This is a genomic window from Bradyrhizobium sp. LTSP885 (assembly GCF_000938305.1).
Classification (GTDB): Bacteria; Pseudomonadota; Alphaproteobacteria; order Rhizobiales; family Xanthobacteraceae; genus Bradyrhizobium.
On the sequence record NZ_JYMT01000043.1, the window covers coordinates 213688 to 326662 of the forward strand.

The window sequence follows — 112975 nt, forward strand, 5'->3', positions numbered from 1 at the left end:
ACGCCCCGGAATGACGAGGAGATGGACATCGGCCCTTAGCGCTGAGTTGCCCGACGGCGCAAGCCCCCCGCGCAAAAATATTTCGTTTTATCCGAAGCAAAACTCTGTGGTCCTACCCCGGTGCTTTCTGTTGCACCGGGCCCATGGGTGCGATCGGCACCCGGCCTTCCCTGCGCCCTCTACAAGGTGAGAGGGCAAACGAAATGCAAAGCTCGGACAAATCATGTCGCGAGAACGCGGGTGCATGGCATCAGCCGTCCAACAAACTCGATGTCGTCCTGGCGAAAGCCAGGATCCATTACCCCAAGTGTCAATCGTTGCGCGACGCTGGGGCTACGATCCCTCTCCCGACAAACTGTGGTGGTTATGGATCCTGGCTTTCGCCAGGACGACATTCGGAGAGAGCAGCGCGTCAACTGCGCTACGCCGGAACGCATCCTTCGGGCTACACTTTGCCGGCATGATCTTCTATGGTGCCCGTTCGGTTCGCAAATGGCGAACATGATAATTCCAATATATCAAAGGCTTAGGGCTAGGATCGAAGCCTTTGGAGGGCCGTTTGACGCGCTATATTTCGACCCGGGGCGAAGCCCCTGCACTGGGCTTCTGCGATGTGATGCTGACCGGGCTTGCCCGTGACGGCGGGCTCTACGTGCCCGAGACCTGGCCGCAGCTTTCGCACGAGACCATCGCCTCGTTTTTCGGCCGGCCCTATTGGGAGGTCGCGGTCGAGATCATCCGCCCGTTCGTCGCCGGTGAGATTTCCGACGCCGATCTCGGGCGCATGGCGAACGAGGCCTATGCCACCTTCCGCCATCCCGCGGTGGTGCCGCTCGACCAGATCGGGCCGAATCAATTCCTGCTCGAGCTGTTCCACGGGCCGACGCTGGCGTTCAAAGACGTCGCGATGCAGCTGATCTCGCGGCTGATGGATCATGTGCTGGCGAAACGCGCGCAGCGCACCACCATCGTGGTCGCGACCTCGGGCGACACCGGCGGTGCCGCGGTCGATGCGTTCGCGGGCCTCGACAATGTCGACCTCGTCGTGCTGTTCCCGAACGGACGCATCTCCGACGTGCAGCGGCGCATGATGACGACGACGGGCGCCGCCAATGTGCATGCGCTGGCGATCGAGGGCACGTTCGACGATTGCCAGGCGATCGTGAAGGCGATGTTCAACAACCATCGCTTCCGCGATGCGGTCGCGCTGTCCGGCGTCAACTCGATCAACTGGGCGCGCATCGTGGCGCAGGTGGTCTACTACTTCACCTCGGCGGTCGCGCTCGGTTCGCCGCAGCGGACGGTCGACTTCACGGTGCCGACCGGCAATTTCGGCGATATTTTCGCGGGCTATGTCGCAAAGTGCATGGGCCTGCCGATCCGCTGGCTGCGGATCGCGGCTAACGTCAACGACATCCTGCCGCGCACGCTGAAGACCGGCATCTACGAGGTACGCGAGGTTCACGCCACGGCCTCGCCGTCGATGGACATCCAGATATCCTCGAATTTCGAGCGGCTGCTGTTCGAGGCAAGCGGTCGCGATGCCGGTAGCGTCCGCCGCCTGATGGATTCGCTGAAGCAGTCCGGCCGCTTCGTGCTGCCGGATGCGACGCTGGCCGCGGTGCGCCGTGATTTCGACGCAGGCCGCGCCGACGAGACCGAGACGTCAGCCGCGATCCGCGCCGCCTGGCGCGAGGCCGGCGACCTCGTCGATCCCCATACCGCGGTGGCGCTTGCGGTCGCCGACCGCGACACCTCGGACTCGACGATCCCGAATATTGTGCTGTCGACCGCGCATGCGGCCAAATTCCCCGACGCGGTCGAGGCCGCCTGCGGCGTGCGGCCGCATCTGCCGGCCTGGCTCGACGGCCTGATGACCAAATCCGAACACATGACCGTCATGAAGAATGATTCCGCTGATATCGAGCGCTTCGTGCTGTCGGTCAGCCGTGCCGCCAAGCAGGGAGTTGCCGGATGAGCGTTGAAGTCACCAAGCTGCTGTCAGGCCTCACCGTCGTCACCGACACCATGCCGCATCTGGAAACCGCGGCGCTCGGCGTCTGGGCCGGCGTCGGCGGCCGCGACGAGAAGCCGAACGAGCATGGCATCTCGCATCTCCTGGAGCACATGGCGTTCAAGGGCACCACGCGGCGCTCCTCGCGCGAGATCGTCGAGGAGATCGAGGCGGTCGGCGGCGATCTCAATGCCGGAACCTCGACCGAGACCACCGCCTATTATGCGCGGGTGTTGAAGGCGGACGTGCCGCTGGCGCTCGACGTGCTGTCCGACATTCTTGCCAACCCGTCCTTCGTGCCGGACGAACTGGAGCGCGAGAAGGGCGTGATCGTGCAGGAGATCGGCGCGGCGCAGGATACGCCTGATGACGTCGTGTTCGAGCATCTCAACGAGCTCTGCTATCCGGACCAACCGATGGGCCGCTCGCTGCTTGGGACGGCCAAGACGCTGAAGGCCTTCAATCGCGACATGCTGGGCGACTATCTGTCGACGCATTACCGCGCGCCGGACATGGTGGTCGCGGCCGCCGGTGCGGTCGATCACAAGCGCATCGTCGAAGACGTTACCGTGCGATTTGCGAGCTTTCAGCCCACGCCGGCGCCAAAGCCGCAGCCGGCGATGTTCGGCAAGGGCGGGTCCCGCGTGGTGCATCGCGATCTCGAGCAGGCGCATCTGACGCTCGCGCTCGAAGGTGTGCCGCAGGGCGATCTGTCGCTGTTCTCGCTGCAGGTGTTCACCAACACGCTCGGCGGCGGAATGTCGTCGCGGCTGTTCCAGGAGGTGCGCGAGAAGCGCGGCCTGTGCTACTCGATCTACACTTTCCACGCGCCCTATAGCGACACCGGCTTCTTCGGCCTCTACACCGGGACCGATCCCGCCGACGCGCCGGAAATGATGGAAGTCGTCGTCGACGTCATCACCGACGCCGTGGAGACCCTGACCGAGGCCGAAGTGGCACGGGCCAAGGCGCAGATGAAGGCCGGCCTGCTGATGGCGCTGGAAAGCTGTTCGTCACGGGCCGAGCAATTGGCCCGCCATGTGCTGGCCTATGGACGGCCGCAGACGGTGGAAGAGTTGGTGGCGCGGATCGAGGCGGTCAGCGTCGAATCGAGCCGCAATGCCGCCCGCGCGCTGCTGTCGCGCAGCCGCCCGGCCGTCGTCGCGCTTGGCAGCGGCAGGGGTCTGGACACGGCGGTGTCTTTTGCGGAAGGATTGACGAAGTCGAAGGCAAAGACGTTGCTGCACTAGTTTACCTCTCCCCGCTTGCGGGGAGAGGGAGAAGGAGACCGACGGGGGAGTGTCGGGCCATGGCCCTGTTTCGTTTGCCATCCAGCGGACCGGCCGCGCTGATGCCACGCGGCCATGGGCTGCTGCTGCGCGCGCCGCAGATGTCGGATTTCCCGCAATGGGCGCAGTTGCGGGAATTCAGCCGCGGCTATCTGACGCCGTGGGAGCCGATCTGGCCGTCCGACGACCTGACCCGCGCCGGTTTCCGCCGCCGTCTGCGCCGCTATTCCGAAGACATTTCAGCCGACCGCTCCTATCCGTTCATCATCTTCCGGGAATCGGACGGCGTGATGATCGGCGGCATCACGCTTGCCAATGTCCGCCGCGGCATCGTGCAGGCCGGCACCATCGGGTATTGGGTCGGTCAGCCCCACGCCGCTCGCGGCTACATGACGACGGCGCTGCGGGTGCTGCTGCCGTCACTGTTCGGCGAACTCAACCTGCACCGCATCGAGGCGGCCTGCATCCCCTCCAACGCGCCGTCGATCCGGGTGCTGGAGAAATGCGGCTTCGGTCGGGAGGGCCTGGCGCGGCGCTATCTCTGCATCAACGGCATCTGGCAGGACCATTTGCTGTTCGGCCTGCTACACGAGGATTTCCGCGGTTGATCGCTGCTGTTGCGCATGATTCGCCGGCTTTGTTCCCGCCTCTGTTCCCGCCTTGGGTTCGCCGCCATTGCCCTGCTATAAGGCCCGCGGAACAGGGAACCTCGCTGGGGGATAAGAGGGTATCGCATGGGTGACAGGGTGATCAGGATCGCGATCATGGTGGTGGCATCGATCAGCCTCGGCGCTGCCCTGATGCCCTCGGCCGTCTCGGCGCAGTCCCTCAGCGACCGCTTCAAGAGCCTGTTTGGTGGCGGGTCGTCCGACACCGCCAAGCCGGCGACATCAGCCGGGCCGAAGCAACTCGACGATGCTGACGCCGAACTGACCTGTCCGCCAGTGCAGATCCGCGCCGGCGCCTCGACCTATTCGGTGGGGACGCCCGGCAAGGAGGCAGTCGGTAACGACATCAAGTTCCTGGCGTCGATCACCAAGATGGCGCGCCAGTGCACCCTGAACGGCGGCGAGATCACCGCCAAGATCGGAATCCAGGGGCGGGTGATCGTCGGACCCGCGGGCGCGCCACCGACCATCCAGGTGCCGCTTCGCGTCGCCGTGGTGCGCGGCGGCGTGGGCGAGAAGACGATCATGACCAAGGCCTATCAGACCACGGTTCAGATCGACGAGAGCGGCAGCGTGCCGTTCAGCCTGGTCGCCGAGGATATCGTCTATCCGGCACCGTCGGCCGCGGAAAACGACAATTATGTCTTCTATATCGGCTTCGACCCGCAGGCCATCAAGTCCGAGCCCAAGCCGCGCGCGACCAAGAAGAAGTAGAGAAGAAGTAGGCACAAACAAAAAGCCGGCGCGATGATCTCGCGCCGGCTTTGTGTTGAAGGAGGAAGCGCCTCAGTTCAGCTTGGCGCGAACTTCGGCGATGCCCTTGTTGACGAGGTCGTCGGCGACCGAGCCCTTGACCGACTGCGACAGGATGGTCGAGGCGGCGGTGACTGCGGCATTGGCTGCGGCGGCGCGGACGTCGGCCACGGCCTGGGCCTCGGCCAGCGCGATCTTGCTCTCGGCGGTCTTGGTCCGCCGCGCGACAAAATCTTCCATCTTGGTCTTGGCCTCGACCGCGATCCGTTCGGCTTCGGCCCTGGCGCTCGAGATGATGTCCTCGGCCTCGCGCTCCGCGCTGGCACGGCGGGCCTTGTACTCGCCGAGCAGCTTGGTGGCCTCGTCCTTCAGACGGCGGGCGTCGTCGAGTTCGGCCTTGATGCGGGCGGCACGGTGATCGAGCGCCGTCAGCAGCGTGCGATGGACGCCGAGATAGCCGAACACGATCACCAGAGTGACGAACGCGACGGCGACCCAGGTTTCCGGTTCGTAAAGCATCGGTCTATCCCTTCAGCGAAGCGTCGACGGCGCTGTTGACCGCATTCGCATCCGGCGTCAGGCCGGACAGCTGCTGGACGATGGCGCCGGCCGCATCCGCCGCGATGCCACGGACGTTGCTCATGGCATTGGTCCGGGTCGTTGCGATCTGCTTCTCGGCGTCGGCAAGCTTGACCGCCAGCGTCTCTTCCAGCGTCTTGCGTTCGGCGTCGGAGGCCGCGTTCAGCTTCTCGCGGGTCTCGTTGCCGATCGCCTGCGCGCGGGAGCGCGCGTTCGCCAGCTCGGTTTCATAGGCCTTCAGCGCAGCGTCGGACTCGTCCTTCAGCTTCTGCGCCTCGGCCAGATCGCCTTCGATCTTGTTCTGGCGTGCATCGATCGTACCGCCGACGCGCGGCAGTGCGATCCGTGACACGATCAGATAGAGGGCGACGAATGCAATCGCCAGTGACACCAGCTGCGAGGCGTAATTGGAGGAATCGAACGGCGGAAAGGCTCCGCCGTGATGTCCGCCTTCGGCCTCGGTATGGGCGTCGGCTTTCTGGCCTTTTGCCTCGCCATGACTCTCAGCCATGGTGTTCTCCTGTTGCTGTCATGCGCGCCGCCCTTGGGACAACCTTTGGGCGGCGCGACGGGTTACCGCGAGAGCGGAACCGGGTTACCGCTCAGAGCGGAACCGGGGTGCCGCTCAGAGCGGAACGAACAGCAGGAGCAGCGCGATCAGCAGCGAGAAGATGCCGAGCGCTTCGGTCACGGCGAAGCCGAAAATCAGGTTGCCGAACTGACCCTGCGCGGCTGACGGGTTGCGCACCGCTGCGGCAAGGTAGTTGCCGAAGATGATGCCCACGCCAACGCCCGCACCGCCCATGCCGATGCATGCGATGCCCGCGCCGATAAGTTTAGCTGCTGCCGGTTCCATATGTAGCTCCTTGAGGAAAGATAGACAGATTGGTGGGTGGAGAGATTCTCCGGACCGCTTAGTGTCCCGGATGAATGGCGTCGTTGAGGTAGATGACGGTCAGGATCGCGAACACGTAGGCCTGCAGAAACGCGACCAGCAGTTCGAGCGCGTAGAGCGCAACCGTGAGCGCCAGCGGCATCACGCCGCCGACCCAGCCGAGCGCGCCGAGCGAGAAGCCGAGCATCGCGACGAAGCCCGCAAACACCTTCAGCGCGATGTGGCCAGCCAGCATGTTGGCGAACAGACGCACGCTGTGCGAGACCGGCCGCAGGAAGAACGACAGGACTTCGATGAAAATGACCAGCGGCAGGATGTACAGCGGAACGCCGGAGGGAACGAAGATCTTGAAGAATTTCAGGCCGTTCTTGTAGAGGCCGTAGATTAGGACCGTGAAGAACACCAGCAGCGCCAGCGCTGCGGTCACGATCAGGTGGCTCGCGATCGTGAAGGTGTAGGGGATGATGCCCACGAGATTCGAGACGCAGAGGAACATGAAGATCGAGAAGATCAGCGGGAAGAACTTCATGCCTTCCGCGCCGGCATTGCCGCGAATCGTCGACGCCACGAACTCGTAGGAGATCTCGGCGACCGACTGCAGCCGTCCCGGAATCAGTTCCCGGCCGCTCGCCAGCATCAGCAGCGCGATCAGCAGCACTGCGATGAACATGTAGAGCGACGAATTGGTAAAGGCGATCGTGTGATTGCCGATATGGCCGAGCGTGAAGAGGGGCTCGATATTGAACTGATGGATCGGGTCGATTTTCATCCGCGCGGCTCTTGGTCCACCGGCCATCGTGCCGGTAATCGAATTTCAAATGTCATGACTTCCCGCCAGCGCTTAGCGCTTGCCCGAGGCCACACCCGCAGACCTCACCACGTTGACTACGCCGGCGACGAAGCCGAGCAGCGTTAACACGATGAAGCCGAATGGCGACGTCGACAATAAACGGTCGAACCCCCAGCCAATCGCCGCCCCGACGACAACGCCCGCGACCAGCTCCGAGGAAAGACGAAAACCGAGCGCCATCGCCGAAGCTCTGGCCGCCCTGTCCCCGCTTTCAGTACCGGGTTGATCAGTCTTGCTCCTCCGGCTGTCGCGAATTTCTGACAACCGATGATCGAGACTTCCGAGCCTTGCGGAAAGCGCAGCTTCGTCGGGAGGCGATTGATCGCGACTTCCATTTGCGTCGTGGTTGGTGTTTTCAGCCATGCTGCAAACACTAACCGATGCCGCGGATGATGGAAATTGCGCCCGTCCCCGTCAAAAGCCGCGCGGACCATACTGACCGCGTCTAATCAAGTCAAGATTGCGTCGTCACCAGTTATTGCTTTGATTTCGTTGGATTTATTAGAAGATATTCAAGGGCAGAGTGACGCAGCATTCGCAGTGCAGCAGCTTGCATGCAATCAAGCGACCTTGCGCGGCTTTTGCTGCTCTGTTGGGATGGCCGAAGCTTTACAGCCGGACATCCGCATGCCGCGTCAGATCGACTACTATTTCTCGCTGCAATCGCCATGGGCCTATATCGGCCACAAGGTATTCGTCCAACTCGTAAGCGATTATAATCTCAAGGTAAATTACAGGCCCGTATTGCTGGTCGACCTGTTCTCGGAAACCGGCGGGCTGCCGCTCGCCAAGCGCCATCCGGTGCGGCAGCGCTACCGGATGATCGAATTGCAGCGCTGGCGCGACAAGCGCGGGCTGAATTTCCACCTGCAGCCGGCGAGCTGGCCGTTCAATGCGCGGCTGGCCGATGGGGTCGTGATCGCCGCGCTCGAGGCGGGCCTCGATCCCGAGCCCTATCTGCAGCGGGCCTATCCCGCGGTCTGGGAGCACCAGCTCAATCTCGCCGATCCTGCGACCCTGGTGAAGCTTGCCAATGATGCCGGCCTTCCCGGTGATCAGCTCGTCGCGCGCTCCGCCACGGATGCGGTCGGCGCGGCCTATGAGCAGAACCGGCAGGATGCGCTTGGCTCGGACGTATTCGGCTCGCCGGGCTATGTGCTCGACGGCGAAGCGTTCTGGGGCCAGGACCGGATCGAATTGCTGGACGATGCGTTGAAGTCGGGCCGTAAGCCATATAGCTCTCAGGCTTAGGGCAGCATCTGGTTGAGGCGGAGCAAGCTCATGCCCATAGCGACATCGCTCTCGAAATTTTCCATCTCGAAATTTTCCATCTCGAGGTTTTCCGTCGCGGTTGCTGCAGGCGTTCTGCTCGTCAGCGGCGCTGCGATGGCGCAATCGGCGCCTGACATCGAGAACGGCCGCTTTACGCTGTCGCCAGCGGGCGACGGCTTCATGCGGCTCGACACGCGCACCGGCGCGGTCACGACCTGCACCAATTCCAGCGCCGGCTGGGCCTGCTATGCGGTGCCTGACGAACGCGCGGCGATGGATGCGGAGATTGGCCGCTTGCAGGCCGACAACGACAGGCTGAAGGCCGCGCTCGCGGCGCGCGAACCCGTGGCGTCAGACAAGACCGTCGAGGCGCTGCCCAAGGGCGATTCTCTGAAGGGGGATTCGCTGAAGAAGCCCGAGCCGAAGGCCGCCGAGGCCGAGCGCAAGATCGAGATTCCGCTGCCGAGCGACCGCGACATGGACCGCGTGATGTCCTTTGTGGAGCGCGCCTGGCGGCGGCTGATCGAGATGGCCAATCGCGTGCAGCGCGACGTCAACGGCGGCAAGATCTGATGCGACAGATGTCATCGAGAACGATTGCACGCTCGGCGCCATCCGCCGTCGCCGCGACCCATATCGTCTCGTCGCGGCTGATCGTGCAGACGTCTGGCGCAGGCTTCACCGACATCACGAGCGAGATCGCAAAATTCCTGCGCGAGGCGCGGGCCGCCGAGGGCGCAGTGAGCTTGTTCATCCGTCACACGTCGGCGTCATTGACGATCCAGGAAAACGCCGATCCGACGGTGCTGATCGACCTGATGACGGCACTCGATCGGGCCGCGCCGGAAGATGGCGGCTGGCGTCACGATACAGAGGGCCCCGACGACATGCCGGCGCATATCAAGACCATGCTGACGGCAACCTCGCTGCAGATCCCCGTGCTCGACGGCGAGATGGCGCTCGGCACCTGGCAGGGTATCTATCTGATCGAGCACCGCGCCCGTCCGCACCGGCGTGAGATCGTGCTGCAGTTCATCGGCGCCACGAGAGCATGATGCCAAACGCATCATGCTCTCGCGTCCTTGTTTGAGCATGATTTTCTCGAAAAACCGGTATCCACTTTTTCGGATCATGCTTGAAATGACATCGGCCGCGGATCGCTCCGCGGCCGATGAACTTGGCTCGTGATATCGACCGGTCAGGTCTTGGTGATGTCGACGTCCTTGGTCTCGGGCACGAAGATCAGGCCGACAATGAAGGTCATTGATGCGATCGCGATCGGGTACCAGAGCCCGGCGTAGATATTGCCGGTCGCAGCCACCAGCGCGACTGCGATCGGCGGCAGCAATCCGCCGAACCAGCCGTTGCCGATGTGATAGGGCAGCGACATCGACGTGTAGCGGATCCGGGTCGGGAACAGCTCGACGAGAGCGGCTGCGATCGGCCCGTAGACCATCGTCACCAGAATCGCGAGATAGGTCAGGACCGCAATCAGCATCGGCATGTTGATGGCCGCTGGATCGGCCCCCTTGACCGGGTAGCCCGCCTCGCCGACCGCGGCCGTGACTGCGGTGTTGAACGCGGTACGCTGGGTGGCAAAGGCCTTCGGATCGACGCCGGTACCCTTCACCGAGTCGTATGACTTGCTGCCAACCATGACCTTGGCGAGGCTGCCAGCGGCACCGGCCTCCAATTTGAAGTTCACGGACGAGGCAATCAGCGCGTTACGGGCCACGTCGCAGGAACTGGTGAAGACCCGGCCGCCGACGGGGTCAAACAGGACATTGCAGTCCGCCGGGTCTGCGACCACGGTGACTGGCGCGTTGGCCAAGGCCTTTTCGAGCGCCGGATTGGCGGCCGAGGTGAGCAGGGTGAAGGCGAAATGATACGTCAACGCGCCAAGCAGGCAGCCCGCCAGGATGATCGGCTTGCGGCCGATCTTGTCCGACAGCCAGCCGAAGAACAGGAAGCCCACGGTTGCGATCGCCAAAGCGATGATGAGCGCGATGTCGGCGGAGTTCGCCGGCACCTTGAGCGTGTTGACGAGGAAGACGCGCGCGTAGAATTGACCGCCGTACCAGATCACGGCCTGCCCCGCCGTGAGGCCGAACAGCGCGATCAGTGCGTATTTGCCGTTCTGCCAGTTGCCGAAGGCTTCCGACAAGGGGGCCTTGGAGCCCTTGCCCTCGTCCTTCATCTTCTGGAACATCGGCGATTCCGACAGCTGCATGCGGATCCAGATCGAGATGCCGAGCAGCAGGATCGAAATCAGATAGGGATAACGCCAGCCGCCCCCAAGACCCGGATCGCTGAAGGCTTCGGGGCTCATGCTGTTGCGGACGACGTAGACGATCAGCAGCGACATGAACAAGCCGATCGTGGCGGTGGTTTGAATCCACGACGTATAGAATCCGCGGCGTCCCTGCGGCGCGTGCTCGGCGACATAGGTCGCGGCTCCGCCGTACTCGCCGCCGAGCGCGAGGCCCTGCAGGAGGCGCAGGAAGATCAGGATGGTGGGAGCCAGCCAGCCGATCTGCTGGTAGTCCGGCGTCAGGCCGACCAGGAAGGTCGACATGCCCATGATCGTGATGGTGACCAGGAAGGTGTATTTGCGCCCGACCAGATCGCCGACGCGACCGAACACCAGTGCTCCGAGCGGACGGACGAGGAAGCCCGCCGAGAAGGTCAGCAGAGCGAAGATGAACTGCGTGTTGGCGTCGAACGCCGAATAGAAGGCCTTGCCGATCTGGGCTGCGGTCCAGCCGTAGAGATAGAAGTCATACCACTCGAACACAGTGCCGAGTGAAGAGGCGAAGATAACCTTCTTCTCCTCGCCGGTCATTCCTCGCTGACGGACGTCGCCGCCGGTGGCTGTCGCCATTGCCATTGTGTTTCGCTCCCCGAACTCGTTTCCTCGCGCCCCAAACGTCCGGATCTGCCGGATCGACTTAGGTCTTGCCACCGAAGGTAACATCGCGGTGAAAGCCGTCCCAATAAGACTTTTGGCTTTTTCACGGCTTCAGCTTATCGTCAGGAACATGAATGGGATGGGACTCCCGCGTGTGCCTATTGCGGCGCACAAGACGGGCGGGATTAACTGCATTGGCATGTGGTATTATCGAGTGCTTGCGTGGTACTGCCGCCCGGGAGACAACCTGATTTCGCGGGATTGCCAAATCCCGCTTGTGGGACTGAGATGACTGCTGTTGCCAATACTCATCTTGTCATCGCCGATGACCATCCGCTGTTCCGCGATGCGTTGCGTCAGGCGGTGTCGAGTGTCGTAAGTTCGGCCACCATCAGCGAGGCCGGATCGTTCGAGGATCTGACCGCGCTGCTGGAGCGGGACTCCGAGGTCGACCTGATCCTGCTCGACCTGACGATGCCGGGAATCAGCGGTTTCTCCGGCCTGATCTATCTGCGGGCACAATATCCGGCGATCCCGGTGGTCATCGTCTCGGCCAGCGACGATGTCGGAACCATCCGCCGCTCGCTCGATTTCGGCGCCTCCGGCTTCATTCCCAAGCGCTTCGGGGTCGAGACGCTGCGCGATGCCATCATGAAGGTGATGGAAGGCGACGTCTGGGTTCCGCCGGACACCGATCTCTCGGCCGCCGGCGATCCCGACATGACGCGGCTGCGTGACCGCTTGGTGACGCTGACCCCGCAGCAGGTCCGGGTGCTGATGATGCTGTCGGAGGGGCTGCTCAACAAGCAGATCGCCTATGAGCTCGGGGTCTCCGAGGCGACCATCAAGGCGCATGTCTCGGCGATCCTGCAGAAACTCGGCGTCGAAAGCCGCACCCAGGCCGTGATCGCCGCCGCCAGGATCGCCGGCGGCCAGTGGCGCCAGGGCACGCCGACGGGGTAGGGGCATTTCGGGTCTTCGTTCCGTTATCCTGAGGAGCGCGTCTTCGCGCGTCTCGAAGGATGCACGGCCGAGAGCGGGGCCGTCATGCTTCGAGACGGCCGCTGCGCGGCCTCCTCAGCACGACGGAGAAGGTGCGGTGCGCGGGATCGTCTTGATCGCGCACTTTGGCCCCCGCCGCTACTCCGCCGCCACCATCTGTTGCGTTCGCCACTGCCCGAGCAGCGCGCGGAGCGAGGCCGGTTTGACCGGCTTGTTCAGCACCGCGATGTTCTCCTCGCGCGCGGCGGCGCGGACTGGCGGGCTGCGGTCGGCGGTGATCAGGATCGCCGGGATATTGTCGCCGAAGCGGCGGCGGATCTCGCGGATTGCGGCGATACCGTTGCCGCGGTCGAGATGGTAGTCGACCAGCACGCCGGTGACGCGCCCGCCGGCGGCCTCGATCGCGGCCATGGCAGCGTCCGGATCGGTCACCGCGATCACCTCGGCGTCCCATGCGGTCAGCAGCGTCTTCATGCCGTCGAGGATGGCGAGATCGTTCTCGATGCAGACGATCAGCGCGCCGCTCATCGGCGTTTTCGACAGTGGCGTCGCGCTGGTGACGGCGGCGGTATGGTTGACCGTGGTGGCAATCGGCACCGTGACCGAGAACACCGAGCCGCCGCCGGTATTGGAGTCGATCGCGATGCGATGATCGAGGACCCGTGCCAACCGCTCGACGATCGACAATCCGAGACCGAGGCCGCGCGCGATCCGGGCGCCCTGTTCGAGGCGGTGGAATTCCTTGAAGATCTCGCCGCGCTTCTGCACGGGGATTCCGACGCCGGTATCGTAGATGCTGATCTGCAGCTGTTGGCCGCGGCGGCGGCAGCCGACCAGCACGCGGCCACGGGGGGTGTATTTGATCGCGTTGGAGATGAAGTTCTGCAACAGCCGGCGCAGCAGCGAGCGGTCGGATTCGACCGGCAGCGAGCAGGGCACGAAGTGCAGATCGAGGCCCTTGTCGCGGGCGATCGGCGCGAATTCGATCTCCAGCGAGCGCGTCAGATCGGCCATCCTGAAGCTCGAGATCGACGGCGTCATGGCGCCGGCATCGAGGCGTGAGATGTCGAGCAGCGCGCCTAGGATGTCCTCGATCGCCTCGAGCGAGTCGTCGATGTTCTCGACCAGTCGCGAATCCTCGCCGCCATTCTGCCGCTCGACCAGGCTCGTCACATAAAGGCGCGCGGCGTTGAGCGGCTGCAGGATGTCGTGGCTCGCGGCGGCAAGGAACCGGGTCTTGGAGGCATTGGCGTCCTCCGCCGTGCTCTTGGCGAGCGCGAGCTCCGAGTTCAGCCGGGTGAGTTCTCCGGTACGGTCGCGCACGCGCTTTTCCAGCGTCGCATTGGCGCGTTCCAGCGCTTCGGCCGCCTCGAAGCTCGGCGTGACATCGGAGAAGGTGATGACGAGGCCGCCGCCCGGCATGCGGTTGGCGCGCACCTCGATCACCAGATGGCGATCGGTGAAGCGTTCCAGATAGGGTTCGCCCTCGGTGGTGTAGGCGCGCAGGCGTTGCTCCAGCAGGCTGTCGCTGTTGCCGGCGGGGGGCGGGCTCACCGCGCCCATGAATTCGAGGATTTCGGGCAGGGGGATGCCGAGCTGCACCAGATGCGGCGGCAACGCCAGTAATTCGCTGAACTGGCGGTTGGAGCAGATCAGCTGCAGGTCGGCGTCGAACACGGCGATGCCCTGGCGCACGTGGTTGAGTGCGGTCTGCAGGATCTCGCGGTTGAAATGAAGCGCGGCGTGGGAGTCGTCGAGCAGCTTCAGCGCGGCCTTGGCCGACACGGTGCGCCGGCGCAGCAGCAGCGACATCACGAGGCGTGACGACGCCGCCCCGATCGACGAGGCGATCAGCCGCTCGGCATGCTGCAGCAGCTCGAAATCCGCAGGCGCGGCCGGGTCGAGCGCGCCATTGTGGTTGGCGGTGAAGGCCGCGAAGGCCTCGCGGGTGCGGTCGGGACCGAGATATTGCGCCACCGTGCTCTGGATATCCTGCACCGTCACCGTGGTCCGCCAGCGCCGCAAGTTCGGCGCGATCGGAACCATCGTGTTGGGCACGAACACATTGGCCTGCAGCAGTTCGATCGAGGACGGCGCACGCGCCAGCGAGAACACGACATAGGCGAGGATATTGAGCGCGAGGCTCCAAAGTGTGCCGTGCAACAGCGGCGGCAAATCGGCGCCGAACAGCGCCTGCGGCCGCAGCGCCTCGATCCCGAACGGGCCGTGCTGCAGCAGCATCAGGCCCGCGGTCGAGGTCTCGAGAAAGCTCGGCACGAACAGCGTGTAGAGCCACATCGCAAAGCCGACCAGCATGCCCGCCATGGCACCGCGCGCCGTGGCGCGGCGCCAGAACAGGCCGCCAAAGAAGGCCGGCGCGAGCTGCGCGATCGCGGCAAAGGACAACAGGCCGATCGCCACCAGCTGGGTGTTGCCGAGCGCGCGGTAGTAGAAATACGACATCACCATGATGGCGAAGATCGAGAAGCGGCGCGCCTTCAGCAGGAAATCGCCGAAGTCCTTCTGGCCGACGCGGACGTCATCGCTGCGCGGCAGCACCAGCGGCAGCACAATGTCGTTGGAGACCATGATCGACAGCGCGACGCATTCGACGATCACCATCGCGGTCCCCGCCGACAGGCCGCCGACGAAGACGGCGAGGCTGAGCAGCTGCGAACCGCCTTCGATCGGCAGCGCCAGCACGAACATGTCGGCATCGACCGCGCCGAACGGGAAGATGACCAGACCCGCGATTGCGATCGGAATCACGAACAGATTGATCGCGACGAGGTAGAGCGGGAACAGCCAGCGTGCTCGGCTGACCTCTGCGCTGTTCGTGTTCTCGACGACGCTGACGTGGAACTGGCGCGGCAGCAGCATGATCGCGCAGAACGACAGCAGCGTCATGATCAGGAAGTTGCCGATCGACGGTACATATTCGATCGCGCGCACCGCCTCCGGCGTCTTCAGGGCGCGCTCGTAGAGCTCCTCCGGAGAGAACATCCAGAAGGTGACAAAGGCACCGGCGGCGATGAAGGCGACCAGCTTGACGATGGATTCGGTCGCGATCGCGAGAATCAGGCCATGCTGGTGCTCGGTCGCGTCACTGTGGCGGGTGCCGAACAGCACCGCGAAAACAGCCATGGCGAGCGTCACCATCAGTGCGATGTCGCCGATGATCGGAATCTTGGAGAACGCCTGGTCCTCGCTCAGGATCGTCTCCAGCGACGAGGCCATCGCCTTGAGCTGCAGCGCGATGTAGGGCACCGAGCCGATGATCGCGATTGCGGCCACCGTCGCCGCCACCGCCTGGCTTTTGCCGTAGCGTGCGGCGATGAAATCGGCGATCGAGGTGATGTTCTGCGACTTGGCCAGCACGATCACCCGGCGCAGCAGCGGCGTGCACAGCCCGATCATCAGGATCGGACCGAGATAGATCGCGAGGAAATCGACGCTGGTGCGGGTCGCAAAGCCGACCGAGCCGAAGAAGGTCCAGGAGGTGCAGTAGATCGCGAGCGACAGCGGGTAGATCCACTGGCTGGCACGGCCGCGCTCACCCGCCGGCATCCGGTCGCCGCGGCTGGCCACGTAGAACAACAATCCGATGTAGGCGAACGCCGTGGCGATTACGCCCCAGTCGTGCAGCATTGCTGCCTGTCTCCGGTCCCGGCCCGGGAGGCGGTCGGGAGGGGGACTATAAACGCATTAGGTCGGCCGCGCATCGCGCGACCGGCCCAATTTCGAGACGAGGGAGGAGTAGGGTTACTCGGCGGCCTGCTGCTTCTTCTGCAGGGGCAGGCCGAGCCGTTCCCAGACCTGGAGCAGGGCGTCCGCCAGCGCGTCGATCAGGCCGTCCTCGTGATAGGGCGAGGGCGTGATGCGCAGCCGCTCGCTGCCCTTGGCGACGGTCGGATAGTTGATCGGCTGGATATAGATGCCGTGCTCTTCCAGCAGCATGTCGGAGGCGCGCTTGCACTTCTCGGGGTCGCCGACGAACAGCGGCACGATGTGGGTCTCGCTCGACATCACAGGCAGGCCGGCGGCGGTCAGGATCGCCTTGGTACGGGCGGCACGGTCCTGGTGGCGCTCGCGCTCCCAGCTCGAGGTCTTGAGGTGACGGATCGCAGCGGTTGCGGCCGAGCAGATCGCCGGCGGCAGCGCGGTCGTGAAGATGAAGCCCGGCGCATATGACCGCACGGCATCGATGATCTCGGCGTTGCCTGCGATGTAGCCGCCGAGACAGCCGAACGCCTTGGCCAGCGTGCCCTCGAGGACGTCGATGCGATGCATGACACCGTCGCGCTCGGCAATGCCGCCGCCGCGCGGACCGTACATGCCGACCGCATGGACCTCGTCGACATAGGTCATGGCGCCGTATTTCTCGGCGAGATCGCAGATCTCAGCCAGCGGCGCGACGTCACCGTCCATCGAATAGAGGCTCTCGCAGGCGATCAGCTTGGGCCGGTCGGGACCCGCGGCGATCAACAGTTCTTCGAGATGCGCGACGTCGTTGTGACGGAAGATCTGGCGCTCGCAGCCGGCCTGGCGCACGCCCTCGATCATCGAATTGTGGTTCAGCGCATCCGACAGGATCAGGCAGTTCGGGATCAGCTTCGCGATCGTTGAAATGCCGGTCTGGTTCGAGACATAGCCCGAGGTGAATAGCAGCGAGGCTTGCTTGCCGTGCAGATCGGCCAGTTCAGCCTCGAGCTGCACCAGCGGATGATGGGTGCCGGCGATATTGCGGGTGCCGCCGGCGCCGGTGCCGACCCGGGTCGCGGTCTCGACCATGGCGCCGACCACTTTCGGGTGCTGGCCCATGCCGAGATAGTCGTTGGAGCACCAGATCACGACATTCCGCTGCCCTTTCGGCGAGTGCCAGGTCGCGTGCGGGAACCGTCCAGCGATGCGCTCGAGGTCGGCAAACACCCGGTAGCGCCGTTCGTCATGAAGACGAGCAAGGGCGGAATTGAAGAACTGGCTGTAATCCATCGGCGAACCCAGAAAACGGAACCTGACCGGTATAGAGAGCCCAAATTAGAGCTTTTCCAGCTCTAATGTCTATGCGGTATCCCACATTTGGCCATGCGGGAGCACGTGGGCAAAACGCCCTAGCGAGCTCCAGATTCTGGATCGTTTCGTCGATGACGACGGAGACGGCTGGCCGGTCTCCCAGGGCGTTCAGGTCGTCCTGAAGCGCAGCATGCCGTCTTCGGCCATCTCGGCCTTCAGTCGGCCCTCGACCAGCATGTAATTGACGTGGGCGACCAGTTCGCCGGCGGCGAAGCCCATCTGGTGCTCGTCCAGCACGTGCTTGTGGAACACGACAGGCACCAGCTCCTTGGAGGTCTGCGGCACCTCGCGGCAGGCCTCGGCGATCAGCCGGCAGCGCTCCTCATGGTGATCGGCGAGCTGCTTGATCCTTGTCTTCAGCCCGTAGAACGGCACGCCATGGCCGGGCAGCACCATCAGATCATAGGGCAGGGTGGTGGTGAGACTGGCCAGCGAGGCCAGATATTCGCCGAGCGAGTTCTGCTCGGGCTCGACCGCCCAGACGCTGACATTGGGCGAGATCTTGCTCAGCACCTGGTCGGCCGAGAGAAACAGCTTATCGGCGGCGCAATACAGCATCACCTGGTCGAGCGCGTGTCCGCCGCCGGTGATCACCTTGAAGCGCCGCGTGCCGATCACGACCTCGTCGCCATGGGTGAGGCGGTGATAGGACGGCGGCAGCACCGAGACCCGCTTCAGATAATCCTGGCCGCGGCCGAGCAGCTTCTCGGTCAGGTCCTCGTCCATGCCATGGCGGCGGAAGAACAGCCGCTGCGCGTTGCGCCGTTCCTCGGTGCCTCGGTTCTGGTGATAGACCGACTGCAAATATTCCACCTGCGACATCAACAGCGGGCAATCGAAGCGCTCGGTGATCCAGCCCGCGAGCCCGACATGGTCGGGGTGCGAATGGGTCACGATCAGGCGGGTGACCTTGACGTGTTTCAGCGGTCCCTCGAACAGCGTGGTCCAGGCCGCGATCGATTCCTCGTTGCCGAAGCCGGCATCCACCATCGCCCAGCCGTCGCCGTCGGCGAGCAGATAGATGTTCACATGGTTGAGGCGGAACGGCAGCTTCAGCCGCGCCCACAGCACGCCCGGAGTGACCTCCACGACCTGGTCGTGGCCGGGGTGGTTCTCCCAGGGGTATCGAAGTGCCTCCGCCGAGGAGGCGACGCTGTCGGTCTTCGTGTCCATGCTACGGACTTAGCGGCACACGGGCCGACGCGCCAGCCGAAAAATCAGGATGGCGGTCCGGAGAATGGGAAGGGAATTCCGTAGCCCGGATGGAGCGCAGCGCAATCCGGGGGGCTATATCCTCGGAGCGCACCGTCCCGGATTACGCTTCGCTCCATCCGGGCTACGAAATATCCGATCTACGCCGCCCTGATGTTCGACAGGAAGCCGTCGATCTCCTCGCGCAGCACGTCGGCCTCGCGGCGCAGGGCGTCGGAGGCGTTCAGCACCTCGCCTGCGGCGGCGCCGGCTTCCGACGAAGCATTGCTGACGCCGACGATATTGCTCGACACCTCGCTGGTGCCGCCGGCGGCGTGCTGGATGTTGCGGGCGATCTCGCGGGTCGCCGCGCCCTGCTCCTCGACCGCGGCTGCGATCGCGGTGGTGACGTCGTTGATCTCACCGATCGTGCTCGAGATGTTGCGGATGGCGGAGACTGCCGTGGTCGTCACCTCCTGCATGCTGACGATCTGCTGGCGGATCTCTTCGGTCGCCTTCGCGGTCTGGCTCGCCAAATTCTTCACCTCGGAGGCGACCACGGCAAAGCCGCGGCCGGCTTCGCCGGCGCGCGCCGCCTCGATGGTGGCGTTGAGCGCGAGCAAATTGGTCTGCGAGGCGATGGTCTGGATCAGGTCGACCACGACGCTGATGCGGGCGGCGTTATCGGCGAGCCCCTGCATGGTGGTGTCGGTGGCGCTGGCTTCCTCGACGGCCTTGCGGGCGATCTCCGCCGAGGTGACGACCTGGCGGCCGATCTCCGAGATCGACGACGATAGTTCCTCAGTGCCCGCCGACACCGTCTGCACGTTGACCGAGGTCTCCTCGGCGGCCGAGGCGACGGCGCTGACCAGCGCGCTGGACTGGTCTGCGGTGGCCGACATGCTCTGTGCCGTGGTCTGCATCGAGCTCGCCGAGGACTGCAGGCTGCCGAGCGCGTTGCGGACGGTGGATTCGAACGCTGCGATCTGCGTCTCCATGCGCGAGGCGCGTTCGGTCTTGGCGACGCGGTCCTTGTCCTGGTTCGCCGAGAGTTCGCGGCCCTCGATCATGCTCTCGCGGAAGATCTGCAGCGAGTCGGCCATCGTGGCGATCTCGTCGCGCTGGCGGCTCTGCGGGATCTCGGTGTCGAGGTCGCCGTCGGACAACAGCTGCATCGAGCGCTGCAGGCCGCGGATCCGGCGCAGGATGTTGCGCCCGACATAGAGCCACACGAACAGGAACGAGCCGACCAATGTCAGCGCGCCGAGCGCGATCATGACCATGGTCGCGAACGAGATCTGCTGCCGCGCCTGGAAGGTCGATGAGTCGGTGTCCTTCTGCACGGCGTCGACCAGCTGTTGCACGCTGATGCCGAGGCCGATATTGAGCTTGCGCGTCTCGTCCAGGATGGTCTGGCCGTAGTCGATCGAATCGAGCTCCTTCTCGCGGAGCTTGAACACGCCGGTCTTGCCTTCGCCGAGCACCAGCAGCTTCTGCGCAGTGTCCCGCAAGGCGACGAGTGCTGGATTGTTGGGCAGGTCTTCGAGGTTGGACTCGATGCGCTCGCGCCCGGCCTTGACCTCCTTTTCGATCGCATCCAGCACCTCGCTGGAATTGGCCGACAGCGCCGCGGTCATGTCGGAGGCCATCAGATTACCGACCGCGAGCACGTTGCCGATCTGGCCGACGGTACGGGCGGCCTCGGTGGCATCATCCGCAGATACCTCGGCTGATGCCAGGATGGCGCTGAGCCGCGTCTGCGCGTCGCGCATCGCAGGGTTTGCCGCTGACACGAACGCCGCCTGCGCCTTGCGCAGCGCGTTGTATTGCTTGTCGCGGGCTGCTGCGATCTCCAGCCGCTCGCGTGCCGCCGCGATCAGGCTCTTGGTGGCTTCGTCGGTGTTCTTGACGTTCTCCTGGAGCGCGCTGACGACGGCTTTGTCGGCGCCGAGCTCGATGATCTCGCCAAGCTTGGCCGCGGTCAGTTGCCCGACTTCCTTCACCCTCTTGGTGCGTTCGCTCAAGGCGTCGTCGCTCTGGACGGCCAGCAGGCCGGGTCCCTGTGAGGCCAGCGAGGCGCTCAGGGCGGACAGTTGCAGGCTCGCGCCAAGGCGCGGAATGTCGCGGCCGCTGAGGTCAGTCATCGTGCCGCCAAGCTGGTGCAGCACCATGCCGGCGCCGGCGCTGATCACGAGCGCCATGCCTGCGATCACCGCGAACGCCGCGAACAGGCTGCCCCTGATGCCCATCTGCGGCAGGCGGATACGCGTCAGACTGAGTTTGCCGAGCTTGAACCGAAACGCCATTACCCCGTGCCCCCGTACGACCCTTGGATGTTTCCCGCGCGGCAGTATCGGTGCGGCGGGTTAATAAAATTGGGAAAATTGTGGCGGCTTGCGTGATTATTGGGCGTCGCCGGGCGCTGACGCTTTCGTTCGCGTTCTTGCGCGCGCGGCAATCGATGCACGCAAAAAGGCCGGCAAGAGCCGGCCTTTTCCACGCCTGGTTGTGGTCCCTGGTCTCAGTAGCGCGCGGCGACCGGGCCGCCGAAATTGCCGAGGTTGAAGCGGTAGTTGATGCCCGCCTTCACGGTGTGCTCGTCATTGTGGAAGGTACCGAACGGGACCAGCGCGCCCGGGCCCACGAAGCGGCTGTCGCCGAAGTCGTAGTACTGGTACTCGACCTTCGCCGACCAGTTGGGTGCGAACATGTATTCGGCGCCGCCGCCGATGGTCCAGCCGTTCTGGTGATTGTCGCTGAGCGCGAAGGCGACCGGCAGGCCGCCGAACGTCACGTTCTCGTTGTTGTCGGAATAGGCGTAACCGCCTTTCACATAGATCAGGCCCGGACCCCAGGTGTAGCCGAGCCGGCCGGTGACCGATGCGATGCCGCGCTGGTTGTTGTTGTAGACGAGGCCGCCGGGGAAGATCGCGTTGAGCTGGTGGTTGCCGACCCAGGAATACTGGCCTTCGACGCCGACCACCCAGTTCGGCGACAACTGATAGTCGTAGCCGGCCTGCACGCCGCCCATGAAGCGGGCGCTGGAATCGGCGAGCGCGAGGCCGCCGAAGGTGTTGTTGCCGGCGAACACGCCGCCGAGATGACCGCCGATATAGAAACCGGTCCAGTTGTAGAGCGGTGCGGCGTACGCGGGCGCCTTCGGGTAATAGGGGCGGGCGCCGAGATCGGCGGCCTGGGCGGTCGCGCCCAAGGCGGCGACTGAGGCGGCGACGGCTGTGGTTGCGAGCAGGAACTTCTTCATGGGGTCACTCTCCGGACAAATCGTGGAGACGCCGTGCGATGGCGCCGTCCATGGCGCGGAGTTAGTCGGCATTTGAATAAAAAGCTGTCACTCGGAGACGACAGCGGCGGTTAACCCTGCTGTTTGGCGGTGAAACGTTTTCTTGTGCCTAACGGACGCTTAACCAGAGGTGAAGGAAGGCTTAACGCCTCACTCGCGAGAACCGTTGCTTAACCAAGTCGCCGGCGCACATCGTCGCGCATCTGCTCGCGGAACGCCTGCCGGCGCGCGGGCCGATCCTTCACGGGGACGTCGTGGCGGTCGAAGATGTCGAACTTCTCCAGGATCGGATAGCGCTCGCTCGCCATCGCCAGCACGCGCAGCACCTCGGCGACCTTTGCGCTCGGGCCGATGACCTCCCATTTCCGGATCTTCTCGGCGCCGCCGGCGGCCGGCAGTCCGCACAGCCTCGCCATGTCAGCTGCCGTGAGCTTCCGGCCGATCGCCTCGCCGAGATTTTCGCGCAGTTTCTTGAGTTCTGGGCCGGTCACTCTGGTTCCGCTCCGGGACAGGAAGTGTGAAGTGAGTCACATCAAGGGCTCCGGGCCAAGGCTATACGGCGCGCATGCGATCCCCGCAGGAGACCACCATGCACGGCATCATTGAAAGCCTGAGTCCCGAGAATGGACAGATCGACTGGAAATGGGTCGGCAGTGTGTTCGTGTTTTACGTCGTGCTGATGATTGGTGCCGCGGGCGTGGTGATCGCCCATTGATCCACCGAAAATGCAGGAGTTGGCGCTGCCGCAGTGACCGGAAGTTCGTCGTCCGGCGTTGTGGCTTCCCCGATGGCAGCGTTGATGCCTCCGCCGCCCCTGTCGTGCACCATGGCGCTTCGTTCGGTCCGTTGTGTCATCTTATTTGCGGCCGGGGCTCGCTATTCGAACCGCTGATCCCCACGTGCATGTAATACCGGTCAACCATCGAGATTGGTCGGAATCGCAGAGACTTCCAAACGAAAGGACTCTGCATGTTCAAATCCAGGCAGTATCGCGCGAAAGCCACTGAATACGGCGAACTCGTCAAGGGTTCGGCTGGCGCTGAGGAAGGCCGCAAATTCCAAGCCTTAGAGGACCGCTTTGTCTCGTTAGCAGATAACGAGCAAGGTCTCGCGGATGCCTATCGCGATGCCGTGCACGGCGACGAGCACGACGGGCCCCGTGGTGCGGCCCTTGCTGCCGAAGAAGAGCACGTTTTGCGCTGTCTTGGGGCAGCGGTCATCCTGCAATGGAACACCTTGCCGAACTTGCTGCAGCGGGAGATCTTCGACACCGCCGGATCGGTCGGCAAGTTGCTGGACACGGCGGCGCTCCGAGGGCAGATCGCCCGGTTCCTTCACAAGCACAAGAACGATGCCGGCCGCGGCAAACGGCCTCTGACGGAAGATGCGAGATTCGCCGCCGCCTTGTCCCGCTGGGACAACGAGGGCGGCGCAGTCCCGACGGGACTGTCGACGTGAACAAGGCCGGCAACAGGAGGACTCCCGATGTCACTCACACAATTCAGCGTCGATGATGGACCGCATAGCATGGACGGGCTGCGGTTTTCCGCCCGCGATGGAGCTGAACCGGTCGAGGCGTTCATCAGCCGCAAGGTGATGGACGTCTGGGTCGATTCGATCGAGCACAGCGGAGGACGGCAGAGCCTGTTCCGCGATCAGTACAATGCGCTTGGCAAACTCAACATTGCCGCGCTTGAGCGGATTGTCGACGAGAAGTACCGGCGGGGCGCCGCGTTCAACCGGCAGCATCCCTTCGTCGAGATACTGTTCTCGGACGTCACAGCGAGCGGCGAGGCGCTCAATCTCACTGAACTCGTGCGCGAGCAGTTGCCACCGGAATTTCACAGGGTGACGTGAGATAATCCCCCGTCACGCGATCTCGTCGGTCCAGACCTTGAAGCTGACCAGCGTGTTCGGACCGAACGTCTGGGTGATCGGGACATCGGAGGCATCGCGTCCCTGCGCGATCAGGATGCGGCCGATCCGCGGCACGTTGTTGCGCGGATCGAACATGTGCCAGCGGCCGCCGAGATAGGCCTCGAACCAGCCGGCGAAATCTCCCACCGCCCATGGCAGCGGCGTACCGATGTCGCTGAGATATCCGGTGCAGTAACGCGCCGGAATGTTCATGCAGCGGCAGAATGCGATGGCCAGATGGGCATAGTCACGGCAGACGCCCTTGCCTTCGTTATAGGCTTCCCATGCCGTCTTGGTGGCACGCGCGTGCTCGTATCCGAAAGCGATGTGGCGATGAACGAAATCGCAGATCGCCTGGACCCGCGCCCACCCGGGCGGCGTCTTCTCGAACAACTGCCAGGCGACTTCCGAAAGCCGGTCGGTCTCGCAATAGCGGCTGCCGAGCAGGTAAACCAGAGTGTCCGCGGGCAAATCTTCGACCGCATGCTGAAATGCCGCGGCAACCACCGGATCGGGCTGACCGCTGTCGCGAACGATGCCATCGGCGGCGAGCCGCATGCGGCCGGCCGGCGCAACCATGCGGCTGCACCAATTGCCGAACATGTCGCGATAGGGCGAGATCTCGACGGCTGGGCTGGTGGTGAGGAGATCAGGCACGATGATGTCGGATGCGCGCGAAAAGTGCGTGCCCAGCACCATGATCATCGGCGTCGGCTGCGGAAAGTCATAAAGCATCTCGAATCCGACGCGAATCTTCATTCGAAATGCCTTTCCGGCTGGGGTCTTCTCGAAATGGCTACCGAACCAGCGAATACAAGGCTTCGGAGGCAACGGGCTGGCCGCGTGGAGCATTCGCCACTGCGGTTCGAAGGCAAGTTTTGCAGGGAGAAATGGTGCTGCCAGACAGGATTGAACTGTCGACCTCTCCATTACCAATGGAGTGCTCTACCACTGAGCTACGGCAGCATGCCCGGGAAAATAGATTCGGCCCTCGAGGGGCCCGTCCAAGCGGGCGGTTCTTGCCACAAGGACCCCTCCGGCGCAAGCACAAGGGCACCCGGTGTGGTGGTGAAATCGGCGGAAATTCACGTTCTGCCCCAGCGATCCCGGCCATTTCAGACGATTTCGGCCTGATTTGGTTCCCGATCTCGCTGGGATGGTCCTGTTCCGCCTTGTTGCCACCGAATCGTCGAGTGGCGGGGTGTTCAACTAGCCGCCCGGCCAGGGTGCGCGGGCGTCCGCCATTGTCTATTGTCCCCCGCGCAAGATGTCGGCGGTCGAGAATTCGAAAATGACAGGCGATCAGGGCAAGGACAACGGCCAGGCCGGATCCCGCGTGAAGGATTCACGACAGGATCGCCTGAAGCTGGCACTGCGCGAAAATCTGAAACGGCGGAAGTCGCAGGCGCGCGGTCGGGATGATGTTGCATCTTCCGAAGCGGCCGATGACGCCCTAGATGACGCGGGCGGAAACGGGCCGGAGCGTTAGGCTCCTATTACGGGTACAGGGAAGCAGGTCGCCAAAGATGGCTGCAGACGAAACCAAGATCGATCGACTGAACGCAACCGCCTCCGCCTTCCCGCGTCTCGCGCAAACCTTCCCGACGCTGACCCCGCACGAGATCGAGCGGATGCGCCGCTTCGGCGAGCCGCGCTCGTTCCGGGACGGCGACGCGCTGTTCGAGACCGGCAAGCCGGGCCCTGGCATGTTCGTGGTGCTGTCGGGCAATGTCACGATGACCCTGCGCGACGGCCTCGGCGTCGTCACGCCTGTGATCGACCAGGGGGAGGGCCAATTCCTCGCTGAGAGCGGCCAGCTCTCCGGCCGCCCCGCGCTGGTCGACGGCCATGCCGATGGCGACGTCGAGACGCTGTTGATCCCGCCGGACCGATTGCGTGCGCTGCTGGTCGCCGAGGCCGATCTCGGCGAGCGCATCATGCGCGCGCTGATCCTGCGCCGCGTGAGCCTGATCCAGGGTGGCGCCGGCGGCGCGGTGCTGATCGGCTCGGCGTCGCTCGGCGACATGGCGCGGCTGCAGAGTTTCCTGTCGCGCAACGGCCAGCCGCATCACTTCCTCGATCCCGACACCGACAAGGACGCTGCCGACATCGTCGCGCGCTATGCGCCGTCCCGCGCCGAGCTGCCGCTGGTGGTCTGTCCCAACGGCAACGTGCTGCGCAATCCGTCGGAGACGGCGCTTGCGATGGCGCTCGGCATGATCGGCGGCCGTGCCCATGACAAGCTCTACGACGTCGCCGTGGTCGGCAGCGGTCCGGCCGGATTGGCCACCGCGGTCTATGCTGCGTCCGAAGGGTTGTCGGTCGCGGTGTTCGATTCCCGCGCCTTCGGCGGCCAGGCCGGCGCCAGCGCGCGCATCGAGAACTATCTGGGATTCCCGACCGGCATCTCCGGGCAGGCGCTGGCGGGGCGCGCCTTCAACCAGGCGCAGAAATTCGGCGCGGAGATGCTGATCCCGGTCTCGGTGAAATCGCTCGACTGCTCGAAGGCATCAGGGGCCTTTGCGCTCGCCACCGAATGCGGGCACTCGCTGCGCGCCAAGTCGATCGTGGTCGCCAGCGGCGCGCGCTATCGCCGGCCGGCGATGGACAATCTCGATGCCTATGAGGGGCGCGGTGTCTGGTACTGGGCCTCGCCGATCGAGGCGCGGCTCTGCGCCAATCAGGATGTCGTGCTGGTCGGCGGCGGCAATTCCGCGGGCCAGGCGGCGGTGTTTCTATCGACGCATGCCCGCAAGGTCCACATGATGATCCGCGGCGGCGGGCTGGGCGCCAGCATGTCGCGCTACCTGATCGAGCGCATCGAGGCGACGCCGAACATCGAGCTGATGTTCAACACCGAGGTGATCGGGCTCGAGGGCGCGGAGACGCTGGAGCGGGTGCGCTGGCGCAGCCGGCTCGCGCCCGACGAGTTCACCCTCGATATCCGCAATCTCTTTCTGTTCGTCGGCGCCGATCCGGCGACCAATTGGCTCGAGGGCTGCGGCGTCCAGGTCGACCGCGGCGGCTTCGTGCTGACCGGCGTGCAAAGCGGCGGCAACGCGCGCGCCGTGCCGCAACTCGAGACCACGGTGCCTGGTGTGTTCGCGGTCGGCGACGTCCGCTCCGGATCGGTCAAGCGCGTCGGCGGGGCGATCGGCGAGGGCGCCCAGGTGGTCGCCGCCTTGCATGGCTTCCTCGCCGACGAGGGCAGTCCCTCGCTTTAGGAGTTCGCATGTCAAAGAGCTGCACACATATCGCCGGCATTGCCGACGTCACGCCGAGTGCGCTCGGCTGCGAGGAATGCCTGAAGAGCGGCAGCCCCTGGCTGCATTTGCGGATCTGCCGGACCTGCGGCCATGTCGGTTGCTGCGACGACTCCCCAAACAAGCACGCAACGGCGCATTTCCACGCCACCGGCCATCCGATCATCGAGGGTTACGATCCGCCGGAGGGCTGGGGCTGGTGCTACGTCGACGAGGTGATGTTCGACCTGTCGAAGCGCAAGACGCCGCATAACGGACCGATCCCGCGCTATTATTGATTCAAGTTCTCACGAAGCGCACGTGGCCCGCGGGTCTATGACGCGCGCGAACGCCTCCGCTTTTGCAGGCTGTCATGAAATGTTGACCGTCCTGCCACCGATGCATGTGGCAATTTCCGGAACCGCATCGTAACCTCTGGTGGTGGTCTCAACGGGGAGTGCATCACATGGTTCTGGGAATGAGCTTGGCGACGTTCACGCTTGTGCACGTGATCATCAGTCTGATTGCAATCGTCACCGGCCTGGTCGCAATGTTCGGCCTGCTCGGTTCGAAGCCGATGCCCGGGATCACGGCGATCTTTCTGCTGTTCACGATCCTGACCAACGCGACCGGCTTCCTGTTTCCGTTCACGCAACTGCTGCCGTCGCACATGATCGCGATCCTGTCGCTGGTGCTGCTCGCGATCGCCTGCATCGCGCTCTATGCGATGCGGCTCGCCGGCGTATGGCGCCCGGTCTATGTGGTGACGGCGCTGCTCTCGCTCTACTTCAATGTCTTCGTGCTTGTCATCCAGAGCTTCCTCAAGGTGCCGGCCTTGCAGGCACTGGCGCCGGCCGTGCCGCCGAACCCGCCGTCCGGGCCGGTGTTTGCCGTCGTGCAGGGCGTCGTGCTGCTGTTTTTCGTGCTGGTGATCATCGGCGCGTGGCGCCGGTTCCGGCCGATGACCCTGGCCTGATTGATCCTCGTCATTCCGGGGCGACGCGTAGCGTCGAACTATGATGCGCAGATGCGCATCTGAGAATCTCGATCTCGCTCATCTATCTCCAGATTCCGGGTTCACGCTTCGCGTGCCCCGGAATGACGACTAATCGAGGAGCCATCAAATGCCCACCATCACCACCAAAGACGGCGTCGAGATCTTCTACAAGGATTGGGGAAAAGGCCAGCCGATCGTGTTCAGCCACGGCTGGCCGCTGTCGTCCGACGACTGGGACTGCCAGATGATGTTCTTCCTCAATCATGGTTTTCGCGTCATCGCCCATGACCGCCGCGGCCACGGCCGCTCGGCCCAGGTCTCCGACGGCCATGACATGGACCACTATGCCGACGACCTCGCAGCGGTCACTGATCATCTCGACCTGAAGAATGCCATCCATGTCGGTCACTCCACCGGCGGCGGCGAGGTGGTGCGCTATCTGGCGCGGCACGGCGAGAGCCGGGTGGTGAAGGCGGCGATCCTGTGTGCGGTGCCGCCGCTGATGGTGAAGACACCGGCCAATCCCGGCGGAACGCCCAAGGACGTGTACGACGGATTCCAGGCCGCGCTCGCCGCCAATCGCTCGCAATTCTATCGCGACGTCGCCTCGGGGCCGTTCTATGGCTACAACCGGCCGGGCGCCAAGCCGTCCGAAGCCGTGATCCAGAACTGGTGGCGCCAGGGCATGACCGGCGGCGCGAAGGCGCATTATGACGGCATCGTCGCCTTTTCGCAGACCGACTTCACCGAGGACCTCAAGAAGATCAACCTCCCGGTGCTGGTGATGCACAGCGAGGACGACCAGATCGTGCCCTACGCCGACGCCGGGCCGCTGTCGGCAAAGCTTCTCAAGAACGGCACGCTGAAGACCTACAAGGGCTTTCCGCACGGCATGCCGACCACGGAGGCGGAGACCGTCAACGCGGACTTGCTGGCGTACATCAAGGGCTGAGCGTCGGCCCCGATCTGATTTCAGTCAGAACGCAACAGACTCCCGATACCGGCGGTCAATCGAAGATCGCCCGTATCGCGGCGAATATTCGCTTGACCAGGGCTTCCGGCTTTTCGCGCGCGCCGTCGGCGGCCCAGAGGTCGGCGCCGACGCGCATCGCGCCGGTGGCGATCATTGCCACCAGCCGGGCCTGCTGCTTTTCGGCTTTATGGCCGGTGCGTTTGGCGAGTGCATCCGCCAGCGCGCGTTCAAGCCTCTCGTATTTGGCCTGATCGCGGGCCTGCAGCGCCGGATTGTCGCGCTTCAAACGCGCCATCGCGATCGCCTCGCCGGGGTCGAGCTGGCGAGCCATCGCGGAGATCGCGTTCTCCGCGGCTGCGAGCATGGATTCATCGCGCGGTCGCGCGGCGACCGCGGCGATCAGGGCCGCCGTGATCTCCTCGTGCAACGCAAAAACCACGTCTTCCTTTGACGCGAAGTAATGGAAGAAGCTGCGGCGTGAAATGTCCGCGGCGGCGGCGATATCGTCGAGCGTGGTGGCCTCGAAGCCGCGCTCCAGAAACAGCGCCATCGCCGCCCGGGTCAGCCGCTCGCGGGTTTGTTGCCGCTTGCGTTCCCGCAGACCAGGGGGAACTGCGGCCGCACTGGATTTTGCCTTTGATAGCCGTGGTTTAGCTGGTTTGCGCGGGTTCACCGATCAATCCTCAATCTTCACCTATTGCAAATTTGCACTAAGTGCACATTTAGAGCGGCGCAGTCGCATCCGCAACGAATCGAGCCCGGAGATATAACCATGACCGATTGGACCATCGCAGACATTCCGTCCCAGGACGGCAAGACCGCCGTCATTACCGGCGCCACCGGCGGCCTCGGCTTCGAGACCGCGCTGGCGCTCGCCCGCGCCGGCGCCAAGGTGGTGCTCACTGGCCGCAATGACCTCAAGGGCCAGAATGCCATCTCGAGAATCCGCGATCAATTCGGCAATGCCAAAGTCAGCTACGAGACGCTCGATCTCGCTGATCTGTCCTCGGTCGCCGATTTCGCAGCACGCTTCGCTGCCAGCCATGGCGCGCTCGATCTGCTGATCAACAATGCCGGTGTGATGGCGCTGCCGAAGCGGCAGACCACCGCTGACGGCTTCGAAATGCAGTTCGGCATCAACTACCTTGGCCATTACGCGCTCACCGCACGTCTGCTGCCGCTGCTTCGCCGCGGCCATCAGCCTCGCGTGGTGAACCTGTCCAGCCTTGCGCATCGTTCAGGCACGATCGATTTTGAAGATCTGCAAGGTGCAAAATCCTATAATTCCTTCAAGGCCTACTGTCAGTCGAAGCTGGCGATGCTGGTGTTCGCTCTCGAACTCCAGCGGCGCAGCGACGCTGCCGGTTGGGGATTGATGAGCAACGCCGCGCACCCCGGTTTTGCGCGAACCGAACTGATCGCCAACGGTCCGGGCACCAGCGGCCTGTTGGGGTACCTCGGCATTTTACTTCAGCCTTTTGCCAGTCATTCCGCTGCAGCTGGCGCGCTCCCGACCCTGTTTGCTGCGACGTCGCCGGCGGCGAAGGCAGCTGGCTATTATGGCCCGAACGGATTCTACGAGATGAAGGGACCACCGTCGCCGGCCAAGATCATGCCGCGGGCGAAGGATGCTGCAGCCGCGGAGCGGTTGTGGGATGTTTCGGCCGTGCTGACCGGTCTATCATTTTATCAGGCCGCGGCCGCCGCCTGAAGCCGTGACGCCGCGCGACAGAAAGAAGATCCAATGAAAGTCATCCTGTTCGGCGCCACCGGCATGGTCGGGCAGGGCGTGCTGCGCGAATGTCTGCGCGATCAGGGCGTCGAGCGCGTGCTCGCGATCGGGCGCAGCCCGACCGGGCAGCGCGACCCCAAGCTGGTCGAACTCGTCCATGACAATTTCACGGACTACAGCGCGATCGAGCCGCAACTCACCGGCTACGACGCCTGCTTCTTCTGCCTCGGCGTCTCCTCGATCGGCATGGACGAGGCGCGCTACCGCCATCTCACCTACGACATCACGCTTGCGGCGGCGGCGACGCTGTCGCGGCTCAATCCCGGCATGGTCTTCACCTATGTCACCGGACGCGGCACCGATTCCACCGAGCGCGGCTCGCTGATGTGGGCGCGGGTCAAGGGCAAGACCGAGAACGATCTGCTCAAGCTGCCGTTCAAGGCTGCCTACATGTTCCGTCCCGCCGGCATCCAGCCGCTGCACGGCGTGCGCTCCAAGACCGCCTGGGTGCAGGCGATCTATGTCGTGGCCTCGCCGCTGCTGTCCTATCTGGTCCGCGCCGCACCGAAATACATGACGACGTCGGAACAGCTCGGCCGCGCCATGCTCAAGGTGGTGCGCGACGGCCATCCGAAGCCGGTGCTGGAGAGCGAGGACATCAGTCGGCTCTGACGGCGCGCGCGGGTCTGGTTCCGGGCCCAGGGTGCTCCAGAGGTTTTTCTTTCGGTGGAACGGTATCTCCCACGCGGCGACGCGCTATAAAGGTCGCCATGTCGTCGCCTGCTCCCCTGAAACTGATTGCGCTCGATGCCGATGACCTCGCGGTCATCTCCGCCCATGTCCAGGACGCCCGCGTCCAGCCCGCCGACATCGTCTGGCGCCAGGACGAGAAACGGCTGGTGGTCGGCATCAACCGGCTGGACTGGGAGCAGACCCTGGCGGGCGGCACCTGCTCGCGTCGCCTGATTGCCGCGCTGCGCTTCGACCGGGTGCTGGCCTGCAAGTCGCGCAATATCGACCTCGAGGCCCCGGACGCCGCCCTGGAACTGCTCGGGATCGAATTCCACGCCTCCGATCCCCCCGGTGGCAGCGCGCTTTTGATGTTCGGCCATGGCGGAGCGCTGCGGCTGGATGTCGAGTGCCTGGAATGCGAGCTGACCGACCTCGGGACGGACGATTTGGGCGCCGCGATATGATTTCGTCGTCCCGGGCTTGACCCGGGACCCATAGCCACCAAAGCAGCTTGTTGGGACAAGATGCGGCCCCAGCGTGCCACCACCAGGGGCATTTGGGGTTATGGGTCCCGGCTTTCGCCGGGACGACGGCGAGTTTGTCGCTTTTGCAAGGGTTGACGGCCATTGGCTGCCGCGCCATTGAGCAGGGACCTGACCCCTGTCCGCAAAGAAAGCCGCCATGCCCGTTCGCCTGGACCGACAGAGCGCCGATTTCGACCAGCGATTTCGCGATTTCCTGGCCGCCAAGCGCGAGGTGTCCGCCGACGTCGAGCGCGCCACCCGCGCCATCGTCGACGATGTGGCGGCCCGCGGCGATGCGGCGCTGCTCGAGGCGACGACAAAGTTCGACCGGCTGACGATCGAGGCGAGCGGCCTGCGCATCACCGCGGCCGAGATCGATGCCGCCGTGAAAGCCTGCGACGGCAAAATACTCGACGCCCTGAAATTCGCCCGCGACCGGATCGATACCTTCCACCGCCGCCAACTGCCGAAGGACGAACGCTTCACCGATGCCGAAGGCGTCGAGCTCGGCTGGCGCTGGAGCGCGGTCGACGCGGTTGGCCTTTACGTGCCCGGCGGCACCGCGGCCTATCCGTCCTCGGTGCTGATGAACGCGGTGCCCGCGAAAGTCGCCGGCGTGCCGCGGGTGGTGATGGTGGTGCCGGCGCCGGACGGCAAGCTCAACCCGCTGGTGCTGGCGGCCGCCCAACTCGGCGGCGTCTCCGAGATCTACCGCGTCGGTGGCGCGCAGGCGGTGGCCGCGCTGGCCTATGGCACCGCCACGATCGCGCCGGTGGCCAAGATCGTCGGCCCCGGCAATGCCTATGTCGCCGCGGCGAAACGGCAGGTGTTCGGCAAGGTCGGCATCGACATGATCGCCGGCCCCTCCGAGGTGCTTGTCATCGCCGACGACACCGGCAATGCCGACTGGATCGCGGCCGATCTGCTGGCGCAGGCCGAGCATGACGTCAGCGCGCAATCGATCCTGATCACAGACTCTGCGCGGCTCGCCGCCGATGTCGAGCGCGCCGTCGAGGCGCAGCTCACGACCCTGCCGCGCGAAAACATCGCGCGGACCTCGTGGAACGATTTTGGCGCCGTCATCCAGGTAGCTCAGCTCGACGACGCGGTCGAGCTTGCGAATGCGATCGCCGCCGAGCATCTGGAGATCATGACCGCCGATCCGGAGGGCCTGTCGAAAAAGGTCCGCAATGCCGGTGCGATCTTTTTGGGGGCACATACGCCGGAGGCGATCGGTGACTATGTCGGCGGCTCCAACCATGTGCTGCCGACCGCGCGCTCGGCGCGGTTCTCCTCGGGCCTCGGGGTGCTTGACTTCATGAAGCGAACCTCGATCCTGAAGTGCGGGCCGGAGCAACTTCGTGCGCTCGGGCCCGCCGCGATGACGCTCGGCCAGGCCGAGGGTCTCGATGCCCATTCACGTTCCGTCGGATTGCGCCTCAACCTCTCATGACCAAGTCACCTGCCGACGCGGATTCCAACAATCGCATCGTCGCGGTGACGCTCGACGAGGAATCGATCGGCCGTTCCGGGCCCGACATCGAGCACGAACGCGCGATCGCAATCTACGATCTGGTCGAGCAAAATCTGTTTGCGCCCGAAGGTGCTGACGCCGGCCCCTTCACCTTGCACATTGGGATCACCGGCAACCGGCTGATGTTCGACATCAGGAAAGAGGACGGCTCGCCCGTGGTGGCGCATCTGTTGTCGCTGACGCCGTTCCGCCGCGTCGTGAAGGACTACTTCATGATCTGCGACAGCTACTACCAGGCGATCCGGACCGCGACGCCTGACAAGATCGAGGCGATCGACATGGGCCGCCGCGGCATCCACGACGACGGCTCACGCACGCTGCAGGAGCGGCTGAAAGGCAAGGTCCGCGTCGATTTCGAGACCGCGCGGCGGCTGTTCACGCTGATCACCGTCCTCCACTGGAAGGGCGAGGGCGGACAATGATCGGTATGAAGCTTGACGGGGGCGTGCCCCGGTCGAAAAAAGCCTGATCGCATGGAAGCGCCGCGCGCGCGCACTCCGCAGGCCGTGCTGTTCGCATGCGGTTACAACGCCGTGCGCTCGCCGATGGCTGAAAGCCTGCTGCAGCAGATGTTTCCGCAGGGCCTCTATGTGCGTTCCGCGGGCGCGAAGAAGGGCGAGCTGGATCCGTTCGCGGTGGCCGTGATGGCCGAACTCGGCCAGGACATCTCCCATCACAAGCCGACCACCTTCGAGGAACTGGAGGACTGGGAAGGGCTGAACTTCGACCTCATCATCACGCTCTCGCCGGAAGCGCATCACAAGGCGCTCGACCTCACCCGCACGCTCGCCGCCGACGTCGAATACTGGCCGACGCATGATCCGACCGGCACCGAAGGCACCCGCGAGCAGAAGCTCGCCGCCTATCGAGAGGTCTGCGACGGCCTCCTGCTGCGCATCCGCCGCCGCTTCGCCAAGGCCAGCGCCGCCAGCGGATAGCCGACTGTCGCCAGACTGACAAACAGCTGTGCTTATGGGGCTTTGCCCCGGTCGGCGACGCGATTCGCGGCCGGTTCCGTGGTTGTGCATCCATGTCGCATCCGATAGGTTCCGCGCGCGTCCGTCCCCCTAAGTCCCAGCCCAAAAACCTGCATGCTTGGTCGCCCCAAATTCGTTCTTGCTTCCGGTTCGCCGCGGCGGCTGTCGCTGCTCAACCAGGCTGGCATCGAGCCCGATGCGCTACGCCCGGCCGATGTCGACGAGACCCCTCGTCGGGGCGAGCTGCCGCGTGCCTGCGCGAACCGCCTCGCGCGCGCCAAGGCGGACGCGGCGCTGAAGTCGGTGCAGCTCGACGACGATCTGCGCGGCGCGTTCGTCATTGCCGCCGACACCGTGGTTGCGGTCGGCCGCCGCATCCTGCCCAAGGCCAATCTGGTCGACGAGGCCGCGCAGTGCCTGCGGCTGTTGTCCGGCCGCAACCACCGCGTCTACACCGCGATCTGCATCGTGACGCCGAAGGAGGCGTTCCGCCAGCGCCTGGTCGAAACCCGCGTACGCTTCAAGCGGCTCAGTGAGGAAGACATCCAGGCCTATATCGGCTCCGGCGAATGGCGCGGCAAGGCCGGCGGCTATGCCGTGCAGGGCATCGCCGGATCCTTCGTGGTCAAGATGGTCGGCTCCTATACCAACGTGGTCGGCCTGCCGCTCTACGAGACCGTGACCTTGCTCGGCGGCGAAGGATTCCCGATCCGCTACGGCTGGCTCAACGCAGTCGCGGTTTGAGGATTGATAAACCCGGCTCTGGTGCCGCATCTGCGGTGCACCTCTCCCCTTGTGGGAGAGGTCAAATCGCATCGGAGATGCGATTTGGGTGAGGGGTCTGTCTCCGCGGATAGAGACCCCTCATCCGGCGCGGACGATGTCCGCGCCACCTTCTCCCACAAGGGGAGAAGGGTAGAACACGCGGCCGCGTTCTTCATTTCCAATTGATGTAAGCTGCTTCCACCATGACCGACCAAGCTCGAAAACCCGCAGCCACCGTGAAGGCCTGCCCGATCTGCCGCAAGCCGGCCGAGCAGGCCTTTCTGCCGTTCTGTTCCCCGCGCTGCCGCGACGTCGACCTGAACCGCTGGCTGAAGGGCTCCTACGTCGTCCCCGGCCGCGACGATGACGTCGAGGACCCGGATTAGCGTGATTTCCCAACAAGTTGGGAAAACCGCGGAACCCGGGCCGCGCCCGGCGAAGCCTTTGACGAAGCCGGGTGGACAGCGCCCTCCGACCTCTCTATAAACCGCCCGCTCGGCTCACGCCTTTTCAGGCCCGGCCAGCATGCCCAGGTAGCTCAGTTGGTAGAGCATGCGACTGAAAATCGCAGTGTCGGTGGTTCGATCCCGCCCCTGGGCACCATTTAAGTGTGAGGCTGCGACGGAGTCGTTCGAAGGATACTTCGCGGCTCTTATCGCGATGGCAGGCGATCGATGGCGCTTGAACGAGCAGTCCTGATTGCACACCGCCAGCGGATCGAGGCGTTGCGGGCCTGGCCATGCGAAATGGCGCACGAGAGCATTCCGGCCGGTCCTGACGGCGATCCCATGCGGAGCGCACACAGCCCTTCCGGTTTTGCGCGGACCGGCCTTTGCCCCAACGCGGGACGTGCCACAAACCTCGCCTGCAGCCACACGATGGCGCGCTACGTATTGCGCGACGCGATCATGCTGCTGTCGGGCGACGGCGAAGAAGCCGCGGTTGCCGCCCTGCATGAACTTGAACAAGCGGTCAGCCTGCTCGACCATCGCCGCTACGATGCGGAAAGCCGATGGGCAGGCGCCAGACTGGTGAAGGCGGACGGCACGCCGGAACAAGGCGAAATCGCCGCTCTCGTCGCCGAGCACCGCGCCTGTGTGAGACGCGCAGGCGAACTCCGCGATTATGTGCTACGTCGCATCGACGTTGCACTTAGCCGCGCGGACATCAGCTCGGCGTAGGTTGGCGTACTTTCGACCGCTCATTATTCAGAGTTACGAGAGTTACGGTGACGCCCCGCGCGGAGCGAACCCGGTCGCGGCCCTGTAATCTACAATTCCATATGCACGATCTCGATCGGCTCGCCGCCGAGGCCGTGAGAGAAATGACCCATGCCGACGCTTCTAAAGCCATGCTTTTGGTAGAAGCCTTCGGCATTGATTGTCGCCTCGAGCTTGATTGGCCCGTGATGGTTCAGCCTCGCCTGGGTGATTCCGATCTCGAGCAGCCGCCGACCGAGTCCAGCACCGGCAGCATCCGGCAAGATGAACAACCGGGTGACTTCGCCCGGCTCGGCGTCAACAAATCCAACGATGACGCCGTCGCGCACGCATACGGTCATTCGTCCTCTCGCGATGAGCTCTTCGTAAAATGCCGGTGTGCGCGCGCCCATCCAATTCTCGATTTGATCCCGAGAGTAAGAGGCCGCGCCAAGGCCGCCGATCGAGGCCTTCGTAATGTTGAAGACCGTCTCCGCGTCGTCACGGCGCGCGGGCCTGAAGGAAAAGTCGACGTCGCGTGTCATGAGAAGCGGACTCCAGCTCAGCTCTTGTACTTTCCAAAGCTTTGCGAGATTGCCTGGGCCTGGTCAATCCACCCGGCGGCACTGCCATTGATGCCGCCTACATCGCAAGCAAGCGTAGCCCGGATGAGCGGGGCGACATCCCGGTTCTTCCTGTCCCGCATATCGCTTCGCTCATGCGGACTACTTTCTCACTCCACACTCCGCTTCCAATATCCCGTCCCCAGCTTCCCCGTGATCACGGCGATGGTGTCGCGGATCTCGTACGAGCCGCCGTCGCTGTAATCCTTCGGCAGGCCCTTGAGCGGGTGCAGCGTCCAGCGGCCGTTCGCGGCGGTGACGGTGCCCTCATGAGATTGCACGGCGCGGCCGCCTTCGGCATGGAATTTGTAGCTGCCGTCGGCCATGATCCGCCAGATCCAGCGCGACTGGCCGCGGCCATCAGGCACCATGATCTCCCAGGTGCCGACCAGCGCCGGATCGATTGCGGATGGCGACGCGGGCAGCGCTGGAGCCGCAACCGCAGGCATCGCATTCGCCTGCGTCGTGCCGGCCGAACCCGGCGAGGGCAGGCCGGCCAGGTAGATCGCCTTGCGCGACAGCGAGCCGTACACGAAGGGCTGCTGCGCGTTGCGCGTCGCCTCCATCACGTCGTCGCGGACGTTGCGGAACATGAAGGTAACCTCGACGCCGGGCGTCTCGATATTGCGCAGCAGGGCCGCGGTGAACGGGCTGTTGTGTCCGTCGCCGTCGAGCGCGGTGGTGCCGTCGCGGGCGGCATAGGCGACCAGCACGTTGCCGACCGGCTCGATGCGGCCGAGTCCGCCGCTCACCGCCGCCCGCGTCGCCAGCGCCCGGTTCATCTTGGCGGCGAACGGATTGTTGCGGCAGGCGTCGAGGACGACGAGCCCGAGGCTCGTGGTGTCAGTGACCTGCAGCATCACGCTCTGCAGGCTGATGGCTTCGTTCGCTGCGTCGGTATCGCGCTTCAGCTCTGCATCGACCGGGATCAGCCAGTTCTCGCCGTTGATCTCCATGCCATGGCCGGCGAAATACACCGCGGCCATCTCGGCGCCGGCGGCATCGCGCCCGAGCGCGATCAAGCCGCGCCGCATCTCGTCGAAAGTGCCGTTGGCGATCAGGGTGACCGTGAAGCCGAGCCGTCTCAACGCCGCGGCGACATCGCCGGCATCATTGGGCGGATTGGAGAGTGCCGGCACGCTTCGGTAGGCGCCGTTGCCGATCACCAGCGCAACGCGTCGGCCGTCAGCCGCGGCGGACGCTGAGGCGAAACCTGCAAGCGCCGCGGCAACGGCCAATCCAGAAATGAACCCGCGTCGATTCATGCCGGCCCTGATCAGACGTGACGGGCCTTATGCTAGCTCAGCCGGCGCGACGCGGCCACGGAAACGGCAAGGCGCGTGTCAGGCCACCTTCGCCGTCGGCGCCCAGACGTTGGGGGGCGCCGGCTCCGCGGGCAACAGCCTTGCGCCGGCGGTGCCCGTCATGGACATCGTGATCTCGTGGATATCCTGCACCGACCGGCTCATCGAGAAGCGCGGATAGAGCTCGTCAAACGTCGCCGCGGTCGCCGCTTGGGCTGTGGCAGGATCGGCCAGCACGGCCTCGACGGCGGCGGCAACGCTCGCGGCGTTCTGGTCCTGGCCGAAGCTGTAGCGGGCGAGGTGCGGCATATGGGCGGCCGAGAAGCTATTGGTGTCGAACACCGGCACGGTGCCGGCGCCGAGCGCGAAGAACACCCGGTCATGCATTGATAGGTCGACATTGGGATTGAGCGAGACGGCTGCGAGATAGCTGCCGAGGCCCTCGCGCATCGCTTCGAACGGCATCGCGCCGAGGATACGGGCGTGCCGTCCCTTGCCTGCGAGATCGTCCCAGCCGCCGCCGATGAAATCGACGGGATAGTCGAGCAGCACCGCGCCGACCTCGCGGCTGCGCACCGCCCGCGTGTAGTTATCGAGCCGGGTGAGGATCGTATTGAACACGTCGCGGCCGGGCGTCAGGTAGACCATATGCTCGGCGGCAACCCGGACGATGATCTCGGGAAATGTGCTGCAGAACTTGCCGCGCGCTTCGGCGATCGCATCGAACAGGATGGCGAACAGCTTTGGTGGCATCGTCGTGCGGTAGGTGCGTTCCAGCTCTGCCGGATTCCAGCCGGATTTGGCAAAGACCAGCCGGCCGTTGCGTTTCTCGGGCGGCAGGGCGCCGAAGAAACCCGGATCGGGAATGCCCATATGGGTTGCGAAGACAGCGCCATTGGCCCGCAGATGATCGCGGTTGAATGCAGCGTGGTCCGGAAACACGTAGCCATGCGCGAGATAGCGGCTCTCGAGCCCATGGCGCCGCGCGTAATAGGACGGGTGGTCGCAAAACCAGGTGAAGCAGGGGATTTGAGCCTCGTCCCAGAACAGCTTCTTGTCGTTGGTGTAGAGCTCGAGCCCGATCCCGGAAAAGCCGATCGCCATCGTCTCGGCGCGCCGCGGCAACAGGGCGGTGAGCCGGGCCGGCGTCTCGGGGGCCAGCAGATTGAGCATCTGCACCTCGTGCCCGAGGCGGTCGAACTCGGCGCCCACCATCGCGAGGATGCCGTGCAATGAATCATAGGTCGTCTTGTTCGTTGTCAGGATCGCGATGACGGACATGGTCGATGGGTCTCCCCGCGTGTTGCCGCTCGCGCGACGTCGTCTTGCGTGCTCTCCGTTGAACGGTCGAGACGGCCGTTCCGGGCTCGGAATTATCAGGCGCAGCAGCATTTATTGCGCCCGAACTACCGTGCTGCCACGTTGAAGGTCCATCGGGATTCGTGGCGGGGCATCGCCCGGGGCCGACATGCGGGGGGCGGGGGCCAGATGCAGCTTGATAGCTTCGACGTCGTCGTGGTGGGCACGGGCTTTTTCGGCGCTGTGATCGCGGAGCAGGTGGCGAGCCAGCTCGGCCGTTCGGTCTGCGTGCTCGACCGCCGGCCCCATATCGGTGGCAACGCCTATTCGGAAGCTGATTCCGACAGCGGCGTCGAGGTGCATCGCTACGGCACCCACATCTTCCACACCAATTCAGAGACCGTGTGGCGCTATCTGCACCGCTTCACCGAGTTCACCGACTATCGCCACCGCGTCTTCACGGTGGCAAAGGGCCGCGTCTATTCGATGCCGATCAACCTGTCGACGGTGTGCGCGGCGTTCGGCCGGATCATGACGCCGCAACAGGCCCGCGCGGCGATCGCAGCCGAGGCGGAGGCCCATGGTGTAGCTGGCGTCCACAACCTCGAGGACAAGGCGATCGCTTCGGTCGGCCGCACGCTCTACGATCTCCTGATCCGCGGCTATACGCAGAAGCAATGGCAGACCGATCCGCGCGAGCTGTCGGCCGATATTATCGGCCGCCTGCCGGTCCGGTTCTCCTTCGACGACCGCTATTTCGCCGACCGCCATGAAGGCATGCCGGTCGACGGCTACACCGCGATCTTCCGCCGGATGCTCGATCATCCGAAGATCTCGGTTCAGCTCGGCGTCGACTATTTCGACGTCGCCGATCAGATCACGCCGCAGCAGCTCGTCATTTATACGGGGCCGATCGATCGTTTCTTCGGCTACGCTTGCGGCCATCTCGGCTGGCGCACCGTCGACTTCGAACGCGAGGTGCATGACGTCGCCGACTTCCAGGGCGCCTCCGTCATCAACTACGCCGACGAGGATGTGCCCTTCACCCGTATCCACGAATTCAGGCATTTGCATCCGGAGCGCGCGCATACGCAAGCCAGGACGACGATCTACCGCGAATATTCCCGCTTTGCCCGCCGCGAAGACGAGCCGTATTATCCGATCAATACCGCCGCCGACCGGGCAATGCTGGCGTCCTATCACGCGATGACGTCCTCGCATCCGAACGTCATCTTCGGCGGCCGGCTCGGCTCCTACAAATATCTCGACATGCACCAGGCGATCGGGGCCGCGCTCAAGACCTTCGAGCACGAGGTCGAGCCGATCCTCGGCGGCCAGCCGGCCGAGCTTCGCGAGGTGCGCGACGCGAACCTGTCGCTCCAACCAGCTTAGATTTGCCTCACGCGCTGATTGGGGCGAGTCTGCAGGGTGCGATGGATCGACGCAGACAACATGGGCGCATGCACGCGGCGGACATTGTAACGGCGCGACAATCATCCGACATTGCTCCTCCCTTGGGAGGAAACAATGAAAAAACTCATCGTCGCCGCGGCATTTGCCGCCGGCATCGCTTTCGACATCGCCCACGCCGCGCCGCTGCCCGAGACGAAGCCCGACCAGGCCGGCTTCTCGCAGAAGGGGCTGGCGCGGCTCGATGACTTCTTCGCTCGCGAGATCGCGGCCAAGCGCGTGCCCGGTGCGGTCGTGGCGATCGCGCGCGACGGCAAGCTCGTCTATTACAGGGCCTACGGCCAGCTCGATGCGGCCAAGGGCACGCCGATGCCGCTCGATGCGGTGTTCGCGCTGGCGTCGATGACCAAACCGATGGCGGCGGTCGCCGGCCTCACGCTGATGGAGCAGGGCCGGCTGCCGCTGCAGGCCAAGGTCGCCGACTACTATCCTGGTTTCGCCGACATGAAAGTCGGCGTGCCGCAGCCGGACGGCTCCTTGAAGATGGACCCGCAGGCGTCACCGATCTTCATCCACGACCTTTATCGCCACACCTCCGGCCTGATGTATGGCGGGCGCCCCGACAGTACGAGCGCACTGATGCGTCTCTATCCCGAAGGCACCGCGCCGGCGCGCGAAGGCGACACCCAGGCCTTCATCGACCGCATTACAAAGCTGCCGCTGGTGCACCAGCCGTCGACCGAATTCGAATACGGCTTCTCGATCGACGTGCTCGGTGCAGTCGTCGAGAAAGTCTCCGGCCAGCGGCTCGGCGACTATCTCTCGGCCAATGTATGGGGGCCGCTCGGCATGAAGGATGCGACGTTCCATCCCTCGGATGCCCAGCGCGCGCGTCTGGCCCGTCCGTTCGCCGACGATCCGCTCAGCGGCAAGCCGCAGGCGATCCTACTGCTCGACACGCCGACCAAGTTCGATTGCGGCGGCGCCTGCTCGTTCGCCACTGTCGGCGACTACCTCCGCTTCGGACAGATGCTGCTCAACGGCGGCGAGCTCGACGGCAAGCGGATCCTAAGCCCGAAGACGGTGCATCACATGACGTCGAACCATCTCGGGCCCGAGATCAAGAACAACGTCGCCAATGTCGAGCCGCATCGCGGCGGCTTCGGTTTCGGGCTTGCGGTCGCGGTGCGCACCAGCGAGGGCCTGTCGTCGGTGCCGGGCAATCCCGGCGAGTTCACCTGGAACGGCGCCTACGGCACGCAGTTCTTCTGCGATCCGAAGGAGCGCCTCGTCGTGGTGGTCGGAACGGCCGCGCCCGGCGAGCTCCGCAAATACTATCGCGAGAACGTCCAGGACATCGTCTATGGCGCGATGGTGAAGTAAGCGATGTCATCGCATTGCGACATCACGCTGTAACGTCTCTCGCAGCTGAACAGCAAAAGGCCCATCGCTCGCCGAGCGATGGGCCTCAATTCTGCGTGTACTACCACTGCCGGTAGACGCCGGTCACCGTGCCATTGTTGTTGCCCTCAGGCCCGACGTCGCCCTGCGACGAGCTCGGTGTCGGACGGTTGGTGCCATTGTACGATCCGTATGAATCATACCAGCTTGGTTGAGCCGGGTAATAGTTCACCCGTGGCTGCACCTCCTGATAGCGCGGCGCGGGTCGCTGCCACCCCACAATGCGACCATATTGATCGTAACCTTGCGCGAACGCGCCCGCGGTCGTTGCGAGCAGCGACGCTGCAACCAGTGACAGTATTTTGATCTTGTGCTGCATTCACATGCTCCTTGCTGGTGTTGCGACCAACGACCTTGATGGAGCAGCGTTCCCGATTCCCTGATCAACTCTTGAACGTGACGTGCGACCGGCGCGTCATCATTTTCCGGTGAGGGCCCATCTCCCGCCCATATCCGAAGGACGCTGCCCGCTTGTTGGCAGCGTTCCGGAAAAAAGGCCCGCCACTGCGGCGGGCAAAGGTTAAGGGAGGAAGCGCTCTGACAGAGAACGCCCACCTAATCTCCTCGATTCGGAGGCCAATGCTAAGATAGTATAACTACTGTCATCTGCGTCAGCGCCAATGCGAATGCCCTCCGGCCCCGGAGGGGCGGCGGCTGCCGACGAAACCCACCCAACCCGCGCCGGATCGTGCGCCATCAAAAAGGGGAACTTCATGAGCATGTCCGATGTTTTTGCGCGCGTCGTGGCGGGAATCGGCGCCGGCGCGGTGGCGTGGCGGCGACGGCAGGGCGCGGAGCCCAAGCCGGCCTGGGGCCTGACGCCGGAGATTCCAGAGGCGAAGTCGCAAGGTGCGCTTCCGACGCTCAAGATGCCGACGGCGAGGGGCTGGGACCCGGGCCAAAAGCCGACCGCCGCACCCGGGCTCAAGGTCAATGCTTTCGCGACCGGGCTCGACCATCCGCGCTGGATCAACGTGCTGCCCAACGGCGACGTGCTGATCGCGGAGGCGACCCAGATCGCAGGAACGCCGCGGACCGTGTTTCACTACGCGATGCAGGCGACGATGCGGCGCGCCGCAGCCCTCGGCGTCAGTGCCAACCGCATCACCTTGCTGCGCGACCGCGATGGCGACGGTGTGGCCGAGACCCGCGGCGCCATCATGGAGGGGCTGAGCCAGCCGTTCGGCATGGCGCTGGTCGGCGACACCTTCTATGTCGGCAACACCGACGGCGTGGTCGCCTTTCCCTATGTCGCGGGCGCGGACCGCATCACCGCGCAGGGACGCAAGTTCGTCAGCTTCAAGCCCGCCGGGCACTGGACGCGCAGCCTGCTGCCGAGCGCAGACGGCACCAAGCTCTATGCCGGCGTCGGCTCGCTCACCAACATCGCCGAGATGGGGATGGAGGTCGAGGAAGGCCGCGCCGCGATCTACGAGCTCGATCTCGCCAGCGGCAACAGCCGCATCTTCGCCAGCGGCCTGCGCAACGCGGTGGGGCTGGCGTGGGAGCCGAAGACCAACGTGCTCTGGACCGTCGTCAACGAGCGCGACGGCATCGGCGACGAGACGCCGCCGGATTATCTGACCTCGGTGCGCGACGGCGGCTTCTACGGCTGGCCCTATTGCTATTGGGGGCAGACGGTGGACGATCGCGTGCCGCAGGATCCGGCCATGGTCGCCAAGGCGATCCAGCCGGACTACGCACTCGGCGGCCACACCGCCTCGCTCGGCCTGTGCTGGATGCCGTCAGGCACGCTGCCGGGCTTTCCGGACGGCATGGTGATCGGCCAGCACGGCTCGTGGAATCGCTCGACGCTGTCGGGCTACAAACTGGTGTTCGTGCCGTTCGAGAACGGCCGTCCCTCCGGTCCTGCGCGCGACATCCTGTCGGGCTTCCTCGCGCCCGACGAGAAGGTCTCCTACGGCCGCCCGGTCGGCGTCGCGCTCGGCCCCGACCGCTCGCTGCTGATGGCCGACGACGTCGGCAACGTGATCTGGCGCGTGACGGGGGCCTAGTAGTTCCACCGCACCTATCATTTCGGCGTGAGTCCCGGTGGTGCCGGGCTCCGCTCAGGGTTTGGTCGCAGCCAGCTCCCGCAGCGTCTGTTCATGGCTGCTGCGGGAGATCGAGTATCGTGACATCATGAGGGCCGCCGCGCCGTAGAGGACAGCGAGGAACGGCACATAGGTGATACCGAGATTTCGAATCACGTCGGCCGGCACCTGACCGGGTGACGCGCCGTCGGGAAAACCCACAAACGCGAGCATCATGCTCGCCGTGAAGATGCCAAGGCCCGAGACCGCCTTGTTGACGAAGGCGTTGGCGGCCATGAACAAGCCTTCCGAGCGCCGTCCGGTTCGCTTCTCGGAGTCCTCCACGACGTCGGCCATCATGGACGCAATGAGAATCACCGTCATGATCGAAAACGTCGTCGACAGGACGGTGAAGACCATCAGAATGGGCAACAGCGCCCGTTCCTCGTTGCCGGGGAACAGGTTCAGGAGCCGCAGCAGGATCGGTAAGGCGGCAAACGTAAGCGCCAACAGCTGGCAGCAGATCGCGGCCGTCTTCTTGCCGATGCGCCTGGACAATGGCGTGGCGGATACGGACGCCAGGATCGTTGCAACGAAGCCGGCAAAGACGAACAGCGAGATCTGCGCGGCGCCAAGACCCCAGAAGTAGGTGCTGACGTACAGGCTCAACGACTGAACCAGGCCCTGGCCGGCGGCGTTGCAGAATGCCGTCAGCAGCAGCACCAGGAACGGACGGTGAGACAGGGTACTGATCATCTCCCGCGCAAGTTCGCCGATGGTGTGCTTGTGCGCGGCGGGAACGGAGAGCCTGGCGATGAACCTGTGCGTGCCTGATGTCGACACGAGGATTGCCACCAGGATGACCAGACCGGCGGCCATGCCGTAGTGCAGATACCCGGTCGGATTGAGCTGCCCGACGGGATGGGTCGCATCCGGCCTTAGAAATATCTGCAGGGCGGCCAGCGCCATGCCAAGACCGCCAAGCCATCCGAAGAAGTATCGAATGCTCATCAGGCTGGTTCGCTCATCATAGTCGCGGGTGAGTTCCGCACCCAGCGCGGAGCTTGGTATCTCGTACAGGGTAATGAAACTGCGAATGACAATCGTCGTCACGATCAGATAGGCCAGCACGCCCTCTGTTGACCATTTGGGAGGCGTCCACAGCAAGGCATAGGACAGTGCAGCCGGAATCGCGGCGGCATACATGAATGGATGCCGGCGTCCCCAGCGTGATCGCCAGTTGTCCGAGATCTGGCCGACGACAGGGTCGAGAAACGCATCGATCAGCAACGCGACCAGGATCGCGCTGCCGACGGCTTGTGCCGGCAAGCCGATCACCTGATTGTAGAAGATCAGGAGCAGGAAATTGAATCCCTGATCCTTGACGCCGAATGCGATCGTGCCAAGCCCATAGAGGATTTTGGTCGATCGGCTGAGCTTCGCGGAATTGTCGATGGCAGCAGTGACCTGGAGCAAATCCACCCCCTGAGAAAGCATGCTTGCAACATGAGCTGCCGGAACGGAGGGCGCAGCAGAAGGCGCGCTGGTCCCGGCTCGAACCCAGACGGCGTGTATTATCTTTCCATTGTAAAGATACCATAGAGACGGAGTCGTGACGGCGTCAAGGGGAATCTTTACACTGTAAAGAAGGGTGAGGCGGGCGCACGCGTGGGCCAGGACGTGAACCCGAAATTGGTCGGAGGCCCGCGGTCTGCTCTCAGGGCGCCAGCTCGCAAAAGCGGACAATGGAACAAGGCAGCCCCTACGCGCGGCGTTGCGGAATTGGCCACCGCGCTGTCACGACCTTTGATCAGAAGCGGGCATTCGCGATCTGCGTCCGGCAATGAAAATAGTTCAAGACCGATGTCGATTTCCGGGAGGCTCATTCGTCGTCACGATAGGAAGCCGACGAAATTCGCCCATGCCAGGAAACGGATGCGATGACAATCACGATCACAGCATTTGAACGATCGCCCGATGGCGGCAAGGGACTGGCGCGCGATACGCGCGTTCGCTGGGCGCTCGAAGAAGTGGGGCAGCCTTATGAGGTTCGTCTTGTTTCCTTCGCAGCGATGAAGGCGCCTGACCATCTGGCGATCCATCCCTTCGGCCAGATCCCCACCTATGAGGAGGGTTCTCTCTCGCTGTTCGAGACCGGCTCGATCGTCTTTCATCTTGCTGAGCAGCATGCGGGCCTGCTGCCGAACGATCGCAATGCCCGCGCGTGCGCGATCACGTGGATGTTTGCCGCACTTAACACCGTCGAGCCGCCGGTCCTCGAATTAACGACGGCAAAAATACTCGAAGGTGACAAGTCCTGGAGCGAGGCGCGCTTGCCGTTGGTAAAGGACCGTGTTCGCGCCCGGCTGGACCAACTCTCGGCTCACTTGGGCGTCGCCGACTGGCTCGATGATGCGTTCAGCGCGGGCGATTTATTGATGGTATCAGTGCTGCTGCGACTAAGAATGTCAGGCATTCTGGACGAATATCAAAACCTGGCTGCCTACGTCGCTCGCGGGGAAGCTCGGCCCGCTTATATCCGGGCTTTTGCGGCGCAATTTGCGATCAACGCCCCATCAACCAGCTGAAACATTAACTCATAAAGCCGAGCCGTCAGCAGGTTCGAGTCTACGACGCTAGTCGCGTGGCCCCGGCTCCATGAAAATCATCGGTGCGGCAAAGCCCGGCGCGCCTCCGCCCCCTCGGCATTGATCCGCGGCGCATGCGGCTAGACGGCGGGCTTCGATCGGGATGGTCCACCCTCGGCGGCGTGCGCCGCGGAGAGTTCATCGATCCTGGAAAGGAAGTTCTTCAGGATCGGCGAGGTGTTCGCCTTGTGATAGCCGATCGCAATGTCGATGGTCGGCGCCTCGCCCTTGAGCGGCCGGCTGACGACCGACCACGGCAGGAAATATTTCGCCGAGGCTGGCAGCAGTGCGACACCACGGGTCGAGGCTACCAGTGAGATCGCCATCGCGTAATTGTCGATCTCGAGTGACGGTGTGATCTCGATTTTATGCTGCTTGAAGTAGTCGGCGATGAGGCCGCGCAGCACCCGCGGCACTTTCGAGATGCCGATATAGGTTTCGCCGACGAAATCTTTGATATCGACGTTCTTGCGCTGCGCCAGCCTGTGGTCGCTCGGCAGGATCGCGACCAGCGGCTCCTTGGCGACGATCTTGATCTCGATATCGGGCAGTTGCTCGGCGCGGAGAAAGGCGACGTCGAGCCGGCCATGCACCAGTTCGTCGGCCAGCGTCGCCGAGTGATCGCTGGAGACCCGGATCTCGATATTGGCGAGATCGTCGCGCAGCAGGCTGGTGGCCCGTGGCAGCCAGGCGACCTCCTGGCCAGTCGTAAACCCCATTGCAAAGACCTGCTTGCTCGGCTGGGCCGCGCGCCGTGCTGCTTCCGCGGCCGCATCGGCTTGCGTGAGCGTCAGTCTGGCGTGGTCGAGGAAAGCTCGGCCCGCCGGGGTCAACGAAACGCCGTGAACGCTGCGCGTCAGCAGCGGCACGCCGACCTCATATTCGAGATCGCGGATTTGCCGGCTGAGGGAGGGCTGCGCGGTGTGCAGCCGCTTCTCGGCGGCCACCGTCAGGCTACCTTCCTCGGCGACCGCGACGAAATAGCGAAAATGCCGGAGCTCCATATTCCATACCTTTCAGGCATGAAAGGCAGCTTACAAAGTCTTGGTCAAAGGCGCTAGCCTGGACCAAATAGCTATCCAACGATGAGCGTTCCGCTTCGACCATGCCCCTCCGGCAGGGTCCGGTGCACTCTCCAGGGATAAACGTCATGCCTGCCCCCGTCGTGCTGATCACCGGCGCGCTGACCGGAATCGGCCGCGCCACCGCCATTGCCTTCGCCACCGAAGGCGCCACCGTCGTCGTCTCAGGCCGCCGCGGGACCGAAGGCCGGGCGCTGGAAGCCGAGCTGCGGCGCCTCGGTGCCGAAGCCGCCTTCATTGCCGCCGACGTGCGCTACGAGGACGATGTCCGCCGCCTGGCCGATCAGACCGTCGCGCGGTTCGGCCGCCTCGACGTTGCCGTCAACAATGCCGGCACTGACGGCAAAGGTGGCCTGCTGACCGAGCAGACGCCGGACAACTATGCGGCGATATTCGACACCAATGTGCTCGGCACACTGCTCAGCATGAAGCACGAGCTGCGTGTGATGCAGAAGCAGGGCGCCGGCAGTATCGTCAACATCTCCTCCACGATGGGCGAGCGTGGCGCGGCCAATCTTTCAGTCTACACCGCGAGTAAGCATGCGGTGGAGGGTCTCACCAAGTCGGCGGCGCTCGAGGCCGCGGCTTTTGGTGTCCGCGTCAACGCGGTTGCACCCGGTCCGATCGAGACTGCGATGCTCGATCGGGTAGCGGGCAGCCCGGAGAGGAAGGCCGCGTTCTATGCGGCGCTGCCGCTGAAGCGCGGAGGGCGGCCGGAGGAGATCGCCGACGCCATCACCTTCCTCGCCTCGGCAAAGGCGGCGTTCATCACTGGCCAGATCGTCCGGGTCAATGGCGGCAAGACCGCCAGTTGATCGCTCAACCAACCCAACGCAATCGCCCACACGGGAACGCAGCCATGACCAGCCACACCCATGACGCTGCGCCGACGCAGTTCGTCGAGGCCAACGGCATCCGTTTCGCCTATCGCCGCTTCGGCAAGCAAGGCGGCGTACCGCTCGTCTTCAACATCCACTTCATGGGCACCATGGATTACTGGGATCCGGCGGTGACCGATGGATTCGCGCGGGATCGCGAGGTCATCCTTTTCGATAATGCCGGTCTGTTATCGAGTTCGGGCGAAGTGCCGGAAAGTATCGCCGGAATGGGCGCCAATGCGATGGCCTTCATCCGCGCGCTCGGGCTTTCGCAGGTCGATGTGCTCGGTTTCTCGATCGGGGGTCTGGTTGCGCAGGAAATCACGCTGCAGGCGCCTGATCTGGTGCGCCAGGTGGTGCTGGTCGGCACCGGACCGCGCAGCGGCGAAAGCATGGATACCGGCACGCCGGAGGGCAGGGACATCTTCGGCGCGACCTATGCCAATCCCGACGATCTCTGGCTCCGTGTGCAGTTCACGCCATCGGCCGCGAGCCAGGCCGCGGGGCGCGAATTCGTCAAGCGCTTCCGGCGGCGGACCGAGAATCGCGATCCCGAAGTCTCGCAGCAGGCGGCGTTGGCCCAACGCGCGGCGATCGCCAAATGGGGCGCCAAGCGCGAGCACGCCTGGGACTATCTGAAGGAGATCAGGCAGCCGACGCTGGTCGTCAACGGCAGCAACGACGTGATCATCACCACGATCAACTCGTTCATCCTGCAGCAGCATCTGCCGAACGCGAAGCTGATCCTCTACCCGGATTCGGCGCACGGCTCGCTCTACCAGTATCCCGCGATGTTCGTCAGCGACGTCTCGGCCTTTCTCGATCAATCACAATGGGCGTGAAACGAGCGTTTCGCGTCGTGCAGGGAGAATGACCATGACCAGCCTCAAGGGAAAGACAGCCCTCGTCACCGGCGGCTCGCGCGGCATCGGCCGCGCCACCGCACTCGCGCTCGGCAAGCTCGGCGCGCAGGTGCTGGTGCATTACGGACAGGCCGCGAAGGAGGCGGACGCTGTGGTCGCCGAGATCCGCAAGTGCGGCGGACGTGCCGATGCGATCGCGGCCGATCTCGCCGCGGCGGACGGCCCACATCAACTGGCCCGTCAGGTGCGCGCGATCACCGGCGATCGGCTCGACATCCTCGTTGCGAACGCCGGCGTCGCCAAGGCGGCCGTGATCGAGGAGACGACGGTCGAGGATTTCGACCACCAGTTCGCCGTTAACGTCCGCGCGCCGTTCTTCCTGGTCCAGCAATTGCTGCCGATCCTCTGCGACGGCTCGAGCGTCGTGCTGGTCTCGTCGCTGGCGGCGCACGCGGTGGTCGGCACCTTGCCGGCCTATGCCGTGACCAAGGGCGCCATCGATACGCTGGTCAAGCATTTGGCGAGCGCGCTCGGCGCGCGCGGCATTCGCGTCAACGCGGTGGCGCCGGGCGTCGTCGCGACCGACATGTCGTCCTTCGCCAAGACCGACGTGGGCCGCGACTACACGCTCGGCCTGCAGACGTTGAAGCGGATCGCGCAGCCGGACGATATCGCCGACGCCATTGCCTTCCTCGCCTCCCCCGCCGCGCGCTGGATCACCGGCGACACCATCCGCGTCGACGGCGGCTCCAAGCTCTGAACCTTCCACTCTGCCAGGCGGCTATATCGGCTGCCTGTTCATCTCATCGAATGGAGACTGACAATGTCAAAGAAACTCGAAGGCAAGACTGCGATCGTCACCGGCGCGTCGCGCGGCATTGGAGCCGCGATCGCCAGGCGTCTCGCGGCCGACGGCGCCGCAGTTGCGATCACTTACAGCAAAGGCGCAGACACCGCCGCTGTTGTCGTCAAGGCGATCGAGAGCGCCGGCGGTAAAGCCATCGCGATCCAGGCCGACGCCACCAACCCCGCCGCCGTCAAGGCCGCGGTCGAGAAGGTCGTCACCTCGTTCGGCGGGCTCGATATCCTCGTGAACAACGCCGGCACCGCGATCCCGAAGAAATTCGAGGAGACGACGCTGGAGGAACTGGATCAGGTGATCAACCTCAACCTCCGCGGCGTCTTCATCGCGACGCAGGCGGCACTGAAGCACATGCGCAAGGGCGGCCGGATCGTGACGATCGGGTCATGCGTTGGCGAGCGTATGATGACGCCGGGACTGGTGCCGTATTCGGCCACCAAGGCCGCAATCAGGATGTTCACGCAAGGGCTATCTCGCGAGGTGGGCGACCGCGCCATCACGGTCAACAACGTTCAGCCGGGTCCGATCGACACCGATCTCAATCCGGCGTCGGGCGATTGGGCGACGCCACAAAAGGCCGTCACCGCTCTCAATCGCTATGGCACCGTGGACGAGGTCGCAGCACTGGTGGCCTTCGTCGCGAGCCCCGAAGCCTCCTACATCACGGGCACGAACCTGACCGTGGACGGTGGTACCAACGCGTGAGGCTCACGAGGCGCCGTCCGGCTGTCGGACGGCGCCTCTCGTCGCGGTTCAGCGGCGCTTGCCGATCGATTGCATGAACGCGCGATCCGCCTCCGGCAGTCCATCGGTCCAAACAAGCTCATCGCCGGGCTCCGGCAGGACATGGCCAAACTCGATCATCTGCCGCGGCTGCAACTCGTTGAGATAGACCCAGACCGCGCGCTTGCTGTCGACGTTGGCGGCCAGCGCGACGGCGTCGGCCATCAGCCGGATCATCCGTGTCTTGTCGACGGCTGCGCGCCCGGATCGGATATGGCCGTAGACAAAGATGTGATCGTGCGTGACCGGCTCGCCGCCCATGAACAGGTTCCCGGGCGCGACCTCCGTGAAGATCACCTGCGCGAAATAGCTTGGCGCGCCCGTTACCTCGGCATGGATCCGGGTAATCTCGCTGGCGATCCTGTTCTTTTGCTCCGCGGTGAGGCGCCCCTGCGCGCTGGTGCAATAGTAAGTTGGCATCTGCGTCTCCCGGCTTGGACGTGATGTCCCAGCTTCCGCGTGGAATCTCCACCGTCAAGCTGGGTTCGTCGTCCCGCTTGAAGACCGCAGCCGGCGCGATCTCACATCGACTTGCTTCTGGCCCCGATGAGGTTGCCGAGGGCAAATCCTTCGGGAGTGGCCGCACGACAATTTGCTGTTGACAAATAGATTAAACAATTACTAATTCGTAAGTGACCAAAAAAACCGCCGCAGAGCGGACCAAGGGAGAGGAACCCATGAGATACGTCCTTGCGCGACACGTTCTTGCGCTCGCCGTTGTTGCGGCGATGACATCGGCTGCCCATGCGCAGGTCTCCGACGACGTCGTGCGGATCGGCGTGCTCACCGATCTATCGAGCTGGGGGCGGGACAATAGCGGGCCAGGCTCGGTCGAAGCGGCCAAAATGGCGGTCGAGGAATTCGGGCCGACCGTGCTCGGCAAGCCGATCGAGATCATCAGCGCCGACCACCAGATGAAGACCGATGTTGGTGTCCAGATCGTGCGCGGCTGGTTCGACAACAGCAAGGTCGACGCCGTCGTCGACATCCCGAATTCGGGCATCGCGATCGCGGTTCACAATATGGTCCGCGAGCGCAACAAGATCGCGCTGCTCTCCGGCCCGGGTGCAAGCTCGCTGACCGACGAGCTGTGCAGCCCCAACACCGTGCACTTCACCTACGACACCTACGCGCTGTCGAAGGTCACGGCCTCGGCCGTCATCAAGGAGGGCGGCAAATCCTGGTTCTTCATCACCGCGGACTATGCCTTCGGCCAGCAGCTCGAGAAGGATGCCACCCGCTTCGTCAACGAGATGGGCGGCAAGGTGCTCGGCGGCGTGCGTCATCCGACCAACACCGCAGACTTCTCCTCCTTCGCCCTGCAGGCACAGAGCTCGAAGGCCGATGTGGTGGCATTCGCCAATGCCGGCCAGGACACCGACAATGCGATCAAGCAGTCCGGCGAATTCGGCCTGGTGCAAGGCGGCCAGAAGCTGGTCGGCCTCCTGATGTTCGACACCGACGTCCATGCCGTCGGGCTGAAGTCGGCGCAAGGCACCTATATGACGACGGCGTCGTATTGGAACATGGATGAAGCGACCCGCGCCTGGTCGAAGACGTTCTTCGCCCGCACCAATGTCATGCCGACCATGATCCACACCGGTGTCTACGGCTCGGTGTTGCATTATCTCAAGGCGATCAAGGCCGCCGGCACCGACGATCCGCAGAAGGTCATGGCGAAGATGCGCGAATTGCCGATCGAGGATGTTTTCGTCCACGGCGGCCGGCTGCGCGAGGATGGTCGCGTGATCCGCGACATGTATCTCGCCAAGGTGAAGTCGCCGGAACAGTCCAAGGAGCCCTGGGACTATCTCGAGATCGTCAAGACGGTGAAGGGCGAGGACGCGTTCCGTCCGGTGTCGGAGTCCAAATGTCCGCTTCTGAAAAAATAGGAGCGAGCGCGTGACCGACAACGCACAAGAAAGCTACGAATGCGACGCGCTGGTGGTCGGCTCCGGCTGCAGCGGCCTGTCGGCGGCTGTCACCGCGGCTCATCACGGGCTCAAGGTTCTGGTGGTCGAGAAGGAGCCGCGTTTCGGCGGTACCACCGCGCGCTCCGGCGGCTGGCTCTGGATCCCCGGTACCTCGCTGGCGAAAGCCTGGGGCATCGCGGAGAGCCCGGATCAGGCGAGGGCGTATCTGCGGCACGAGGCCGGCAACAGTTTTGACGCCGCCCGCGTCGATGCCTTCCTGAGCGAAGGGCCGAAGGCAGTCGATTTCTTCACCACGAAGACCGCGGTGCGTTTCGACATGCCGCTGACCTTCCCGGATTATCACGCCGAGGCCCCCGGCGGCGCGCAGGGCGGCCGCTCCATGGTCGCCCGCCCGTTCGACGGCCGCGAGCTTGGGCCGGCCATCAACGATCTCGGCAGCCCGCTGCCCGAGCTCACTGTGTTCGGCATGATGCTCGGCTCCGGCAAGGAGATCGTCCATTTCATGCGCGCGACGCGCTCGCTGATGTCGGCGGCCTATGTCGCCAGGCGGCTGTCGAAGCATGCCGGCGACGTGATGCGCCACGGCCGCGGCATGACGCTGACCAACGGCAATGCGCTCGCCGGGAGGTTGGCGAAATCGGCATTCGACCTGAACATTCCGCTCTGGCTCTCGTCGCCGGTGCGCGAGCTGATAATCGAGAACGGCGCGGTGCGCGGCGCCATCGTCACGCACGAAGGGCGCACGATCCGCGTCAACGCGAAGCGCGGCGTGGTGCTCGCTTGCGGCGGCTTTCCGCATGATGTGGCGCGGCGCCAAAAAATGTTTCCGCATGCGCCGACCGGCAAGGAACACTATTCCCCGGGCCCTGCGGGCAACACCGGCGACGGATTGCGGCTGGCGGAATCCGCCGGCGGCCGTGTCGAGGATTCGCTACCGAACGCGGCCGCCTGGGTGCCGGTCTCGGTCACCACGCGCAAGGACGGCTCGAAGGGCGTGATGCCGCACTTCATCGATCGCGCCAAGCCCGGCGTGATCGCCGTGATGCGCGACGGCAAGCGCTTCGCCAACGAAGGCAATTCCTACCACGACTTCGTGCAGGAGATGATGAAGGCCGCAAAGCCCGGCGAGGAGATCGCCGCCTTCCTGCTCTGCGATCACCAGACGCTGCGCAAATACGGCCTCGGTTGCGTGCCGCCGCGCCCGATGCCAACAGGCCATCATCTCAAGACCGGCTATCTGAAACGCGGTAACACGTTGGCCGAACTCGCGGCGCAGGCCGGGATCGATGCCAGCGGACTGGAGGCCACCGTCGCCGAATTCAACATCGCTGCCGCGGAAGGCCGCGATCCTGCTTTCGGCAAGGGCTCGCGCGCCTATAACCGCTACCAGGGCGACGCGCTGCACGGGCCGAACCCTTGCGTGGCGCCACTCGAACACGGGCCGTTCTACGCGATCAAGATGGTGATCGGCGATCTCGGTACCTATGCGGGCATCGTCACCGACGCGCATGCGCGTGCGCTGGATGCCGAGGGGCGGGTCATTCCCGGGCTCTATGCCGCGGGCAACGATATGGCGAGCATCATGGGCGGCAACTATCCGGGCGCCGGCATCACGCTCGGTCCCGCGCTGACCTTCGGCTATATCGCCGGACGTCATCTTGCCGGCGCTGCAAACGGGGGCACATGACCAGAGAAAGCCGCGGCATCCAATCGATCGAGGTCGGCGGGGAATTGCTGCGCGCGCTCGCCCGCAGTGGCGAGCCGATGATGCTGCGCGATCTCGCGCGCGAGGCCGGCATGCCGCCGGCCAAGGCGCACCCCTATCTGGTGAGCTTTTCCCGGATCGGCCTGATCGAGCAGGACGAGACCACCGGACGCTACGAGATCGGCGCGCTGGCGCTCGAGCTCGGCCTGATCAGCCTGCGCCGCCTCTCGGCCGTGCGTATCGCCACGCCGCGGATCGCGGCGCTCGCCGGCACCATCGATCACGCGGTGTCGCTGTCGGTCTGGGGCACCCACGGGCCGACCGTGGTGCGCCTCGAAGAGCCGAGCCATCCCGTGCATATCGCGATGCGCGTCGGTTCCGTCGTGGCGCTGCTTGAAACCGCGACCGGCCGGGCGTTCGCCGCGTTCATGCCGCAAAACACCCTGAAGGCGGCGCTTGAAAGCGGCCTTGATCGCCTCGGCGTCGGCTACAACCCGAAGCGCGCGCCGAAGAGCCCGAAGGTCGCCGAGATACTCGCCGAGGTGCGCAGCCGCGGACTGGCACGCGCGCTTGGTGACCCGTTGCCGGGCGTCAATGCCTTCGCCGCACCCGTGTTCGACCATACGGGCCGTGTCACGCTCGTCATCACCGCGATGGGGCCCGAGGGGACCTTCGATGCCGGTTGGGACAGTGCGATCGCGACCGCGCTGCACAGCTGCGCCGGCGATATCTCGCGCCAACTCGGCCATGGCACGGTGCGGGCGACGGGGTAAGTGAAACGGGCGGCCGCGGCATCGTTGCCTGCCGCGCCGGCGTCGCTTGCGACGACAAGCAAAAACACGCACAGTGGCTGCTGGTCACAAGCAACAACACTATGCAGGGAGGCAACGATGAAAACGCTCACAGCCGCGCTGTGTGCCCTGGCGCTGATGGTATCAGGCGCACAGGCGCAGACGCTGAAGGATTTTCTGGCGGCCGTCACCAAGAAGTGGACCACGCCGTTCGAGCCGTTTCAGCTGATCGGCAATATCTATTATGTCGGCACCGACGGGATCGCGGTCTACATCATTAAGACCTCGCAGGGCCTGATCCTGATGGACACCGCGCTTCCGCAGTCGACCGGCATGATCAAGGACAACATCGCCAAGCTCGGCTTCAAGCTCGGCGACATCAAGTACATCCTCAACACCCATGCGCATTTCGATCACACCGGCGGCTTTGCCGAGATCAAGCAGGAGACCGGCGCGCAGCTGGTCGCCGGCAAGCGCGACACGCCATTGCTCGAAGGCGGCTATTATCCGGGCGACGAGAAGAATGCCGATCTGGCCTTTCCGGCGGTGAAGGTCGATCGCGCGGTCGGCGAGGGCGACAAGGTGACGCTTGGCGACACCACGCTGATCGCGCACGAAACGCCCGGCCACTCGCCCGGCTGCACCAGCTGGGAGATGACCGTCCACGATGGCGATCAGGACCGCACCGTGCTGTTCTTCTGCAGCGGAACCGTCGCCCTGAACCGGCTGGTCGGAACCCCGACGCATGCCGGCATCGTCGATGACTATCGCGCGACCTTCGCCAAGGTGAAGGGCATGAAGGTCGACGTGCTGCTCGGGCCGCATCCGGAGGTCTACGACATGCAGGCCAAGCGCGCGCTGATGAAGGACAGCACGCAGAACCCGTTCGTCAAGTCCGGCGAGAATGCGACCTACGTGGCCGGGCTCGAGCAGGATTTCGACAAGCAGCTCGCCAAGCAGACCGCCGCGATGCAGAAGGCGAATTAGTTGTAGATTGCTCTCTCCGTCATTCCGGGGCTCGCGTAGCGAGAGCCCGGAATCCATTTATCCGCGAAGCTTGCGGCTCGATGGATTCCGGGCTCGTGCTTCGCCCGCCCCGGAATGACGAGGGTGGCGAGCGTGAGCCCACTGCAGCGAACGCAAGCGCGTGTGATGCGAGCCACGGCGAGGATGAACGCGGGGAGCCATCGACCCCGATGCCTCTGAAACGCATAAAACCGGAGCGAAATCCAATACGCTTTTCACCCCATCTCCCTTGAGTGTTCGTCAACCGCCGAGGCCGATGCTCGCGCCCGTCGAGCTGGACACATGTCAGGAGCCGAACATGCCGACCAAGAGAAGAGCGACCGCGACCAAGGCCCACGCGCATGAGCGCGAGGATATCCTGAACCCGCACGCCATCAGCACGCTGAGCGCGGGCGCCGTCAGCGCGATGAGCGCGGTCGGGGCCGCCGTCATCAAGCAGAACAAGGCTGCGCTCGGCCAGAACGCGGACTGGTTCTGGCACATGTTCGCGAAGTGCGAGGCCAAGGCCGCGCGCCTCGCCGAGCAGGCTACGCACGATCCCAAGGCCTGCGGCGACGCGACATTCATCGAGACTTACGCCAGGAACCTGCCGAAATTGATGGCTTCGGCGCTGGAGACCCGCGAAAAGGCGCTCAAGGCGAAATAAAGTTAGCCGGGGCGGGCTGTTCGCGCATCAACCGTTCACCTAACCCCCGCTGGAAGCCAAGATTCAAAGAGACGCGACGCAATCATGCGTCGGGCATGGTGATTTGGCCTCGTTTGGCGTAAAGCACCCTCAAATCAGTTCGCCACGCGCGCGGCCGTGCCGCCTGCCGGGCTCGCAGCATCGAGTCATCAGGCCCGATGGTCTGCGCCTGACCCAACCAAGGTTTCCATCTCGTGTCCTTTCCGACGACAAGTGCGCCGCTCGCCCGAGCTTTGGCCGAGCGCAACTATGATCAGCCGACCCCCGTTCAGCTCGCCGTGCTTGCGACCGAAGCCGTCGGCCGCGACCTGCTGGTTTCGGCCCAGACCGGCTCGGGCAAGACCGTCGCCTACGGGCTGGCAATTGCTACCGATCTGCTTGATAGCGCCGAGCGGTTCGAACGGGCCGCCGCGCCGCTGGCCTTGATCGTCGCGCCGACGCGCGAACTTGCGCTGCAAGTCCAGCGCGAACTCGCATGGCTTTATCAATATGCGGATGGGCGCGTGATCGCCTGCGTCGGCGGTATGGACCCGCGTCGCGAACAACGCGAGTTGGCTGCCGGCGCTCACATCGTCGTCGGGACGCCCGGCCGGTTGTGCGATCATCTGCGGCGCGGCCATCTCGACATCTCCGGCCTGAAGGTCGTCGTTCTCGACGAGGCCGATGAAATGCTCAATCTCGGCTTTCGCGAGGATATGGAATTCATCCTCAAGACCACGCCGGACACGCGCCGCACGTTGCTGTTCTCGGCGACGTTTCCGCGCGGCATCGTCGCGCTGGCAAAGCAGTATCAGAAGCACGCCTTTCGGATCGAGGTCGCCGGCGACGAAGGCGGTCATGCCGATATCGAGTACCGCGCCATCCGGGTCGCCCCGAGCGATGTCGAGCACGCGGTCGTCAACGTGCTGCGCTTTTTCGAATCGCCGAGCGCGCTGGTGTTCTGCAATACGCGAGATGCCGTCAGGCATTTGCAGGCGGCGCTGCTGGAGCGCGGCTTTTCCGTGGTCGCTCTGTCAGGCGAGTTGACCCAGAACGAACGAACCCAGGCGCTGCAGTCGTTGCGCGATGGACGGTCCCGCGTCTGCGTGGCGACCGATGTGGCGGCGCGCGGCATCGACCTGTCGAATCTCGATCTCGTTATCCATGCCGATCTGCCCAATGACGCCGAGGTCATGCAGCATCGCTCGGGCCGCACCGGCCGCGCCGGCCGAAAGGGTGTCAGCATTCTCTTGGTACCGCCGGCAAGATTAAGGCGTGCGGAATTGCTGCTGAGGACGGCCGGCATCGACGCGGTCTGGGGCACTGCGCCTCAGCCGGACGAAATCCGTAAACTCGATCACGAGCGCATGCTGCATGATCCGGTGTTGACCGAAGAGTCGACTCCCGACGATCTGATGCTGGCGCAGGCATTGCTTGCCGAGCGGTCGCCCGAGACCATCGCCGCGGCGCTCGCGCGTCTCTACCGCGCGCGGCTTCCTTCACCCGAAGACATTCTCGATCCGGGCCAAAACAGAGGCAGGGATCGTGACAAGGATCGTGACAAGGATCGTGACAAGGATCGTGACGATCGCGGCCGGGACAACATCCGACCGTCGCGCGGCGACGATCGTCCCGCCGGGCCCCGCGCGAAGCCGGGAAAATCATCGGCGCGTCACGGCATGGGCGAGGCCACCGTCTGGTTCCGCGCCTCGATCGGACGGAAAAAGAATGCCGAAGCCCGCTGGCTGCTGCCGATGATTTGCCGTCGCGGCGGCATCGACAAGAATGACATCGGCTCCATCAAGGTGATGGACACCACCACCGAGTTCGAAATTGCGGCGCGGGTCGCGGATTCCTTCGCGGTCAAGATCCGGCGTCCGGACAAGGAAGACACCATCCGCATCGAGCCGTTGCAGGATGCTCCCTCAGGTCAGGCGTCTTCCGAAAGGCCGGCGCGTGCGCCGTCGCCCGCACCTTGGCGCGAGGCCGGCGAGGCCGGTCACAGCGCGCCTCGACGTGACGAGTCCCGCGGCGAAACGGCAAGCGAACACCGCGGCAAGCCTCCCGGCAAGAAGAGCCCGAAATTCGGTGGAGAGCCGGGTTTTGCCAAGAAGCCTGGGTTCGAGAAGAAAAAGAAACATCAGGACGAGTCCGGCCACACGGGACGCCGACACTCGGCCGGCGCGCCCCCCGCGAAGGGCGCATTCGGAAAGAAGCCAAAGAAAAAGCATCGCGGCTGATCTGTCGCCGCGCTCACAAGCGGCGCAACAAACTCACTGTCGTCCCGGGCTTGACCCGGGACCCATAACCACAAATGTTCATTGTTGAGCGACGCTGGGGCCACAGCCTACTTCGACAACTCAACCTTGTGGTTATGGGTCCCGGCCTTCGCCGGGACGACGGCTCAGATGTGGCGCGACGTGTGCACCCTACCTCCGCCTTGCTCCCGCCACAGGCTTCTTAGCCGCCTCCTTCGCCCCACCGTCCCCCTTCGGCGCGCGCAGCGCGGCGGCGGCGAGGCGGACCACCTCGGAGATCTGCTGCAACTGTCCGGCGAGCGGGCTGGATTTGCGCCAGACCATGCCGATGGTGCGCGAGGGCTGCGGGTTCTTGAAGCGCGAGACCGAGACCGGCGCCGAGCGGGTTTCCACCGCGACCGCCATTTCCGGAATCAACGTAACGCCGATGCCGGCGCCGACCATCTGGACCAGCGTCGACAGCGAGCTTGCGTCCAGCACCTCGCGCGGCGGCGAGGATTGCATGTTGCAGAACGACAGCGCCTGGTCGCGGAAGCAATGACCCTCCTCGAGCAGCAACAGCCGCATCTCGCGCAGCATCTCGCTCGACGGCACCGGCGTTCCCGCGGCTTCGGCCGGCCGCACCAGCAGAAAGCTTTCCGTGAACAGCGCGACCTCGGTCAGCGACGGCTCCGACACCGGCAGGGCGACGATCGCGGTATCGAGCCGGCCCTCCGCGACCTCCTTGATCAGTTTCGGTGTCAGCGTCTCGCGGACATGAATGTCGAGCTCGGGATGCGCGCGGGCCAGATTCTCGATTACTCTCGGCAGCAGATAGGGCGCGATCGTCGGGATCATGCCGACGCGCAAGCGCCCAGCGAGCCGGTCGCGCGAGGCGCGTGCGAAGTCGCCGAGCTCATCGACCGAGCGCAGGATGTCGCGGACCCGATGCAGCAGCTCCTCGCCGAATTTCGTCAGGCTGACCTGGCGCGCGCCGCGCTCGATCAGCACGCCGCCGACCGCCTGCTCCATTTCGCGGATCTGCATCGACAGCGCAGGCTGCGAGATCGCGCAGGCATCCGCGGCGCGTCCGAAATGGCTGTGGCGGGCCAGCGCATCGAAGTAGCGAAGTTGCCGCAGTGTGACGTTTATCATCAGATAATCTTATCGATGCGATCATTAAAGTCAATTTCCCCTGATGGGATGGGTTTCGTAGAATGATTCCACGCGGAACGGTTGGAACCCCCAACCACCAAAGGAGCCGGTAATGTCAGAAGAAGCAAAATGCCCGTTTTCAGGCGGGAAATCCGCACCATCGAACCGTGATTGGTGGCCGAACCAGCTCGACCTCGGCATTCTCCATCAGCAGTCGAACCTCTCGGACCCGATGGGCGAGAGCTTCGACTACGCCAAGGAATTCAAGAGCCTCGATCTCAATGCCGTGATCAAGGACCTGCACCATGTGATGACGGATTCGCAGGACTGGTGGCCGGCCGATTTCGGCCATTACGGGCCGCTGTTCATCCGCATGGCCTGGCACAGCGCCGGCACCTATCGCATCGGCGATGGCCGCGGCGGCGCCGGAGCCGGTCAGCAGCGTTTTGCGCCGCTCAACAGCTGGCCTGACAACGCCAACCTCGACAAGGCGCGCCGGCTGTTGTGGCCGGTCAAGCAGAAGTACGGCAAGAAGCTCTCCTGGGCCGACCTGATGATCCTCGCCGGCAACGTCGCGCTGGAATCGATGGGCTTCAAGACGTTTGGCTTTGCGGGTGGCCGCGCCGACGTCTGGGAGCCCGAGCAGGACGTCAATTGGGGTCCGGAAGCCAAGTGGCTCGACGACAAGCGCTACACCGGCGACCGCGAGCTACACGGCCATCTCGGCGCCGTGCAGATGGGCCTGATCTACGTCAACCCGGAAGGCCCGAACGGCAAGCCGGATCCGCTCGCCTCCGCCCGCGATATCCGCGAGACGTTCGCGCGCATGGCGATGAACGACGAAGAGACGGTCGCGCTGATTGCCGGCGGTCACACTTTCGGCAAGACCCACGGCGCCGGCGATGCCTCGCTGGTCGGTCCGGAACCGGAAGGCGGCCAGATCGAGGCGCAGGGCCTCGGCTGGTCGAGCAAGCATGCCACGGGTATTGCGGGTGATGCGATCACCTCGGGCCTCGAAGTCACCTGGACCACGACGCCGACCAAGTGGAGCAACAACTTCTTCGACAATCTGTTTAACTACGAATGGGAGCTGACGAAGAGCCCGGCGGGTGCCCATCAGTGGACTCCGAAGGGTGGTGCCGGCGCAGGCACCGTGCCGGATGCGCATAATTCGTCGAAGCGGCACTCGCCGTCGATGCTGACCACCGACCTCGCGCTTCGGATCGATCCGGCCTACGAGAAGATCTCGCGGCGTTTCCACAAGAACCCGGATCAGTTCGCCGACGCGTTCGCCCGCGCCTGGTTCAAGCTGACCCACCGCGACATGGGGCCGATCGTGCGCTATCTCGGCCCGCTGGTGCCGAAGGAGGAGCTGCTGTGGCAGGATCCGATCCCGGCAATCAAGCATGAGCTGGTCAGCGAGCAGGACATCGCCAGCCTGAAAGCGAAGATCCTTGGCGCAGGCATCTCCGTCTCCGAGCTGGTCTCGACCGCCTGGGCGTCGGCCTCGACGTTCCGCGGCTCGGACAAGCGCGGTGGCGCCAATGGCGGACGTATCCGCCTCGCGCCGCAGAAGGACTGGGACGTCAACCAGCCGGCCGAACTCGCCAAGGTGCTGTCGAAGCTCGAAGGCATCCAGAAGGAGTTCAACGCAGCGCAGACCGGCGACAAGAAGGTCTCGCTCGCCGACCTGATCGTGCTCGGTGGCGCCGCCGCGGTCGAGAAGGCTGCCAAGGACGGTGGCCATGACGTGAAGGTATCCTTCACACCGGGCCGCACGGACGCCTCGCAGGAGCAGACGGACGTCGAGTCCTTTGCCGCGCTGGAACCGACCGCCGACGGCTTCCGCAACTATATCCGCGGCAAGCATCCGGTGTCGGTCGAGGCGCTGCTGGTGGACCGGGCGCAACTGCTGACGCTGACCGCGCCCGAGATGACGGTGCTGGTCGGCGGCCTGCGGGTGCTCGGCGCCAACACCGGCAAGTCCAAGCACGGCGTCCTCACCGACAGACCGGGCACGTTGACCAACGATTTCTTCGTCAATTTGCTCAGCATGAACACGGTGTGGGATCCGGTCGCCGGCTCCCATCCTGACTCCCATGAGGTGTACGAGGCGCGCGATCGCAAGACCAAGCAGGTCAAGTGGACCGGCACCCGTGCCGACCTGATCTTCGGCTCGCACTCGCAGCTGCGCGCGTTCGCCGAAGTCTATGCCTCCGCCGATGCCAAGGAGAAGTTCGTCAAGGACTTCGTCGCCGCGTGGACCAAGGTGGCGAACCTCGACCGCTTCGAGCTGGTCAAGTAACCGGCCGGCAACGGTCACCAGACCAGGGCGGCGCTTTCGGCGCCGCCCTGTTTCATTTCAGGGGTATCGCGAAAGGCTTTCCGGGTTTTGTCCGTTCCGCTCAATCGTGAAGCTTCATGTCCCGGATCATCTCTTCGATCTCGGCCTGCCTCGGAATCGGGATTTGCGGCACGGTGCCTGTCGCGTATGGCGCATCGCATCGTGCGGGCTCGTTCGGAGGTCGGACAATCGCGGTCAGGCTTGCCCAGCAAACCAGGAGAGCGACGATCCAGTCCAGTGGGTGGAATGAGGTCATTGCAGCGCCAGCATCAGCATTGTCGTGCGCCGATGCTGCAGCCGACCAAGGCGTTGCGCAATTCGGAAGCTACGAAGCCGGGCTTCGGCAAATCCGAGTGGTTTGTCCCCGTCATTGCGAGCGAAGCGAAGCAATCCATCGTGCCGCGAGCGGATGGATGGATTGCTTCGTCGCTGCCGCTCCTCGCAATGACGGCGGATGGGATCGAGCGCGAACCCCAAGTCGCGCGGTTGCTGCTACTACGGCCGCTCGGTGCGCGCCCGTCGCCCTTCGATCGGATAGGCGGGATCGTTGAACCCCGGCGTCGAGGGATGACCGGCAACGACGAGGCGGTCGATCAGCGCCTCATCCTCGGCGGTGAATGTATAGTCGAGCGCGCGGATGTAGTCGTCCCATTGCGCCTCGGTGCGTGGGCCGGCGATCACAGCGCTGACGAACGACGAGTTCAACACCCAGGACACTGCGAACTGCCCGGCGGTGATGCCGCGTGCCTCGGCGTGCTGCTTGATCTCCTGGGCGAGCTTGAGCGACTCAGGTCGCCACTCGGTCTGCATCATGCGCTTGTCGTTGCGGCCGGCGCGGCTGTCGGCCGCCGGTGCTGCGTCGGGGGCGTATTTGCCGGTCAGCACGCCGCGCGCCAGCGGGCTGTAGGGCACGATGCCGAGGCCGTAGAAGCCGCAGGCCGGAAAGTGCTCGACCTCGGGCATCCGGTTCATCGCGTTGTAATAGGGCTGACTTGCGATCGGGCGGTCGATGCCGAGCCGGTCGCAGATGTTGCAGATCTCGGCGACGCGCCATGCGCGGTAATTCGAGACGCCGAAATAGCGCACCTTGCCAGCGCGAATCAGGTCGCCGATCGCGCGCACGGTCTCGTCGAGCGGCGTCGCATGGTCTTCCTTGTGCAGATAGTAGATGTCGATGTAATCAGTCGCCAGCCGCTTCAGGCTCTCGTCGGCGGCCTGCAGCACCCAGCGCCGCGACAATCCGCCATGATTGGGATCGTCGCCGATCGGGTTGGCGAGTTTGGTGGCGAGGATCCAGTTCGAGCGCTGGCTGCCGATCGCGCGGCCCACGACCTCCTCGGACTTGCCGCCATTATAGGCGTCGGCGCTGTCGATGAAGTTGATCCCGGCCTCGCGCGCCTTTGCGACGATCCGCGACGAGGCCGCTTCATCCGTCGGTCCGCCGAACATCATGGTGCCGAGGCAGATCGGCGAAATCTTCAGGCCGCTGCGGCCGAGCTGACGGTATTGCATCGTGCATTCCCTCCGGGGTCATTCCGGGACGATGCGCAGCATCGAACCCGGAATCTCGAGGTTCCGGGTCTGGTCCTTCGGACCATCCCGGAACGACAAGGATCAACTCTCGTTCTTCAGAATCTTGAACACGCCATTGGCCATCGCGATGCAGCGCTTGTCGACCGTCACTTCGGCCGTGATGAAGATCAGGCTGCGGGTCGAACGCACCACGCGCGGGCGGGTCGTCAGGATATCGCCGATCTTGCCGGCATCGGCGAAATGGGTGTCGAGCTGCACCGTCGCAAGCGTCGGCTTGCCGGAGACGAAACGCGCGGCCATGCCGCAGGCGCGGTCGGCAAAGGTCATGATCACGCCGCCCTGCACGAGACCGCGGCGATTGTGGTGCTTGTCCTCGGTGATCAGCGCGAGCTCAAGGGAGCCGTCGTTCAACCGCTCCCACAACGGGCCGATCAGTGTCAGGAATCCGGTGGTCTCCGCGACCTTCCAGCCGTCGGATTTGAGTTTGTCCGCGGCCTTGACCGTCATGTCGTGGGGTCCGTTGGTTGCAGATGATTGATCGCAGGAGGCATGTCGTTCCAGTCATTTCATCAAACGCAGGAGTGTTGTAGTCAAGCTCAATGGTCCGCACATTTGACGATGCCACCCGGCGGAATATCGCAGAGCTCTGCGCCGCGTTCGCGCGCCTGGCGCCGACGGCGCCAGCCACGCCGCTGAAGCACGCAGCCGTCGCGATTGCGCTGACCGAAGCCGATGATGGCCACGGCACCGCCTTCCTGCTGACGCGCCGGAGCGCCAGCTTGCGGTCTCACAGCGCGCAATGGGCTTTGCCGGGCGGGCGCTGCGATGCCGGCGAAACGCAGGTCGAAGCGGCGCTGCGCGAATTGCACGAGGAGCTTGGGCTCGCCATGGATGAGGGCGACGTGCTCGGCACGCTCGACGACTATCCAACGCGCTCCGGCTATCTGATCACGCCGGTCGTGGTCTGGGCGGGCAGGCGGGCCGCGATCACGCCGAACCCGGACGAAGTCGCTTCCGTCCACCGCATCGGGCTCGATGCGATCGAGGCCGAGGGCGCGTTCAGCTTCGTCTCGATCCCCGAGAGCACGCGGCGGGTGATCCGCTTCCGTCTCGGCGGCCAGCAGATTCATGCGCCGACGGCGGCGCTGATCTATCAATTCTGCGAGGTGCTGGCCGGGCGCACCACCCGCGTCGCCGACCTGGAACAGCCGGTGTTCGCCTGGAAGTAGGGAGGGACGATATTCTGGATCGCATCGCGGCATCCCGTCGTCCTCGGGCTAATCGATTCCGGGCTGACTTCGCGCCCGCGCTTGCTACAACGGAAACATGCGCCCGCAATTGATTCGCCTGTGTTCTGGAATAGTCGCGCTCGCGCTGATCGTGGGGGCGCCGTCAGTGTTGGCCAATGAGGCCGTCAGTCTGCCGCCGGGCATCGCGAACGCGATGGCGCAGGGGGCATCGCCGCAGGCGATCGCGGACTATCGCCGCAAGCTGCAGGAATATCAGGACGCGCGCGCCGCCTTCGACCAGGAGGCAAGCGCCTATTGGAGCGCGATTTCCGAGAAGCGACGCGGCCGCAACGCCAAGCGGCGCGATCGTGTGCAGATCACGCTGGACGATTACGTGCTGGAGCAGCCGCCGCTCTATGCGGGCCCGAAGCGGCCGGTCAATCCGGCGCCGGACGAAGAGGAGGGCAAGCCGCCGCGTCCACGCAAGTCGATTCCGGTGGTCGCGGATCTCGTCCAGGCCGCAGCCGACCAGTTCCAGTTCACGCCGCAGCATCCCGCCACCGAGATGGAGTTCAAGCGCGCCTATGCCCGCTATGCGCGCGCGGCGGGCCTGACGCCGGAGCAGGCCGTGCGGGTCTATTCATTCGAGACCGGCGGCACCGGCAATTACGACGTGCAGTCGGGCATCGAGCATGGTGGCAAGCGCGCCATTTCCACCGCGATGGGCTACAACCAGTTGCTCACCACCAACAGCGTCGAGCTGATGGCCGAGCAGGGCCACGAATTCGTGCGCGATCTGGCCGAACGGGTTGCGGCCACGACCGGCCCGGCGCGCAGGGTAATGGAGCACAAGCTCGCGGTGTTGAAGAGGATGGTCGCGTTCACGCGTACCGTGCCGGACGACTGGTCGGCGCATGAGCGGCTCGCCGACACGCCGCAGGGCTGGGCGGTGCATGCCATGGTGCTCGACATCGACGTCGGCCCGATGCTGCAGACCCACAAGCTGTTGACGTCGGTCATCTTCGCCCGCGCCAAGGGCTACAATCGGCCGCTCACCGCCGCCGAACTCGAGATGATGAACCTGACCGGCGACGGCACCGGGCTCGACATGGTGACCATGCCGCAGGCGATGCGCGAGCAGGTGCCGACCTCGAATTTCTTTCAGCGCTCCGGCTACGAGCGCAACCCGGTGGCGATCCGCCACAACACCGTGGCGAGGCTGCTGGCGGTCACCAACGAGCGGATGGATACCAACAGCAACAAGCCCGGCGCGAAGGATCTTGCGGCGGCGTTCTGATCAATTCGATCCGAACATGAACTTGCCGTCGCCCTCGAGATAGGGGCCGGAGCGCATGTAGAGCTGGCCGTTATGGCCGATGAAGAACAGCGTGCCCGGCGGCACCTTCTTGGCGCCCTTCAGCAGCTTGCCGGCATTGTTGGTGCCCATCTTGTAGGACGAGGTCTTGCCGTCCTTGTCATAGGCGTAGCCCATGTCGGTCTTCAGGTCCCATGGGGTGGCTTCCTGCGCGAATGCAGATGTGGTCAGTGCGGCAAAGGCCGCCGCCAATAACGTCCTGGTCAATAAATTCGTCATGATTCATCCTCCCGGCCGAAAAAAAATGCCATCGTCCCACGCGGCTTGAACAAATCACGAACGCAGCCGCGCCGTCAATACGACAACGGATGCCATCGCTCACGCTTTTCCGCGACTTTGTGATTTTCCGGACGACACTTCGCGACTATCTTCGTGTTTCCGTCTACAACAACTCATTGCCAAGAAACTCCTGGGGACGATTCGGATGTACCACGTCATGAAAATCGGTTTGGGTGCCGCGCTGTCGTTCATGACGCTGGCTTCGGTCGCGCAGGCGGACGAGTTCAAGCTGTCGCAAAACCAGCGCATCTCCTGCAGCCGCGGCCTGTCGGCCGGCAAGCTCAACACCGCGACCTGCAAGTCGTACGCCTATCTGTTCAACGCCAAGACCTCGGAATACTTCCGCTGCCAGGTTTCGCTGGCGCTGACGCGGGACAACAAGGAGGTCATCAACGTGCAGGCCGACGGCGGCTGCACCAAGAAGCCGCGCATTTTCGACACCGACGGCAATTATTCGTTCGACGCCACCGAGACCGAACCGCCGAATACCAACTCGTTCTTCGGCCCCGGCGGGTACGCGATCTGGGCGAGCGACAACAACAGCCAGAAGATCCGCGGCTGCATCACCATCTCGTCCGGGCTCGGCTCCGACATTTCCAAATGCCTCGACATGACGTTTCAGTGACGGCTTGAGTTCGGCGGTCTTCACGGGTCCGGCTGGGTGTCGGGCGGCAGCGACACCCGCGATCTCGCAAACTTCTTGACGCCCATCGGCTTGCCGAACAGGTAACCCTGCACCAGATCGAAATCCATCTCGTACGCGGCGAGAAAATCCGCGCGCGTCTCGACTCCCTGCGCCACCACGCGCGCGCCGTTGTCGTGAGCCAGTTCGACGATCCGGCGGCACACCGTCTGCTTCAGGCGATGATCCGCGGAGCCGGTGACGTATTGATGGTCGACCTTCAGCTCGACAAAGGGAAAGTTCTGCAGTCCCATCAATGATGGCCAGTTGGCGCCGACATTGTCGATCGAGACGGCGATGTTGTAGAGGCGCACCCGTCTGGCGACGTCGATCGCGAGGTCCAGATTGTCGACGACTTCGCCGCTGTCGATCTCGATCAGCAGGCCGGCGAAGGCGGGATGGTCCGGTATCCGCCGACAGAGATCGCGTACGGCATCGGCGTCGGCGAGAAAGGAGATCGGCAGGTTGATCGAGAGATCAACCGGCCCTTTCTGCTCGACGAGATACCGCCAGTCCTCGATCGCCCGCTCGATGACGAACGCGGACAGGGCCTGAAAACGCGGGTCGTCGTCACCGGGAATGAAGTAGGCCGGCGGAACCACGCCCCATGCGGGATGACGCATCCGGATCAGCGCCTCTGCACCGTGTGGGGCCAGCGTTCGGAGATGGATCTTCTGCTGATACCAGAGTTCGAGCCAGCCGGCCTTCAAGGCTTCGGGAACATCCACTGCAGGGCTCGGCGCAGGCTCGACCGGCAGCAGTGAGGCAAGACTGTCACGAAGGGTCCCGGTGCTGAACGGCGTCGGCAATGCGGGCAGCATCGCTATACCGTATTCGTCGCCAATTTGCCTGACTGCCTTTACGATGATCGAGTCCGGCAGGCCGATGACGAGCACCTTGCCGCCATAGTCCTTTCTCACCAAAGTCTCGAGAATTTTACTGATTTCGATGCCGTCGACGGACACGCCGAGCACCAAAAGATCGGGCCGCTCCGCGTCCAATACGGCGTCAAGGCCGTCGGCTTGACCGCATTCACTGGTGATGAAACCGAGTTCGTCGAGCGCGTCGGCAAGGAAGGTGCGAAGGTGCTTTTTGCTGTCCGCGATGCAGGCCCGCGGCGTCAGCTTGCGCTGCCCGAACCAGCCGGCTCGTGCTTGTTCGATGTGACTGATGTGATTCATGCCCGCCCTGTTCGGAATAGCCCCGACGAATTCGTACATCGGAGCGGCGGCGGCAATCATGGAAATTTCGGGATCATACATGCGTTGCGTCGCTAACCTTAAGGCAGCCAATTCGAATCAAATTGCGACGGAAATGGCGCGCGACCGTGCCCGTGGCGGCTGCAACAAATGCGTCATCCGGCGTTCACGAGCGCGATTGACCGATTTGCGGTTGTCGCTGCATTGCTCGCGTCGTGTTTCATCGAGAGACGGCATTAATATCTGTGTTGATGCGTCGATGCCGGCGTCGTTCTGCACCATTGTCGGACATCGAATCGCGTCGCGTGACCCATGCAGTTGCGTGTGACGCGCGACGGCACCGTGCGTGAGGTCCGCGACCACAAGCGAATACAGCGCGCCAAAAATCCCGGCACCGATACCGTCGAGCAATTGCATTGAGACCAGCGAGTATGGATTGTCGGACAGTGGATAGTCCCCGCATCCGTCGTGCTACGGTGCTGGCATACTGGATTTCCCGGCGCCTTCGTCGTTTGGATGGCTTGACCCGGCGGAGGCGTCCGGCGCAATTTTGCGCCCGGCTGTTGGGGAGAATAATACTTATGAATTCGAAGTTGATGGCGGCCGCGATCGTGGCAGCCAGCGTTTTTTCGGCGCCTGCCGCGCAGGCCGAGCAATTCATTAACGTGCTGACCGGCGGGACTTCCGGCGTCTATTACCCGCTCGGCGTCGCGATCGGAAAGATCTACGGCGACAAGATTCCCGGTGTGAAGACCCAGGTGCAGGCCACCAAGGCCTCGGTCGAGAACCTGGTGCTGCTGCAGCAGGGGCGCGGCGAGATCGCATTCGCGCTCGGCGATTCGCTGAAGGCCGCCTGGGAAGGCGACGCGGAAGCCGGTTTCAAGACCAAGCTCGACAGACTGCGCACCATCGGCGCGATCTATCCGAACTATATCCAGATCGTCGCCACCGCCGAGAGCGGGATCAAGACGCTCGCCGACCTCAAGGGCAAGAGCCTGTCGGTGGGCGCGCCGAAGTCCGGAACCGAGCTCAACTCCCGCGCGATCCTCGCGGCCGCCGGCATAAGCTACAAGGATTTGGGCAAGGTCGAGTATCTGCCGTTCGCCGAATCCGTCGACCTGATGAAGAACCGACAGCTCAACGCGACGCTGCAGTCCGCCGGCCTCGGTGTCGCCTCGCTGAAGGACCTCTCGACCTCGTCCGACATCAACGTGGTTGCCGTGCCGAAGGAGATCGTCGACAAGATCGGCCCGCCCTTCGTCTCGGTGATCATTCCCGCCAACACCTATACCGGTCAGGACAAGGACGTGCCGACCGCGGCGGTCGTGAACTATCTCGTCACCAGCAGCGCCGTATCAGACGATCTCGCCTATCAGATGACCAAGCTGGTCTACGAATCGCTGCCGGAACTCGCCAACTCCCATGCGGCCGGCAAGGAGATCAAGCTCGGGGCGGCTGCGAACGGCAGCCCGGTGCCGCTGCATCCGGGTGCGATCCGCTATTACAAGGAAAAGGGCCTGATTAAGTAGGGGCAACTACGACTAGGTGTCGTGGCCGGGCTTGACCCGGCCATCGGTCTTTCTAGAGACTTTCATTTTTAAGGTGGATGCGCGGGTCATCCCCGATCACGTCGCGGACAGGCGCCCGCGCATGACGTGCGGTGGGCCCAGGCACCATCCAATTGCTACAAGCGTCGCTGATACGGCGGGGGACTCATTGCATGCAGCAGCAGGCCGAGGGCATCGAGGGGCCCATCAAGGTCGAGTTCGACAATTTCGAGCACGGGTTTCCGGAAGGGTTCGGGCCCGGCGGCTGGGGGTATCTGGCATACGCCATCGGCCTCGCCTTCGCGGTGTTCCAGCTCTATGTCGCGGCCTCCAGCTATTTGCCGAGCCAGGTGGTGCGCGGCGTCCATGTCGGCTTCCTGATCCTGCTGACCTTCGGCCTGATCGGCAACTTCACCGCCAAGACCGATTTCGGCCGGGCGTTGAGCTGGATCGTCGGCGGCGCCGGCTTCCTCTGCGGGCTCTACCAGTGGATCTTCTACGCCGACCTGATTACCCGCGACGGCGATCCGACCATCACCGACCTCGCGGTCGGCACTTTGCTTGCGGTGCTGATCTTCGAGGGCACGCGGCGGCTGATGGGCGCGGCGCTGCCGCTGATGTGCGGTGCGTGTCTGCTGTATTGGTTTTTCGGACAGTATCTGCCGTCGCCGTTCAACCATCGCGGCTATGATTTCGACCAGATCATCACGCATCTCTCGTTCGGCACCGAAGGTTTCTACGGCGTGCCGATCTACGTCTCGGCGACCTACATCTTCCTGTTCATCCTGTTCGGCTCGTTCCTCGAACGCGCCGGCATGATCCAGCTCTTCACCGACGTCTCGCTCGGCCTGTTCGGCCGCACCCGCGGTGGCCCTGCCAAGGTCGCCGTGTTCGCTTCGGGCATGATGGGCACGATCTCGGGCTCGGGCGTCGCCAATGTCGTCACCGTCGGCCAGTTCACGATTCCCCTGATGATCAGGTTCGGCTATCGCCGCGCCTTTGCGGCAGGCGTCGAGGCGACGGCATCGATGGGCGGACAGATCATGCCGCCGGTGATGGGCGCAGTCGCCTTCATCATGGCGGAGACGCTCGGCGTTCCCTATTCGGAGATCGTCAAGGCTGCGGTGATCCCGGCGATCCTGTATTTCGCCTCGGCGTTCTGGATGGTGCATCTGGAGGCCGGCAAGCACGGCCTGGTCGGCATGAAGCGCTCGGAGATCCCGAGCGCCTGGAAGGCGCTCGTGGGGCGCTGGTACCTCGTGCTGCCACTTGCGGCTCTGGTCTATATGCTGTTCGAGGGTTTTACGCCGCTCTACGCCGGCAGCATGGGTCTCGCGCTGACGGTGGCGCTGATCCTCGGCGCCAGCATCACTCTCGGCTTCTCCAACACAATCATCCGGTACATTTTCTGGATCGGGCTGGCGCTGGTCGTAGCCGCGGTCTCGCGTCACGGGCTTGAGATCATCCCGATCGCCAGCGTCGTCGGCGGCCTGATCGTGATCGCCGCGATCACAAGCGGCGGCCGTGCCACGCTCGCCGCCTGCCGGGACTCGCTCGCCGACAGCGCCAAGTCGGCACTGACCGTCGGCATGGCCTGCGCGATCGTCGGAACCATCATCGGCATGATGACGCAGACCGGCGTCGGCACCATCTTCGGCAGCTGGATCATCGGGCTCGGCGCCAAGAGCCTGTTCCTGGCGCTGATCATGACCATGCTGCTGTCGATCCTGCTCGGCACCGGCATCCCGACGATTCCGACCTACATCATCACGGCGGCGCTCGCCGCGCCCGCGCTGGCCAAGCTCGGCGTGCCCTTGATTGCGAGCCACATGTTCGCGTTCTACTACGGCATCATGGCCGACCTCTCGCCGCCGGTGGCGCTCGCGGCCCTTGCGGCGGCGCCGATCGCCAGGGAAAACCCGGACAAGATCGGCTGGGAGGCGATGCGGATCGCGCTCGCGGGCTACGTCATTCCCTTCATCTTCGTCTATTCGCCTGCGCTGATGCTGCAGGCGGGCGATCCGATGGCGGCCCAGCTCGGCTTCTACGGTGCGGTGGCGCTCGCGACCTTCAAGGCGCTGGTCGCGATCGGGCTGTTCGGCGTCGTCGCGATCGGCTTCCTGTTCACGCGGCTGAGCTTGGTCGAGATCATCGTCGCCTTTGCTGGCGCGCTCTGCCTGCTCGGTGATTTCCAGTTCTCCGACACCACAGGCTTCATGCTCGCCGCGCTGCTCGTGCTCTGGCAGTGGCGGCAGTGGTCGCGCAACGCGGTGGCGGCGGCGTGAGCCTGTGTCTCGCCTCGGCGGGTGCCTTGAAGACGCTGTCGATCGCGGCCTTTACGCTCGCCTGGACGCATTCGATCGAGAAGACCGCCTGGCAGGAAGACTGGCTGGTCACGCCCGCCGGGCTCGAATTGACGCAGGCCCGCATCAAGGGTTTTGGCGCCGGCATGGAGCCGCCGCCGGAGGCGCGTCTCGTCGGAGGCTGGTTTCAATGGTCGCCGCCGCTTGTGGCGAGGCCGGAGGTGGTGCTCGGCAATTCCGGCGCCGCCGGCGAATGGCAGCTGTGCCACGGGGGGCACTGCCAGACGCTATCGGAGATTTTCGGGCATCCGATCGGTGCTAATGTCACCATCATGAGCGTATGTAAAAATCCGTAGCCCGGATGGAGCGAAGCGAAATCCGGGAACACCGGCCCCGGATTTCGCTTCGCTCCATCCGGGCTACAATGACAACAAAAAAGGGAGAACAACCGATGGATCGACTCAAGGGCAAGGTTGCGATGGTGGTCGGCGCGGGCTCGATCGGGCCCGGCTGGGGCAACGGCAAGGCGACCGCCGTCACGTTTGCGCGCGAGGGCGCCAGCGTGTTTTGCGTCGATCGCAACGGCGCTGCGGCGGAAGAGACCGTGAAGATCATCACAAGCGAGGGCGGCAAGGCGACCGCATTCACCGCCGACGTGTCGCGCGCCGCCGAAGTCGAGGCGATGGTCGCGGCCTGCTTGAAATCCTATGGCCGCATCGACGTGCTCGACAACAATGTCGGCATCGCGGAGGTCGGTAGCGTGGTCGAGGTGACGGAAGCCGAATGGGACCGCGTCTTCGCGGTCAACCTCAAGAGCGCGTTCCTGTCGATGAAGCACGTCATTCCCGTGATGATCAAGCAGGGCGGCGGCTCGATCATCAACATCTCCTCGATCGCCTCGATCCGCCATGTCGGCATTTCCTATGTCAGCTATAATGCGAGCAAGGCCGCGATGAACCAGATGACGCGCACCTCCGCGGTCGAATTCGCCGCGAACCATGTGCGCGTCAACGCGATCCTGCCCGGGTTGATGAAGACGCCGATGGTCGAGCATTCGGCCGGCCTGGCACAGAGCTACGCCAAGGGCGATGTCGAGGCGATGTGGCGCGCCCGCGACGCGCAGGTGCCGATGGGGCACATGGGCGATGGCTGGGACGTCGCCAATGCGGCGCTGTTCCTCGCCTCCGACGAATCCAAGTATGTCACGGGTATCGAACTCGTGGTTGACGGCGGGATCACTTGCAAGTCCGGTGCTTGAGGCGCACATAGCGTTTTCGAGCGAAGTGGATGCCGGTTCGCGCTGGGAAAACGCGTCAAACAAAAGCCGCGCCGACTAAGCCTCGGCGCTGAGCTCGGCGCGATCGAGCTCTTCCTCGACCTGATGGAACGCATCGTCGCCGATCGCCTCGGTGCGGCGCAGACTGAGCAGGGCCTGGCGGGCCGCTGCGATGGCGCGGCGGCGGATCGGATCGGCCGGCAACTCGCTCGTCGCCACGCCGCCGTCGGGCTCGGTCTCGGCGCGCAGCAGCACGGCGCGATATTCGAGCCGGAGAATCTCGGCTTCCTCGGATGGATCGCCGTCGATTTCGTCGAGCGCGGCGCGAAAGGCCGCGGTGCGGGCGTGGGCGGCTTCGCGCGCGATCGGGTTGTCGTCGTCGAAGTTCAGCGCAAGGATCAACGGCCGCAGCGTCAGTCCCTGGATCACAAGCGTGCCGAACACCACGGCAAAGGCCGTCAGCAGGATCAGATCGCGATAGGGAAAGGCCTCCGGCAGTGCGAAAGCGGCTGCCAGCGTGACAATGCCGCGCATCCCGCACCAGGACACGACGATGCCGCGTCGCAACGACGGCACAGCCGGGATCACATGTGCGGGAAGCAGGCCTTGCGCCTTCAAAGCACGCAGGAAGGCGCCATATGGGATCACCCAGAGGATGCGGGCGAGGATCACGACGGCAAGGACTGCGGCGGCAAAAGTGCAATATTTGAACCGCACATCGTCGTCGAGCCCGGACCAGATCGGACGCAACTGCATGCCGATCAGCATGAAGGCGAGCACGTTGAGCACGAAGATGACGGTTTCCCACACCGTATAGGACGACACGCGCAGCCGTGCCGAGGTACGGGCCGGCGCGGTGCGAGCAAGGGTGATCGCATAGGCGACGATGGTGAGGATGCCGGACAGGCCGATATGTTCGGCGACGATCCACACCATGAAGGTGCCGCCAAACTGCGTGATGATCGCGCTCGGCGCCTCCGTGATACGGCGCGTGATCATCATCCAGACCCTTGCGAACAGAAAGCCGGCGACGAGGCTTCCCAGCAGCGCCACCGCAAGCGAAGGCACGAATTCGCGCACCTTCATGTGCTCGGCGGCAACCAGGCCAACGGCGACGCGATAGATCAGCAGCGAGCTGGCATCGTTGAGCAGGCTTTCGCCCTCGAGGATCTTCTGGATCTGATAGGGCAGTTTGACCTGGCGCAGGATCGCGGTGGCCGCGGCTGCGTCGGGCGGCGCCACGATGGCGCCGAGCGCGATCGCAACCGCCCAGGGCATGTCCGGGCGAAGCCAGCGCGCGACCACCGCGACGGCCACCGTCGTTACGCCGACCGCAACCAGGACAAGCGTCGAAACCGGCAGCCAGTTGTTGCGTAGATCGCGCAGCGAGGTGTCGAAGGCGGCGTCGAGCAGGACCGGCGCAACGAACAGCGCCAGTGCCAGTTTCGGCTCCAGCGCCCAGGATGGACCTGACGGCAGGAAGGCCAGCAGCATGCCGCCGATCGCAAGGAATGCCGGGTAGGGCACCTTGACCCGCCGTGCCAGCGCCGAAAGCGCCACTGAAGCGAGCAACAGGCCGATGATCCATTCGAATGTGAGCAAGGCAAACCCCTATGCAACCGATCGTCGCAATTGACGTATAATCCAGCATGTGGTTTTGCGGCAATTGCGTGTGTTGGTTCAGGCGCAGGAGAAGGACGTATTGGCGGCGATTTTGATGCGACGAAACTCGGCAAGTCTGGCACTGGCAAGTCTGGCTCTGACAAGTCTGGCTCTGGTGCTGATCGGCGTTTGCCTGTCATGGGTGCTGCTGGCTGGTGGCGCGCGCGCGACCAGCAGCGAGCCGGGCAAGGATGTTCAGGCCGATCCAGGGCCTTGCGTTGTCGCGGCTGGTGCTGCGGACGGCGACAAGACCATCGAGGTTTGCGGTGCGTTGATCGACAACGAGAAGGCGGCGAAGCCGGATCGCGTCAAGGCGCTGATGGCGCGCGCCGTCGCTTATGACCGCAAGCAGATGATCGATCGCGCGATTACGGATTACGACACCGTGCTGCGGCTCGATCCGTCGCTCGCCGACGCGCACAATGCACGCGGCGAGCTCTGGCGCCGGAAGGGCGACCGGCCCAAGGCGATCGTGGATTTCGGCGCCGCGCTCAAGCTCAATCCCGATCATGCGGCTGCCAAGGTCAACTACAAATCGCTGTCGCTGGAGCTGGAGCGGATGGGCGCCATGATGGCGGTCGCCGGCAAGCCGAGCTTCGATTGCCGCAAGGCGCGCCGCGCGGTGGAGAAGGCGATCTGCGCCAGTCCTGAGCTCGCCGACATCGACCGCGAGATCAACGCATCGATCGTTCGGGCGATCCGCGAAGCCCAAAGCCCGCGTCAGGCGCGCGAGCTGCAGCGCGATCAGGACCAGTTCATCGCTCGCCGCAATGTCGAATTCGGCAAGCCCGGCTATGACCTGCAAAAGGCGATGCGGGAGCGGTTGCGGCAGATCAATGGAGCCGACGGATATTAGTCGGAAGGATTTCGGCTTGAAACGCCAGCGCTTCCCGTGACAATGGTCGGCAAAAGACGCGCGTTCGCGCCGGGAGAGACGCCATGAACATTCAAGACAACAGCCGGTATCATGAGGTGCATGCCCGCTCGCTTCGAGACCCAGAAGGGTTTTGGGCGGAAGCGGCGCGTGAGATCGACTGGGTCGAGCCGGCGAAGAAGGTCTTCGATCCCACCATGGGTCCTTATGGACGCTGGTTCACCGGCGCGGTCGTCAACACCTGCTACAACGCGCTGGATCGCCACGTCGCGGGCGGCCGTAGCGACCAGGTCGCGCTGATCCACGATTCCGCGCTCACCGGCGCGATCACGACATTCACCTATGCCGAGTTGTTGAAGGAGGTGCAGACCCTCGCCGCGGTCATGCAGGATTTCGGCGTGGCCAAGGGCGATCGCGTCATCCTCTATATGCCGATGGTGTCGGAGGCGGTGATCGCGATGCTCGCCTGCACGCGGATCGGCGCCGTGCACAGCGTGGTGTTCGGCGGCTTCGCGGCAAAGGAGCTGGCGAGCCGCATCGACGACGCCAGGCCGAAGCTGATCTTCTCGGCGAGCTGCGGGCTCGAGCCCGGGCGCATCGTGCAATACAAGCCGCTGCTCGACGAGGCGATCCGGCTCGCCAGCGTCAAGCCCGAGGCCTGCATCATCCTGCAGCGGCCGCAGCACGGTTGCGAACTGGCCGCGAGCCGCGATCACGATTGGGCAACCTTGTGCCGCGCGGCGCTCGAGGCCGGCAAGGCCGCGCCGTGCGTTCCGGTGCTCGCGACCGATCCGCTCTACATCCTCTACACGTCGGGCACGACGGGAATCCCGAAGGGCGTCGTGCGAGACAATGGCGGACATCTCGTCGCGCTGAAATGGTCGATGTACAATCTCTACGGCGTCAAGCCCGGTGAGGTCTGGTGGTGCGGCTCTGATATCGGCTGGGTGGTCGGCCATAGCTACATCGTCTATGGCCCGCTGCTCCATGGCGCGACCTCGATCATGTATGAGGGCAAGCCGGTCGGGACGCCCGACGCGGGCGCGTTCTGGCGCGTCATCAGCGCGCACAAGGCGGTCGCCTTCTTCACCGCGCCGACCGCGTTCCGCGCCATCCGCAAGGAGGACCCGGAAGGCAAGTTCATCCGGCAGTACGATCTCTCGAGCTTCCGCACCCTCTTCCTTGCCGGCGAACGTGCCGATCCGCCGACGGTGGCGTGGGCGGAAGCGCAGCTGAAAGTGCCCGTGATCGATCACTGGTGGCAGACCGAGACCGGCTGGTGCATCGCCGGCAATCCGGTGGGCTTGGGCATGCTGCCGGTCAAGCACGGCTCGCCCACAGTGCCGATGCCGGGCTATCAGGTCGACGTGGTGGATGAAGCGGCAAGGCCGTTGCCCGCGGGCACCATGGGTTCGATCGTGATCAAGCTGCCGATGCCGCCGGCCTGCCTGCCGACATTGTGGCAGCAGGACGATCGCTTCAAGGAGGCCTACCTCTCTGAATTCCCCGGCTACTACAAGACGTCGGATGCCGGCTACAAGGACGAGGACGGCTACATCTGGGTGATGGGCCGCACCGACGACATCATCAATGTCGCCGGTCACCGCCTCTCTACCGGCGGCATGGAGGAGATCCTTGCCTCGCATTCCGATGTCGCCGAATGCGCCGTGCTTGGCATCAAGGATGCGATCAAGGGCGAGGTGCCCTGTGGCTTCCTGGTGCTGAAGGCCGGCGTGACGACAACGCCTGCCGAGGTCGAGAAGCAGGTCGTGGCGCTGGTGCGCGACAAGCTCGGGCCGGTAGCGGCGTTCAAGCTCGCGATCACCGTGGCGCGGCTGCCGAAGACCCGCTCCGGCAAGATCCTGCGCGGCACCATCAAGAAGATCGCCGACGGCGATCCCTGGACCATGCCGGCGACGATTGAGGATCCCAAGGTGCTCGACGAAATCGGCGATGCGTTGAAGGGCAGGGTGTGAGTAACGCCAGCTTGCTCCTCGTCATTGCGAGGAGCGAAGCGACGAAGCAATCCATTGTCACCGCGTTCGCGGATAGGTGGATTGCTTCGCTTCGCTCGCAATGACGGGAGGAGAAAGCCTACACCTTCACCAGCGTCGCCACCGTGACGTGCGGCCAGCTCAGCCCGTTGAAATTCAGCAGCACCGTCTGGGTGTATTGCAGCTGAAGCTTGGTCGTGCCGTTCGGCTCCTTGACGGTCTCGATCCAGAAGGTGGCCTCGACGGTGACCGATTGCGCGTTCGGGCCGCCGGCTGCGCCCTGCAGGAACGCGATGTTGGAGGTGCCGCCGCCGGTCGCGGGCGGATTGAGCGGCGTCGTCGAGACCCTCAGCGTCGTGGTCGAGATGATGTTCTGCCCCGCGATCGCGTGGCTCAGCACGATGTTCGGATTGTTGACCATCGCCTGCGTCACGTTGGGAATATCGGCGTGCGGGGTGCGGAATTGACTGGGGACGCCGAGATTGGTTTCGGGAAACTGGATCGGCGCGTGCGGCGGCGCGATGGTGAAAGGCGTGATGCTGACCGGCGTGATCGGCGGCGCGTGATTGATCACCGGCAGCGTGCCGCCTTGCGCGACCAGCGTCGTGCCGTGCGGGATGCTGGCCATCCGCGCGACGGTGGCCGGATCGAGCGGATTGCTGGTCGGCGGCGTGGAGAGCCAGATGCCCGGTTCGATATGGAGGCCGGCGAGCTTGCCGTTCGGCCCGAGCACATGGGCGTCCTGGATCTGCTGCAGATAGCGTACACCGTGCAGGTTGATGTCGGCCTGCAGCAGGCCGCGATTGGGAATGTCACCGGGGATCGCTTCGAACTCCAGCGTCTCGATGGTTTCGTTCAATTCAAGGAAGCGGTCCTGCGAGCCGTGAAACGGCCGCCAGATCTGGTTGAAGCCGCGGCCCTTCCAGGTGCCGGGAAGATGGACCAGCGACCCAAGCGGGCTCACGGGCAAGCCGGCCTGTGTGACCGGCGCGATCGACGGAATGCGCCCGGATACGGAAGTGAGTTGGAAATCTGCAAGGACGTCCATAGTGAAAACTCCATCGTTGAAACGGTGAGACGAAAACGTGGAATTCGTTGCGCCGCCGACTGCAACTTAGGAATGCAATCTATATGGAATCATTAGTCTTGATTGAGAGGTGGTTCACACTCTGCGCGCTGCCGAAAATGTGTCCCGGCGTGATGCGCGGGGCGCAGGCAGGATGCATTTGGAAGCAAAATGGCCTTGATTTTGATGGATTACCGGGTCATTCCCGGCCTCACACGTCATGTCGCCACGAGATGCGGACCCCCGGATGCGATCTTTTACCGCACGCGCACCCCTTGCACTGCTGCTCGCGCTGCCGCTGCTTGCCGGCTGCCTCGAGCGCGGGCGGTCACCGGTCGCGGAAAGCATGGGCGACGACGACCAGTACTGCCAGGCCAATGGCACGGTGAAAATCGGCTCGCCCGAATACGTCGCCTGCCGCAAGGACCGCGACGTCCAGCGCCAAAACGCCGAAGCGCGCACCGATCGCAAGCAGCGCGACCTCGGCGAATACATGATGAACCATCCGGACGTGCACTAGGCGAGGGTTTCCCACAAACAAAAACGCGGCAGGTTGCCCCGCCGCGTTTCGTCGTCCAGAAATCGAACGCGTGGACCGCGTTTACTCCTCGTCGTCGTCGGCCTTCTTGTTGCCGCCGATCGTCTTCAGCTTGGCGAACACGGCGTCGACGTTGAGATCTTCCTGCTGCCGCTCGGACGGCTCGTATTCCGGCTCCTTGCGGGTGGTCTCGGAGGCCGGCAGCAGCGTCGCGCCGCCATAGACCGCGGCGGTCGGCTTTTCCTTGGCGGCACGTTGCACCTCGAAATCGAGCTCGATCTGCGAGCACAGGCCGAGCGTCACCGGGTCCATCGGCGTCAGCGTCGAGGCGTTCCAGTGGGTGCGGTCGCGCACGCTGGCGATCGTGGTCTTGGTGGTGCCGACCAGGCGCATGATCTGGGCGTCCTTCAGCTCGGCATGGTTGCGCACCAGCCAGAGGATCGCGCTCGGTCGCTCATGGCGGCGCGACACCGGGGTGTAACGCGGGCCCTTCTTCTTGGCGGCGGTCGGCAGCACCACCTTGCTCTCCTCGAGCTTGAGGCGGTAGTTCGGGTCGCGCTCGCCTTTTTCGATCTCCTCGCGGGTCAGCTGGCCGTTCGAAATCGGGTCCATGCCCTTGATGCCCTGGGCGGCGTCGCCGTCGGCGATGGCGCGCACCTCCAGGGGGTGCATCTTGGTGAAATCGGCCACCTGATCGAAGGTCAGAGCGGTATTATCAACCAGCCACACGGCAGTTGCCTTCGGCATCAGCGGTGCGTTGCTCATGGCAAATCTCCTTTGCGCTTCGCCCACCTCTGCGAGGCGAAGCTGGTAGTCATCGGTGATGACGGGAATTATGGCGACTATATAAGCCCTGAGGGGGGAATGGCGCAATGGGCCAGTAAAATCGCCTTGACAGCGCCCGAATGCAGTCCCAAGTCCTTATGCGAATTGGCCGTTCCCCGCCCGCCGGCGAGGGGTGATTCGGTCCCGAGATTGCCCCAATGTCAGCGAAAAAACCCGACCTCAGAATCGTGCTTTGTTCCCCGCGTGGCTTCTGCGCCGGGGTGGTTCGCGCCATCGACACGGTGGAACGGGCGCTCACCATCTATGGCGCCCCGGTCTATGTCCGGCACGAGATCGTCCATAACAAGTATGTGGTGGATAGCCTGAGGACCAAGGGTGCCATTTTCGTCGAGGAACTGGCCGAAATCCCTGACGATACCAATGCGCCGGTGGTGTTTTCCGCGCACGGGGTTCCCAAATCGGTTCCGGCCGAGGCCAAATCGCGCAATTTCTTCTCGCTGGACGCGACCTGCCCGCTGGTGACCAAGGTCCACCGCGAGGCGGCGATCCACTTCAAGCGCGGCCGCGAAATCCTGCTGATCGGGCATTCGCACCACCCGGAGGTGGTTGGTACCCTGGGCCAGCTGCCGGTCGGCGCCGTGACCCTGATCGAGACCGCCGAGGATGCCAAAACCTTCACCCCGAAGGATCCGAACAACCTCGCCTTTGTGACCCAGACCACGCTGTCGATCGACGACACCGCGGAGATCGTGGCGCTCCTGAAGCAGCGCTTCCCGAACGTCAACGGGCCGCACAAGGAAGACATCTGCTACGCCACCACCAACCGCCAGCTCGCGGTCAAGAAGGTGGCTCCGGTGGTCGACGCCCTGATCGTGGTCGGTGCGCCGAACTCGTCGAACTCGCAGCGTCTGCGCGAGGTCGCCGAGCGCGAGGGCTGTCCTGTTTCAGTGCTGGCCCAGCGGGCCAGCGACATCGACTGGAGCCGGTTTGAGGGCATCAGGAGCCTCGGCATCACCGCGGGCGCATCGGCGCCGGAGGTGATCGTCGAGGAGATCATGGGCGCCTTCGCCGAGCGCTACGAGCTTCACGTGGAGACGGTCTCGGCCGCGGAGGAGAACGAGTTCTTCCCGCTGCCGCGTTCGCTGCGGCCCGACGCTGCCGCTGCGGAATAAGCCATATGGCGGTCTACACCGACGTTGCCGCCGAAGATCTCGCGGAATTCCTCAAGCGTTACGACATCGGCGAACTGCTGTCCTACAAGGGCATCGCCGAAGGCGTCGAGAATTCGAACTTCCTGCTGCACACCAGCCAGGGCGCCTACATCCTCACGCTCTATGAGAAGCGCGTGGCGGAGGACGACCTGCCGTATTTCCTGTCGCTGATGGCGCATCTCGCCGAGCGCGGCGTCTCCTGCCCGCAGCCGGCCAGGAATCGCAGCGGCGAGGTCACGAGCCGGCTGGCCAATCGGCCGGCGGCGATCATCAACTTCCTCGAAGGCGTCTGGCCGCGGCGGCCGAACGTGGCGCACTGCGCCGGCGTCGGCGAGGCGCTCGCCAAAATGCACCTTGCCGGGCGCGACTTCCCGATGGTCCGCGAGAATCCGCTGTCGGTCGGCGGCTGGCGACCGCTGTTCGATCTCGCCGCCGCGCGCGCCGACGGTGTGCAGGCAGGCTTGCACGACTTCATCGCGCGCGAGCTCGATCATCTCGAAGCGTGCTGGCCGAGCGATTTGCCGGTCGGCGTCATCCATGCCGATTTGTTTCCTGACAACGTGTTCTTCCTTGGCGACAGACTGTCGGGGCTGATCGACTTCCCGTTCGCCTGCAACGACATTCTGGCCTACGACGTCGCGATCTGCCTGAACGCCTGGTGTTTTGAGCCGGATCATTCCTTCAACGTCACCAAGGCGCGTGCGCTGCTCAACGCTTACGGCCGCGAACGGCCGTTGTCGGCGGCCGAGGAGGCTGCGCTGCCGCTGCTGGCGCGGGGCGCTGCGATGCGTTTCCTGCTCACGCGCCTGGTTGATTTCCTCAACGTGCCCGAGGGCGCGCTGGTGCAGCCGAAGGACCCGCTGGAATATGTTCGCAAGCTGCGTTTCCAGCAGAATGTCGCAAACTTGCGCGACTACGGCATCACGCCGGCAGGATGCGCGGCGTGAGCGACAAGCCGCATGTCATTGTTTTCACCGATGGTGCCTGCTCCGGAAATCCGGGACCGGGCGGCTGGGGCGCGATCCTGAAATTCGGCGACACCGAAAAGGAATTGAAGGGCGGCGAGGCCCATACCACCAATAACCGTATGGAGCTGATGGCGGCGATCTCGGCGCTGGAAGCATTGAAGAAGCCCTGCAGCGTCGACCTCACCACCGACAGCCAGTATGTCCGCCAGGGCATCACCGGATGGATCCACGGCTGGAAGCGCAATGGCTGGCGCACATCGGACAAGAAGCCGGTCAAGAATGTCGAGCTGTGGCAGCGCCTCGACGCCGCGCTGAAGCCGCACGAGGTGCGCTGGCACTGGATCAAGGGCCACGCCGGCCACGCCGAGAACGAACGCGCCGATCAGCTCGCGCGCGATGGCGTGGCGATGGCGAAGCCGAAGGGGTAGCGATCGTACCCTCTCCCCTTGTGGGAGAGGGTGGTTTCGCGAAGCGAAGCCGGGTGAGGGGTCTGTCTCCGCGGATAGAGACCCCTCATCCGTCGTGGACTGCGTCCGCGCCACCTTCTCCCACAAGGGAGAAGGGAAGAATTCGTCGCTCAGCTCAGAGCTGCCCGAGCAGCGTATCGCCGCCGGAGACTTCGACCTTGCCCGGAGCCGGCTCCTTGTTGAGCTTCTTCACCACGCCGTCCTCGACCAGCATCGAGTAGCGATGGGAGCGGATGCCGAGCCCGTTGCCGGAGGCGTCGAGCTCCATGCCGATCGCCTTGGTGAAGTCGGCATTGCCGTCGGCGAGGAAGGTGGCTTCGTCGCGCTGGTCGGTGTCGCGCTTCCAGGCGTTCATCACGAAGGCGTCGTTGACCGAGACGATCGCGATGCTGTCGATGCCCTTGTTCTTGATGGCATAGGCGTTGAGGAAGATGCTCGGCAGATGCATCTTGTGGCAGGTGCCGGTGTAGGCGCCGGGCACCGCGAACAGGGCGACCTTCTTGCCCTTGAAAATGTCGTCGGTGGTTTTGACCTGCGGCCCTTCGGCGGTCATCACGCGAAACTTGGCTTCCGGCAGCTTGTCGCCAACATTGATCGTCATCGTCATTCTCCCTCGGTGTGCGGAATTGTCTTAAACCCGGCGGTCGGACGGCACAATATTGGCTGGGACGGAAACGGCAATGGCGGAGAATGGTCACTGTTCCGTCATCAGCCGGAAAACCCGCCATTGTCCAGGAATGCCTGTTCTTCGGGCGTCGTCGCCCGGCCCAGGACGCGGTTACGGTGCGGGAAACGGCCGAACCGGCGGATGATATCGGCGTGGTCCTCGGCAAATCCGAGATTGTCGGAATGACCGCCGTATGCCCGAAACAGCGCGACGCAGCGCTGCTGGTCGGCGAGGTACTCCGAATGCATGAAAGGCAGATAGAGGAATTCGCGCAACAACGGATCGACCCGTGCATCGACGCCGCGGTCGATCGCGCGACCGGCGACCTCGCGCGCCATCGGATCGCTGGAAAAGGTCAGCGCGTTGTCGCGAAACATGTTGCGGGGAAACTGGTCCAGCACGAGGGTCAGTGCGACGGCGCCGTCATCGCTGGCTTCCCATGACGACAGCTCGCCGGCAGCGGCCTTCTGCCAGGTGACGCGGAAGCGGTCGCGGACCGCCACATCGAACGCGTCATCGCGCCTGTACCAGCGGTCGCGGTCGGCCTCGCGCCAGAACGCGAGGACCTCAGCCGGCGTTGCGACGCGCGCGTCGGTCATGGTTCGACGCCCGCGCCGCGTGTCTCAGGCAGCCGCCTTCTTCTCGTCGCGCAGCTCGCGGCGCAGGATCTTGCCGACATTGGTCTTCGGAAGGTCGGTCCTGAACTCGATCTGCTTCGGCACCTTGTAGCCGGTGAGCTGGGTGGCGCTGAACTTGATGATATCATCGGCCGTGAGGTTCGGGTCCTTCTTGACCACGAAGGCTTTGACCGCCTCGCCGGACCTTGCGTCCGGCACGCCGATCACGGCGCATTCGAGGATGCCTGGATGGCTCGCGAGCACTTCCTCGATCTCGTTCGGATAGACGTTGAAGCCGGAGACCAGGATCATATCCTTCTTGCGGTCGACGATCCTGGTCTGGCCCTGCTCGTCCATGATGCCGATGTCACCGGTGCGGAAGTAGCCGTCCGCGGTCATCACCTTTGCGGTCTCTTCAGGCCTGTTCCAGTAACCCGCCATCACCTGCGGTCCCTTGGCGCAGATCTCGCCGGCTTCGCCGATCGGCAATTCGTTGCCGTCATCGTCGCGGATCGAAAGCCATGTCGAAGGAACGGGCAGGCCGATCGTTCCAGAGAATTTGTCGATTGTGGCGGGATTGCACGTCAGCGTCGGCGAGGTCTCCGACAGGCCATATCCCTCCGACAACGAAGTGCCTGTGACTTTCAGCCACTTCTCGGCAACCGGCTTTTGCGTTGCCATGCCGCCGCCATTGGCGATCTTCAGCTTGGAGAAGTCGAGCTTGTCGAAGCCGGGCGTGTTCAACAGGCCGTTGTAAAGCGTGTTGACCGCTGGGAAGAAGCTGACCTGGTACTTCGACAGCTCCTTGATGAAGCCGGCCATGTCACGTGGGTTGGGGATCAAAAGATTTGTGCTGCCGGTCCGCAATCCCAAGAGGTAGCAGGCGGTCAGCGCAAACACGTGATAGAGCGGCAGCGCACAAACGATGATCATGTTGTCGACGATCGGCGGCTTCTTCAACGCCGGCTGAAGCCAGGCATCGTTCTGCAGCACGTTGGCCAGGATGTTGCGGTGGAGCAGGGTGGCGCCCTTGGAGACGCCGGTGGTGCCGCCGGTATATTGCAGGAAGGCGACGTCATCGGCCCCGATCTGCGGCTTGTTGAACTTCAGGCCGCGGCCGGCCGACAGTGCCTCGTTGAAGCCGACGGCGCCGGGGATCGAATAGGCCGGCACCATCTTCTTCACCTTGCGCACCACAAGGTTGACGATCACGCCCTTGATGCCGAGCAGGTCGCCCATGCTGCCGACGATGACGTGCTTGACGGCGGTGTTAGGCAGCACCTTCTGCACGGTGGTGGCGAAATTCTCCAGCACGACGATCGCCTCGGCGCCGGAATCCTTGAGCTGATGCTCGAGCTCGCGCGGGGTGTAGAGCGGATTGACGTTGACCACGGCATATCCGGCGCGCAGCACGGCGGCGGTCGCGACCGGATATTGCAGCACGTTCGGCATCATCAGCGCGACGCGCGCGCCCTTCTGCAGGCCCTTGCTCTGCAGATAGGCGCCGAGCGCCGTCGACATCTGGTCGAGCTCGCGATAGGTGATCGACTTGTCCATGCAGATGAACGCCTTGCGGTCGGCGTACTTCTTGAAGCTCTCTTCCAGCAACTCGACCAGCGACGAATATTGCGTCATGTCGATATCGGCGGGCACGCCGGCCGGATAATGCTTGAGCCAGATGCGCTCCATGGTGGTCATTCCCCTCTCGTGATATTGCCTGATGTCCCGGATTGCTTCCGGGTTTTCGGACTTGCTTTTCGGGCTTGGCCGCGTTGTTTTCGGCAGTATGAAGCGATGCCGCGGCCGATGGCAAGCCGCTGCGCGCTATCGACGCATTGAATGGTGAAGAGCCGGAGCCCCGCTAGCTTGCCGGCTTGGCCTCGGTCTTCGGTTTTGCCGCGGCTTTCGGCTTCGAAGCAGCGGGCTTTGCTGCCGCGGTGGCAGCAGGCTTGTCCGCGGCCTGCTTCGCAGCTGCGGAATCGGGCTTCGCGTTGGCATGGCGCACGGGCTTTGCTGCCGCCGGCTTTGCGTCACCCTTGGCATCGGCCGCCGCGTCCGGCTTGCTGGCCCTGGCGACGACACGGACGCGCTTGCCGCGCCTGACCGGCTGCTCCTTCTCGCTGTCGGCCGCGACCGCCGCGATCAGTGCGGTGCCGGTCCTGGTCGGACCGGTATAGACCACGATCGGCTCCGACGGCGCGGGCGGCAACGCCAGCAGTTCGGACGGCTTCGGCATCGCGGCTTGCAGGCCTGCGGCGAAGAAGGTCGCAGCACTCCCCTCGCCATTGGTGGCTGAACTGCCGGCGCTGCTGGCCACGGTGTCCTCGTCCTCGTCGCTGGCCGGCCGCTTGTGCTTGCTGCCGCACATCTCGTCGCGCAGGTTCGGCGGCGAGGCATCGATCGGCACCAGATTGTCGACGGTGCCGAGCGAGGGACGCAGCCAGGCCAGCCCGTTATTGGCAAAGCCGCGATCCAGCAATTGCGCGGCGCGGACCGCACGCATTTTTCCCGAGGACGCGCCGAGCACGACGGCGATCAATCGCTTGCCGTCATGTGTCGCCGACGCAACGAGATTGTAGCCGGACGCGCAGATGAAGCCGGTCTTGAAGCCGTCGGCACCCGGATAGCGCCCGATCAGGCGATTGAAGTTTTGCGTGATCCGGCGGCCGAACCGGATCGACGGGATGTGGACGAAATACTCGTATTCAGGCAGGTCGCGAATGATGCCGCGGGCGAGGATCGCGAGGTCGCGCGCCGAGGTGATCTGGCCGTCGGCGGGCAGGCCGTTCGGGTTGACGTAGCTCGTTTGCGTCATTCCGAGCTTCTGGGCGCTGTCGTTCATCATCGCCGCGAAGCCGTCGATCGAGCCGCCGACGCCTTCAGCCAGCACCACGGCCATGTCGTTGGCCGACTTCACCAGCATCATCTTCAGCGCGTTGTCGATGGTGACCTGGGTGCCGGGCCGCAGGCCCATCTTCGAGGGCGATTGCGAGGCCGCGATCGGCGACACCGTGACCAGCGTGTCGAGCGAGACGCGGCCGTCCTTGACTGCCTTCAGCGTCACATAGGCCGTCATCATCTTGCTGAGCGAGGCCGGATACCACGGCATCGTCGCATTGTCGGCCTGCAGCACCTTTCCGGTGTCGGCTTCGACCACTAGCAGCGCCTCGGCCTGGGCCATGCGCGGCGTTGCGATGACGAGCATCGCCGCGGCTAGAATCCATTTCAATGACGGGTTGTGCCGCAGCGGGCGAAGAAATTGCACGAGTCCGGTTCCGGTCCTTTGAGACCCGCCTTCAACAAGGAGGTCTTTGCGATATGACGTTCGGGTTTCAAGCCTGTCCGGGAGCCGCTTCGCGGCGGTGCAAACCTATACCGGAGCGGCAGCGGAGAACAGGGGCCGGATAATTAAATCGTGGACGAAATCGGCTGAATTTCGGCAGCCGCCTCAATTGGAAAGCCGGAATTATGGAGCCTCGATGCCGGCCCGTTGCTCCTCCTGTACCATGAACTGGGCGCGCGCGAGATCGGCAAACCGGCCGCCTTTTGCGACCAGTTCATCGAAAGTTCCGCTTTCGATCACCCGTCCCTGGTCGAACATCAGGATGCGCGTCGCGTAGCGGATCGTGGAGAGGCGGTGCGCGATCACAAATGTGGTGCGCCCCTTCATCACTTCATCGAGAGCCGCGTTCACCTTGGCCTCGGTGACGGCGTCGAGCGCGCTGGTCGCCTCGTCCAGGATCAGGATCGGCGGATCCTTCAACAGCGCGCGCGCGATTGACAGCCGCTGCCGCTCGCCGCCGGACAACATGCGGCCGCGTTCGCCCGCATGGGTGTCGAATTTCTTTTCGCTGCGCTCGATGAAATCCAGCGCCTGCGCGCGCGCCGCAGCGGTACGCAGTTCCTCGTCGGTCGCGTCGGGCTTGCCGACGCGCAAATTCTCGGCGATCGAGCGGTTGAACAGCAGCGCTTCCTGGAACACGACGCCGATGTTCCGCCGCAGCGCCGTTAGCTTCAGCGCGCGTATATCCATACCGTCGATCTCGATGATGCCGGATTGCGGATCGAAGGCGCGATGCAGCAGCGCGATCGCGGTGGATTTGCCGGCGCCGGTCGGCCCGACCAGCGCGATGGTCTGGCCGGGCAGCGCGGTGAAAGAGAGATCCTCGATCGCCGGCCGCTTGCCGTCATAAGAGAACGAGACGTCGTTGAACTCGATCAGGCCGGAGAGCCTTCCGGGATCGACCGCGCCGGGCCGGTCGCGCACTGTCGGCACCGCATCGAGCACGTCGAAGAATTCCTGCAGGCGCGGCGCTTCCATGAACACGCTGTTGATGAAGCCCACCACCTGCTCGAGCTTCTGGATCAGCATGGTGGCAAACGACACGAACATCACGATCTCGCCGACCGAGGTCAGGCCCTGCTCGTGCAGCGCGATGCCGACGGTGAAGATCGCGAGCACCGTGATCGTGGTGGAGGCGCGGGTGATGACGGTGACCAATGCCCACCACGACAGCACCGGCATCTGCACCGCGAGCAGCTTCTCGGCAACGAAGCGCAGGCCCTGCACCTCGGAATCGATTCGCACGAAGCTCTGCACCAGCGCGACATTGCCGAGTGCGTCGGAGGCGCGCGCCGACAGGTCGCTGTAATAGGCCTCGACCTCGCTCTGCATGCCGTAGGTCTTGCGCACCACCAGCGTGGTCAGCACGGTGAAGACGACGCAGAGCGCGAACAACAGGATCGCCAGCCGCCAGTTGATGTAGAGCGCGAGCGGCAGCAGCACGATCAGCGACATGATCGCGGCGAAATGCTCGCGGAAGAAGCCGAGCCAGAGCCGCCACAGCGCGTCGGTGCCGTTCAGCATCACCTTCATCAGCCGGCCCGAATGGGTGCCGGAATGGAAGGTCAGCGGCAGCTGCATGATGTGCTCGAAATAGCCGGTCAGCACGGCCTGGCGCTGGCGGTGCGCCAGCCGGTCGGCCTGCAGCGCCACGACTGCGCTGCAGCCGATCGTGAACAGGCCGAACGCCGCCCAGGCCACCAGCAGCGGCCATGGTGAGGAGGTCGCGAACAGGCCGGTGGCGGGCCTGCCCGACAACACGTCGACGATCTTGCCGAACAACACCGGCTCGGCGAATTGCGCGCCGGCGAGCAGCAGATTGGCGGCAGCGAGGATCCAGCCGAGCCGCGCTTCCTTGCCGAGCAGTTCCAGGACGCGGGTATAGAGGCGGAGCATGGACATGCCGGCGGGACTCTCAAAGGCGATCACCGCCCGATCAGGCGGGATGCAATTTAATCAGGGTTCGCCATCGAGGGCCAGCGGCGAGAGCGCGTTTTGCTCAGTTGATCAGCCGGTCATCCCGCGGCGGCAGGAATGACTCGTCGAAGATGTCCGTGACGTGCGGCCGCTTCTGGAATTTGAAATCCTCCGCGAGCTGGTCGACCGATCGCTCGAAGCGCGCCGGATCGACGCCGCCGATGCCGTTGCGCCTGACCTCGCCGGTCAGGATGTTGTCGCGGATGATCGCGCGCAGCCGTTCCTGCTCCAGTTCGGCCGAACCGCCATCCATCCGGCTGACCACCTCGGTCGTCGCGCGCGCGGGGTCCTTGAGCGTGAGGTTGGTGCCGCCGATCACCGCCCGCACAAAACCCTTCACCGCGTCGGGCTTCGCCGCGGCAAGTCGCGGGCTGACGATCACGGCGAAGCCATAGGCCTCACAGCCATAGTCGGCGAAGCGCAGTACGGCCAGATCGTCGGCCGGCACGCCGCGATCCCGCAGATTGATCGCCGACAAATAAGAGAAGCCAGTCACGGCTTCGACCTGGCCGGCCGACAGCATCGGCTCGCGCACCGCGGCGCTGATGCTGTTCTGCTTGACGCTTCCCAACTGGATGCCGTTCTGCCTGGCGACGGCGGGCCACAGCCGGATCGACAAATCGCCCTCGGCGACGCCGAGGGTTTTGCCCTGGATGTCCGACAGCCCCCTGATGCCGCGGCTCTTGCGGGCGATGATCGCGTAGGGCGCCTGGTTGAACAGCACGAACACCGCCTTCACGGGCGCGGCACCCGGCGTGTCGCGAAACCTGATCAGCGCGTTGATGTCGACGAGGGCGAAGTCGCTCGCGCCGCCGGCGACGCGCGCGATCGCATCAGCCGAACCGGTGGCGATGTTGGTGCCGACGGAAAGGCCTTCGGCGCTGAACAGGCCGCCCACTGCCGCCATCACGAACGGTGCTGCGGCGGCATCGAGCGGCCGGTCGAGCGTGAACTGGATGGCGAGCGGCGGTAGCGGATCGCTCGCGGCGCGCAACGGCGCTGCTGCGGGCCACGCGCCACCCGCAAGCCCGATCACAAGGGCCAGCATCAAGCGGAGAGCTGTGGTCCGATTTGCCTGCATCATGCCATCCGGGGGCGAGACAAAGTGCCGCGCCAGCGGCGCCTGTTTCATGACATCGAATGCGTCATGGCAAGCGTCAATTTAACGGCATTCTGCCTCAGGGCAGGTGAATGACCGATGACTGCCACGATGTTGCCCCGGTCCGTTCAGCTTGCATTTGGTTTGCGGAACCTAATCTAAAGCCGGTGGTTAGCTATCGAAGGCCCATCGGGGCCGGCTTCCACAAAGGATGATTGCGATGTTTGCGCGAAAGGGTGCTTTTTCGTCCGTTGGCCGCGCAGCCACGCTGGCGACAATCGCCGCGGTGGCGCTGACGGCCGTTGAGCCGACGATGGCGTCTGCGGGCTCAGCTGCAGCGGGCAAGTCCGCGACTGTAACCATGTCACACGGCACGAGCGGTGCGACTGATATCAGCGCGCGGCGCCGTTACTATCGTGGCGGCGGAGGTGGTGCCGCGGCGGCAGCCGCGTTCGCCGGCATCGTCGGCACAGGCATCGCGATTATCGCGTCGCAGAACCGTCGCGCCGACTATGACGCCTACGGCTACTACGGCGGCGGTGGCCCGGGCTATTACGGTGGTGGTCCCGCCTATTATGGTGGCGGTCCGGCCTATTATGGCAGCGGCTATGGCGGCGGCTACAACCGGTCGGGGCTGTCGTACCAGCCGTACTGACGCGACCCGTCAACGGTTCTCACAACTGTCACAAAGATCGAATCCACCGGCCGCCCGGCCGGTGGATTTTTTAGTTGTCAAGCAAGCCGTTAACACGCTGGCGACGAGTTTCGATTAGGCTGGACGCATGAATGATTCGATCGAGCGGCTTTATCAGGCGGTGATCGCGGCCAGGGATCTTGATCCGGCAATTTCGCGCACGGCACGGCTGTTTCAGCGCGGTCCGGCCAAGATGGCCAAGAAGCTCGCCGAGGAAGCGATCGAGGTCGCGATCGACGCCGTCAGCGGCAAGTCCGATGCCGTGGTCCGTGAAAGCGCCGATCTGCTCTACAATCTGACCGTCCTGTGGGCTTCAACCGGCATCAAGCCGGAGGATGTCTGGCACGAGATGGAGCGCCGCGAGCGTCTGCTCGGAATCGCCGAGAAGCTGCCGAAATCACCGGTCAAATTGCCCAAATCCGCTCCCGTTCCCGTTGTTCGGCGTCGAATCGACGCGCTGGAAAACCGCCTGCGCAAAGGGCGGTCGTAGATCGCCCGAAAATCAGCCGATAACCGGCATGGACAAATCCGCTCCATGATGGTTCATCGCGGCCATGCTGAAACGGATTTACGACTGGTGCATCGGCGCCGCCGACAAGCCCTACGCACTCTGGATTCTCGCGGCCGTCGCCTTCGCTGAGAGCTCCTTCTTCCCGATACCTCCCGATATCATGCTGCTGCCGATGTCACTGGCGCGGCCGAAGCGGGCGTGGTGGTTCGCGGCGATCTGCACCGTCGCCTCCGTCGCCGGCGGCGTGCTCGGCTACGCGATCGGCGCGCTGCTCTACGACTCGCTCGGGCAGTGGCTGATCCATCTCTACGGTCTCACCGACAAGATGGACGCGTTCCGCGCCTCCTATGCGCAGTGGGGCGCAGTGATCATCCTGGTGAAGGGACTGACGCCGATCCCCTACAAGCTCGTGACCATCACCTCGGGCTTTGCCGGCTACAACATCTGGCTGTTCATCCTGTGCTCGATCGTCGCACGCGGCGGCCGCTTCTTCATCGTCGCGGTCGTGTTGAACCGGTATGGCGATTTCATCCGCAAGGAGCTGGAAAAGCGGCTCGGCCTGTGGGTCGCGATCTTCGCGATCGTCCTGGTGCTGGGCTTTGTTGTCGCAGTGAAGCTGATCTAGCGGTTGTCGGCTTTGCCGGCTTTCGATGACCTGCGAAGTTGAGGGTGCACGTGTTGTGATCGCAGGGCTTGCCCTGTCGATGGTGCTGGCAACACCTGGCTTCGGTCGGGCCCAGGCCTGGCCGCCTGTGCTCGGCATGCGGTCGCCGGCACGGCAACCAGCAAGACCGAAAATTTCGTGACACGGGCGCTCTGCCAATAGGCTTCGCATCGAGCGTTGCATCGGATTGGCTGAACCGGCTCTGGGATACCAGAATGCCTGAGAAAAAAGCAGCATCTGGGTGAGCTTTTGTCATTCATCTCGCAGCGCCCAAACGCAATACTTGACAGTGGAAAGATTGCCTTGTTGGTATGATGTCCGGCATCTCCAGGCCAACCGTCCGTTTCCGTCCGATAACCCGAAGGATCCGCCGCCAATGTCCATGCCTGCTCTGTTCAAGGGCCGTCTGTCTCTTCCCGTGATCGGGGCGCCGCTGTTCATCATCTCCGTGCCCGACCTCGTCATCGCGCAGTGCAAGGCCGGCGTGGTCGGCTCGTTTCCGTCACTGAACGCGCGGCCGCCGGAGCTGCTTGACGAATGGCTGTACCGGATCAAGGAAGAGCTCGCCGCTTACGATAAGGCCCATCCGGAGCGGCCGTCGGCGCCGTTCGCGGTGAACCAGATCGTGCACAAATCCAACAACCGGCTCGATCACGACATGGCGCTTTGCGAGAAGCACAAGGTGCCGATGATCATCTCCTCGCTCGGTGCGCGCGAGGAACTGAATCAGGCCGTCCATGGCTGGGGCGGCATCGTCTTCCACGACGTCATCAACCAGAAGTTCGCCCACAAGGCGATCGAGAAGGGTGCCGACGGCCTGATCCTGGTCGCGGCCGGCGCCGGCGGCCATGCCGGCACGATCTCGCCATTCCCGTTCGTGGCGGAGACGCGGGCGTGGTTCGACGGGCCGATCGCGCTGTCGGGCACCATCGCCAACGGTCGCGCGATCCGCGCCGCGCGCGTCATCGGCGCCGACTTCGCCTATATCGGCTCGGCCTTCATCGCGACGCAGGAGGCGAACGCGGTCGAGGGCTACAAGAGCATGATCACCAATTCGTCGGCCGAGGACATCGTCTATTCCAACCTGTTCACCGGCGTGCACGGCAACTACCTGAAGCCCTCGATCGTCGCGGCCGGCATGGACCCCGAGAATCTGCCGACCTCCGATCCCTCGAAGATGAGCTTCGGCACCGATTCCTCCGGCGAGCGCGCCAAGCCGAAGGCCTGGAAGGAGATCTGGGGTTCGGGCCAGGGCGTCGGCAGCATCGCCAAGGTGCTGCCCGCGGCCGAGCTGATCGCCCGGTTCAAAAAAGAATATGACGAGGCGATCGACCCGCCGCTGACCTGATGCAGCCGATCTTCCGCGTTGACGGCGATCGCGTCGTCACCAGCCCCGATGCTGCGGGTCCGTGGGACCCGCGGATGCAGCACGGCTCCGCGCCGGCGGCGCTGGTGGTCTGGGCCGCCGAAGCCATTCCGACCCCGGTGCCGATGCACGTCGCGCGTGTGACCATCGATCTGATGCGCCCCGTGCCGGTCGCCCCGCTCACGATCGAGAGCGAGGTCCTGCGCGAGGGCCGCAAGATTCAGCTCTGCGGCATCAGGCTCAAGGCCGACGGCGTCGTCGTGGTCTCCGCCAGCGTGCTGAAGATCAAGGTGCAGCCAGCAGAGCTGCCGCCCGGGATCGCCGACCTCCGGGTCGACCTGCCGGGTCCCGACCAATGTATGGTCGAGCCCGGCAATCTCGCCAACAGTCCGTTCGTGCGATGCATCTCGATGCGCGCCGCGCGCGGCCGTTTCGGCCAGACGGGGCCCGGCGCGATCTGGTTTCGCGTCGACCATCCGTTGATCGCAGGTGCAGCGGTCTCGCAGGCGATGCGCGCGGTGGTCGCCTCGGATTTCTCCAACGGCACCTCGCCGGCGCTCGATTTCGCGAAGTGGACCTTCATCAATGCCGATCTCACGGTGAACCTTGCGCGCCAGCCGATCGGCGACTGGATCCTACTCGACGGCGAGTCCTGGATCGGACCTGACGGTGCCGGGCTTGCGATGTCGCGGCTTGCCGACCAGCACGGCTATTTCGGCCGGGCGGTCCAGAGTCTCGTGATCGAGCCGCGCTAATCCGGCCAGCGCTTCCGTATGCGGGGAAGGGCGTGCGGCCTCGTCTGTCCTGCAAAAATAGTCGAGCGGATGGGAACGCTTAGGGGCGCGAACGAGTTGCGCTCTCGTAAGGGGGGTCCATGACGCGTATCGATCTCTCCGTCGGCATTTCGGCCAAGCCCGTCCGGCGGCTGTGCGGTGTGGTGCCGGTCGGTGTCGACGCTACGCGGCCCCAAGGGCAATCGCCGTGAGGCCTGGCCCGTCCTCCGAACGCGCGGTCATCCTTGCAGCGAGCGGGCGGGACGCCGTGAAGACCGCACACCTGATCAAGGAAGCCGGCTACTACGCCAATATCTGTGGCGATCTCGCCGAGCTGGAGCGCCAGATCGCAAGCGGGGCGGGCCTCGCCATCATTGCGGATGAGGCGATCAGGGACGCCGACCTCACCGGCCTCACACGCTGGCTGAACGAGCAGCCCTCATGGTCGGATTTCCCGATCGTGCTGATGAGCGAGGGCGGCGGGCCCGAGCGCAATCCGGACGCGGCGCGGCTCGGCCGCGCACTCGGCAATGTCACCTTCATCGAACGTCCGTTTCATCCGAACTCGCTGGTGAGCCTGGTGGCCTCGGCCGTGCGCGGCCGGCGCCGGCAATATCAGTCCCGTGCGATCCTCGAAGACCTCACCGAAAGCGAAGGCCTGCTGCAGACCGCGGTCAATGCCGGCCATCTTGGCGCGCTCGAACTGCATATGCCCGACTTCGAGCTCGAGGCCTCGGCGACCTGCAAGCGCTTCTTCGGGCGGGCGGCCGACGAGCCCTTCACCTATCAGGATCTGCTGGACGCGGTTCATCCCGACGACCGCGACCGCCGTCGCGAGACCGTCGAGCATACGCTGCGCACCGGCGAGGACTACAAGATCGAGTACCGTAACATCTGGTCCGACGGCACCCGGCACTGGGTCGACGTCCGTGCCCGCGCGGTGCGCCGACCGGACGGCAGCATCAAATCGCTGGTCGGCGTCTGCTCCGACATTACCGCGCGCAAGACCGCGGAGATCGAGCGCGAGGCGCTGCTGGCGCAGCTCGCCGCCGAGCGCACGGCGCTGGCCGAGCTCACGGCGACGCTGGAACACCGGGTCGAGCAGCGCACCGCCGATCTCATGAAGGAGGTCGCCGCGCGCGAAAGGGCGCAGGAGCAGCTCCGTCACGCACAGAAGATGGAGGCGATCGGCCAGCTCACCGGCGGCGTCGCGCACGACTTCAACAATCTCTTGATGGCGGTGATGGGTAATCTCGATCTGTTGCGCAAGCGCATGCCCAAGGATCCGCGCCTGCACCGCCTGGTCGAGGGCGCGCTGCAGGGCGCCGAGCGTGGTGCGTCGCTGACGCAGCGGCTGCTGGCGTTCGCACGCCAGCAGGATCTGCGTGCGGTCCCGGTCGATCTCGGTGCGCTGGTGCGCGACATGAGCGACCTGCTCGAACGCTCCCTCGGGCCGCGCATCGCGCTGCGGCTGGATATTCCGGAAGCACTGCCGCCGGCCTGTGTCGACACCAACCAGCTCGAGCTTGCGATCCTCAACCTCGCGATCAATGCCCGGGACGCGATGCCGGATGGCGGCTCGATCGAGATCAAGCTCGTAGCTTGGCAGGCGAAAAGCGATCCATCGCTGCGGCCTGGCAACTACCTGAAGCTGTCGGTGGTCGACACCGGCACCGGCATGGCGCCCGATGTCCTGAAGCGGGCGATCGAGCCGTTCTTCTCGTCGAAGCCGGTGGGCAAGGGCACCGGCCTCGGCCTGTCGATGGCGCATGGTCTCGCCGTGCAGCTCGGCGGTGCATTGCAGCTTGCGAGCACGGTCGGCCAGGGTACCACGGCGACGCTGGTATTGCCGGTCGCGACGGCAGCCCCCGAATTGGAAAGTCCTGTGCCAGCGGCGCAAAAGGTCAAGCGCTCCGCGGTGATCCTGTTCGTCGACGACGATCCGCTGATCGCGATGTCGACCACGGAGATGCTGGAAGACCTCGGCCATCGCGTGATCGGTGCCAATTCCGGACTGCGTGCGCTCGAAATCCTCAGGAGCGACCAGCCGATCGACCTGATGATGACCGATCACATGATGCCCGGCATGTCCGGCATCGAACTCGTCGCCGCCTCGCGCTAGGTCCGGCCAGCTCTCCTCGTCCTGCTCGCCACCGGTTATGCTGAACTGTCCGACGGCAACCAGATCGATCTGCCGCGGCTGGCAAAACCCTACCACCAGGATCAGCTGCGCGAGCGGCTCGATCAGTTGCTGGGCGGAGCTGCTACGGCACACACAGACGCAGTCCTTTCACCGTCACCCTGAGAGGATGTGAATGTATGACTCAGTGGCTGCGCAACAGATTCAGTGTCGTCCCTGCGAAAGCAGGGACCCATAACCACCGAAGGTCATAGTTGCGCACCACTGGGACGACGACTCCCTTTCATCACATCCGCCGCGGAGTATGGGTCCCTGCTTTCGCAGGGACGACAGTTGAACAAGCTGTTTGATAGGTGAATCAGAGCAACCCGTCCCCCTGAGGATGACGGGACTGCGCTTAGCCCACTAACCGGTCGCGGCCGGCCCAGAAGCCGGCCTTCAGCACCTTCTTGTCGACCTTGCCGACGCCGGTCATCGGCAGCTCCTTGACGAACTGGATCTGCTTCGGTGCATGCGCCGAGCCCTTCTTCGTCTTCACGAGGTTGATCAGTTCGTCGGCGTCAGGCGTCGCGCCCTCGCGCGCGACCACGATCGCGGTAACGGCCTCGCCCCATTTGTCGTCGGGCACGCCGACGACGGCGACCATCGCGACATCGGCGTGCTGCGACAGCACATCTTCGACCTCGCGTGGAAAGATGTTGAAGCCTCCGGAGATGATCATGTCCTTCTTGCGGTCGAGGATGAACATATAGCCGCGTTCGTCCTTGCGTGCGATATCGCCGGTGTGCAGCCAGCCGTTCTTCAGCGTTTCGGCGGTGGCGTCCGGCCGCTTCCAGTATTCGGCCATCACATGGGGGGCGCGCACGCAGATTTCGCCGGCCTCGCCGGTTGCGACCTCCTGGTCGTCATTGTCCAGAACCTTCACTTGGCAGGCGGCGATCGGGAAGCCGCAGGACAGGAACAATTCCGGCGTCTTCGGATCATGATCTGTCTTGCGCAGCACCGAGATCGGATAGCATTCGGTCTGGCCGTAGAGCTGCGAGAACACCGGCCCGATCCGCTCGATCCCTTCGACCAGCCGGCTCGGCGACATCGCTGATGCGCCGTAGAGCAAAAGTTCGAGTGAGGAGAGATCGGTCTTATCGAGCGCGGGATGATCCAGCATCACATAGATCATGGTCGGCACGAACAGCGTGAAGTTGATCCTCTCGCGCGCGATGGTCTTGAACACGGCCTCGGGATCAAACCCCTTCAGCATATGGACGGTGCCGCCGCGCATCAGCGTCGGCAGCACCTTGGTCCCCGCGACATGGCTGATCGGCGCGACCGTGAGGTAGCGCGGGGTGTCGGGAATTTCGAAGTCGGCGAGGATCGCGTTGGCGGATCCGCTATTTTCGCGATGATGGCGGAGCGCGCCCTTGGATTTGCCTGTCGTGCCGCCGGTATAGTTCAAGATCGCAATGTCGTCGTGACCGGCGAAGCTTTTCGGACTTGCGCTGCCAGCAGCCTCGACCGCCTGCAACAGGTCGGCGCCGTAGCCGGCTGGGCCGAGCGTGAACACGGTCTTCAGTCCGGAAGCCTTCGCTGCGAGCTCGCCGCCGCGATCGCGGAAGGTGACGCCATCGACCACGAGGATCTGCGCATCGGAGTCCTCGATCTGGAACAACTGGTCGTCGAGCGAGCCCATCGGGTGCAGCCAGGTGATGGCAAGCCGTGACAATTGCGCGGCGACCCCCGCACACCAGGTGTCGGCGCGGTTGGCGGTGAGGAGGGCGACGCGGGTGCCCGGCGCGAAGCCGAGTTGCATGAACACGCTCTGCATCCGCCCGATCAAGTCGGTTGCGCCTTGATAGCTCAGCGATCCGCCCGGCCAGGCGAAGGCCGTCCGCGACGGATAGCGCGCCAGCGCCCGCAGCGTCTGCTCGCACACCGCCGGAAATGCGTAGAGCGGATTGCTCATATCTCTTGTCCTCCCGTCTGCTTTGTTCTTGGCTTTCGTCGTGCCAATGTTGGGTAACGCTAGCATAATGAGACAGGGAAGGAACAACTTGCCAGACACTGATCCTCTCGCTCGCTTTCGTGAGCGCCTCCGGCTGCCGCTGATCGCAGCCCCGATGTTTCTGGTTTCCGGCGTCGAACTGATGGTAGCCGCCTGCCGCAATGGCGTGATCGGCTCGTTCCCGACGGTGAATTGCCGCGAGACGGAACAACTCGATAGCTGGCTCGGCGAGATCGAGCGCCGCCTGCAGGCGCATGCGGATGCGAGCGGGCGCCGCGCCGCGCCGATCTGCCCGAATCTGATCGTGCACCGCTCCAACGCGCGGCTGGCGCAGGATCTCGCGGTGCTGCTGCGGCACCAGCCTGAGATCGTGATCACCTCGGTCGGCTCGCCCGCGCCAGTGATTGGGCCGTTGCATGATGCTGGCGCGCTGGTGTTCGCCGACGTCGCCTCGATCCGCCATGCCGAGCGCGCGGTCGCGGCCGGTGCCGATGGGCTCGTGCTGCTGACCGCGGGCGCCGGCGGCCAGACCGGCTGGCTCAACCCGTTCGTGTTCGTCCGCGCCGTGCGCGGCTTCTTCGACGGTCCGATCGTGCTCGCCGGCGGCATCAGCGACGGCCACGCGCTGCGCGCCGCCGAGGCGCTCGGCTGCGATCTCGCCTATATGGGCACGAAATTCATCGCCACGCGCGAGAGCATGGCCGACGACCGTTACAAGCAGATGCTGGTCGATAGCACCGCGGACGACATCCTGCTCACGACGGCATTCACCGGCCTGCAGACCAACATGCTGCGGCCCTCGATCGAGGCCGCCGGTCTCGATCCGGATGATCTGCCGGCGCGCGGCGCAATCGACATCGGCAAGGATATCGATATCGGCGCCCGCGAAAACCGGCCAAAGCGCTGGCGCGATATCTGGAGCGGCGGCCATTCGACGTCTGGTGTCACCGAGGTGCTCGCGGTCGACGACCTCGTGGCGCGGACGGTGGCGGAATACGAGGCGGCGAGCGCGCACATCGTGCTTGCCTAGGTAGTTATACCTTCTCAGCATGTACCAAAAATGATACGGTCCCCAAATGAAGAAGGCGCCCAATAAAACAGTGAAAGGCAGGATCGGCTTATCCTTCGATGATTTCCTGAAGGACGACGGGAGCTATGAGGGAGTAACCGCGCGGGCAATCAAGCGTGTCCTGGCGCGTCAGCTCGCCGAATTGATGCGCCGCGAGGAGATTTCCAAGACTGAGCTGGCGACCCGAATGAAAACCAGCCGGGCCCAGCTCGATCGTCTTCTCGATCCAGAGAACGAGTCCGTGACGCTCGGGACGCTGGCACGTGCCGCGAAGGCCGTCGGACGTCATTTGCGGATGGAGCTGGTTTGAACCTCGCCTAATTGGCCACGAAGTACCAGTCCTTGCCGTAAGCCACGACCCGCGTCGGCGGCTTGTCGTCGAACTCGAAGAACTTTTTCGGATCGCCGCCTGATGGCACGTGCAGGAAGCCGCTGAAGGTATGCTTCAGCCCGCGCATGGTGAAGAACAGCACATAGGTGCCTTCGTCCGCCTCGTCGACCACGATGTCGTTGCCGAGCGAGACATGAGGGCCGTCGTCGCCGAGCGCGATCAAATTGCTGTTGTCATCCACATTGGGCTTCAGTTCGCCGTTCGCGACCCGGGCCACGATCGCTTCGCGGGCGGCGCGGTGCCAGTGGAAGTCGCATTGCAGATAGATGTCTTGCAGCGGAGCGTAGGTCAGGATCGCCAGCGTCGCCGCGCAAACCAGGAACGGGGCCGCGAATGTCGCGCCGTCTTGCCTGATCCGCAGCAATTGCGTCAGCGACCAAACGCTGCAGCCGAGGAACAGCAGCGCGGTAAGCGGCAGCAGCAGCATCTCGACGAGGCTCGAAGGCCAGTCGGCCATCGACAGTTCGAAAGTGGCGATCAGCAGCGTCACCGCGCAGATCGCCACTACCGCGGCAAGGCCGCCGCGAACCGATGGCCTTGCCGCAGGGGTCGTCGTCTGAGCTTGCGAGTCCACAATTGCCCTGCCTGCCGGCTTTAACGCGGCATTAACCACGATCGCCCCAACAATAGCGCCACAGGATGGCCTGCCGCCACGGCCGGCAATGGATGGGGATGCGACATGGATTTTGAGGCGCTGTTTGCCAAGAGCCCCGCGACGCTCGACGAACTCAGGACCCGGGTCTTCTACGCCCTGCAGCGTCATCCGCTGTGCCGCCAGGTCGAATTCGATATCGTCAGCACGCCGCGCACCCGCCGGACCAACTGGACCGTCAGCCTGCGCGCGGTCCAGCCCGGCGCGCTGTGGCCGGCCCATGAGATCGTCGCCGATATCCAGGAAGCCTATGAGCTTGCCGCCGCGGCCTGATTTTCGGCCGTTTCAGCACGATTTTCACCCAGTTTGGCGACCTCCCGCCGCCTTGGTGGCACGCTTAAGCCTCATTTGGCCTTCAGCTTGCGATGACACCGGCCGGGAATGGAGACGTTTTTGACCAGAGCCATCACCCTCGTCGCGCTGACCTGCTTCCTCCTTGCCGGCGTCGCGGTGACCGCCATCCTTGGCCGCGACAGCGTTCCGGCGGCGCCGTCCCGGCTTGCCGCTGCAACCGCCGAGGCGGCTCCGGTCTCCAACAAGGCCGGCAAGCAGGACAAGCTCGCGGTCGCCACGTTCGCCGTCGCCGCCTATGAGCCGCCCCAGGCGGCCGAACCACTGGCTGCACCGTCGCCGCTCCAGCTGCGCGCCCAATCCAACATCCCTGGCGCCAACATTCCGGGAGTATCCGACACCCTGCGGCAGGCCTATGCCTCCGCCGAACCCTCCGATGTCGGTCTGCCGAAGATCACCGAAACCGCACCGGTCCTCGCGGCATTGCCTAAACCGAAGGCTGCCGCCAAGCCGGCACCTCAGAAGAGCTACGCTCTGCTGAGCGACGCCCAGATCGCCGGCATCAAGGATCGGCTCAAACTGTCGTCGGATCAGGAATCCTACTGGCCGCCGGTCGAGACCGCGCTGCGCGCCGTTGCGCGCAAGATCCACGCGAAGCGGCAGGGCGATCCCACGACGGGGAATATACCGATCGATCCCGATTCCGAGGAAGTCCAGCAGCTGAAATCGGCGGCGATGCCGCTGCTGTTCCAGCTCCGCGAAGATCAGAAAAGCGAAGTGCGCTCGCTCGCGCGCCTGATCGGACTTGAACGAGTCGCTGCGATGATCTGATCGAGCGCAAGCTCGCATCCGTCAAAGACTTCAATCGACCTAACGCCGCGGCCGCGCGTCTTCGCGCACCGGTTCCATAGGAACGGCACCCCCGCCTCCACGTTGCCGCCCCGGACGAGGAGGCGAGCCATGCGGATATCGACAGCTTATTTTGCCGGCGCAGGAACGATTGTCGCGGCGATTGCGATCGGCGTGGGTGGTGGCTTCACGATTGCTAACATCGCGAACCCGCATGATCCGAGGCAGGAAACCAGCCGGCTCGACCGCCGAGGGGCGACCGAGCCAACCAAGGCAGCATCGACTCCTTCGGAGCCAGTGTCCTATCTCGCCGCAACGCAGGATGCCTCGACCAAGCCCGTCACGGTATCGCCGGCGCCGCAGCCGCAACAACCGCAAGTCTCGCAATCGAACAGTCCCGCAACGGCGCAGCCCGAAACAACCGGAGCACACGATGCGGCCGCGCAGCCACCTGCGCCTCCCGCGCAGACTGCTGCGCGCGAACCGGCTGTTTCGTCCGAGGGTCCAGTTGCAAATCCGAAAGCGCGCGATGCTGATCTGAGGCGGGCAGCCGCTGAAAAGCGGCGCGCCGACCGGCGTCAGCAATGGGCCGAACGCCGCCGTCTGCGGCAGGATGATGACCTGCGCGACGTGGAGCAGAAGGTGCGGGAGGAGACCGAGCCGCCGCGCATGCTGGGTGTTGATCCCATGCGGGCGCCGGCGCCGCGGAGTCGGTTGTTCGATGCAGGCGACGATTGATGGCATCGACGCTCATAGCACGCCCCATCACGCCGGGCGTCCGGTTCAAGCGGTCGTCATGCGAAGGCGTGGAACAGGATGCGCGCGAGCGCCTTAGTCTGATCAAGGAGATTTCGATGCCACATATCAATCGCGACCAAGTTACTGCCGAAGACCAAGTTACTGCCGAAACGGGCAAACAGGTACCGGCACGCCCTCATGACTCGGGCAGCGCAGCCAATGAGACCGTTGATGGACTCGACGCCACCGCCGAAGCATTGCGGCACGCGACGGAAGATACACCTGCTGGCGAAGGTCAGGGCAAGATTGAGAAAACACCGGTATTTGACCGAGCTGATCTGGCACCGAAAATCTGAGCTTTCAGCGGATATCAGCCCGGTACAGGCTCTAAATCGAGCGAAGAGTTGCATTCCGGACGCTATGGACGAACCGGCCTCGGCTTGGAGCTTGCCGCCGCTCGAACGTCATCTACACGCGTTCGTTCTGAACATGATGCGAAGAGATCGTCATGCTGGCCGACGTTCATGAGTTTGCATGCGAACCGTTACGCGATGAGAAAGCGGTAGCGGCCGGCAGGTCACGTTGCTCATCGTCGTGGAGCCGATCGCTCGGCTTCAGGACCTGGATGCTACCGGCTGCATTCCTTCGATTTTGACTTTCGGACCGCACCTAGTGTTCAAGCGTGCAGCCCGAAAAAGCCTGCAACAAAGAGAACGACAACGATCACGCCGATGATGTAAAAAACGTTCATGATGTACTCCGTTTGAGACGTACGAGATTTCAAATGAAACCACGCCGCTCGAACAAGAACGTCCTGGTCTGCAAGTATGTTCCGCCGGGCCCGCGGCCGGCGAAGGATATTGCGATTTTGAACAATTGAGGGATCGCTTGCGAACGCGCGCATGACGCGCCAGGCCGGCCGGCGCGTTCAGCGTTTCTCGGACTTGCCCGTGGCAATGACGATGAGGACCTCGGCCCTCTGCCGGCCAAGGCTGTTCACCTGATGCGGCGTCTCGCCGGAGAAGTACAGGCAATCGCCTTTTTCCAGCTTGAATTCCTCGCCGTCGAGTTCGATGGCGACCCGGCCGCTGACGACGAATAGCATTTCCTCGCCGGAGTGGAACGCCCTCTGAATTGTCTCACGCGTCCGGACCGAGGGCGGTGACGTTTTGAACGGGGGCCTGAGCAGAAATGGCTCCATGCTCTTGTGCGGACGTGCCGCGGCGAGCGCAAACAGGCCGAAGGAGCCGTTGGCTGCAGGCGCCGCGCCCTGATCTTCGTGCCGATGGAGGGTGTAGCGTGGCCCTGCTGCGGCTTTGGGATCGAAGAACGTGGCGACATTGACGTCCAGCGCCGCGGCCATGCGCATCAAGGCCGCAATGGACGGTGCCTTGAGCCCGCGCTCGACAAGCGAGATGTAACCGCGGGTCAGTTCGCTCATCCCGGCCAGCCGATCGAGCGTCAGTCCCTTGGCCGTCCGCAACTGGCGCAGATTGTCTCCGACGCCGGCGGTTTTGCTCATATCAAGCAAGGATCATCTCCTATCGTCAGGCCCCCTGCTGTGTGCCTGCGTGGCGGCAGGCACGCAAGAGCGCTCGGCGAATAACCACAGTGATGTGATCCCAATAGTAAACACGCGCTGCAAAAAGAGTTCGCTTTGGCGGCGAAATGATATGCAGAATCCGTCATAAACCAGCGAAATTGGCCCATTTCGTGAGCAGAAGCGACCTGCTGCGCTGTTTCTGGCCAAATACCTGATCTCGCGACGTTGATTCCTGCTGGTAAACATGATCGTCTTCCATCCTGCAGCCTTTGAGGGAAGGGCAGCCTTTGAGGGAATGGAGAGCCGGATCGTACCGGGAATGATCGATCACCGCGATCTCCTGAATTCCAACGCCCGCGCTGGGGCGCCGAGCAGCCAGCGATGATGCATCGAACGACCGGACTGTGCCGCGGGGAGCCTCGGCACGGAACGAAGACTTGCGCTTGAAACTGAACATGTCTTTTCAAGGAGCGAACAATGACCGTTGCGGAAGAGTTCAATGTCGCCGTTCCCGTCACCAACGATGTCGCCACGATGCGCCGCATCGTGTGGTCGAGCGTGATCGGCACCGCTGTCGAATGGTATGACTTCCTGATCTACGGCGCCGCCACCGCGCTGGTGTTCAACAAGATCTTCTTCGCCGCCGGAGATCCGGCGCTGGCGACCATCGCCGCGTTCGGGACCTACGCGGTCGGCTTTCTCGCCCGCCCGCTGGGCGCGGCGATCTTCGGCCATTTCGGCGATCGGGTCGGCCGCAAGGCGATGCTGGCCATTACCATCATGGTGATGGGGCTCGGGACCTTCCTGATCGGTCTGCTTCCGACCTATCAGCAGATCGGCGTCGCCGCGCCGGTGCTGCTGATCGTGCTGCGCTTCCTGCAGGGCATCGGCCTCGGCGGCGAGTGGGGCGGCGCCGTCCTGATGGTCGTCGAGAATTGTCCGACCGAGAAGCGCGGCCTGCTCGGCAGCATGGTGCAGGTCGGCAACCCCGTCGGCAATCTGGCGGCGATCGGCATGTTCGCGCTGGTCTCGCAATTGCCCGAGAGCGAATTCATCAGCTGGGGCTGGCGTATTCCATTTCTCGTCTCGATCCTCTTGGTCGGCGTCGGCCTGTGGATCAGGCTCAGCCTGGAAGAAACCGCAGCCTTCCGCCAGCTCAAGGCCAAGAACGAAGTCGTGCGGATGCCGATCGTCGAGATCTTCAAATATCATCGCCGCCCGTTCTTCACCGCGGTCGGCCTGAAAATCTCCGAAATCGCCTACGCCAGCATCGCCGGCGTGTTCATCATGTCCTACGCGACCACCACGCTCGGCCTGTCACGTGGCCTGGTGCTCAACGGTGCCTTCGTTGCGTCGTTTGTTGCGCTGTTCTCGATCCCGCTGTTCGGCTGGATGTCGGACAAGGTCGGCCGCAAGGCCATGTTCTATGCCAGCTGCGTGTTCTCGGCTTTGTTTGCCTTCCCGATGTTCTGGCTGCTCGATACCCGCGAGCCGGCCATCGTGATCGCGACGATTGTCGCAGCCATCAGCTTCGGCCAGATGGTGATGTTCGGGATCGGCGCGCCCTGGTACTCGGAGTTGTTCACCGCCAAGCTGCGCTACAGCGGCGCTTCGCTCGGCTTCCAGGTCGGAGCCGCGCTGAGCGGCGGGCTGAGCCCCCTGATCGCCGCCGGGCTGATGACTTGGGCCGGCGCCACCTGGCCGGTCTCGTTGTTCCTGATCGGCTGTGCGTTGATCACGGCGGTCGCGACATCGTTCGCGCCGGAGATGGCCAACAAGGAACTCAGCTGACGGCGGCGGAGCGATGCGCTCGCGCATCGCCCGCGGACCAGTGCGTTCCGAAACCAGAAACTGACGTCGCTCTCCGGGAGAAACGACATGCTCGATACAGTTCAGCAGCCCACAACATCATCACATGAATCCGTCGTACCATCATGGACCGGCGTGGTGCGCCATCTCCACCTCACGCCGCGGGCGTTCCTGCCGATGCGTTCGATGCCGGAGATCGTCTTGATCGCAGGCAAGGGCATCGAAGGCGATCGCTACATGATCGGCCGCGAGCAGGGCTTCTATTCGCACAAGCCGGAAGAGGGACGGCAGGTGACGCTGTTTGAAGATGAGACGCTGGTGGCGCTCAAGCGCGATCACAATATCGATCTCGGGCCTGAGGAACACCGGCGCAACGTCACCGTTGCCGGCGTGCCGCTGACGCATCTGGTCGGCCGCCGGTTCTGGCTCGGCGAAACCTTGCTCGAGGCGACGCGGCTGTCGATTCCCTGCCGGCACATCGAGGAGATCACCGGCAAGGCGATCTTCGATCCGCTGATCAATCGCTCCGGGCTCAATTGCCGGATCCTGCAAGGCGGCATCGTGCGGGTCGGCGATGCGGTACGGAACGACGCATGAGCGCGGCACCCATTACGACCGTCAAGACCGTGGTCGAGACCATCGAGGACAGCGGTGCCGGCGTAAAGCTGTTCTCGCTGGTCGATCCTGATCACTGGGAGTTGCCGCCGTTCCGGCCGGGCGCGCATATCGACCTGCATTTGCCGGGCGGACTGGTGCGGACCTATTCGCTCTGCAACGACCCCGCCGACGACTGCCGATATCTCGTCGCGGTCAAGCGCGAGGGCTGTGGCCGCGGCGGCTCGGTGAAACTGCATGATGAGATCAGGGTTGGTGACAGCATCGGCGTGTCGCTTCCGCGCGGCGGCCTGGACCTGCCGGACGATATCGAGAGGTTCATCTTTGTCGCCGGCGGCATCGGCGTCACGCCGTTTCTGTCGGCGGCCGCCTTTCTGAAGCGAACCGGACGGGCGGATTTCGCGCTGCATGTGCTGTCGCGGGGAGAGCCGCCGCTTCGACGCCTGCTGGCGCCGCTGGCCGCGTCCGGGCATCTGGTGCTGCACGACACCGCGGCGCGCGCGCGCCCCGAGCTTGCAAAAATCATCGGGCGCCAGCAGTGCCACATCGGTCTCGGCTGTTGCGGCCCTGAGAGCATGATCGACGATTTCGAGCACGCCGCGGGCGATTGGCCCGCCGGGCGCATCCACATCGAGCGTTTCGTGCCGCCGCCTCTGCCGGTCGATCCGAACGCAAAGCCCTATACTCTGGTGCTGGCCCGCTCCAGGCTTGAGACACGCGTCGCTCCGGGGCAGACCATGCTGTCCGCAATCCAGAGCCTCAATGTCGATATCCCGGCCTCCTGCTGCGGCGGCATCTGCGGCTCATGCAAAGTGAATTGGCTCGAAGGCGCGCCGGTCCATCGCGACCGTGTCCTCTCTCCAGCCGAGCGTGCCCGCAGCCTGATGGTCTGCGTTGCCGGCTCCGCGGATGATCGGTTGGTGCTGGATCTCTAGCAGGCGGCTGCGCGCGCAAAACTGCGGTCAATGCCGCCCTTGCAACCGCAGCTGCCGAGAGTCCGCATGGCGAACGGCTGGCGCTGGGAAAGTTCGGCTGCGAATCAGCCTCGTGATGCCATCCTCCCCGATCGAGCGAGCACGGCGCCGAAGCGCTGGCAGCCAAATTCAAGGCCGGCAGCCGCTAGTTCGGCAGAGGGTATTTTTGACCGCGATCGACGGTGTATTTCGATGGATGTTTCGGCGAGGCGTCGCCTTGGGACGCATTGACAGCAGCAACACCCAATCGCAAGCTCGTCTCAGGCGTCGTTGGCCCAGCCTGTGTCAACCGCGCCGAGAGAATTCACCAGGAGTCCTAACAGTGGACAGATCAATCCTGCTCGCCGCCGTCTGCGCTTCGGCGATAGTGGCAGCTTCGGCCGCTTCCGCCAAAACCTTGGTTTTCTGCTCGGAAGGCAGCCCGGAAAACTTTTATCCCGGCGTCAACACGACCGGGACGTCGTTCGACGGCAATGAGCCGATCTACAACCGCATTGTCGAGTTCGAGCGCGGCGGCACGCAAGTGGTGCCGGGTCTCGCGGAAAAATGGACGATCTCGCCGGATGGCACCACCTATACCTTCGAGCTGCGTAAGGGCGTGAAGTGGCATTCGACGTCCAAGTCGTTCAAGCCGACGCGGGACTTTAATGCCGACGACGTCATATTCTCGATCGAGCGGCAATGGAAGGAAGACAATCCGTATTTCAAGGTGACGAGTTCGAATCATTCCTATTTCGGCGACATGGGCATGCCGAAATTGTTGAAGTCGGTCGAGAAGGTCGACGACTACACCATCAAGATCACGCTCAACCAGCCGGAAGCCCCCTTCCTCGCCGATCTCGCGATGGCGTATGCGGCCATCCAGTCGAAGGAATACGCGGATGCGATGCTGAAGGCCGGCACGCCCGAGAAGATCGACCAGGATCCGATCGGCACCGGCCCGTTCTATCTGGTGCAGTACCAGAAAGACGCCGTGATCCGGTACAAGGCGTTCCCCGAGTTCTGGGGCGGCAAGGCGAAGATCGACGATCTCGTCTATTCGATCACGCCGGATGCATCCGTTCGCTGGGCCAAGCTCCAGAAGGGCGAATGCGACGTGATGCCTTATCCAAACCCGGCCGACATCGACGCGATCAGAAAGGATCCGAACGTCACGATCCTGGAACAGCCGGGCCTCAACGTCGGTTATCTGGCGTTCCAGACGCAGAAGAAGCCTTTCGACGACGTGCGCGTGCGCAAGGCGATCAGCATGGCGATCGACAAGAAGGCGATCATCGACGCCGTCTATCTGTCGACGGGCATCGCGGCCAAGAACCCGATCCCGCCCACGATGTGGTCGTACAACGACAGCATCAAGGACGATCCGTTCGATCCGGCGGCGGCCAAGAAGTTGCTGGCCGAGGCCGGATACCCGAACGGTTTGGAAACCGATCTGTGGGCCATGCCGGTGCAGCGGCCCTACAATCCCAACGCCAAGCGCATTGCCGAGTTGATGCAGGCCGACCTCGCCAAGATCGGCGTCAAGGCCGAGATCAAGTCGTTCGAATGGGGCGAATACCGCAAGCGGATGCAGAACGGCGAGCACCAGATGGGCATGCTGGGCTGGACCGGCGACAATGGCGACCCTGACAACTTCCTGCACACATTGCTCGGTTGCGCCTCAGCGCAAACGGCATCGGGTTCGAATATCGCAAAATTCTGCTACAAGCCGTTCGACGATCTGGTCGTGAAGGCCAAAACCGTCAGCGATCAGGCCGAGCGGGCCAAGCTGTACGAACAGGCCCAGGTGATCTTCAAGGAGCAGGCGCCCTGGTTCACCATCGCGCATGCGGTGCAGTTGAAACCCGTCAACAAGCGGGTGATCGACTTCAAGCTGTCGCCGTTCGGACGCCACACCTTCTACGGCGTCGACGTCAAGGAGTAGCAGGAGACAGGGGCGGCGTGGCCTTGGCTGCTCCGCCCATTCTTCTTTATCCTTTCCCTTGCGGGAAGTGTGACAGGAAACGGCATGCTCCGGTTCGTTCTTACCCGGCTGAGCCTCGTGGTTCCGACCTTCGTCGGAATCACGTTGCTTGTGTTCGTGCTTATCCGTTTGATCCCTGGCGATCCCATTGAGACGATGGCGGGCGAACGCGGCATCGATCCGACCCGGCTCGCGCAATTGCGCAAGGACTACGGCTTCGATCAGCCGGTGTTGGTGCAATACGGCCTCTATCTGTCGCGGCTGGTGCATGGCGACCTCGGTCGCTCGATCGTCACCCATGAGCCGGTGATTTCCGAATTCCGGACGTTGTTCCCGGCGACGATCGAGCTATCGGTTTGCGCGATCCTGTTTGCTCTGTGCCTCGGGTTGCCGGCCGGCATCATCGCTGCGGTCCGGCGCAACTCCATCTTCGATCATGGCGTGATGGGGATCTCGCTTACCGGATATTCGATGCCGATTTTCTGGTGGGGATTGCTGCTGATCCTGCTTTTTTCGGTGCAACTTGGCTGGACTCCGGTGTCGGGCCGGATCGCAGTGCAATACTTCATCGAACCGGTGACCGGCTTCCTGCTTATCGACGCGCTGCTGGCCGGTGATTTCGGCGCGTTTCGCTCGGCCTTGTCACATCTCGTGCTGCCCATGATCGTGCTCGGCACGGTGCCGCTCGCCGTAATCGCCCGCATGACGCGGTCCGCCATGCTCGAGGTCCTGGGAGAAGATTACATCCGCACCGCCCGCGCCAAGGGGTTGCCGCGTTTCCGGGTGATCGCGATCCATGCATTGCGCAATGCGCTGATCCCGGTGGTGACGGTGATCGGGCTGCAGGTCGGCGTCCTGTTTACTGGCGCGATCCTCACGGAGACCATTTTTTCCTGGCCGGGCGTGGGCAAATGGCTGATCGAGGCTATCAACCGCCGCGACTATCCGGTGCTGCAGGGCGGCACTCTGTTGATCGGCACCATCGTCATGATCGTCAATTTGCTGGTTGACGTTACCTATGGGCTGATCAATCCCCGCATCCGGTACACCAGATGACCGCCGGAGTTTTCAAAACTCCCGTCGTCGTGGCGCAAGCAAGCGCTCCGCCGCATCCGCTGTTGGAATTCTGGTCCTATTTCAAAGCAAATTTCGGCGCCGTGGCGGGCCTCGTCGTGATCGTGGTTCTGGTTTTGCTCGCGCTCTTTGCCGATTTCGTTGCGCCACATTCCCCGATCCTCACCAACAATACGGCCTTTCTCAAACCCCCCGTCTGGCAGCAGGGTGGATCGATCGCCTATCCGTTGGGCACCGACGCGATCGGCCGCGATATTCTGTCCCGTCTCATCCATGGAGCGCGGCTTTCGCTTCTGATCGGCATCGCGGTGGTGACGTTGTCGGTGATATCAGGGACGATCCTCGGTCTGGTGGCGGGTTTTTTCAGGGGCGTGATCGAGATCGCGATCATGCGGCTGATGGACATCACGTTGACGCTGCCAAGCCTTTTGCTCGCGATCGTGATCGTTGCGATCCTCGGGCCGGGCTTGATGAATGCGATGCTGGCGGTCGCTGTCGTGCTCCTGCCGCACTATGTGCGGATCACGCGCGCGGCCGTCATCAGCGAAGTCTCGAAGGATTACGTCACCGCGGCCAAAGTCGCAGGCGCCGGCCGGCTCCGGCTGATGTTCAAGGAGGTGCTGCCGAATTGCGCAGCGCCCCTAATCGTGCAGGCGACGCTCGGCATTTCGACCGCGAT

111 protein-coding genes and 2 tRNA genes (1 of these 113 cut by a window edge) are annotated in these 112975 nt (G+C 64.1%); 72 read left to right on the forward strand and 41 right to left on the reverse strand.

The window, feature by feature from the left end:
• Positions 1-559 precede the first annotated feature (559 nt).
• The 4 genes from thrC to UP09_RS34985 all read left to right on the forward strand — a co-directional run bounded on the left by thrC (position 560) and on the right by UP09_RS34985 (position 4685).
• Positions 560-1978 (forward strand): threonine synthase, encoded by a 1419-nt coding sequence (thrC, locus tag UP09_RS34970; RefSeq protein WP_044542953.1) that lies wholly within the window; start codon positions 560-562, stop codon positions 1976-1978.
• On the forward strand, positions 1975-3264 hold the full coding sequence (locus UP09_RS34975) for a M16 family metallopeptidase (RefSeq protein WP_044542954.1): 1290 nt from the start codon (positions 1975-1977) through the stop codon (positions 3262-3264). Before thrC ends, UP09_RS34975 begins: the two co-directional genes overlap by 4 nt.
• Positions 3265-3323: 59 nt before the next feature.
• Positions 3324-3911 (forward strand): GNAT family N-acetyltransferase, encoded by a 588-nt coding sequence (locus tag UP09_RS34980; RefSeq protein ID WP_044542955.1) that lies wholly within the window; start codon positions 3324-3326, stop codon positions 3909-3911.
• Between the two features lie 126 nt (positions 3912-4037).
• Positions 4038-4685 carry a hypothetical protein gene (locus UP09_RS34985; protein WP_082070414.1) on the forward strand — a complete coding sequence of 216 codons (648 nt, stop codon included), beginning with the start codon at positions 4038-4040 and terminating at the stop codon, positions 4683-4685.
• A 72-nt stretch (positions 4686-4757) separates the two neighbouring features.
• On the opposite strand, the gene UP09_RS34990 is transcribed toward UP09_RS34985, so the two are convergent.
• The 5 genes from UP09_RS34990 to UP09_RS35010 form a co-directional block, all read right to left on the reverse strand.
• Entirely contained in the window at positions 4758-5243 is a 486-nt protein-coding gene (locus UP09_RS34990) for a F0F1 ATP synthase subunit B family protein (protein WP_044542956.1), read from the reverse strand.
• Between the two features lie 4 nt (positions 5244-5247).
• Positions 5248-5814: a F0F1 ATP synthase subunit B gene (locus UP09_RS34995; protein WP_044542957.1), complete on the reverse strand. Its 567-nt coding sequence runs from the start codon at positions 5812-5814 to the stop codon at positions 5248-5250.
• Between the two features lie 114 nt (positions 5815-5928).
• Positions 5929-6159, reverse strand: coding sequence for a F0F1 ATP synthase subunit C (locus tag UP09_RS35000; protein ID WP_016847054.1), 231 nt, complete (start codon positions 6157-6159; stop codon positions 5929-5931).
• A 58-nt stretch (positions 6160-6217) separates the two neighbouring features.
• The gene (locus UP09_RS35005; RefSeq protein ID WP_044542958.1) at positions 6218-6967 is read right to left on the reverse strand and encodes a F0F1 ATP synthase subunit A; all 750 of its coding nucleotides are present in this window, start codon (positions 6965-6967) and stop codon (positions 6218-6220) included.
• Positions 6968-7039: 72 nt separating this feature from the next.
• Positions 7040-7411, reverse strand: coding sequence for an AtpZ/AtpI family protein (locus tag UP09_RS35010; protein WP_044542959.1), 372 nt, complete (start codon positions 7409-7411; stop codon positions 7040-7042).
• 264 nt (positions 7412-7675) lie between these two features.
• On the opposite strand from UP09_RS35010, the gene UP09_RS35015 reads away from it, so the two are divergent.
• Genes UP09_RS35015 through UP09_RS35025 form a run of 3 tightly spaced genes read left to right on the forward strand, consistent with a single transcriptional unit; the run spans position 7676 to position 9375 of the window.
• Positions 7676-8299, forward strand: a complete 624-nt coding sequence (locus UP09_RS35015) for a 2-hydroxychromene-2-carboxylate isomerase (protein WP_044542960.1) — start codon at positions 7676-7678, stop codon at positions 8297-8299.
• Positions 8300-8329: 30 nt separating this feature from the next.
• Positions 8330-8893, forward strand: a complete 564-nt coding sequence (locus tag UP09_RS35020; RefSeq protein WP_044542961.1) for a hypothetical protein — start codon at positions 8330-8332, stop codon at positions 8891-8893.
• An 8-nt stretch (positions 8894-8901) separates the two neighbouring features.
• Entirely contained in the window at positions 8902-9375 is a 474-nt protein-coding gene (locus tag UP09_RS35025) for a secondary thiamine-phosphate synthase enzyme YjbQ (RefSeq protein ID WP_044543198.1), read from the forward strand.
• A 143-nt stretch (positions 9376-9518) separates the two neighbouring features.
• Here UP09_RS35025 and UP09_RS35030 read toward each other — a convergent pair whose 3' ends face one another.
• The gene (locus UP09_RS35030) at positions 9519-11207 is read right to left on the reverse strand and encodes an MFS transporter (RefSeq protein WP_156164937.1); all 1689 of its coding nucleotides are present in this window, start codon (positions 11205-11207) and stop codon (positions 9519-9521) included.
• Positions 11208-11516: 309 nt separating this feature from the next.
• On the opposite strand from UP09_RS35030, the gene UP09_RS35035 reads away from it, so the two are divergent.
• Positions 11517-12191: a response regulator gene (locus UP09_RS35035; RefSeq protein WP_044542962.1), complete on the forward strand. Its 675-nt coding sequence runs from the start codon at positions 11517-11519 to the stop codon at positions 12189-12191.
• A 177-nt stretch (positions 12192-12368) separates the two neighbouring features.
• On the opposite strand, the gene UP09_RS35040 is transcribed toward UP09_RS35035, so the two are convergent.
• The 6 genes from UP09_RS35040 to UP09_RS35065 form a co-directional block, all read right to left on the reverse strand.
• The gene (locus UP09_RS35040; protein ID WP_044542963.1) at positions 12369-15878 is read right to left on the reverse strand and encodes a PAS domain-containing hybrid sensor histidine kinase/response regulator; all 3510 of its coding nucleotides are present in this window, start codon (positions 15876-15878) and stop codon (positions 12369-12371) included.
• A 114-nt stretch (positions 15879-15992) separates the two neighbouring features.
• The gene (gene hemA / locus UP09_RS35045) at positions 15993-17222 is read right to left on the reverse strand and encodes a 5-aminolevulinate synthase (RefSeq protein ID WP_044542964.1); all 1230 of its coding nucleotides are present in this window, start codon (positions 17220-17222) and stop codon (positions 15993-15995) included.
• Between the two features lie 189 nt (positions 17223-17411).
• A complete protein-coding gene (locus tag UP09_RS35050) occupies positions 17412-18476 on the reverse strand; it encodes an MBL fold metallo-hydrolase (RefSeq protein ID WP_044542966.1) in 1065 nt (354 codons plus the stop codon).
• A 179-nt stretch (positions 18477-18655) separates the two neighbouring features.
• Positions 18656-20800, reverse strand: coding sequence for a methyl-accepting chemotaxis protein (locus UP09_RS35055; RefSeq protein WP_044542967.1), 2145 nt, complete (start codon positions 20798-20800; stop codon positions 18656-18658).
• A 215-nt stretch (positions 20801-21015) separates the two neighbouring features.
• The gene (locus UP09_RS35060) at positions 21016-21756 is read right to left on the reverse strand and encodes an outer membrane protein (RefSeq protein ID WP_044542968.1); all 741 of its coding nucleotides are present in this window, start codon (positions 21754-21756) and stop codon (positions 21016-21018) included.
• Between the two features lie 209 nt (positions 21757-21965).
• Positions 21966-22286 (reverse strand): hypothetical protein, encoded by a 321-nt coding sequence (locus tag UP09_RS35065; protein ID WP_044542969.1) that lies wholly within the window; start codon positions 22284-22286, stop codon positions 21966-21968.
• 98 nt (positions 22287-22384) lie between these two features.
• Here UP09_RS35065 and UP09_RS38785 point away from each other — a divergent pair, with 98 nt between their 5' ends.
• From UP09_RS38785 to UP09_RS35075, 3 genes are all read left to right on the forward strand, one after another.
• A complete protein-coding gene (locus tag UP09_RS38785) occupies positions 22385-22510 on the forward strand; it encodes a hypothetical protein (protein WP_283806036.1) in 126 nt (41 codons plus the stop codon).
• Positions 22511-22764: 254 nt separating this feature from the next.
• A complete protein-coding gene (locus UP09_RS35070; RefSeq protein WP_044542970.1) occupies positions 22765-23253 on the forward strand; it encodes a hypothetical protein in 489 nt (162 codons plus the stop codon).
• A 27-nt stretch (positions 23254-23280) separates the two neighbouring features.
• Positions 23281-23652: a hypothetical protein gene (locus tag UP09_RS35075; protein ID WP_044542971.1), complete on the forward strand. Its 372-nt coding sequence runs from the start codon at positions 23281-23283 to the stop codon at positions 23650-23652.
• A 12-nt stretch (positions 23653-23664) separates the two neighbouring features.
• Here the strand turns inward: UP09_RS35075 and UP09_RS35080 are convergent, their stop codons facing one another.
• Positions 23665-24471: a transglutaminase-like domain-containing protein gene (locus UP09_RS35080; protein ID WP_044542972.1), complete on the reverse strand. Its 807-nt coding sequence runs from the start codon at positions 24469-24471 to the stop codon at positions 23665-23667.
• Positions 24472-24603: 132 nt separating this feature from the next.
• Positions 24604-24678: transfer RNA gene (locus UP09_RS35085), tRNA-Thr, on the reverse strand.
• Between the two features lie 325 nt (positions 24679-25003).
• Between UP09_RS35085 and UP09_RS38310 the strand changes: the two genes are divergently transcribed.
• The 5 genes from UP09_RS38310 to UP09_RS35110 all read left to right on the forward strand — a co-directional run bounded on the left by UP09_RS38310 (position 25004) and on the right by UP09_RS35110 (position 28903).
• The gene (locus UP09_RS38310) at positions 25004-25201 is read left to right on the forward strand and encodes a hypothetical protein (protein WP_197082794.1); all 198 of its coding nucleotides are present in this window, start codon (positions 25004-25006) and stop codon (positions 25199-25201) included.
• 37 nt (positions 25202-25238) lie between these two features.
• Positions 25239-26936 (forward strand): FAD-dependent oxidoreductase, encoded by a 1698-nt coding sequence (locus UP09_RS35095; protein WP_044542973.1) that lies wholly within the window; start codon positions 25239-25241, stop codon positions 26934-26936.
• 8 nt (positions 26937-26944) lie between these two features.
• Positions 26945-27253: a UBP-type zinc finger domain-containing protein gene (locus UP09_RS35100; RefSeq protein ID WP_044542974.1), complete on the forward strand. Its 309-nt coding sequence runs from the start codon at positions 26945-26947 to the stop codon at positions 27251-27253.
• A gap of 167 nt (positions 27254-27420) precedes the next feature.
• Positions 27421-27930, forward strand: a complete 510-nt coding sequence (locus tag UP09_RS35105; RefSeq protein ID WP_044542976.1) for a hypothetical protein — start codon at positions 27421-27423, stop codon at positions 27928-27930.
• A 148-nt stretch (positions 27931-28078) separates the two neighbouring features.
• Positions 28079-28903: an alpha/beta fold hydrolase gene (locus tag UP09_RS35110; protein WP_044542977.1), complete on the forward strand. Its 825-nt coding sequence runs from the start codon at positions 28079-28081 to the stop codon at positions 28901-28903.
• Between the two features lie 55 nt (positions 28904-28958).
• Here the strand turns inward: UP09_RS35110 and UP09_RS35115 are convergent, their stop codons facing one another.
• On the reverse strand, positions 28959-29597 hold the full coding sequence (locus UP09_RS35115; protein ID WP_044542978.1) for a TetR/AcrR family transcriptional regulator: 639 nt from the start codon (positions 29595-29597) through the stop codon (positions 28959-28961).
• Between the two features lie 99 nt (positions 29598-29696).
• On the opposite strand from UP09_RS35115, the gene UP09_RS35120 reads away from it, so the two are divergent.
• The 10 genes from UP09_RS35120 to UP09_RS37965 all read left to right on the forward strand — a co-directional run bounded on the left by UP09_RS35120 (position 29697) and on the right by UP09_RS37965 (position 36369).
• On the forward strand, positions 29697-30635 hold the full coding sequence (locus tag UP09_RS35120; RefSeq protein WP_044542979.1) for an SDR family oxidoreductase: 939 nt from the start codon (positions 29697-29699) through the stop codon (positions 30633-30635).
• Between the two features lie 33 nt (positions 30636-30668).
• Positions 30669-31328, forward strand: coding sequence for an NAD(P)H-binding protein (locus tag UP09_RS35125; RefSeq protein WP_044542980.1), 660 nt, complete (start codon positions 30669-30671; stop codon positions 31326-31328).
• Between the two features lie 98 nt (positions 31329-31426).
• Positions 31427-31852, forward strand: a complete 426-nt coding sequence (locus UP09_RS35130) for a DUF2948 family protein (protein ID WP_044542981.1) — start codon at positions 31427-31429, stop codon at positions 31850-31852.
• 217 nt (positions 31853-32069) lie between these two features.
• A complete protein-coding gene (gene hisD, locus UP09_RS35135; RefSeq protein ID WP_044542982.1) occupies positions 32070-33365 on the forward strand; it encodes a histidinol dehydrogenase in 1296 nt (431 codons plus the stop codon).
• Positions 33362-33868 carry a UPF0262 family protein gene (locus UP09_RS35140; protein ID WP_044542983.1) on the forward strand — a complete coding sequence of 169 codons (507 nt, stop codon included), beginning with the start codon at positions 33362-33364 and terminating at the stop codon, positions 33866-33868. The genes hisD and UP09_RS35140 overlap by 4 nt, the downstream gene beginning before the upstream one ends.
• Positions 33869-33919: 51 nt before the next feature.
• The gene (locus UP09_RS35145; RefSeq protein ID WP_044542984.1) at positions 33920-34384 is read left to right on the forward strand and encodes an arsenate reductase/protein-tyrosine-phosphatase family protein; all 465 of its coding nucleotides are present in this window, start codon (positions 33920-33922) and stop codon (positions 34382-34384) included.
• 153 nt (positions 34385-34537) lie between these two features.
• Positions 34538-35167 (forward strand): Maf-like protein, encoded by a 630-nt coding sequence (locus tag UP09_RS35150; protein ID WP_044542985.1) that lies wholly within the window; start codon positions 34538-34540, stop codon positions 35165-35167.
• 224 nt (positions 35168-35391) lie between these two features.
• Positions 35392-35574: a DNA gyrase inhibitor YacG gene (gene yacG, locus UP09_RS35155; RefSeq protein ID WP_044542986.1), complete on the forward strand. Its 183-nt coding sequence runs from the start codon at positions 35392-35394 to the stop codon at positions 35572-35574.
• 141 nt (positions 35575-35715) lie between these two features.
• Positions 35716-35791 (forward strand) — tRNA-Phe (locus tag UP09_RS35160).
• Positions 35792-35862: 71 nt separating this feature from the next.
• A complete protein-coding gene (locus UP09_RS37965) occupies positions 35863-36369 on the forward strand; it encodes a hypothetical protein (protein ID WP_156164938.1) in 507 nt (168 codons plus the stop codon).
• 89 nt (positions 36370-36458) lie between these two features.
• On the opposite strand, the gene UP09_RS35170 is transcribed toward UP09_RS37965, so the two are convergent.
• From UP09_RS35170 to UP09_RS35180, 3 genes are all read right to left on the reverse strand, one after another.
• On the reverse strand, positions 36459-36932 hold the full coding sequence (locus UP09_RS35170; RefSeq protein WP_044542988.1) for a GNAT family N-acetyltransferase: 474 nt from the start codon (positions 36930-36932) through the stop codon (positions 36459-36461).
• A 188-nt stretch (positions 36933-37120) separates the two neighbouring features.
• Positions 37121-38275 (reverse strand): caspase family protein, encoded by a 1155-nt coding sequence (locus UP09_RS35175; RefSeq protein ID WP_082070415.1) that lies wholly within the window; start codon positions 38273-38275, stop codon positions 37121-37123.
• Between the two features lie 78 nt (positions 38276-38353).
• Complete coding sequence (locus tag UP09_RS35180) at positions 38354-39595, reverse strand: hypothetical protein (protein WP_044542989.1); 1242 nt, start codon at positions 39593-39595, stop codon at positions 38354-38356.
• A gap of 207 nt (positions 39596-39802) precedes the next feature.
• Here UP09_RS35180 and glf point away from each other — a divergent pair, with 207 nt between their 5' ends.
• A complete protein-coding gene (gene glf, locus UP09_RS35185) occupies positions 39803-41005 on the forward strand; it encodes a UDP-galactopyranose mutase (protein ID WP_044542990.1) in 1203 nt (400 codons plus the stop codon).
• 135 nt (positions 41006-41140) lie between these two features.
• Entirely contained in the window at positions 41141-42406 is a 1266-nt protein-coding gene (locus UP09_RS35190; protein ID WP_044542991.1) for a serine hydrolase domain-containing protein, read from the forward strand.
• Between the two features lie 100 nt (positions 42407-42506).
• Here the strand turns inward: UP09_RS35190 and UP09_RS35195 are convergent, their stop codons facing one another.
• The gene (locus UP09_RS35195; protein WP_044542992.1) at positions 42507-42803 is read right to left on the reverse strand and encodes a hypothetical protein; all 297 of its coding nucleotides are present in this window, start codon (positions 42801-42803) and stop codon (positions 42507-42509) included.
• Positions 42804-43197: 394 nt separating this feature from the next.
• Between UP09_RS35195 and UP09_RS35200 the strand changes: the two genes are divergently transcribed.
• On the forward strand, positions 43198-44499 hold the full coding sequence (locus tag UP09_RS35200) for a PQQ-dependent sugar dehydrogenase (RefSeq protein WP_044542993.1): 1302 nt from the start codon (positions 43198-43200) through the stop codon (positions 44497-44499).
• Between the two features lie 54 nt (positions 44500-44553).
• Here UP09_RS35200 and UP09_RS35205 read toward each other — a convergent pair whose 3' ends face one another.
• The gene (locus UP09_RS35205; protein ID WP_156164939.1) at positions 44554-46263 is read right to left on the reverse strand and encodes an MFS transporter; all 1710 of its coding nucleotides are present in this window, start codon (positions 46261-46263) and stop codon (positions 44554-44556) included.
• A gap of 194 nt (positions 46264-46457) precedes the next feature.
• Here UP09_RS35205 and UP09_RS35210 point away from each other — a divergent pair, with 194 nt between their 5' ends.
• Positions 46458-47105, forward strand: a complete 648-nt coding sequence (locus UP09_RS35210) for a glutathione S-transferase family protein (protein WP_044542994.1) — start codon at positions 46458-46460, stop codon at positions 47103-47105.
• A gap of 140 nt (positions 47106-47245) precedes the next feature.
• On the opposite strand, the gene UP09_RS35215 is transcribed toward UP09_RS35210, so the two are convergent.
• Entirely contained in the window at positions 47246-48169 is a 924-nt protein-coding gene (locus UP09_RS35215; RefSeq protein WP_044542995.1) for a LysR family transcriptional regulator, read from the reverse strand.
• A gap of 146 nt (positions 48170-48315) precedes the next feature.
• On the opposite strand from UP09_RS35215, the gene UP09_RS35220 reads away from it, so the two are divergent.
• From UP09_RS35220 to UP09_RS35235, 4 genes are all read left to right on the forward strand, one after another.
• Positions 48316-49062 (forward strand): SDR family NAD(P)-dependent oxidoreductase, encoded by a 747-nt coding sequence (locus tag UP09_RS35220; protein WP_044542996.1) that lies wholly within the window; start codon positions 48316-48318, stop codon positions 49060-49062.
• Between the two features lie 44 nt (positions 49063-49106).
• On the forward strand, positions 49107-49967 hold the full coding sequence (locus UP09_RS35225) for an alpha/beta fold hydrolase (protein WP_044542997.1): 861 nt from the start codon (positions 49107-49109) through the stop codon (positions 49965-49967).
• Between the two features lie 34 nt (positions 49968-50001).
• A complete protein-coding gene (locus tag UP09_RS35230) occupies positions 50002-50748 on the forward strand; it encodes an SDR family NAD(P)-dependent oxidoreductase (protein ID WP_044542998.1) in 747 nt (248 codons plus the stop codon).
• Positions 50749-50811: 63 nt separating this feature from the next.
• Positions 50812-51555 (forward strand): SDR family NAD(P)-dependent oxidoreductase, encoded by a 744-nt coding sequence (locus UP09_RS35235; RefSeq protein ID WP_044542999.1) that lies wholly within the window; start codon positions 50812-50814, stop codon positions 51553-51555.
• Between the two features lie 48 nt (positions 51556-51603).
• Here the strand turns inward: UP09_RS35235 and UP09_RS35240 are convergent, their stop codons facing one another.
• Positions 51604-52053 (reverse strand): tautomerase family protein, encoded by a 450-nt coding sequence (locus UP09_RS35240; protein WP_044543000.1) that lies wholly within the window; start codon positions 52051-52053, stop codon positions 51604-51606.
• 257 nt (positions 52054-52310) lie between these two features.
• Here UP09_RS35240 and UP09_RS35245 point away from each other — a divergent pair, with 257 nt between their 5' ends.
• The 6 genes from UP09_RS35245 to UP09_RS35270 all read left to right on the forward strand — a co-directional run bounded on the left by UP09_RS35245 (position 52311) and on the right by UP09_RS35270 (position 59993).
• Positions 52311-53525 carry an ABC transporter substrate-binding protein gene (locus UP09_RS35245; protein WP_044543001.1) on the forward strand — a complete coding sequence of 405 codons (1215 nt, stop codon included), beginning with the start codon at positions 52311-52313 and terminating at the stop codon, positions 53523-53525.
• Between the two features lie 10 nt (positions 53526-53535).
• Complete coding sequence (locus UP09_RS35250; protein WP_044543002.1) at positions 53536-55254, forward strand: FAD-dependent oxidoreductase; 1719 nt, start codon at positions 53536-53538, stop codon at positions 55252-55254.
• Positions 55251-56045 carry an IclR family transcriptional regulator gene (locus tag UP09_RS35255; RefSeq protein ID WP_044543003.1) on the forward strand — a complete coding sequence of 265 codons (795 nt, stop codon included), beginning with the start codon at positions 55251-55253 and terminating at the stop codon, positions 56043-56045. The genes UP09_RS35250 and UP09_RS35255 overlap by 4 nt, the downstream gene beginning before the upstream one ends.
• Before the next feature lie 117 nt (positions 56046-56162).
• Entirely contained in the window at positions 56163-57050 is an 888-nt protein-coding gene (gene blaBJP / locus UP09_RS35260) for a BJP family subclass B3 metallo-beta-lactamase (RefSeq protein ID WP_044543004.1), read from the forward strand.
• A 337-nt stretch (positions 57051-57387) separates the two neighbouring features.
• Positions 57388-57735 carry a hypothetical protein gene (locus tag UP09_RS35265; RefSeq protein WP_044543202.1) on the forward strand — a complete coding sequence of 116 codons (348 nt, stop codon included), beginning with the start codon at positions 57388-57390 and terminating at the stop codon, positions 57733-57735.
• Positions 57736-57968: 233 nt separating this feature from the next.
• Positions 57969-59993, forward strand: a complete 2025-nt coding sequence (locus tag UP09_RS35270) for a DEAD/DEAH box helicase (protein ID WP_044543005.1) — start codon at positions 57969-57971, stop codon at positions 59991-59993.
• 189 nt (positions 59994-60182) lie between these two features.
• Here the strand turns inward: UP09_RS35270 and UP09_RS35275 are convergent, their stop codons facing one another.
• A complete protein-coding gene (locus UP09_RS35275) occupies positions 60183-61145 on the reverse strand; it encodes a hydrogen peroxide-inducible genes activator (RefSeq protein ID WP_044543006.1) in 963 nt (320 codons plus the stop codon).
• A 112-nt stretch (positions 61146-61257) separates the two neighbouring features.
• On the opposite strand from UP09_RS35275, the gene katG reads away from it, so the two are divergent.
• Positions 61258-63450, forward strand: coding sequence for a catalase/peroxidase HPI (gene katG / locus UP09_RS35280; RefSeq protein ID WP_044543007.1), 2193 nt, complete (start codon positions 61258-61260; stop codon positions 63448-63450).
• A 534-nt stretch (positions 63451-63984) separates the two neighbouring features.
• On the opposite strand, the gene UP09_RS35290 is transcribed toward katG, so the two are convergent.
• Complete coding sequence (locus UP09_RS35290; RefSeq protein ID WP_044543009.1) at positions 63985-65001, reverse strand: aldo/keto reductase; 1017 nt, start codon at positions 64999-65001, stop codon at positions 63985-63987.
• Positions 65002-65103: 102 nt separating this feature from the next.
• On the reverse strand, positions 65104-65529 hold the full coding sequence (locus tag UP09_RS35295) for a PaaI family thioesterase (RefSeq protein ID WP_044543010.1): 426 nt from the start codon (positions 65527-65529) through the stop codon (positions 65104-65106).
• A gap of 92 nt (positions 65530-65621) precedes the next feature.
• Between UP09_RS35295 and UP09_RS35300 the strand changes: the two genes are divergently transcribed.
• Both UP09_RS35300 and UP09_RS35305 read left to right on the forward strand, forming a co-directional pair.
• Entirely contained in the window at positions 65622-66251 is a 630-nt protein-coding gene (locus UP09_RS35300) for an NUDIX hydrolase (RefSeq protein ID WP_044543011.1), read from the forward strand.
• Between the two features lie 97 nt (positions 66252-66348).
• On the forward strand, positions 66349-67548 hold the full coding sequence (locus UP09_RS35305) for a hypothetical protein (protein ID WP_044543012.1): 1200 nt from the start codon (positions 66349-66351) through the stop codon (positions 67546-67548).
• Here the strand turns inward: UP09_RS35305 and UP09_RS35310 are convergent, their stop codons facing one another.
• A complete protein-coding gene (locus tag UP09_RS35310; RefSeq protein WP_044543013.1) occupies positions 67549-67845 on the reverse strand; it encodes a hypothetical protein in 297 nt (98 codons plus the stop codon).
• 205 nt (positions 67846-68050) lie between these two features.
• Here UP09_RS35310 and UP09_RS35315 point away from each other — a divergent pair, with 205 nt between their 5' ends.
• Positions 68051-68530: a hypothetical protein gene (locus tag UP09_RS35315; RefSeq protein ID WP_044543014.1), complete on the forward strand. Its 480-nt coding sequence runs from the start codon at positions 68051-68053 to the stop codon at positions 68528-68530.
• A gap of 20 nt (positions 68531-68550) precedes the next feature.
• Here UP09_RS35315 and UP09_RS35320 read toward each other — a convergent pair whose 3' ends face one another.
• Entirely contained in the window at positions 68551-69768 is a 1218-nt protein-coding gene (locus UP09_RS35320; RefSeq protein ID WP_044543203.1) for an EAL domain-containing response regulator, read from the reverse strand.
• Positions 69769-69885: 117 nt separating this feature from the next.
• The gene (locus UP09_RS38315; RefSeq protein WP_197082795.1) at positions 69886-70203 is read right to left on the reverse strand and encodes a hypothetical protein; all 318 of its coding nucleotides are present in this window, start codon (positions 70201-70203) and stop codon (positions 69886-69888) included.
• A 164-nt stretch (positions 70204-70367) separates the two neighbouring features.
• On the opposite strand from UP09_RS38315, the gene UP09_RS35325 reads away from it, so the two are divergent.
• From UP09_RS35325 to UP09_RS35340, 4 genes are all read left to right on the forward strand, one after another.
• The gene (locus UP09_RS35325) at positions 70368-71315 is read left to right on the forward strand and encodes a TAXI family TRAP transporter solute-binding subunit (protein WP_044543015.1); all 948 of its coding nucleotides are present in this window, start codon (positions 70368-70370) and stop codon (positions 71313-71315) included.
• Between the two features lie 191 nt (positions 71316-71506).
• Positions 71507-73618 carry a TRAP transporter permease gene (locus tag UP09_RS35330; protein WP_044543016.1) on the forward strand — a complete coding sequence of 704 codons (2112 nt, stop codon included), beginning with the start codon at positions 71507-71509 and terminating at the stop codon, positions 73616-73618.
• Positions 73615-73992, forward strand: a complete 378-nt coding sequence (locus UP09_RS35335; protein ID WP_044543204.1) for a DUF1850 domain-containing protein — start codon at positions 73615-73617, stop codon at positions 73990-73992. The genes UP09_RS35330 and UP09_RS35335 overlap by 4 nt, the downstream gene beginning before the upstream one ends.
• A 95-nt stretch (positions 73993-74087) precedes the next feature.
• Positions 74088-74894: an SDR family NAD(P)-dependent oxidoreductase gene (locus UP09_RS35340; RefSeq protein ID WP_044543017.1), complete on the forward strand. Its 807-nt coding sequence runs from the start codon at positions 74088-74090 to the stop codon at positions 74892-74894.
• Positions 74895-74969: 75 nt separating this feature from the next.
• On the opposite strand, the gene UP09_RS35345 is transcribed toward UP09_RS35340, so the two are convergent.
• Positions 74970-76514, reverse strand: coding sequence for a cation:proton antiporter (locus UP09_RS35345; protein ID WP_044543018.1), 1545 nt, complete (start codon positions 76512-76514; stop codon positions 74970-74972).
• Between the two features lie 115 nt (positions 76515-76629).
• On the opposite strand from UP09_RS35345, the gene UP09_RS35350 reads away from it, so the two are divergent.
• Together UP09_RS35350 and UP09_RS35355 are read left to right on the forward strand one after the other, a co-directional pair.
• On the forward strand, positions 76630-77430 hold the full coding sequence (locus UP09_RS35350) for a tetratricopeptide repeat protein (RefSeq protein WP_044543205.1): 801 nt from the start codon (positions 76630-76632) through the stop codon (positions 77428-77430).
• An 83-nt stretch (positions 77431-77513) separates the two neighbouring features.
• Positions 77514-79424: a propionyl-CoA synthetase gene (locus UP09_RS35355; RefSeq protein WP_044543019.1), complete on the forward strand. Its 1911-nt coding sequence runs from the start codon at positions 77514-77516 to the stop codon at positions 79422-79424.
• A 118-nt stretch (positions 79425-79542) separates the two neighbouring features.
• Here UP09_RS35355 and UP09_RS35360 read toward each other — a convergent pair whose 3' ends face one another.
• The gene (locus UP09_RS35360) at positions 79543-80490 is read right to left on the reverse strand and encodes a heme-binding protein (protein ID WP_044543020.1); all 948 of its coding nucleotides are present in this window, start codon (positions 80488-80490) and stop codon (positions 79543-79545) included.
• A gap of 265 nt (positions 80491-80755) precedes the next feature.
• Here UP09_RS35360 and UP09_RS35365 point away from each other — a divergent pair, with 265 nt between their 5' ends.
• Positions 80756-81028 (forward strand): hypothetical protein, encoded by a 273-nt coding sequence (locus UP09_RS35365; RefSeq protein WP_044543021.1) that lies wholly within the window; start codon positions 80756-80758, stop codon positions 81026-81028.
• Between the two features lie 81 nt (positions 81029-81109).
• On the opposite strand, the gene UP09_RS35370 is transcribed toward UP09_RS35365, so the two are convergent.
• Positions 81110-81811, reverse strand: coding sequence for a DUF1013 domain-containing protein (locus tag UP09_RS35370; RefSeq protein ID WP_044543022.1), 702 nt, complete (start codon positions 81809-81811; stop codon positions 81110-81112).
• 218 nt (positions 81812-82029) lie between these two features.
• Between UP09_RS35370 and ispH the strand changes: the two genes are divergently transcribed.
• From ispH to rnhA, 3 genes are read left to right on the forward strand one after another with little or no spacing between them, the layout of a single operon-like run.
• Entirely contained in the window at positions 82030-83004 is a 975-nt protein-coding gene (ispH, locus tag UP09_RS35375) for a 4-hydroxy-3-methylbut-2-enyl diphosphate reductase (RefSeq protein ID WP_044543023.1), read from the forward strand.
• A gap of 5 nt (positions 83005-83009) precedes the next feature.
• A complete protein-coding gene (locus UP09_RS35380; protein WP_044543024.1) occupies positions 83010-83990 on the forward strand; it encodes a homoserine kinase in 981 nt (326 codons plus the stop codon).
• Positions 83978-84439: a ribonuclease HI gene (rnhA, locus tag UP09_RS35385; RefSeq protein WP_502689109.1), complete on the forward strand. Its 462-nt coding sequence runs from the start codon at positions 83978-83980 to the stop codon at positions 84437-84439. The genes UP09_RS35380 and rnhA overlap by 13 nt, the downstream gene beginning before the upstream one ends.
• Before the next feature lie 154 nt (positions 84440-84593).
• Here the strand turns inward: rnhA and UP09_RS35390 are convergent, their stop codons facing one another.
• From UP09_RS35390 to UP09_RS35415, 6 genes are all read right to left on the reverse strand, one after another.
• Complete coding sequence (locus UP09_RS35390) at positions 84594-85079, reverse strand: peroxiredoxin (protein WP_044543207.1); 486 nt, start codon at positions 85077-85079, stop codon at positions 84594-84596.
• 107 nt (positions 85080-85186) lie between these two features.
• Positions 85187-85744 carry a DUF924 family protein gene (locus UP09_RS35395; protein ID WP_044543025.1) on the reverse strand — a complete coding sequence of 186 codons (558 nt, stop codon included), beginning with the start codon at positions 85742-85744 and terminating at the stop codon, positions 85187-85189.
• A gap of 24 nt (positions 85745-85768) precedes the next feature.
• Positions 85769-87451 carry a long-chain fatty acid--CoA ligase gene (locus UP09_RS35400; protein ID WP_044543208.1) on the reverse strand — a complete coding sequence of 561 codons (1683 nt, stop codon included), beginning with the start codon at positions 87449-87451 and terminating at the stop codon, positions 85769-85771.
• A 172-nt stretch (positions 87452-87623) separates the two neighbouring features.
• The gene (locus UP09_RS35405) at positions 87624-89027 is read right to left on the reverse strand and encodes a D-alanyl-D-alanine carboxypeptidase family protein (protein ID WP_502689110.1); all 1404 of its coding nucleotides are present in this window, start codon (positions 89025-89027) and stop codon (positions 87624-87626) included.
• A 201-nt stretch (positions 89028-89228) separates the two neighbouring features.
• Positions 89229-91007 carry a glucan ABC transporter ATP-binding protein/ permease gene (locus UP09_RS35410; RefSeq protein ID WP_044543209.1) on the reverse strand — a complete coding sequence of 593 codons (1779 nt, stop codon included), beginning with the start codon at positions 91005-91007 and terminating at the stop codon, positions 89229-89231.
• A 97-nt stretch (positions 91008-91104) separates the two neighbouring features.
• Complete coding sequence (locus UP09_RS35415; protein ID WP_044543210.1) at positions 91105-92163, reverse strand: ABC transporter substrate-binding protein; 1059 nt, start codon at positions 92161-92163, stop codon at positions 91105-91107.
• Positions 92164-92401: 238 nt separating this feature from the next.
• Between UP09_RS35415 and UP09_RS35420 the strand changes: the two genes are divergently transcribed.
• The 6 genes from UP09_RS35420 to UP09_RS35445 all read left to right on the forward strand — a co-directional run bounded on the left by UP09_RS35420 (position 92402) and on the right by UP09_RS35445 (position 98311).
• Positions 92402-92836: a hypothetical protein gene (locus tag UP09_RS35420; protein ID WP_044543211.1), complete on the forward strand. Its 435-nt coding sequence runs from the start codon at positions 92402-92404 to the stop codon at positions 92834-92836.
• Positions 92837-92963: 127 nt separating this feature from the next.
• Positions 92964-93365 carry a phosphoribosyl-ATP diphosphatase gene (gene hisE, locus UP09_RS35425; protein ID WP_044543027.1) on the forward strand — a complete coding sequence of 134 codons (402 nt, stop codon included), beginning with the start codon at positions 92964-92966 and terminating at the stop codon, positions 93363-93365.
• Positions 93366-93429: 64 nt separating this feature from the next.
• Positions 93430-94011, forward strand: coding sequence for a YqaA family protein (locus UP09_RS35430; RefSeq protein ID WP_044543028.1), 582 nt, complete (start codon positions 93430-93432; stop codon positions 94009-94011).
• A 415-nt stretch (positions 94012-94426) separates the two neighbouring features.
• On the forward strand, positions 94427-95398 hold the full coding sequence (locus tag UP09_RS35435; protein ID WP_044543029.1) for an NAD(P)H-dependent flavin oxidoreductase: 972 nt from the start codon (positions 94427-94429) through the stop codon (positions 95396-95398).
• A complete protein-coding gene (locus UP09_RS35440; RefSeq protein WP_044543030.1) occupies positions 95398-96171 on the forward strand; it encodes a thioesterase family protein in 774 nt (257 codons plus the stop codon). Before UP09_RS35435 ends, UP09_RS35440 begins: the two co-directional genes overlap by 1 nt.
• Positions 96172-96457: 286 nt before the next feature.
• Positions 96458-98311, forward strand: coding sequence for a hybrid sensor histidine kinase/response regulator (locus tag UP09_RS35445; protein ID WP_245302381.1), 1854 nt, complete (start codon positions 96458-96460; stop codon positions 98309-98311).
• Between the two features lie 415 nt (positions 98312-98726).
• Here UP09_RS35445 and UP09_RS35450 read toward each other — a convergent pair whose 3' ends face one another.
• Entirely contained in the window at positions 98727-100289 is a 1563-nt protein-coding gene (locus UP09_RS35450) for an AMP-binding protein (protein WP_044543031.1), read from the reverse strand.
• 67 nt (positions 100290-100356) lie between these two features.
• Between UP09_RS35450 and UP09_RS35455 the strand changes: the two genes are divergently transcribed.
• Positions 100357-101358 (forward strand): NAD(P)H-dependent flavin oxidoreductase, encoded by a 1002-nt coding sequence (locus tag UP09_RS35455; protein WP_044543033.1) that lies wholly within the window; start codon positions 100357-100359, stop codon positions 101356-101358.
• Between the two features lie 46 nt (positions 101359-101404).
• Positions 101405-101707, forward strand: coding sequence for a helix-turn-helix domain-containing protein (locus tag UP09_RS35460; RefSeq protein ID WP_044543034.1), 303 nt, complete (start codon positions 101405-101407; stop codon positions 101705-101707).
• A 7-nt stretch (positions 101708-101714) separates the two neighbouring features.
• Here UP09_RS35460 and UP09_RS36560 read toward each other — a convergent pair whose 3' ends face one another.
• Positions 101715-102362 carry a hypothetical protein gene (locus UP09_RS36560; protein WP_156164941.1) on the reverse strand — a complete coding sequence of 216 codons (648 nt, stop codon included), beginning with the start codon at positions 102360-102362 and terminating at the stop codon, positions 101715-101717.
• Positions 102363-102467: 105 nt separating this feature from the next.
• Between UP09_RS36560 and UP09_RS35470 the strand changes: the two genes are divergently transcribed.
• From UP09_RS35470 to UP09_RS37970, 4 genes are all read left to right on the forward strand, one after another.
• Positions 102468-102713, forward strand: a complete 246-nt coding sequence (locus UP09_RS35470) for a hypothetical protein (protein ID WP_044543035.1) — start codon at positions 102468-102470, stop codon at positions 102711-102713.
• Positions 102714-102833: 120 nt separating this feature from the next.
• Positions 102834-103562, forward strand: a complete 729-nt coding sequence (locus tag UP09_RS35475) for a hypothetical protein (protein WP_044543213.1) — start codon at positions 102834-102836, stop codon at positions 103560-103562.
• 315 nt (positions 103563-103877) lie between these two features.
• On the forward strand, positions 103878-104318 hold the full coding sequence (locus UP09_RS35480) for a hypothetical protein (protein ID WP_245302383.1): 441 nt from the start codon (positions 103878-103880) through the stop codon (positions 104316-104318).
• Positions 104318-104674, forward strand: coding sequence for a hypothetical protein (locus tag UP09_RS37970; protein ID WP_156164942.1), 357 nt, complete (start codon positions 104318-104320; stop codon positions 104672-104674). The genes UP09_RS35480 and UP09_RS37970 overlap by 1 nt, the downstream gene beginning before the upstream one ends.
• Before the next feature lie 572 nt (positions 104675-105246).
• Here UP09_RS37970 and UP09_RS35490 read toward each other — a convergent pair.
• Both UP09_RS35490 and UP09_RS35495 read right to left on the reverse strand, forming a co-directional pair.
• Positions 105247-105840, reverse strand: coding sequence for a helix-turn-helix domain-containing protein (locus UP09_RS35490; RefSeq protein WP_245302386.1), 594 nt, complete (start codon positions 105838-105840; stop codon positions 105247-105249).
• A 163-nt stretch (positions 105841-106003) separates the two neighbouring features.
• On the reverse strand, positions 106004-106318 hold the full coding sequence (locus UP09_RS35495) for a hypothetical protein (protein WP_044543040.1): 315 nt from the start codon (positions 106316-106318) through the stop codon (positions 106004-106006).
• A 20-nt stretch (positions 106319-106338) separates the two neighbouring features.
• Between UP09_RS35495 and UP09_RS35500 the strand changes: the two genes are divergently transcribed.
• The 6 genes from UP09_RS35500 to UP09_RS35525 all read left to right on the forward strand — a co-directional run.
• Positions 106339-107652: an MFS transporter gene (locus UP09_RS35500; RefSeq protein ID WP_044543041.1), complete on the forward strand. Its 1314-nt coding sequence runs from the start codon at positions 106339-106341 to the stop codon at positions 107650-107652.
• Positions 107653-107739: 87 nt separating this feature from the next.
• Positions 107740-108267 carry an MOSC domain-containing protein gene (locus UP09_RS35505; RefSeq protein WP_044543042.1) on the forward strand — a complete coding sequence of 176 codons (528 nt, stop codon included), beginning with the start codon at positions 107740-107742 and terminating at the stop codon, positions 108265-108267.
• Positions 108264-109220 (forward strand): PDR/VanB family oxidoreductase, encoded by a 957-nt coding sequence (locus UP09_RS35510; protein WP_044543043.1) that lies wholly within the window; start codon positions 108264-108266, stop codon positions 109218-109220. The genes UP09_RS35505 and UP09_RS35510 overlap by 4 nt, the downstream gene beginning before the upstream one ends.
• A 361-nt stretch (positions 109221-109581) precedes the next feature.
• Positions 109582-111183 (forward strand): ABC transporter substrate-binding protein, encoded by a 1602-nt coding sequence (locus UP09_RS35515; protein ID WP_044543044.1) that lies wholly within the window; start codon positions 109582-109584, stop codon positions 111181-111183.
• Positions 111184-111267: 84 nt separating this feature from the next.
• On the forward strand, positions 111268-112278 hold the full coding sequence (locus tag UP09_RS35520; protein WP_044543045.1) for an ABC transporter permease subunit: 1011 nt from the start codon (positions 111268-111270) through the stop codon (positions 112276-112278).
• A protein-coding gene (locus UP09_RS35525) for an ABC transporter permease subunit (protein WP_044543046.1) crosses the window boundary here: on the forward strand, positions 112275-112975 show its 5' portion. Its footprint extends 211 nt past the window's final position; 701 of the gene's 912 nt are visible here — the first part of the coding sequence; it begins with the start codon at positions 112275-112277; its stop codon lies beyond the right edge, outside the window. Before UP09_RS35520 ends, UP09_RS35525 begins: the two co-directional genes overlap by 4 nt.

Coding starts and splice junctions, on each gene's coding strand:
- UP09_RS35390 (WP_044543207.1), bottom strand. CDS start 85,079: ATGACGATCAATGTTGGCGACAAGCTGCCGGAAGCCAAGTTTCGCGTG.
- UP09_RS35365 (WP_044543021.1), top strand. CDS start 80,756: ATGCGATCTTTTACCGCACGCGCACCCCTTGCACTGCTGCTCGCGCTG.
- UP09_RS35245 (WP_044543001.1), top strand. CDS start 52,311: ATGAGATACGTCCTTGCGCGACACGTTCTTGCGCTCGCCGTTGTTGCG.
- UP09_RS35505 (WP_044543042.1), top strand. CDS start 107,740: ATGCTCGATACAGTTCAGCAGCCCACAACATCATCACATGAATCCGTC.
- rnhA (WP_502689109.1), top strand. CDS start 83,978: ATGCGCGGCGTGAGCGACAAGCCGCATGTCATTGTTTTCACCGATGGT.
- glf (WP_044542990.1), top strand. CDS start 39,803: ATGCAGCTTGATAGCTTCGACGTCGTCGTGGTGGGCACGGGCTTTTTC.
- UP09_RS35290 (WP_044543009.1), bottom strand. CDS start 65,001: ATGCAATACCGTCAGCTCGGCCGCAGCGGCCTGAAGATTTCGCCGATC.
- hisD (WP_044542982.1), top strand. CDS start 32,070: ATGCCCGTTCGCCTGGACCGACAGAGCGCCGATTTCGACCAGCGATTT.
- ispH (WP_044543023.1), top strand. CDS start 82,030: ATGTCAGCGAAAAAACCCGACCTCAGAATCGTGCTTTGTTCCCCGCGT.
- UP09_RS35235 (WP_044542999.1), top strand. CDS start 50,812: ATGTCAAAGAAACTCGAAGGCAAGACTGCGATCGTCACCGGCGCGTCG.
- UP09_RS35230 (WP_044542998.1), top strand. CDS start 50,002: ATGACCAGCCTCAAGGGAAAGACAGCCCTCGTCACCGGCGGCTCGCGC.
- UP09_RS38315 (WP_197082795.1), bottom strand. CDS start 70,203: ATGCAATTGCTCGACGGTATCGGTGCCGGGATTTTTGGCGCGCTGTAT.
- UP09_RS35070 (WP_044542970.1), top strand. CDS start 22,765: ATGTTCAAATCCAGGCAGTATCGCGCGAAAGCCACTGAATACGGCGAA.
- UP09_RS35410 (WP_044543209.1), bottom strand. CDS start 91,007: ATGTCCATGCTCCGCCTCTATACCCGCGTCCTGGAACTGCTCGGCAAG.
- UP09_RS35040 (WP_044542963.1), bottom strand. CDS start 15,878: ATGCTGCACGACTGGGGCGTAATCGCCACGGCGTTCGCCTACATCGGA.
- UP09_RS35050 (WP_044542966.1), bottom strand. CDS start 18,476: ATGGACACGAAGACCGACAGCGTCGCCTCCTCGGCGGAGGCACTTCGA.
- UP09_RS35200 (WP_044542993.1), top strand. CDS start 43,198: ATGAGCATGTCCGATGTTTTTGCGCGCGTCGTGGCGGGAATCGGCGCC.
- UP09_RS35275 (WP_044543006.1), bottom strand. CDS start 61,145: ATGATAAACGTCACACTGCGGCAACTTCGCTACTTCGATGCGCTGGCC.
- UP09_RS35130 (WP_044542981.1), top strand. CDS start 31,427: ATGTCGTCGCCTGCTCCCCTGAAACTGATTGCGCTCGATGCCGATGAC.
- UP09_RS35030 (WP_156164937.1), bottom strand. CDS start 11,207: ATGGCAATGGCGACAGCCACCGGCGGCGACGTCCGTCAGCGAGGAATG.
- UP09_RS34975 (WP_044542954.1), top strand. CDS start 1,975: ATGAGCGTTGAAGTCACCAAGCTGCTGTCAGGCCTCACCGTCGTCACC.
- UP09_RS35105 (WP_044542976.1), top strand. CDS start 27,421: ATGGTTCTGGGAATGAGCTTGGCGACGTTCACGCTTGTGCACGTGATC.
- UP09_RS35190 (WP_044542991.1), top strand. CDS start 41,141: ATGAAAAAACTCATCGTCGCCGCGGCATTTGCCGCCGGCATCGCTTTC.
- hemA (WP_044542964.1), bottom strand. CDS start 17,222: ATGGATTACAGCCAGTTCTTCAATTCCGCCCTTGCTCGTCTTCATGAC.
- UP09_RS35415 (WP_044543210.1), bottom strand. CDS start 92,163: ATGCAGGCAAATCGGACCACAGCTCTCCGCTTGATGCTGGCCCTTGTG.
- UP09_RS35025 (WP_044543198.1), top strand. CDS start 8,902: ATGTCATCGAGAACGATTGCACGCTCGGCGCCATCCGCCGTCGCCGCG.
- UP09_RS35095 (WP_044542973.1), top strand. CDS start 25,239: ATGGCTGCAGACGAAACCAAGATCGATCGACTGAACGCAACCGCCTCC.
- UP09_RS35080 (WP_044542972.1), bottom strand. CDS start 24,471: ATGAAGATTCGCGTCGGATTCGAGATGCTTTATGACTTTCCGCAGCCG.
- UP09_RS38310 (WP_197082794.1), top strand. CDS start 25,004: ATGACAGGCGATCAGGGCAAGGACAACGGCCAGGCCGGATCCCGCGTG.
- UP09_RS35225 (WP_044542997.1), top strand. CDS start 49,107: ATGACCAGCCACACCCATGACGCTGCGCCGACGCAGTTCGTCGAGGCC.
- UP09_RS35380 (WP_044543024.1), top strand. CDS start 83,010: ATGGCGGTCTACACCGACGTTGCCGCCGAAGATCTCGCGGAATTCCTC.
- UP09_RS35450 (WP_044543031.1), bottom strand. CDS start 100,289: ATGAGCAATCCGCTCTACGCATTTCCGGCGGTGTGCGAGCAGACGCTG.
- UP09_RS35210 (WP_044542994.1), top strand. CDS start 46,458: ATGACAATCACGATCACAGCATTTGAACGATCGCCCGATGGCGGCAAG.
- UP09_RS35460 (WP_044543034.1), top strand. CDS start 101,405: ATGAAGAAGGCGCCCAATAAAACAGTGAAAGGCAGGATCGGCTTATCC.
- UP09_RS35195 (WP_044542992.1), bottom strand. CDS start 42,803: ATGCAGCACAAGATCAAAATACTGTCACTGGTTGCAGCGTCGCTGCTC.
- UP09_RS35110 (WP_044542977.1), top strand. CDS start 28,079: ATGCCCACCATCACCACCAAAGACGGCGTCGAGATCTTCTACAAGGAT.
- UP09_RS35060 (WP_044542968.1), bottom strand. CDS start 21,756: ATGAAGAAGTTCCTGCTCGCAACCACAGCCGTCGCCGCCTCAGTCGCC.
- UP09_RS35055 (WP_044542967.1), bottom strand. CDS start 20,800: ATGGCGTTTCGGTTCAAGCTCGGCAAACTCAGTCTGACGCGTATCCGC.
- UP09_RS35220 (WP_044542996.1), top strand. CDS start 48,316: ATGCCTGCCCCCGTCGTGCTGATCACCGGCGCGCTGACCGGAATCGGC.
- UP09_RS34990 (WP_044542956.1), bottom strand. CDS start 5,243: ATGCTTTACGAACCGGAAACCTGGGTCGCCGTCGCGTTCGTCACTCTG.
- UP09_RS35500 (WP_044543041.1), top strand. CDS start 106,339: ATGACCGTTGCGGAAGAGTTCAATGTCGCCGTTCCCGTCACCAACGAT.
- UP09_RS35400 (WP_044543208.1), bottom strand. CDS start 87,451: ATGGAGCGCATCTGGCTCAAGCATTATCCGGCCGGCGTGCCCGCCGAT.
- UP09_RS35255 (WP_044543003.1), top strand. CDS start 55,251: ATGACCAGAGAAAGCCGCGGCATCCAATCGATCGAGGTCGGCGGGGAA.
- UP09_RS35215 (WP_044542995.1), bottom strand. CDS start 48,169: ATGGAGCTCCGGCATTTTCGCTATTTCGTCGCGGTCGCCGAGGAAGGT.
- UP09_RS35340 (WP_044543017.1), top strand. CDS start 74,088: ATGGATCGACTCAAGGGCAAGGTTGCGATGGTGGTCGGCGCGGGCTCG.
- yacG (WP_044542986.1), top strand. CDS start 35,392: ATGACCGACCAAGCTCGAAAACCCGCAGCCACCGTGAAGGCCTGCCCG.
- UP09_RS35495 (WP_044543040.1), bottom strand. CDS start 106,318: ATGTTCAGTTTCAAGCGCAAGTCTTCGTTCCGTGCCGAGGCTCCCCGC.
- UP09_RS35300 (WP_044543011.1), top strand. CDS start 65,622: ATGGTCCGCACATTTGACGATGCCACCCGGCGGAATATCGCAGAGCTC.
- UP09_RS35175 (WP_082070415.1), bottom strand. CDS start 38,275: ATGAATCGACGCGGGTTCATTTCTGGATTGGCCGTTGCCGCGGCGCTT.
- UP09_RS35020 (WP_044542961.1), top strand. CDS start 8,330: ATGCCCATAGCGACATCGCTCTCGAAATTTTCCATCTCGAAATTTTCC.
- UP09_RS35420 (WP_044543211.1), top strand. CDS start 92,402: ATGTTTGCGCGAAAGGGTGCTTTTTCGTCCGTTGGCCGCGCAGCCACG.
- UP09_RS35370 (WP_044543022.1), bottom strand. CDS start 81,811: ATGAGCAACGCACCGCTGATGCCGAAGGCAACTGCCGTGTGGCTGGTT.
- blaBJP (WP_044543004.1), top strand. CDS start 56,163: ATGAAAACGCTCACAGCCGCGCTGTGTGCCCTGGCGCTGATGGTATCA.
- UP09_RS35350 (WP_044543205.1), top strand. CDS start 76,630: ATGCGACGAAACTCGGCAAGTCTGGCACTGGCAAGTCTGGCTCTGACA.
- UP09_RS35490 (WP_245302386.1), bottom strand. CDS start 105,840: ATGAGCAAAACCGCCGGCGTCGGAGACAATCTGCGCCAGTTGCGGACG.
- UP09_RS35180 (WP_044542989.1), bottom strand. CDS start 39,595: ATGTCCGTCATCGCGATCCTGACAACGAACAAGACGACCTATGATTCA.
- UP09_RS35395 (WP_044543025.1), bottom strand. CDS start 85,744: ATGACCGACGCGCGCGTCGCAACGCCGGCTGAGGTCCTCGCGTTCTGG.
- UP09_RS35315 (WP_044543014.1), top strand. CDS start 68,051: ATGTACCACGTCATGAAAATCGGTTTGGGTGCCGCGCTGTCGTTCATG.
- UP09_RS35430 (WP_044543028.1), top strand. CDS start 93,430: ATGCTGAAACGGATTTACGACTGGTGCATCGGCGCCGCCGACAAGCCC.
- UP09_RS35510 (WP_044543043.1), top strand. CDS start 108,264: ATGAGCGCGGCACCCATTACGACCGTCAAGACCGTGGTCGAGACCATC.
- UP09_RS35320 (WP_044543203.1), bottom strand. CDS start 69,768: ATGAATCACATCAGTCACATCGAACAAGCACGAGCCGGCTGGTTCGGG.
- UP09_RS35035 (WP_044542962.1), top strand. CDS start 11,517: ATGACTGCTGTTGCCAATACTCATCTTGTCATCGCCGATGACCATCCG.
- UP09_RS38785 (WP_283806036.1), top strand. CDS start 22,385: ATGCACGGCATCATTGAAAGCCTGAGTCCCGAGAATGGACAGATCGAC.
- UP09_RS35295 (WP_044543010.1), bottom strand. CDS start 65,529: ATGACGGTCAAGGCCGCGGACAAACTCAAATCCGACGGCTGGAAGGTC.
- UP09_RS35015 (WP_044542960.1), top strand. CDS start 7,676: ATGCCGCGTCAGATCGACTACTATTTCTCGCTGCAATCGCCATGGGCC.
- UP09_RS35520 (WP_044543045.1), top strand. CDS start 111,268: ATGCTCCGGTTCGTTCTTACCCGGCTGAGCCTCGTGGTTCCGACCTTC.
- UP09_RS35440 (WP_044543030.1), top strand. CDS start 95,398: ATGCAGCCGATCTTCCGCGTTGACGGCGATCGCGTCGTCACCAGCCCC.
- UP09_RS35240 (WP_044543000.1), bottom strand. CDS start 52,053: ATGCCAACTTACTATTGCACCAGCGCGCAGGGGCGCCTCACCGCGGAG.
- UP09_RS35120 (WP_044542979.1), top strand. CDS start 29,697: ATGACCGATTGGACCATCGCAGACATTCCGTCCCAGGACGGCAAGACC.
- UP09_RS34985 (WP_082070414.1), top strand. CDS start 4,038: ATGGGTGACAGGGTGATCAGGATCGCGATCATGGTGGTGGCATCGATC.
- UP09_RS35150 (WP_044542985.1), top strand. CDS start 34,538: ATGCTTGGTCGCCCCAAATTCGTTCTTGCTTCCGGTTCGCCGCGGCGG.
- UP09_RS35000 (WP_016847054.1), bottom strand. CDS start 6,159: ATGGAACCGGCAGCAGCTAAACTTATCGGCGCGGGCATCGCATGCATC.
- UP09_RS35125 (WP_044542980.1), top strand. CDS start 30,669: ATGAAAGTCATCCTGTTCGGCGCCACCGGCATGGTCGGGCAGGGCGTG.
- hisE (WP_044543027.1), top strand. CDS start 92,964: ATGAATGATTCGATCGAGCGGCTTTATCAGGCGGTGATCGCGGCCAGG.
- UP09_RS37970 (WP_156164942.1), top strand. CDS start 104,318: ATGGCATCGACGCTCATAGCACGCCCCATCACGCCGGGCGTCCGGTTC.
- UP09_RS35330 (WP_044543016.1), top strand. CDS start 71,507: ATGCAGCAGCAGGCCGAGGGCATCGAGGGGCCCATCAAGGTCGAGTTC.
- katG (WP_044543007.1), top strand. CDS start 61,258: ATGTCAGAAGAAGCAAAATGCCCGTTTTCAGGCGGGAAATCCGCACCA.
- UP09_RS37965 (WP_156164938.1), top strand. CDS start 35,863: ATGGCGCTTGAACGAGCAGTCCTGATTGCACACCGCCAGCGGATCGAG.
- UP09_RS35325 (WP_044543015.1), top strand. CDS start 70,368: ATGAATTCGAAGTTGATGGCGGCCGCGATCGTGGCAGCCAGCGTTTTT.
- UP09_RS35140 (WP_044542983.1), top strand. CDS start 33,362: ATGACCAAGTCACCTGCCGACGCGGATTCCAACAATCGCATCGTCGCG.
- UP09_RS35265 (WP_044543202.1), top strand. CDS start 57,388: ATGCCGACCAAGAGAAGAGCGACCGCGACCAAGGCCCACGCGCATGAG.
- UP09_RS35010 (WP_044542959.1), bottom strand. CDS start 7,411: ATGGCTGAAAACACCAACCACGACGCAAATGGAAGTCGCGATCAATCG.
- UP09_RS35360 (WP_044543020.1), bottom strand. CDS start 80,490: ATGGACGTCCTTGCAGATTTCCAACTCACTTCCGTATCCGGGCGCATT.
- UP09_RS35310 (WP_044543013.1), bottom strand. CDS start 67,845: ATGACGAATTTATTGACCAGGACGTTATTGGCGGCGGCCTTTGCCGCA.
- UP09_RS35100 (WP_044542974.1), top strand. CDS start 26,945: ATGTCAAAGAGCTGCACACATATCGCCGGCATTGCCGACGTCACGCCG.
- UP09_RS35470 (WP_044543035.1), top strand. CDS start 102,468: ATGGATTTTGAGGCGCTGTTTGCCAAGAGCCCCGCGACGCTCGACGAA.
- UP09_RS35075 (WP_044542971.1), top strand. CDS start 23,281: ATGTCACTCACACAATTCAGCGTCGATGATGGACCGCATAGCATGGAC.
- UP09_RS35455 (WP_044543033.1), top strand. CDS start 100,357: ATGAGACAGGGAAGGAACAACTTGCCAGACACTGATCCTCTCGCTCGC.
- UP09_RS35145 (WP_044542984.1), top strand. CDS start 33,920: ATGGAAGCGCCGCGCGCGCGCACTCCGCAGGCCGTGCTGTTCGCATGC.
- UP09_RS35005 (WP_044542958.1), bottom strand. CDS start 6,967: ATGAAAATCGACCCGATCCATCAGTTCAATATCGAGCCCCTCTTCACG.
- UP09_RS34980 (WP_044542955.1), top strand. CDS start 3,324: ATGGCCCTGTTTCGTTTGCCATCCAGCGGACCGGCCGCGCTGATGCCA.
- UP09_RS34995 (WP_044542957.1), bottom strand. CDS start 5,814: ATGGCTGAGAGTCATGGCGAGGCAAAAGGCCAGAAAGCCGACGCCCAT.
- UP09_RS35355 (WP_044543019.1), top strand. CDS start 77,514: ATGAACATTCAAGACAACAGCCGGTATCATGAGGTGCATGCCCGCTCG.
- UP09_RS35305 (WP_044543012.1), top strand. CDS start 66,349: ATGCGCCCGCAATTGATTCGCCTGTGTTCTGGAATAGTCGCGCTCGCG.
- UP09_RS35435 (WP_044543029.1), top strand. CDS start 94,427: ATGTCCATGCCTGCTCTGTTCAAGGGCCGTCTGTCTCTTCCCGTGATC.
- UP09_RS35170 (WP_044542988.1), bottom strand. CDS start 36,932: ATGACACGCGACGTCGACTTTTCCTTCAGGCCCGCGCGCCGTGACGAC.